The organism is Novosphingobium arvoryzae (assembly GCF_014652615.1).
Lineage (GTDB): Bacteria > Pseudomonadota > Alphaproteobacteria > Sphingomonadales > Sphingomonadaceae > Novosphingobium > Novosphingobium arvoryzae.
In genome coordinates this window covers 165788-275850 of sequence record NZ_BMZD01000004.1, presented here as the reverse complement: position 1 = coordinate 275850, position 110063 = coordinate 165788, and the positions used below count along the sequence as shown (strand labels likewise).

At 65.6% G+C, this 110063-nt stretch carries 124 protein-coding genes and 2 riboswitches (2 of these 126 running past the window's edge); of the genes, 44 read left to right on the top strand and 80 right to left on the bottom strand.

Annotated elements, in window-relative coordinates; all coding sequences use genetic code 11:
* Positions 1–94, top strand: the 3' portion of a protein-coding gene (locus IE113_RS10730; protein WP_189541260.1) for an entericidin A/B family lipoprotein. 38 nt of this gene lie to the left of the window's left edge; the window shows 94 of its 132 coding nt (coding positions 39–132); the start codon falls outside the window, past its left edge; it ends in the stop codon at positions 92–94.
* 103 nt (positions 95–197) lie between these two features.
* Positions 198–1388: an energy transducer TonB gene (locus IE113_RS10725; RefSeq protein ID WP_189541257.1), complete on the top strand. Its 1191-nt coding sequence runs from the start codon at positions 198–200 to the stop codon at positions 1386–1388.
* Between the two features lie 6 nt (positions 1389–1394).
* Here the strand turns inward: IE113_RS10725 and IE113_RS10720 are convergent, their stop codons facing one another.
* From IE113_RS10720 to IE113_RS10640, 17 genes are all read right to left on the bottom strand, one after another.
* Entirely contained in the window at positions 1395–1847 is a 453-nt protein-coding gene (locus tag IE113_RS10720) for an ABA4-like family protein (protein ID WP_189541255.1), read from the bottom strand.
* Between the two features lie 91 nt (positions 1848–1938).
* On the bottom strand, positions 1939–3495 hold the full coding sequence (gene gcvPB / locus IE113_RS10715) for an aminomethyl-transferring glycine dehydrogenase subunit GcvPB (RefSeq protein WP_189541253.1): 1557 nt from the start codon (positions 3493–3495) through the stop codon (positions 1939–1941).
* Entirely contained in the window at positions 3492–4850 is a 1359-nt protein-coding gene (gene gcvPA, locus IE113_RS10710) for an aminomethyl-transferring glycine dehydrogenase subunit GcvPA (RefSeq protein ID WP_189541251.1), read from the bottom strand. The genes gcvPB and gcvPA overlap by 4 nt, the downstream gene beginning before the upstream one ends.
* Positions 4851–4854: 4 nt before the next feature.
* Positions 4855–5226, bottom strand: a complete 372-nt coding sequence (gcvH, locus tag IE113_RS10705; protein WP_189541248.1) for a glycine cleavage system protein GcvH — start codon at positions 5224–5226, stop codon at positions 4855–4857.
* A gap of 11 nt (positions 5227–5237) precedes the next feature.
* Positions 5238–6392 carry a glycine cleavage system aminomethyltransferase GcvT gene (gcvT, locus tag IE113_RS10700; RefSeq protein WP_373297861.1) on the bottom strand — a complete coding sequence of 385 codons (1155 nt, stop codon included), beginning with the start codon at positions 6390–6392 and terminating at the stop codon, positions 5238–5240.
* A 33-nt stretch (positions 6393–6425) separates the two neighbouring features.
* Positions 6426–6532, bottom strand: a riboswitch (glycine riboswitch).
* Positions 6533–6652, bottom strand: a riboswitch (glycine riboswitch). It lies immediately after the preceding riboswitch.
* Positions 6653–6727: 75 nt separating this feature from the next.
* On the bottom strand, positions 6728–7405 hold the full coding sequence (locus IE113_RS10695; protein WP_189541246.1) for an NAD(P)H-binding protein: 678 nt from the start codon (positions 7403–7405) through the stop codon (positions 6728–6730).
* The gene (locus IE113_RS10690; RefSeq protein ID WP_189541244.1) at positions 7398–8558 is read right to left on the bottom strand and encodes a deoxyguanosinetriphosphate triphosphohydrolase; all 1161 of its coding nucleotides are present in this window, start codon (positions 8556–8558) and stop codon (positions 7398–7400) included. Before IE113_RS10690 ends, IE113_RS10695 begins: the two co-directional genes overlap by 8 nt.
* Positions 8559–8566: 8 nt before the next feature.
* A complete protein-coding gene (locus tag IE113_RS10685) occupies positions 8567–9262 on the bottom strand; it encodes an aspartate/glutamate racemase family protein (protein ID WP_189541242.1) in 696 nt (231 codons plus the stop codon).
* Between the two features lie 69 nt (positions 9263–9331).
* Positions 9332–10294, bottom strand: coding sequence for an alpha/beta fold hydrolase (locus IE113_RS10680; RefSeq protein WP_229822280.1), 963 nt, complete (start codon positions 10292–10294; stop codon positions 9332–9334).
* Positions 10291–11280, bottom strand: a complete 990-nt coding sequence (locus IE113_RS10675; RefSeq protein WP_189541237.1) for an SO2930 family diheme c-type cytochrome — start codon at positions 11278–11280, stop codon at positions 10291–10293. The genes IE113_RS10680 and IE113_RS10675 overlap by 4 nt, the downstream gene beginning before the upstream one ends.
* The gene (locus IE113_RS10670) at positions 11277–12485 is read right to left on the bottom strand and encodes a parallel beta-helix domain-containing protein (RefSeq protein WP_229822278.1); all 1209 of its coding nucleotides are present in this window, start codon (positions 12483–12485) and stop codon (positions 11277–11279) included. Before IE113_RS10670 ends, IE113_RS10675 begins: the two co-directional genes overlap by 4 nt.
* Before the next feature lie 66 nt (positions 12486–12551).
* Complete coding sequence (locus IE113_RS10665; RefSeq protein WP_189541235.1) at positions 12552–12866, bottom strand: hypothetical protein; 315 nt, start codon at positions 12864–12866, stop codon at positions 12552–12554.
* Positions 12866–14353: an NAD(P)(+) transhydrogenase (Re/Si-specific) subunit beta gene (locus IE113_RS10660; protein WP_189541233.1), complete on the bottom strand. Its 1488-nt coding sequence runs from the start codon at positions 14351–14353 to the stop codon at positions 12866–12868. Before IE113_RS10660 ends, IE113_RS10665 begins: the two co-directional genes overlap by 1 nt.
* The gene (locus IE113_RS10655) at positions 14353–14637 is read right to left on the bottom strand and encodes an NAD(P) transhydrogenase subunit alpha part 2 (RefSeq protein ID WP_189541231.1); all 285 of its coding nucleotides are present in this window, start codon (positions 14635–14637) and stop codon (positions 14353–14355) included. Before IE113_RS10655 ends, IE113_RS10660 begins: the two co-directional genes overlap by 1 nt.
* Complete coding sequence (locus IE113_RS10650) at positions 14638–15006, bottom strand: hypothetical protein (RefSeq protein ID WP_189541229.1); 369 nt, start codon at positions 15004–15006, stop codon at positions 14638–14640. It abuts the gene before it with no gap.
* Positions 15003–16118, bottom strand: a complete 1116-nt coding sequence (locus IE113_RS10645) for an NAD(P) transhydrogenase subunit alpha (protein WP_189541227.1) — start codon at positions 16116–16118, stop codon at positions 15003–15005. Before IE113_RS10645 ends, IE113_RS10650 begins: the two co-directional genes overlap by 4 nt.
* Before the next feature lie 20 nt (positions 16119–16138).
* Positions 16139–16261, bottom strand: coding sequence for an aa3-type cytochrome c oxidase subunit IV (locus tag IE113_RS10640; protein ID WP_189541225.1), 123 nt, complete (start codon positions 16259–16261; stop codon positions 16139–16141).
* A gap of 176 nt (positions 16262–16437) precedes the next feature.
* Here IE113_RS10640 and IE113_RS10635 point away from each other — a divergent pair, with 176 nt between their 5' ends.
* The 4 genes from IE113_RS10635 to IE113_RS10620 all read left to right on the top strand — a co-directional run bounded on the left by IE113_RS10635 (position 16438) and on the right by IE113_RS10620 (position 22868).
* A complete protein-coding gene (locus tag IE113_RS10635; protein WP_189541223.1) occupies positions 16438–17859 on the top strand; it encodes a sigma-54-dependent transcriptional regulator in 1422 nt (473 codons plus the stop codon).
* Between the two features lie 70 nt (positions 17860–17929).
* Positions 17930–20755, top strand: coding sequence for a DUF2339 domain-containing protein (locus IE113_RS10630; protein ID WP_189541221.1), 2826 nt, complete (start codon positions 17930–17932; stop codon positions 20753–20755).
* Entirely contained in the window at positions 20752–22092 is a 1341-nt protein-coding gene (locus IE113_RS10625; protein WP_189541219.1) for a DUF3999 family protein, read from the top strand. Before IE113_RS10630 ends, IE113_RS10625 begins: the two co-directional genes overlap by 4 nt.
* A complete protein-coding gene (locus tag IE113_RS10620; RefSeq protein WP_189541217.1) occupies positions 22089–22868 on the top strand; it encodes an SDR family oxidoreductase in 780 nt (259 codons plus the stop codon). Before IE113_RS10625 ends, IE113_RS10620 begins: the two co-directional genes overlap by 4 nt.
* On the opposite strand, the gene folP is transcribed toward IE113_RS10620, so the two are convergent.
* The 3 genes from folP to rnhB form a co-directional block, all read right to left on the bottom strand.
* Positions 22865–23968 carry a dihydropteroate synthase gene (folP, locus tag IE113_RS10615; protein ID WP_189541215.1) on the bottom strand — a complete coding sequence of 368 codons (1104 nt, stop codon included), beginning with the start codon at positions 23966–23968 and terminating at the stop codon, positions 22865–22867. The two genes, IE113_RS10620 and folP, sit on opposite strands and share 4 nt — an antisense overlap.
* Before the next feature lie 61 nt (positions 23969–24029).
* On the bottom strand, positions 24030–25163 hold the full coding sequence (locus tag IE113_RS10610) for a site-specific DNA-methyltransferase (protein ID WP_189541213.1): 1134 nt from the start codon (positions 25161–25163) through the stop codon (positions 24030–24032).
* Positions 25164–25536: 373 nt separating this feature from the next.
* Positions 25537–26172 carry a ribonuclease HII gene (gene rnhB / locus IE113_RS10605; RefSeq protein WP_189541210.1) on the bottom strand — a complete coding sequence of 212 codons (636 nt, stop codon included), beginning with the start codon at positions 26170–26172 and terminating at the stop codon, positions 25537–25539.
* Here rnhB and IE113_RS10600 point away from each other — a divergent pair.
* The 6 genes from IE113_RS10600 to IE113_RS10575 all read left to right on the top strand — a co-directional run bounded on the left by IE113_RS10600 (position 26171) and on the right by IE113_RS10575 (position 30858).
* A complete protein-coding gene (locus IE113_RS10600) occupies positions 26171–27328 on the top strand; it encodes a PQQ-dependent sugar dehydrogenase (RefSeq protein WP_189541208.1) in 1158 nt (385 codons plus the stop codon). The genes rnhB and IE113_RS10600 overlap by 2 nt on opposite strands.
* Positions 27329–27372: 44 nt before the next feature.
* A complete protein-coding gene (locus tag IE113_RS10595; RefSeq protein ID WP_189541206.1) occupies positions 27373–27888 on the top strand; it encodes a GNAT family N-acetyltransferase in 516 nt (171 codons plus the stop codon).
* 23 nt (positions 27889–27911) lie between these two features.
* Positions 27912–28454 carry a DUF1285 domain-containing protein gene (locus IE113_RS10590; RefSeq protein ID WP_189541204.1) on the top strand — a complete coding sequence of 181 codons (543 nt, stop codon included), beginning with the start codon at positions 27912–27914 and terminating at the stop codon, positions 28452–28454.
* Complete coding sequence (locus IE113_RS10585) at positions 28451–29038, top strand: CoA pyrophosphatase (RefSeq protein ID WP_189541202.1); 588 nt, start codon at positions 28451–28453, stop codon at positions 29036–29038. The genes IE113_RS10590 and IE113_RS10585 overlap by 4 nt, the downstream gene beginning before the upstream one ends.
* Entirely contained in the window at positions 29031–30191 is a 1161-nt protein-coding gene (locus IE113_RS10580; RefSeq protein WP_189541201.1) for a CCA tRNA nucleotidyltransferase, read from the top strand. Before IE113_RS10585 ends, IE113_RS10580 begins: the two co-directional genes overlap by 8 nt.
* 154 nt (positions 30192–30345) lie before the next feature.
* Entirely contained in the window at positions 30346–30858 is a 513-nt protein-coding gene (locus IE113_RS10575; protein ID WP_189541199.1) for a hypothetical protein, read from the top strand.
* Between the two features lie 3 nt (positions 30859–30861).
* Here IE113_RS10575 and parC read toward each other — a convergent pair whose 3' ends face one another.
* The 4 genes from parC to IE113_RS10555 are packed head-to-tail and all read right to left on the bottom strand — an operon-like array spanning position 30862 to position 35614.
* Positions 30862–33147: a DNA topoisomerase IV subunit A gene (gene parC, locus IE113_RS10570; RefSeq protein ID WP_189541197.1), complete on the bottom strand. Its 2286-nt coding sequence runs from the start codon at positions 33145–33147 to the stop codon at positions 30862–30864.
* Between the two features lie 42 nt (positions 33148–33189).
* Positions 33190–33519 carry a 2Fe-2S iron-sulfur cluster-binding protein gene (locus IE113_RS10565; protein ID WP_189541195.1) on the bottom strand — a complete coding sequence of 110 codons (330 nt, stop codon included), beginning with the start codon at positions 33517–33519 and terminating at the stop codon, positions 33190–33192.
* A 2-nt stretch (positions 33520–33521) separates the two neighbouring features.
* Positions 33522–34589: a cysteine desulfurase family protein gene (locus tag IE113_RS10560; RefSeq protein WP_189541193.1), complete on the bottom strand. Its 1068-nt coding sequence runs from the start codon at positions 34587–34589 to the stop codon at positions 33522–33524.
* Positions 34586–35614, bottom strand: a complete 1029-nt coding sequence (locus IE113_RS10555; protein WP_189541191.1) for a cysteine desulfurase family protein — start codon at positions 35612–35614, stop codon at positions 34586–34588. The genes IE113_RS10560 and IE113_RS10555 overlap by 4 nt, the downstream gene beginning before the upstream one ends.
* 133 nt (positions 35615–35747) lie before the next feature.
* On the opposite strand from IE113_RS10555, the gene IE113_RS10550 reads away from it, so the two are divergent.
* Positions 35748–36404: an alpha/beta hydrolase gene (locus IE113_RS10550; protein ID WP_189541189.1), complete on the top strand. Its 657-nt coding sequence runs from the start codon at positions 35748–35750 to the stop codon at positions 36402–36404.
* A 10-nt stretch (positions 36405–36414) separates the two neighbouring features.
* On the opposite strand, the gene IE113_RS10545 is transcribed toward IE113_RS10550, so the two are convergent.
* Together IE113_RS10545 and IE113_RS10540 are read right to left on the bottom strand one after the other, a co-directional pair.
* A complete protein-coding gene (locus IE113_RS10545; RefSeq protein WP_308430059.1) occupies positions 36415–36612 on the bottom strand; it encodes a hypothetical protein in 198 nt (65 codons plus the stop codon).
* The gene (locus tag IE113_RS10540; protein WP_229822276.1) at positions 36609–37223 is read right to left on the bottom strand and encodes a DUF937 domain-containing protein; all 615 of its coding nucleotides are present in this window, start codon (positions 37221–37223) and stop codon (positions 36609–36611) included. Before IE113_RS10540 ends, IE113_RS10545 begins: the two co-directional genes overlap by 4 nt.
* A gap of 150 nt (positions 37224–37373) precedes the next feature.
* Here IE113_RS10540 and IE113_RS10535 point away from each other — a divergent pair, with 150 nt between their 5' ends.
* Complete coding sequence (locus IE113_RS10535; protein WP_189541187.1) at positions 37374–39212, top strand: DUF885 domain-containing protein; 1839 nt, start codon at positions 37374–37376, stop codon at positions 39210–39212.
* A 67-nt stretch (positions 39213–39279) separates the two neighbouring features.
* Here the strand turns inward: IE113_RS10535 and IE113_RS10530 are convergent, their stop codons facing one another.
* A complete protein-coding gene (locus tag IE113_RS10530; protein WP_308430058.1) occupies positions 39280–39597 on the bottom strand; it encodes a hypothetical protein in 318 nt (105 codons plus the stop codon).
* 176 nt (positions 39598–39773) lie between these two features.
* Positions 39774–41381, bottom strand: coding sequence for a phosphoenolpyruvate carboxykinase (locus tag IE113_RS10525; RefSeq protein ID WP_189541184.1), 1608 nt, complete (start codon positions 41379–41381; stop codon positions 39774–39776).
* 232 nt (positions 41382–41613) lie between these two features.
* On the opposite strand from IE113_RS10525, the gene IE113_RS10520 reads away from it, so the two are divergent.
* The 8 genes from IE113_RS10520 (at position 41614) to IE113_RS10485 (ending at position 47434) form a co-directional block, all read left to right on the top strand.
* On the top strand, positions 41614–42381 hold the full coding sequence (locus IE113_RS10520; RefSeq protein WP_189541388.1) for a response regulator transcription factor: 768 nt from the start codon (positions 41614–41616) through the stop codon (positions 42379–42381).
* Positions 42374–43966 (top strand): sensor histidine kinase, encoded by a 1593-nt coding sequence (locus IE113_RS10515; protein ID WP_189541182.1) that lies wholly within the window; start codon positions 42374–42376, stop codon positions 43964–43966. The genes IE113_RS10520 and IE113_RS10515 overlap by 8 nt, the downstream gene beginning before the upstream one ends.
* Positions 43963–44388: an HPr kinase/phosphorylase gene (locus IE113_RS10510; protein WP_189541180.1), complete on the top strand. Its 426-nt coding sequence runs from the start codon at positions 43963–43965 to the stop codon at positions 44386–44388. Before IE113_RS10515 ends, IE113_RS10510 begins: the two co-directional genes overlap by 4 nt.
* 52 nt (positions 44389–44440) lie before the next feature.
* Positions 44441–45394, top strand: a complete 954-nt coding sequence (rapZ, locus tag IE113_RS10505) for an RNase adapter RapZ (protein WP_189541178.1) — start codon at positions 44441–44443, stop codon at positions 45392–45394.
* Between the two features lie 82 nt (positions 45395–45476).
* Positions 45477–45881 (top strand): PTS sugar transporter subunit IIA, encoded by a 405-nt coding sequence (locus IE113_RS10500; RefSeq protein WP_189541176.1) that lies wholly within the window; start codon positions 45477–45479, stop codon positions 45879–45881.
* Positions 45882–45905: 24 nt separating this feature from the next.
* On the top strand, positions 45906–46184 hold the full coding sequence (locus tag IE113_RS10495) for an HPr family phosphocarrier protein (protein WP_189541174.1): 279 nt from the start codon (positions 45906–45908) through the stop codon (positions 46182–46184).
* Positions 46185–46187: 3 nt separating this feature from the next.
* On the top strand, positions 46188–46994 hold the full coding sequence (locus tag IE113_RS10490; protein ID WP_189541172.1) for a TrmH family RNA methyltransferase: 807 nt from the start codon (positions 46188–46190) through the stop codon (positions 46992–46994).
* Between the two features lie 44 nt (positions 46995–47038).
* Complete coding sequence (locus IE113_RS10485) at positions 47039–47434, top strand: META domain-containing protein (protein ID WP_189541170.1); 396 nt, start codon at positions 47039–47041, stop codon at positions 47432–47434.
* A gap of 149 nt (positions 47435–47583) precedes the next feature.
* On the opposite strand, the gene IE113_RS10480 is transcribed toward IE113_RS10485, so the two are convergent.
* The 3 genes from IE113_RS10480 to recR all read right to left on the bottom strand — a co-directional run bounded on the left by IE113_RS10480 (position 47584) and on the right by recR (position 50303).
* Positions 47584–49011: a DNA recombination protein RmuC gene (locus IE113_RS10480; RefSeq protein WP_189541168.1), complete on the bottom strand. Its 1428-nt coding sequence runs from the start codon at positions 49009–49011 to the stop codon at positions 47584–47586.
* Positions 49012–49079: 68 nt separating this feature from the next.
* Positions 49080–49649: a peptide deformylase gene (gene def / locus IE113_RS10475; RefSeq protein WP_189541166.1), complete on the bottom strand. Its 570-nt coding sequence runs from the start codon at positions 49647–49649 to the stop codon at positions 49080–49082.
* Positions 49650–49706: 57 nt separating this feature from the next.
* The gene (gene recR, locus IE113_RS10470) at positions 49707–50303 is read right to left on the bottom strand and encodes a recombination mediator RecR (protein ID WP_189541164.1); all 597 of its coding nucleotides are present in this window, start codon (positions 50301–50303) and stop codon (positions 49707–49709) included.
* 55 nt (positions 50304–50358) lie between these two features.
* On the opposite strand from recR, the gene fmt reads away from it, so the two are divergent.
* The 3 genes from fmt to IE113_RS10455 are packed head-to-tail and all read left to right on the top strand — an operon-like array spanning position 50359 to position 53176.
* Positions 50359–51264, top strand: coding sequence for a methionyl-tRNA formyltransferase (fmt, locus tag IE113_RS10465; protein ID WP_189541386.1), 906 nt, complete (start codon positions 50359–50361; stop codon positions 51262–51264).
* Positions 51261–52007, top strand: a complete 747-nt coding sequence (truA, locus tag IE113_RS10460) for a tRNA pseudouridine(38-40) synthase TruA (protein WP_189541162.1) — start codon at positions 51261–51263, stop codon at positions 52005–52007. The genes fmt and truA overlap by 4 nt, the downstream gene beginning before the upstream one ends.
* 56 nt (positions 52008–52063) lie before the next feature.
* Positions 52064–53176, top strand: a complete 1113-nt coding sequence (locus tag IE113_RS10455; protein WP_189541160.1) for an alcohol dehydrogenase catalytic domain-containing protein — start codon at positions 52064–52066, stop codon at positions 53174–53176.
* Here the strand turns inward: IE113_RS10455 and IE113_RS10450 are convergent.
* Both IE113_RS10450 and cobS read right to left on the bottom strand, forming a co-directional pair.
* The gene (locus IE113_RS10450) at positions 53173–53673 is read right to left on the bottom strand and encodes a thioredoxin family protein (RefSeq protein WP_189541158.1); all 501 of its coding nucleotides are present in this window, start codon (positions 53671–53673) and stop codon (positions 53173–53175) included. The genes IE113_RS10455 and IE113_RS10450 overlap by 4 nt on opposite strands.
* Positions 53673–54665, bottom strand: a complete 993-nt coding sequence (gene cobS, locus IE113_RS10445; protein WP_189541156.1) for a cobaltochelatase subunit CobS — start codon at positions 54663–54665, stop codon at positions 53673–53675. Before cobS ends, IE113_RS10450 begins: the two co-directional genes overlap by 1 nt.
* A 95-nt stretch (positions 54666–54760) precedes the next feature.
* Here cobS and IE113_RS10440 point away from each other — a divergent pair, with 95 nt between their 5' ends.
* Complete coding sequence (locus IE113_RS10440) at positions 54761–55201, top strand: SRPBCC domain-containing protein (protein ID WP_189541154.1); 441 nt, start codon at positions 54761–54763, stop codon at positions 55199–55201.
* Between the two features lie 4 nt (positions 55202–55205).
* On the opposite strand, the gene IE113_RS10435 is transcribed toward IE113_RS10440, so the two are convergent.
* Complete coding sequence (locus IE113_RS10435) at positions 55206–55784, bottom strand: J domain-containing protein (RefSeq protein ID WP_189541153.1); 579 nt, start codon at positions 55782–55784, stop codon at positions 55206–55208.
* Between the two features lie 40 nt (positions 55785–55824).
* On the opposite strand from IE113_RS10435, the gene IE113_RS10430 reads away from it, so the two are divergent.
* The 5 genes from IE113_RS10430 to IE113_RS10410 are packed head-to-tail and all read left to right on the top strand — an operon-like array spanning position 55825 to position 60047.
* Positions 55825–56097, top strand: a complete 273-nt coding sequence (locus tag IE113_RS10430; protein WP_189541151.1) for a BolA family protein — start codon at positions 55825–55827, stop codon at positions 56095–56097.
* A gap of 2 nt (positions 56098–56099) precedes the next feature.
* Positions 56100–56981: a pirin family protein gene (locus IE113_RS10425; RefSeq protein WP_189541149.1), complete on the top strand. Its 882-nt coding sequence runs from the start codon at positions 56100–56102 to the stop codon at positions 56979–56981.
* Between the two features lie 42 nt (positions 56982–57023).
* The gene (locus tag IE113_RS10420) at positions 57024–57845 is read left to right on the top strand and encodes an SDR family NAD(P)-dependent oxidoreductase (protein WP_189541147.1); all 822 of its coding nucleotides are present in this window, start codon (positions 57024–57026) and stop codon (positions 57843–57845) included.
* Entirely contained in the window at positions 57842–58768 is a 927-nt protein-coding gene (locus IE113_RS10415) for an alpha/beta fold hydrolase (protein WP_189541145.1), read from the top strand. The genes IE113_RS10420 and IE113_RS10415 overlap by 4 nt, the downstream gene beginning before the upstream one ends.
* The gene (locus tag IE113_RS10410) at positions 58758–60047 is read left to right on the top strand and encodes a low temperature requirement protein A (protein ID WP_189541143.1); all 1290 of its coding nucleotides are present in this window, start codon (positions 58758–58760) and stop codon (positions 60045–60047) included. The genes IE113_RS10415 and IE113_RS10410 overlap by 11 nt, the downstream gene beginning before the upstream one ends.
* Positions 60048–60099: 52 nt before the next feature.
* Here IE113_RS10410 and IE113_RS10405 read toward each other — a convergent pair whose 3' ends face one another.
* Entirely contained in the window at positions 60100–61182 is a 1083-nt protein-coding gene (locus IE113_RS10405; RefSeq protein ID WP_189541140.1) for a DUF2332 domain-containing protein, read from the bottom strand.
* A 48-nt stretch (positions 61183–61230) separates the two neighbouring features.
* On the opposite strand from IE113_RS10405, the gene hisG reads away from it, so the two are divergent.
* From hisG to thiL, 4 genes are read left to right on the top strand one after another with little or no spacing between them, the layout of a single operon-like run.
* The gene (gene hisG, locus IE113_RS10400) at positions 61231–61875 is read left to right on the top strand and encodes an ATP phosphoribosyltransferase (protein ID WP_189541139.1); all 645 of its coding nucleotides are present in this window, start codon (positions 61231–61233) and stop codon (positions 61873–61875) included.
* Positions 61875–63167, top strand: a complete 1293-nt coding sequence (gene hisD, locus IE113_RS10395; RefSeq protein WP_189541137.1) for a histidinol dehydrogenase — start codon at positions 61875–61877, stop codon at positions 63165–63167. Before hisG ends, hisD begins: the two co-directional genes overlap by 1 nt.
* Positions 63164–63619 (top strand): transcription antitermination factor NusB, encoded by a 456-nt coding sequence (gene nusB, locus IE113_RS10390; RefSeq protein WP_189541134.1) that lies wholly within the window; start codon positions 63164–63166, stop codon positions 63617–63619. The genes hisD and nusB overlap by 4 nt, the downstream gene beginning before the upstream one ends.
* The gene (thiL, locus tag IE113_RS10385) at positions 63616–64485 is read left to right on the top strand and encodes a thiamine-phosphate kinase (protein ID WP_189541383.1); all 870 of its coding nucleotides are present in this window, start codon (positions 63616–63618) and stop codon (positions 64483–64485) included. Before nusB ends, thiL begins: the two co-directional genes overlap by 4 nt.
* Here the strand turns inward: thiL and IE113_RS10380 are convergent.
* Positions 64482–65450 (bottom strand): fatty acid desaturase, encoded by a 969-nt coding sequence (locus IE113_RS10380; protein WP_189541132.1) that lies wholly within the window; start codon positions 65448–65450, stop codon positions 64482–64484. The genes thiL and IE113_RS10380 overlap by 4 nt on opposite strands.
* On the bottom strand, positions 65447–65641 hold the full coding sequence (locus IE113_RS10375; RefSeq protein WP_189541130.1) for a hypothetical protein: 195 nt from the start codon (positions 65639–65641) through the stop codon (positions 65447–65449). The genes IE113_RS10380 and IE113_RS10375 overlap by 4 nt, the downstream gene beginning before the upstream one ends.
* Positions 65642–65857: 216 nt before the next feature.
* Between IE113_RS10375 and IE113_RS10370 the strand changes: the two genes are divergently transcribed.
* From IE113_RS10370 to IE113_RS10350, 5 genes are all read left to right on the top strand, one after another.
* Positions 65858–67975 carry a sodium-translocating pyrophosphatase gene (locus tag IE113_RS10370; protein WP_189541128.1) on the top strand — a complete coding sequence of 706 codons (2118 nt, stop codon included), beginning with the start codon at positions 65858–65860 and terminating at the stop codon, positions 67973–67975.
* Positions 67976–68138: 163 nt separating this feature from the next.
* Positions 68139–70232: an alpha/beta hydrolase family protein gene (locus IE113_RS10365; protein ID WP_189541126.1), complete on the top strand. Its 2094-nt coding sequence runs from the start codon at positions 68139–68141 to the stop codon at positions 70230–70232.
* An 87-nt stretch (positions 70233–70319) separates the two neighbouring features.
* Complete coding sequence (locus IE113_RS10360; protein ID WP_229822274.1) at positions 70320–71492, top strand: GNAT family N-acetyltransferase; 1173 nt, start codon at positions 70320–70322, stop codon at positions 71490–71492.
* Positions 71489–72328: a cupin domain-containing protein gene (locus IE113_RS10355; protein ID WP_189541124.1), complete on the top strand. Its 840-nt coding sequence runs from the start codon at positions 71489–71491 to the stop codon at positions 72326–72328. The genes IE113_RS10360 and IE113_RS10355 overlap by 4 nt, the downstream gene beginning before the upstream one ends.
* A 49-nt stretch (positions 72329–72377) precedes the next feature.
* On the top strand, positions 72378–73268 hold the full coding sequence (locus tag IE113_RS10350) for an acyl-CoA thioesterase (RefSeq protein WP_189541122.1): 891 nt from the start codon (positions 72378–72380) through the stop codon (positions 73266–73268).
* 6 nt (positions 73269–73274) lie between these two features.
* Here IE113_RS10350 and uvrC read toward each other — a convergent pair whose 3' ends face one another.
* On the bottom strand, positions 73275–75212 hold the full coding sequence (gene uvrC, locus IE113_RS10345) for an excinuclease ABC subunit UvrC (RefSeq protein WP_189541120.1): 1938 nt from the start codon (positions 75210–75212) through the stop codon (positions 73275–73277).
* 111 nt (positions 75213–75323) lie between these two features.
* Here uvrC and IE113_RS10340 point away from each other — a divergent pair, with 111 nt between their 5' ends.
* Positions 75324–76262, top strand: coding sequence for an alpha/beta hydrolase (locus IE113_RS10340; protein WP_189541118.1), 939 nt, complete (start codon positions 75324–75326; stop codon positions 76260–76262).
* Positions 76263–76322: 60 nt separating this feature from the next.
* On the opposite strand, the gene IE113_RS10335 is transcribed toward IE113_RS10340, so the two are convergent.
* The 37 genes from IE113_RS10335 to rpsL all read right to left on the bottom strand — a co-directional run bounded on the left by IE113_RS10335 (position 76323) and on the right by rpsL (position 102265).
* On the bottom strand, positions 76323–76844 hold the full coding sequence (locus tag IE113_RS10335) for a hypothetical protein (protein ID WP_189541115.1): 522 nt from the start codon (positions 76842–76844) through the stop codon (positions 76323–76325).
* Between the two features lie 120 nt (positions 76845–76964).
* Positions 76965–77549 carry a hypothetical protein gene (locus tag IE113_RS10330; protein ID WP_189541113.1) on the bottom strand — a complete coding sequence of 195 codons (585 nt, stop codon included), beginning with the start codon at positions 77547–77549 and terminating at the stop codon, positions 76965–76967.
* A gap of 128 nt (positions 77550–77677) precedes the next feature.
* Positions 77678–79873 carry a prolyl oligopeptidase family serine peptidase gene (locus tag IE113_RS10325; protein ID WP_189541111.1) on the bottom strand — a complete coding sequence of 732 codons (2196 nt, stop codon included), beginning with the start codon at positions 79871–79873 and terminating at the stop codon, positions 77678–77680.
* A 105-nt stretch (positions 79874–79978) separates the two neighbouring features.
* Positions 79979–80389: a 50S ribosomal protein L17 gene (rplQ, locus tag IE113_RS10320; protein ID WP_189541109.1), complete on the bottom strand. Its 411-nt coding sequence runs from the start codon at positions 80387–80389 to the stop codon at positions 79979–79981.
* A 116-nt stretch (positions 80390–80505) separates the two neighbouring features.
* A complete protein-coding gene (locus tag IE113_RS10315) occupies positions 80506–81564 on the bottom strand; it encodes a DNA-directed RNA polymerase subunit alpha (RefSeq protein ID WP_189541107.1) in 1059 nt (352 codons plus the stop codon).
* Positions 81565–81670: 106 nt separating this feature from the next.
* Entirely contained in the window at positions 81671–82060 is a 390-nt protein-coding gene (gene rpsK / locus IE113_RS10310; protein WP_088307824.1) for a 30S ribosomal protein S11, read from the bottom strand.
* Positions 82061–82118: 58 nt separating this feature from the next.
* Complete coding sequence (rpsM, locus tag IE113_RS10305) at positions 82119–82487, bottom strand: 30S ribosomal protein S13 (protein WP_088307822.1); 369 nt, start codon at positions 82485–82487, stop codon at positions 82119–82121.
* Between the two features lie 258 nt (positions 82488–82745).
* On the bottom strand, positions 82746–83294 hold the full coding sequence (locus tag IE113_RS10300) for an ATPase (protein ID WP_229822272.1): 549 nt from the start codon (positions 83292–83294) through the stop codon (positions 82746–82748).
* A 74-nt stretch (positions 83295–83368) separates the two neighbouring features.
* The gene (locus IE113_RS10295; protein WP_189541103.1) at positions 83369–84016 is read right to left on the bottom strand and encodes an adenylate kinase; all 648 of its coding nucleotides are present in this window, start codon (positions 84014–84016) and stop codon (positions 83369–83371) included.
* Positions 84017–84056: 40 nt separating this feature from the next.
* Entirely contained in the window at positions 84057–85424 is a 1368-nt protein-coding gene (secY, locus tag IE113_RS10290) for a preprotein translocase subunit SecY (RefSeq protein WP_189541100.1), read from the bottom strand.
* A gap of 192 nt (positions 85425–85616) precedes the next feature.
* Positions 85617–86093, bottom strand: a complete 477-nt coding sequence (gene rplO, locus IE113_RS10285) for a 50S ribosomal protein L15 (protein WP_189541098.1) — start codon at positions 86091–86093, stop codon at positions 85617–85619.
* A 91-nt stretch (positions 86094–86184) separates the two neighbouring features.
* On the bottom strand, positions 86185–87309 hold the full coding sequence (locus IE113_RS10280; RefSeq protein ID WP_189541096.1) for an acyltransferase family protein: 1125 nt from the start codon (positions 87307–87309) through the stop codon (positions 86185–86187).
* Entirely contained in the window at positions 87285–88415 is a 1131-nt protein-coding gene (locus tag IE113_RS10275; protein WP_189541094.1) for an acyltransferase family protein, read from the bottom strand. Before IE113_RS10275 ends, IE113_RS10280 begins: the two co-directional genes overlap by 25 nt.
* 96 nt (positions 88416–88511) lie before the next feature.
* The gene (rpmD, locus tag IE113_RS10270) at positions 88512–88688 is read right to left on the bottom strand and encodes a 50S ribosomal protein L30 (protein WP_189541092.1); all 177 of its coding nucleotides are present in this window, start codon (positions 88686–88688) and stop codon (positions 88512–88514) included.
* Positions 88689–88693: 5 nt separating this feature from the next.
* Positions 88694–89419, bottom strand: a complete 726-nt coding sequence (rpsE, locus tag IE113_RS10265; RefSeq protein WP_189541090.1) for a 30S ribosomal protein S5 — start codon at positions 89417–89419, stop codon at positions 88694–88696.
* Between the two features lie 2 nt (positions 89420–89421).
* Positions 89422–89772 (bottom strand): 50S ribosomal protein L18, encoded by a 351-nt coding sequence (rplR, locus tag IE113_RS10260; protein WP_189541088.1) that lies wholly within the window; start codon positions 89770–89772, stop codon positions 89422–89424.
* Entirely contained in the window at positions 89772–90305 is a 534-nt protein-coding gene (gene rplF, locus IE113_RS10255) for a 50S ribosomal protein L6 (protein ID WP_189541086.1), read from the bottom strand. The genes rplR and rplF overlap by 1 nt, the downstream gene beginning before the upstream one ends.
* On the bottom strand, positions 90305–90700 hold the full coding sequence (gene rpsH, locus IE113_RS10250) for a 30S ribosomal protein S8 (protein ID WP_189541083.1): 396 nt from the start codon (positions 90698–90700) through the stop codon (positions 90305–90307). Before rpsH ends, rplF begins: the two co-directional genes overlap by 1 nt.
* Positions 90701–90710: 10 nt before the next feature.
* Positions 90711–91016, bottom strand: a complete 306-nt coding sequence (gene rpsN / locus IE113_RS10245) for a 30S ribosomal protein S14 (RefSeq protein WP_189541081.1) — start codon at positions 91014–91016, stop codon at positions 90711–90713.
* A gap of 30 nt (positions 91017–91046) precedes the next feature.
* Positions 91047–91628, bottom strand: a complete 582-nt coding sequence (rplE, locus tag IE113_RS10240; protein ID WP_189541079.1) for a 50S ribosomal protein L5 — start codon at positions 91626–91628, stop codon at positions 91047–91049.
* Positions 91621–91941: a 50S ribosomal protein L24 gene (rplX, locus tag IE113_RS10235; protein WP_189541077.1), complete on the bottom strand. Its 321-nt coding sequence runs from the start codon at positions 91939–91941 to the stop codon at positions 91621–91623. The genes rplE and rplX overlap by 8 nt, the downstream gene beginning before the upstream one ends.
* Positions 91941–92309 (bottom strand): 50S ribosomal protein L14, encoded by a 369-nt coding sequence (gene rplN, locus IE113_RS10230; RefSeq protein WP_189541075.1) that lies wholly within the window; start codon positions 92307–92309, stop codon positions 91941–91943. Before rplN ends, rplX begins: the two co-directional genes overlap by 1 nt.
* Before the next feature lie 64 nt (positions 92310–92373).
* Positions 92374–92643 (bottom strand): 30S ribosomal protein S17, encoded by a 270-nt coding sequence (gene rpsQ / locus IE113_RS10225; protein WP_189541073.1) that lies wholly within the window; start codon positions 92641–92643, stop codon positions 92374–92376.
* 10 nt (positions 92644–92653) lie between these two features.
* A complete protein-coding gene (rpmC, locus tag IE113_RS10220) occupies positions 92654–92860 on the bottom strand; it encodes a 50S ribosomal protein L29 (protein WP_189541072.1) in 207 nt (68 codons plus the stop codon).
* Positions 92860–93294 (bottom strand): 50S ribosomal protein L16, encoded by a 435-nt coding sequence (gene rplP / locus IE113_RS10215; protein ID WP_189541070.1) that lies wholly within the window; start codon positions 93292–93294, stop codon positions 92860–92862. Before rplP ends, rpmC begins: the two co-directional genes overlap by 1 nt.
* Positions 93295–93315: 21 nt before the next feature.
* Entirely contained in the window at positions 93316–94011 is a 696-nt protein-coding gene (gene rpsC / locus IE113_RS10210) for a 30S ribosomal protein S3 (protein WP_189541068.1), read from the bottom strand.
* Positions 94012–94014: 3 nt separating this feature from the next.
* Complete coding sequence (rplV, locus tag IE113_RS10205; RefSeq protein ID WP_189541066.1) at positions 94015–94392, bottom strand: 50S ribosomal protein L22; 378 nt, start codon at positions 94390–94392, stop codon at positions 94015–94017.
* Entirely contained in the window at positions 94392–94670 is a 279-nt protein-coding gene (rpsS, locus tag IE113_RS10200) for a 30S ribosomal protein S19 (RefSeq protein WP_189541064.1), read from the bottom strand. The genes rplV and rpsS overlap by 1 nt, the downstream gene beginning before the upstream one ends.
* A 6-nt stretch (positions 94671–94676) precedes the next feature.
* The gene (gene rplB / locus IE113_RS10195) at positions 94677–95513 is read right to left on the bottom strand and encodes a 50S ribosomal protein L2 (RefSeq protein WP_189541062.1); all 837 of its coding nucleotides are present in this window, start codon (positions 95511–95513) and stop codon (positions 94677–94679) included.
* A 9-nt stretch (positions 95514–95522) separates the two neighbouring features.
* Positions 95523–95828 (bottom strand): 50S ribosomal protein L23, encoded by a 306-nt coding sequence (locus tag IE113_RS10190; RefSeq protein WP_189541060.1) that lies wholly within the window; start codon positions 95826–95828, stop codon positions 95523–95525.
* Entirely contained in the window at positions 95821–96447 is a 627-nt protein-coding gene (gene rplD, locus IE113_RS10185; RefSeq protein ID WP_189541058.1) for a 50S ribosomal protein L4, read from the bottom strand. Before rplD ends, IE113_RS10190 begins: the two co-directional genes overlap by 8 nt.
* A gap of 3 nt (positions 96448–96450) precedes the next feature.
* Positions 96451–97206: a 50S ribosomal protein L3 gene (rplC, locus tag IE113_RS10180; RefSeq protein ID WP_189541056.1), complete on the bottom strand. Its 756-nt coding sequence runs from the start codon at positions 97204–97206 to the stop codon at positions 96451–96453.
* A 266-nt stretch (positions 97207–97472) separates the two neighbouring features.
* Complete coding sequence (rpsJ, locus tag IE113_RS10175) at positions 97473–97784, bottom strand: 30S ribosomal protein S10 (RefSeq protein ID WP_189541054.1); 312 nt, start codon at positions 97782–97784, stop codon at positions 97473–97475.
* A 133-nt stretch (positions 97785–97917) separates the two neighbouring features.
* Positions 97918–99108 carry an elongation factor Tu gene (gene tuf, locus IE113_RS10170; protein ID WP_189541051.1) on the bottom strand — a complete coding sequence of 397 codons (1191 nt, stop codon included), beginning with the start codon at positions 99106–99108 and terminating at the stop codon, positions 97918–97920.
* A 90-nt stretch (positions 99109–99198) separates the two neighbouring features.
* A complete protein-coding gene (gene fusA, locus IE113_RS10165; protein WP_189541049.1) occupies positions 99199–101271 on the bottom strand; it encodes an elongation factor G in 2073 nt (690 codons plus the stop codon).
* 78 nt (positions 101272–101349) lie between these two features.
* Positions 101350–101820 carry a 30S ribosomal protein S7 gene (gene rpsG, locus IE113_RS10160; RefSeq protein ID WP_189541047.1) on the bottom strand — a complete coding sequence of 157 codons (471 nt, stop codon included), beginning with the start codon at positions 101818–101820 and terminating at the stop codon, positions 101350–101352.
* A gap of 73 nt (positions 101821–101893) precedes the next feature.
* Positions 101894–102265: a 30S ribosomal protein S12 gene (gene rpsL, locus IE113_RS10155; protein ID WP_008067262.1), complete on the bottom strand. Its 372-nt coding sequence runs from the start codon at positions 102263–102265 to the stop codon at positions 101894–101896.
* A gap of 498 nt (positions 102266–102763) precedes the next feature.
* On the opposite strand from rpsL, the gene IE113_RS10150 reads away from it, so the two are divergent.
* On the top strand, positions 102764–103510 hold the full coding sequence (locus tag IE113_RS10150) for a hypothetical protein (protein WP_189541045.1): 747 nt from the start codon (positions 102764–102766) through the stop codon (positions 103508–103510).
* On the opposite strand, the gene IE113_RS10145 is transcribed toward IE113_RS10150, so the two are convergent.
* A complete protein-coding gene (locus IE113_RS10145) occupies positions 103500–104135 on the bottom strand; it encodes a glutathione S-transferase family protein (RefSeq protein ID WP_189541043.1) in 636 nt (211 codons plus the stop codon). The two genes, IE113_RS10150 and IE113_RS10145, sit on opposite strands and share 11 nt — an antisense overlap.
* Before the next feature lie 192 nt (positions 104136–104327).
* Here IE113_RS10145 and IE113_RS10140 point away from each other — a divergent pair, with 192 nt between their 5' ends.
* Positions 104328–105002 (top strand): energy transducer TonB, encoded by a 675-nt coding sequence (locus IE113_RS10140; protein ID WP_189541041.1) that lies wholly within the window; start codon positions 104328–104330, stop codon positions 105000–105002.
* A gap of 36 nt (positions 105003–105038) precedes the next feature.
* On the opposite strand, the gene IE113_RS10135 is transcribed toward IE113_RS10140, so the two are convergent.
* From IE113_RS10135 to IE113_RS10125, 3 genes are all read right to left on the bottom strand, one after another.
* Positions 105039–105884, bottom strand: a complete 846-nt coding sequence (locus IE113_RS10135) for an alpha/beta fold hydrolase (protein WP_189541039.1) — start codon at positions 105882–105884, stop codon at positions 105039–105041.
* Between the two features lie 79 nt (positions 105885–105963).
* Positions 105964–106137 carry a rubredoxin gene (locus IE113_RS10130; protein WP_189541037.1) on the bottom strand — a complete coding sequence of 58 codons (174 nt, stop codon included), beginning with the start codon at positions 106135–106137 and terminating at the stop codon, positions 105964–105966.
* 19 nt (positions 106138–106156) lie between these two features.
* The gene (locus IE113_RS10125) at positions 106157–107428 is read right to left on the bottom strand and encodes a cytochrome P450 (protein WP_189541035.1); all 1272 of its coding nucleotides are present in this window, start codon (positions 107426–107428) and stop codon (positions 106157–106159) included.
* Between the two features lie 130 nt (positions 107429–107558).
* Here IE113_RS10125 and IE113_RS10120 point away from each other — a divergent pair, with 130 nt between their 5' ends.
* On the top strand, positions 107559–108197 hold the full coding sequence (locus IE113_RS10120; RefSeq protein WP_189541034.1) for a TetR/AcrR family transcriptional regulator: 639 nt from the start codon (positions 107559–107561) through the stop codon (positions 108195–108197).
* Here the strand turns inward: IE113_RS10120 and IE113_RS10115 are convergent.
* On the bottom strand, positions 108194–110063 hold the 3' portion of the coding sequence (locus IE113_RS10115) for a TonB-dependent receptor (RefSeq protein WP_189541032.1). Its footprint extends 233 nt past the window's final position; 1870 of the gene's 2103 nt are visible here — the last part of the coding sequence; its start codon lies off the right edge, out of view; it ends in the stop codon at positions 108194–108196. The two genes, IE113_RS10120 and IE113_RS10115, sit on opposite strands and share 4 nt — an antisense overlap.

Here is a 110063-nt window from a genome sequence, read left to right as displayed (position 1 = left end):
CGTGGTGCTGGGCACGGCCGGCTGCAACACCGTGAAGGGCCTGGGCCGCGACATCGAATCGGTAGGCGAAGCCGGCGACAAGGTCGTGCGCTGACGCACGGTTCAGCGGCGCTGGTTGCCCGTCGGTCGAATACGCGGTGCAATTGGCCTATCATGTTGTATCGCTTGGGCTTCCGACCCTGACGGGAGCCTGTTTGATGCGTGTTTTCCTGCTGTCCTGTACTGCCGCCCTCACCTTTGCGGCCCCCGCGCTGGCGCAGGACATCGTCGTGACCGGCAAGCCGCTGTCGCAGACGGAAGCGGAACTGGAAGCCTGCCTCAAGCGCCAGTGCCCGCCTGATCAGGACGTCGCGGCCACCCTGGCCCATGCCGAAAACCTGTTCGTCGCGGGCAAGTACAAGGACAGCCGCACCACCCTGAAGGCATCGCTCGGTCGCAATCGCCAGCACGGCAAGGCCTATCCGGTGCCGGTGTCTGACCTGCTGCGCGCCAACAGCCGGATTGCCGAGCACGTGGGCGAGGCGAAAGACTTCCAGCTGTCCGTGCTGGAAATGCGCGATACGCTGAAGAAGGGCGTCGGCGCCGATGATTTCCGCACACTGGTCGCCCAGATCGAAGTGGGCGACAGCCGCGCCAAGCTGGGCTTCGCCAAGGACGCCGAACGGATCTATGGCGAAGTTGAAAAGAAGGCGCTGAACCTGGGTCAGCACCGCGTCGCCAGCTTTGCCCGGCTGCGCAAGGCCCTGCTCACCCAGGTTGCCTACGATGCGGAACCGACCAACGCCTATTTGCGGGAAAAGCTGGGGCGCGAGCTGGGCCAGCTGATCGATCAGCCGCTGCCGGGCAGCGACGAGTTCGCTCTGGCCGCCGAAGTGCTGCGCGCCAAGGTTGACCGCAAGACGGGCGACATGGCCTCCACCGATGCGCTGATCAAGCGCTTCGCCCAGCGCGGCGGCGTGACCCGCCCGGTCTTGCTGTATGCCGAACCGCTGGAGCGCGCGCTGGGTGATCAGGACTTCCCCGAAACCATGAGCGGGCTCAACACGCTCAACCAGTTGACCGCGATCCAGAACCGCGGACAATGGGCCGACGTCGGCTTCTGGATCAGCGCGGACGGCAAGGTCAGCGACGTCGATGTGCTGCGCAAGTCGGGCGAGCAATCGTGGCTGAAGCCGGTGCTGAAGAACATCGCCAAGCGGATCTATGCTCCGCTCAAGCAGAATGGCGATACCGCACCGGGGTTCTACATGGTCGAGCGTTACACCCAGACCGCGCGCATCGCCGAGGACCAGACCGGCACCCGCCTCCGCCGCCGCGAGGCCACGCCCCGGATCGAGGTGATGGACCTGACGCCGGATAACTACGAAGCGCCCAAGCCCGAAGCCTGAGCGATCTCAGCCCCGCCCGGTCTGCCGCGCCGCCCGCTCACGCGCAATCAGCCAGCACAGCAGGCCGACCGGCCCGGCGATGAACGTCGCCAGCAGGAACGGCGCCTGCCAGACGCGGCTGAACTGCTTGGCATCGGCATCCCGGGCGATCCACAGGCCGGTGAACAGATCAAACGCCAGATAGTGCGTCCAGCCGATCACCACCCCGCCGTCGCTCATGAACAGGGCGCGCACGCCCTCGATCGAGGTCGCGCCCGGCGCACCAGCCCCCGGCACCGCTCCGGGATCGACCGCGCCAGACAGGAACAGCGCGAAGCAGACGGCATAGATCAGGCAAAGCAGCGCCACGCCCAGATAGAGGATCGCGCTGTGCGTCAGTGGCTTGCGCGGGAACAGGATCAGCAGCAACCAGCCCAGCAAGGCGAGGATATTGGTCAGGCTGAACAGAACGGGCCACATCGCTGAAACTCCCCCGAAAACGGATCAGGGCGACCCGGCCAAACCGGATCGCCCCGTCCTTGTTTACGCCCGCCGCGGCGGGGTCAAGTGCCTACCCCTGCCAGGTCAGCACCGGCTTGCGCGCGGCCAGCGTCTCATCCAGCCGGCGACGCGGGGCAAAGTGCGGCGCGCTTTTCAGCGTTTCGTCGCCGGCCTTGGCTCGCTCTGCCAGACTGCGCATCGACGCGATGAACCGGTCCAGTCCTGCCTTGCTCTCCGTCTCGGTCGGCTCGATCAACATCGCGCCGTGGACGACCAGCGGGAAATAGACCGTCATCGGGTGGAACCCTTCGTCGATCAGCCCCTTGGCCATGTCGAGCGTGGAGAACCCCTCGGCGAGGCCCGCATCGCTGAACAGCGCTTCGTGCATGCACGGCCCCGCCGCCCCGAACGGCGCGTCGAGCACATCGTCAAGGCTGCGCAGGACGTAGTTGGCGTTGAGCACCGCGTCCTCGGCCACTTGCCGCAGCCCGTCCGCGCCGTGGCTGAGGATATAGGTCAGCGCGCGGGTGAACATCCCCATCTGGCCGTGGAACGCCGCCATCCGGCCAAAACTGGTCGGCATTTCGGTCGCCGCGTCCTCTTCCTCGATCAGGCGCACGGTGCCATCGGCCATCCGCGCGGTCCACGGCAGCGGGCCGAACGGGGCCAGCGCCTCGGACAGCACGACCGGCCCGGACCCCGGACCGCCGCCACCATGCGGGGTGGAAAACGTCTTGTGCAGGTTGATATGCATCGCATCGATGCCAAGGTCACCCGGACGGACCTTGCCAACAATGGCGTTGAAATTCGCGCCGTCGCAATAGACATAACCGCCCGCGGCATGAACCGCGTCGGAAATCGCCTTCATGTCGCGCTCGAACAGCCCGCAGGTGTTGGGGTTGGTGATCATCACCCCGGCCACGTGCGGCCCCAGCTTCGCGGTCAGCGCGGCCAGATCGACACGGCCATCGGCCGTCGCGGGAATGCTCTCCACACTGAAGCCCGCGAAAGCGGCGGTCGCCGGGTTGGTGCCATGTGCGCTCTCCGGCACGAGGATGACCGTCCGGTCCTCGCCGCGCGCCTCGATCGCCGCCTTGATGCACAACAAGCCGCACAGCTCGCCATGCGCGCCGGCCTTGGGCGACATCGCCACGCCGTGCATGCCGGTCAACTCGATCAGCCACACCGCCAACTCGTTGATCGCGGCCAGCGCCCCCCGCACCGTCTGCTGCGGCTGGAGCGGGTGAACGTCCGCAAAGCCCGGCAGGCGGGCCAGCTTTTCGTTCAGGCGCGGGTTGTGCTTCATGGTGCACGATCCCAGCGGAAACGGCCCCAGATCGATCGCATAGTTCTGGCGCGACAGGCGGGTATAGTGCCGCACCGTTTCCGGTTCGGTCAGCCCCGGCAGCGCGGGCGCTTCGGCGCGCAGGAACCCAGCCAGCGTATCCAGCGGTTCCAGTTCCAGATCATCGATATCGACCCCTGTGGTCCCAGGTTCGCGCAACTCGAAAATCAGCGGTTCTTCCAGCATCAGCGCGCGGTCGCCGCTAACAGTGGGGCTTTCGAAGCCTTCGGGAGCGGCGACGCCCATCGCGGGGCGCCAGCCAGAGGGATTGGGCGCGTTCATGCCAGCACTCCTTCAAGCGCGGTGCCAAAGGCCTCGATATCCTCCGGCGAAGTCAGTTCGGTCGCGGTGACGAGCAAGCCGTTCGCCAGCGCGGTTTCCTGCGGATAGAGCCGCCCCAGCGAGACCCCGCCCAGCACGCGCCGGTCAGCCAGTTCGCGCACCACATCGCGCGCATCGCGCGGCAGGATCACGGTGAACTCGTTGAAGTATGCGCGATTCAGCACCGTCACGCCCGGCACAGCCGCCAGCCGCGCGGCCAGCTGCTGCGCGCGGGCGTGGTTGACGCGGGCCAGCTTGGCCAGCCCCGCCCCGCCCAGCAAGGTCATGTGAATGCTGAAAGCCAGCGCGCAAAGCCCTGCATTCGTGCAGATATTGCTCGTCGCCTTCTCGCGCCGGATATGCTGTTCGCGGGTCGAAAGCGTCAGCACGAAGCCGCGCTTGCCGGTGGCGTCAACCGTCTGACCGCACAAGCGGCCCGGCATCTGCCGGACATACTTTTCACGGCACCCGAACAGGCCAAGGTACGGCCCGCCGAATTGCAGGCCGACGCCCAGCGCCTGCCCTTCACCCACCACGATATCCGCGCCGAGCTTGCCCGGCGCTTCGATCAGGCCCAGCGCGACCGGCTCGGTCACCACCGCGATCACCAGCGCACCGTGCGCCTGTGCAGCGGCGGCGATCTTCGCCAGATCGGGGATGCGGCCCAGAATGTCGGGATACTGGACCACCACGCACGACGTCTCTGCGTCAATCGCGGCAATAACGGCGTCATCATCCGGCACGGCGTCCAGCACCGGAGCGCGGGTTTCCAGCACATCGCCGGTAAAGCGCGCCATGGTCGCGGCCGTGCTGACGTAGTGCGGGTGCAGCCCGCCTGAAAGCACCGCCCTCTTGCGCCGCGTGATCCGGGCCGCCATCGCAATGGCTTCCCAGCAGGCGGTCGAGCCATCGTACATCGAGGCATTGGCGACGTCCGTGCCCAGCAGCCGCGCAACCTGGGTCTGGAATTCGAACAGCACCTGCAACGTGCCCTGCGCGATTTCCGGCTGGTAGGGCGTATAGGCGGTCAGGAACTCGCCGCGCTGGATCAGGTGATCGACGCTGGCGGGCACGTGATGACGGTATGCCCCCGCCCCCAGGAAGAACGGCGCGGCACCGGCCGACAGGTTCTGGGCAGCCAATGCGGTCATGTGGCGTTCGACCGCCATCTCGCTGGCGTGGTGCGGCAGGCCCGGAACCGGTCCGGGCAGGCGCGCGGCGGCGGGCACATCCGCGAACAGATCGTCCACCGATGCCGCGCCGATCACGCCCAGCATCTCGGCCCGGTCGGCCGAGGTCAGGGGAAGATAGCGCATCGCCTTACAGCCCCGCGACGTAGGCGTTGTAAGCCGCCTGATCCATCATGCCGTCCAGTTCACCCGCATCGGCGAGCGTGACGCGGAACAGCCAGCCGCCGGTTTCGGGATCGGTGTTGACCAGTTCCGGCTCGTCACCCAGCGCCTCGTTGACGTCGGTGACAGTGCCGCTGACCGGCGCATACACGTCGCTGGCGGCCTTGACGCTGTCGACCACGCAGGGCGCATCGCCCCTCTTCAGCACCGCGCCCACTTCGGGCAGGTCGACATAAGTGATGTCACCCAGCTGGCCTTGGGCATAGTCGGTAATCCCGACGGTGCCAGTATCGCCGTCGACTTCGATCCATTCGTGGTCTTGCGTGAAATAGCGGGGCATCGGGAAACTCCTCAACGGTGATAGCGGTGGGGGACAAACGGCATCGGCACCACCACGGCGGGCAGGCGCTTGCCGCGCAGTTCGATTTCAAGCGCCGTGCCGGGGGCAGTGTGCGCGGCGGCGACATAGGCCATGGCGATGGGGTGGTTCAGCGTGGGCGAGAAACCACCTGAAGTCAGGACGCCAACCTTTTCATTTCCTGCAAAAACAGCTGCGCCTTCGCGCGCAGCCTGGCGACCTTCCAGGTTGAGGCCGACCCGTTTGCGCGGAGCGCCATTCGCCAACTCGGCGAGGATACGTTCGGCGCCGGGGAAGCCGCCTTCGGTACGGCGGCGCTTGTTGATGCCGAACGCCAGATCGGCCTCGACCGGGCTGGTTTCGGGCGAGAGGTCATGGCCATAGAGCGGCAGACCCGCTTCCAGCCGCAGCGAATCCCGCGCGCCGAGGCCGATGGGCTTCACTTCAGGCTGGGCGCAGAGCAGATCGGCGACTTCGGCGGCAGCTTCGGCCGGGATGGCGATTTCGAACCCGTCCTCGCCGGTGTAGCCGGAGCGGCTGATCCACGCATCGACCCCGGCCAGCTTGAACTGCCCGCCCTTCATGAACGTCAGCGCGGAAAGCGGGTTTTCGCCGCTGACCACCCGGTTCAGCGCCGCGAAGGCCTGCGGCCCTTGCAGGGCCAGCAGCGCGGAATCCTCCAGGTGGTTGATATTCACGGCATCGGGCAGCGCCTCGCGCAAGTGGCCGATATCGTCCCACTTCGTCGCGCCGTTGACGACAAGGTAGAACCCTTCGTTCCAGCGGGTGACCATCAGGTCGTCGAGAATCCCGCCCTGGTCATCCAGCAGCAACGAATAGCGCGGCGCATAGGGCTTGAGCGTGGACAGGTCGATCGGCAGCACGGCTTCGAGAGCGGCTTCGACGCCCTCTCCCGAAATATACAGTTGGCCCATGTGAGACACATCGAACAGCCCGGCGCTCTCGCGCGTCCAGGTGTGTTCGGCGATGATCCCCTCGTACTGGACCGGCATCCAGTAGCCCGCGAATTCGACCATCCGGCCGCCGCGCGCGCGGTGCCAGACGTCCAGCGGCAAGGTTCCGGTTTCGGGGGTTTCCGCCTCATCCGCACCGTCGTTTGCGCCATCAATTTCGTAAGTATCGCTCACTAATAAAATTCCCGTACAGTTGTGGCACCTTGCGGTGCCCCCTCTGTCACGGAAACCTGAGAGCTTTCCCGGATGGTAGTCCGGTTACCCCTTCGGCGGCCCTGCCGGTTGCGGCATGAGCACTTTCCAGAGCGTCGCTATCGACCCACGCGGTCCATTGGCCTGAGAGATTCCGGGGCGGTTGCTCCTTCGGCGTCCAGTGATTCTCCAATCCCCCTTGGGGAACTGCCGAATCGCAGGAACTCTCCCGCGCGATCAGCGACTGGGTGCTGCATGGCTTTGTGCATCTGCGAAGTCAACGGGGGGCGGGAATTCATCCCCGCCAGGCCTGCGATTCAATCCGCCTTGCGCGCCGCGCGCAGAATGCCATCGTGCTCGAACACGAACCGCCCCGCCGCTTTTTCGCGCGTCAGGCCAACAATCGCCCGCGCCATTGTTTCAGCCTTTACAGAGCGATACTTGCGATATTTGCCCTGCATCAGCAGGTCCAGCAGCGGGCTGAGGATCATGCCGATCCGCTCTGCCGGGCGGACCTCTACGCGCGGCCCGCGCAGCAGGCCGGGGCGCAGCACGTCCAGCCGGGGGATGCCCAGCTTGCCCAGTGCCTGTTCGGTTTCGCCCTTTACCCGCAGGTAAAAGTTCTTCGTCCCCGCATCCGCGCCAACCGAGGAGACGACGATCATCTGCCGGATTCCGGCCTCTTTCGCAGCTTTGCCGCAAGCCAGCACCAGATGCTGATCGACGCTGCGGAACACCGCCTCGTCCTTGCCGGCCGCTTTCCAGGTGGTGCCCAGCGCGCAGACCAGCACATCGGCATTGGCAGCGGCAATGGCATCGGCCCAGTTGGCGGGATCGGCCACCAGGACTTCCATGCGCGCGCCGGGCGGCAGCGGGATTTCGCGCCGCGCAATGGCGATCACGCGAATGTCGCTGCGCCCCACGGCCAGCCTGATCAGGCTGGACCCGATCAGGCCGGATGCTCCGACCAGCGCAATGCGGATGGGCTTAGACATTGCTCAGCCCCTCCGGCGTGCGGCCATAGATCCTGGCATAGGCGGAAATGGCGTAGCGGTCGGTCATCCCGGCGATGAAATCCGCGATATGGCGGCTGCGTGCTGGCTCTTCTGCCGGCATGCGCGCAACCCACCCCGACTCCATCAACGCGGGATCCTGCGCATAGGCGGCATAGAGCTCCGCCGTCACGGCCCGCGCCCGCTCCGCCGTCTGCAATTGCTGCGGGTGATGGTAAAGCCTGGCATACATGAACCGCTTGAGCGTGCGCTCCTGCTCCGCCAGCGCGGACGAGAACGCGGCGGTCGCCCGCCCTGCCCCGCGCACATCATCAACGGATGTCATGCCGGCCGCGCGCGCCGCAGTTTCCCCGATCACGTCGTTGACCATCCAGCCGATCTGGCTGCGGACCAGTTCACGCAGACGCCGGTCCTGCGGAGCACTGGGGAACTTGCGCTCGATCGCGCGCCACTGGTCGCCCACGAAATCCAGCGCCAGCAGCTCGTCGAGTTCAAGGAACCCCGCGCGCAGGCCATCGTCGATGTCGTGGTTGTCATAGGCAATGTCATCCGCCAGCGCAGCGACTTGCGCTTCGAGGCTGGACCACTGCGACAGGTCGAGCGGAAACGCCGCGTCCAGCTCCGCCAGCGCCCAGTTGACCATGCCCACCGGGCCGTTGTGCTTGGCCAGCCCTTCCAGCAGCTCCCAGGTCAGGTTCAGCCCTTCGTGCTCGCAATAAGGGCTTTCCAGCCGCATCAACGTGCGCAGCGACATGGCGTTGTGATCGAACCCGCCGAACTTCTGCAAGGCGGCGTCCAACGCATCCTCGCCCGCGTGGCCGAACGGGGGATGGCCGATGTCATGCGCCAGGCACAGCGCCTCGGTCAGGTCCTCGTCCAGTCCCAGCGCGCGGGCGATCACCCGGCCGATCTGCGCCACTTCGAGGCTGTGGGTCAGCCGGACGCGGTAATGATCGCCGTCGGGCGCGACGAACACCTGCGTCTTGTGGCGCAGGCGGCGGAACGCGATCGAATGGACGATCCGGTCACGGTCGCGCTGGTAATCGCTGCGCGGCCCGCGGGCGAGCGCGCCTTCCAGCGGAAATTCCCGCCCCCGGCTGCGCGCCGGATCGCTGGCATAAGGTGCGCGGGTCACGAGGCCGCTCAACCTTCGCCCATGATCCAGTCGACCGCCGCTTCGGCATGAATGCGGGTGCAGTCATAGACCGGCAGGACATTGGCATCGACATCGACCACCATTTCCAGCTCGGTGCAGCCCAGCACGACCGCTTCGGCCCCGTCCTGATCAAGGTTGGTGAGGATGGTCTTCAGTTCCCGCTCGGACTGACGGGTGGCCTTGCCCAGCAGCAGCTCGTCATAAATAATCCGGTCCAGCGTATCGACGAACTGCATTTCCGGCGGCAGCAGTTCGATGTCGCGGGCGATCAGTTTCTGCCGATAGAAGCTTTCGGTCATGACGTTGCGCGTGCCGATCAGCGCGGCTTTCTTCACCCCGTCTGCCGCCATGCGCGCGGCGACGCATTCCGCAATGTGGATGATCGGCACGCCAACGCGGGCAGCGACCTGATCATAGACCTTGTGCATCGAATTGGCGCCAATCAGCAACGCGGTTGCTCCGGCAGCTTCCAGTCGCTGCGCCGAGGCGGACAACACCTCTGCCGCATGGGCCCATTCATCGCTGCCCGACAAACGCGCCATGCCTTCGAAATCGAGGCTTTCGATCAGCATGGGTGCGCTGTGGCGCTGCCCGGCGCGGGCCTGGACCAGCTTGTTGATGTGCTCGTAATAGGTGCGGGTCGACAGCCAGGACATGCCGCCGATCAGGCCGATTTTGCGCAAGTTGGAATACTCCCCTGGGGACAGCCCCTGTTGCCCCGGCCTTAGAGAAGCTGCGCGCCCCCGTCCAGTTCAGCCGACCTTGCTGCCAATCCCTTGCGCCGCAAGAAAGGCCTGCAAATCCGCCGCACTGCGCGCCGCTGCTTCCTCGTGCGGCAAGTGGCCGATGCCGGGATAGGCCACCAGCTTGGCCCCCGGAATGGTCTGCGCGAACAGCTGGCCTGCCGCGAACGGGATCAGCGCGTCCTCCTCGCCCCAGATCACCAGTGTCGGCACATTCAGGCTGGCCAGTTGCTGCGTAGTATAGGGCACGCGCGGCGTGGCAAAGCGTTCCATCGTCGCCTGCCGGTTGCCGGGATAGCGGAGCAGTTCCCAGTACCGATCGATCATCGCTTCGGTCACGATGGCCTGGTTTGACACGCTCTGTCGCAAGCTGCGCTCCACCAGCGCGCGCGGGGTGACCTGCCCCATCACCCAGCTGATCCCCGGCATCCGGGCAAGCGTAAAACCGATGTTGCCCTTGGCCGCCTGCGTCACCGGCGCCCCCGCTGCGTCGACCAAGACCAGCGCGGACAAGCGCTCCGGATGCTTCAGCGCATAGGCCAGCGCGATCCCGCCTCCCATCGAATTGCCTGCCAGCGTGAACTGCTTCAGCCCCAACTTGTCCGCAACCTGCCCCAGCGTTTCGGCAAAGGCGGCGGGCGTGTAATCGCCGCGCGGATGCGGCCCGGTCAGGCCGTGGCCGAACTGGTCGTACCGGATCACGCGGTAACGCCCTTTCAGCGCCTGCACCCACGGTTCCCACGTGTGGAGATCGGCGTTGGAGCCATGCAGCAGCACGATCGCCGGCGCATCGCGCGGGCCTTCGTCGCGGATGTGGACGGCGCGGTCCCCCTCCACCAGCAGGAACTTCGATGGTGGCGCGCCATACTTCGCCGCCATTTCGCGGGGATCGGTGTCAGGCGTGCGGAACGTGTAAAGCGTGATCAACGCCGCTGCGAGCAACCAGCCAAACACCTTGAGCGCCGTCTTCACTGTTTCATTCCCCTGATCCATTCGGCCACTACGGCCAGCCCGTCCGGATCGACGCTGTCACGCCCCACTTCGGGCATGGACACCCCGCCTTCCAGACTGGCCATGCGGTGATAGAGGATCGACGCGTCCGGATCGCCCGGCGCGATATCAAACGCCAGCCCGCCCGACCCGCGCCCCGCCGCGACCGGGCGCTTGCCGATCCCCAGCGCCACCGGGTCGGCCTGTTCCCAGTCCAGGAACAGCCCGGAATTGGACGCCGCCCCGCGCGGGTTGTGGCAATGCGCACAGTTGGCATCCAGATAGCCACGCGCGGCATCGGCCACCGGCACTTTCGCGCGGTCCTCCCACAAGGGCACCCGGCGCGCCACTTGCGGCACGGCATCCAGCCGCCCGGACTTGTGAAACGCGGTCAGCCACGCGGCGGGCAGGTTGCGCGCCTTTGGTCCCAGCGGCGTCACCGCGCCGCCACTGGCGTGGCATTCCTTGCACTGGTTCTTGTTGGGAATGGCATAGCTGATCGGCTGGCCCGCCGGGGTCTTGGCCGGGAATCGCGCCCCCGCCAGCACGAGTTTTGCCTCGGTCTGCTCCGCATTCCACTGATAGGGCAGCGCCAGCCAGCCGTCTGCGCGGTGCAGCAGCACGCGAGTTTCGATCAGCCGCCCATCCAGCTTGAACGTCTTGATCAACGCGGAGCCGACCGGCAGGTCCAGTAGGCCATCACCCTGCGCGCGCGCCTGCTTCCCCGCTGGCACGAACACGAACCGCAGCTTTTCCGCCCCGTCCGACCACAGCGGGGTCTGGACACGATAAGGTGTCACCCCCGCCGCCGGAATCTGCCGCGCGCCGTCACGGAAAAAGCCGTATTCGCCCAGCGTTGCGGGGAATCCGGCCGCCGTGATCGCCCCCGCGTTGACCTGCACGCGCGCTTGCGGCGCGGCAGCCACCGCCGCTCCGGCCAGCAGCACAGCCGCCAGCAGCACTCTCACCGCGCGATCCGGGCCTCAAGCGCGGCAGGGGCACCGACCGGGCCGGGCATGACCAGCTCTGCCGGATCGGCGGGCGTGACCAGCGCCGGGTTGGCCTTGTCCATGCCCACGCCCTGTGCGGGCACGTTCAGCGTCAGCACCGGCCCGCGCGGGGCAAGCGCCAGCGCATCCTTGCCGCCCAGCCCGTCCCACAGCACTGCCGGCAAAGCGCCGCCGAACGCGGCCTTCAGCTGATCTCCGCCCGGCAGCGCCGGATCGGTCCCGCCGCCGGTGATCCGGTTTTGCCCGATAACCACGCGGCGCGGGAACGGGTTGTAGCGCTTGTCATCGAAGGCGTTGGGATAGGCGACGACCATGATCTGCCCGGTCGAATTGTCGACCAGCGTGTTGTCCTTCACCAGCACGGTATCGTTGGCCATGATCATCACGCCCGTGCCACGCGGCACCCCGGCAACGATATTGCCCTTGGGCGCGAAGTTGGGCGTGTCGTTGGCGATCACCAGGTTGTGTTCGATCACGGTCTCGCCCCCGTTCATCACGGGCAGGTTCGGCAAATCGAACACTAGGATGCCGCCGGTATTGCGGGTGACGAGGTTGCCCGTCACCAGCGCGCGCCGGCTGTTCTCGATCTCGATGCCCGCAACGTTGTATTCGGCCATGTTGTAGCGGACGGTGATGTCCTTGCTCTGCCCGACATAGATGCCCGCGTCGGACGCGCCGGTTACCTTGCAGCCATCGACCAGCACGCCGGTACTTTCGACCGGATAGATGCCATAGGCGCCATTGGTTTCGCGCGGGCCGCCGGTCCATTCCACGCGGATGCGGTAATAGACGATATTGTCCGCGCCCTTGGACTTGATCCCGTCGCCGCGGGTGTTCTCCACCGCGAAATCGCGCAGGGTGACGTTGTCGGACGTAACCAGCAGGCCCTCGCCCGCGCCCTTCTGCCCGGTGAAGTCCAGCACCGTCGATTCCATCCCCGCGCCGCGCACGGTCACGCCGTTGACGTCAAGCGACAGCCCGTCCGTCAACGTGAAGCGCCCCGCCCCCAGTTCGACGACGTCGCCCGGTTCGGCGAGGATCAGGGCCTCCTGCAAGCGCGCCTGCGCACCGTCCCCGGCGGCGACGGCCAGCGTTTTGGCATGGAGTGGAGCCGTCAGCGCAAGCGCGGAGACAGCGACGATCAGGTTTATCGGCATCCTCATGGGATGCGATGATGGACTTACAGCGGTGTAAGTCAATTCCCAGTTCTTCCCCCAAGGGGAGGAAGGCTAACGCTTTTCGCGTGCGAGACCGGTGGCGCAAAGCGCGGCGCTGCTGGCGGTCACTTCGATCGCCTCGGTATCGCCAACCCGGCGCACGGCGGCAACGTAGTCCATCAGCCCGCGCTTTTCGCCTTTCAGCTGCTTGAGCTTTTGCAGCTGGCCCAGCGTCAACCGGTCGGTCATCCGCTCTGCCATGCAGGCCGAATTGGCTTCCGACAGGCCGGCGTCCATCATCGCGCTCTTCACCTGGCCATAGGCCAACTTGGAGGGCGAACAGGCCGCCAGCGCACCAAGCGCCAGCACGATGGCAATTGTGCGCATCAGTGCGCCAGCCCCTTGTTGATATCCTCGACCATCTTCTTCGCGTCGGCCAGCAGCATCAGGGTCTGGTCCATGTAGAACACGTCGTTGTCGACGCCCGCATAGCCCACGCCGCCCATGCTGCGCTTGATGAAGAACACCTGCTTGGCCTTGTCGACGTCAAACACCGGCATCCCATAGATCGGGCTGGACTTGTCGGTCTTCGCCGCCGGATTGACCACGTCGTTGGCACCGATGATGAAGGCAACGTCGGCGGTGGCGAATTCGCTGTTGATGTCTTCCAGCTCGAACACTTCGTCATAGGGGACGTTGGCTTCGGCCAGCAGCACGTTCATGTGCCCCGGCATGCGGCCCGCGACGGGGTGGATCGCGTATTTCACTTCCACGCCCCTGGCCTTCAGCAGATCACCCATTTCGCGCAGCGCGTGCTGGGCTTGGCTAACGGCCATGCCATAGCCAGGAATGATGATGACCTTCTCGGCCTCGCCCAGCATATAGGCCGCGTCTTCGGCGCTGCCGCGCTTCCACGGGCGCTGTTCCTTCGCCGCGCCGCCGCCAGCTGCCGCTTCGGCCCCGAACCCGCCCGCGATAACCGACAGGAAGCCCCGGTTCATCGCCTTGCACATGATGTAGGACAGGATCGCCCCGGACGAGCCGACCAGCGCGCCGGTGATGATCATCGCCGTGTTCGACAGGGTGAAGCCCATCGCCGCGGCCGCCCAGCCGGAATAGCTGTTCAGCATCGACACCACGACCGGCATGTCCGCGCCGCCGATCGGGATGATCAGCAGGAACCCGATCAGGAACGACAGCACGGTGATCGTGGCGATCACCCACAAAGACTGGTCCTGCGTGAACCACGCGGTCAGGGCGATAATGCCCGCCAGCGTGCCCAGGTTGATGACATGGCGCGCGGGCAGCAGGATCGGCGCGCCGCTCATCTTGCCGGCCAGTTTCAGGAACGCGATGACCGAGCCAGAGAACGTGATCGCACCGATGGCGATGCCCAGCCCCAGCTCGACCCGGCTGACCGCATGGATTGCTCCGTCCGCACCCACAATGCCGAAGGCTTCGGGATTGAGATAGGCCGCCCAGCCCACCAGCACGGCGGCGAGGCCGACGAGGCTGTGAAACGCGGCGACGAGCTGCGGCATGTCGGTCATCGCGATACGCTTCGCGATCACCCAGCCAATCCCCCCGCCGATGGCGATTGCCGCGACGATTTCACCCATCGTCATGAAATCCGGGCCGACATAGCTGTTGAAGGCATCACCGGGGATCATCGGCACATGGGTGACCAGCGTAGTCACCATGGCGATGGTCATGCCGATCATGCCGTAGCGGTTGCCCGCGCGGCTGGTGCCGGGGCTGGACAGCCCGCGCAGCGCCAGAATGAACAGCACGCCCGAAATCAGGTAGGCCAGCATCGCCCATGCCGGCGTGCCGCCGTGTTCACCCGCAGCGGCGGAGAGAAGCGCGAGATCCATCACTTCTTCTCCTTCTTCTTGTACATCGCCAGCATCCGGGCCGTCACGGCAAAGCCGCCGAAGATGTTGACGCTAGCCAGCACCACCGCCAGCAGCCCCAGCCACTTCGACGAGGCACTACCCGCCGCCGCGCTAGCGATCAGCGCGCCGACGACGATCACCGAGGAAATCGCGTTGGTCACCGCCATCAGCGGCGTGTGGAGCGCCGGGGTGACCGACCAGACCACGTAATAGCCCACGAAACAGGCCATGACGAAGATCGACAGGATCGAGATGAAGTCCATTCAGCGCCGCTCCGCAGTCCAGGGGAGCACGAAGCTGCGCCCCTCTGCCCAGGTTTGTCCGACCATGCGCCCGTCAACCAGGCAAGCCGAAGTGTGATAAAGTCCCTGGCCATCGGTGGTCCGGAACGCGATGCAGGTTCGGCCCTGCGCCCGCCCGGCCTTGCCCGCCAGAATTTCGCTTTGATAGAAGCTGCCCGTGACGGTGCCGTCGTCGGCAATCGTCAGGTCCATCGGCTGGGTATAGGCCGCATCCGCCAGATCGACGCGCAGGTCGACCGTCCAGCCGCCGCTGATGGCGGCGAACTTTTGCGGGGCTGCCGCCACGGGCGCATCCGCCAGCAGCAACAGCGCGGTGGCCAGCAGGCTCAACCCAGCAGCCTTTCGTTCACGACCTTGCCGCCTTGCGTCAGGCGGATCGCGTTGCCGATTTCCTCGTCCAGCACGGGCCGCCCGGCTTCCTTGTCCCAGAACGCGGACAGGAAGTTGTACAGATTACGCGCGAACAGCGCCGAGGCATCGGCGGGGAGCTTTGCGGGCGTGTTGGCATAGCCGATGATCTTCACGCCGTGCTTGACCACCAGTTCATCCGCCTTGCTGCCTTCGACGTTGCCGCCCTGCGCCACGGCCAGGTCGAAGATCACGCTGCCGGGCTTCATCGATGCGATCTGCGCGTCGGTGATCAGCCGGGGAGCAGCGCGCCCCGGAATCAGTGCGGTTGTGATGACGATGTCCTGCTTGGCGATGTGGCTGCTGACCAGTTCAGCTTGCGCCTTCTGGTATTCTTCCGACATTTCCGTGGCATACCCGCCCGCGCCCTCACCCTCGATCCCGGCGACGGTTTCGACAAAGATGGGCTTGGCTCCCAGCGAAAGGATCTGCTCCTTGGTCGCGCTACGCACGTCGGTGGCGGAAACTTGCGCCCCCAGCCGCCGGGCGGTGGCGATGGCCTGGAGGCCGGCCACGCCGACGCCCATCACGAAACACTTGGCCGCGCTGATCGTGCCGGCGGCCGTCATCATCATCGGGAACGCGCGGCCATAGGCGTTCGCCGCTTCGATCACCGCCTTGTAACCGGCCAGGTTGGACTGGCTGGACAGGATATCCATGCTCTGCGCGCGGGTGATGCGCGGCATGAATTCCATTGCCAGCGCCTCCAGGCCGGCAGCGGCATAAGCATCGACGCGGGTGCGCTGGCCAAACGGATCCAGCCCCGCAACGATCCAGGCGCCGGGCTTGACCCCGCCCAGCAGCGCCGGATCGGGCCCCTGCACGCCCAGCACGATGTCCGCGCCGCTCGCTGCATCCGCGGTCACCTCGGCCCCGGCAGCGGCAAAGTCCGCGTCGGCAATCGACGCGGTTTCACCCGCCCCGGCTTCCACCGCGACTTCAGCCCCCAGGGCCTTGAATTTCTTCACAGTTTCGGGCGTCGCCGAAACGCGGGTTTCCCCGGCTGCGCGTTCCTTAAGGACCGCGATCCGCATGGCGGCGCCCCCCTGGCCCATCAGGCGATCAGGTAAACCACCAGAACGGTGACCAGCGCCGTCAGGATCGAGCCCCACTTCACCAGACCCAGAAAGCCGGTGTATGTCGATTCGTGCGCCTTCATGTCGTTACCGGAAGCCATCTTGTTCTTTCCCCATTGATTGCCGCTTGGGCGTTCTGCGCCCCGTCTATCGCCCGTTCCCGCGCGGCTCAAGGCACAATCCCGGTCATAATGCAGGAAATCGGCTGCCTTAATCCGGTCTTTACCCAATCGCGCTATTCCCGCCCCGCACACCAAGGGGGGCCGCGGACACGACAATGGCGGAATTCGAACAGCGCCTGCTGATGCTGATCGATGATGAACCGGCTCAGAGCCGGCTGATCACCGCGCTTGCCGCGCGTGAGGGCTGGCGCACGCTGGTCGTTCGCGATTCCGAAACCGCCATCGCCACGCTGGGCACCCGCCAGGGCATGCAGCTGGACGCGATCATCCTCGATCAGTGGGTTCCCGGCGATGACGCGTGCGAATTGATCGCCGAACTGAAAAGTCGCCGCCCGGCCCTGCCGATCCTGATGCTGACGACCAGCGCATCGCCGCTGCTGGCGGTCGAAGCGATGCGGGCAGGCGCCCGCGACTATCTAATCAAGCCGGTCGCACCGGACCGGCTGATGCAGGCCCTGCGCGCGGCCACCACGCGCGAAGCCCCGCGCGACGAATTGCAGCCGCTGACCGAAAAGATGCCCTCCGCGCCGGATTTCGACGCAATGATCGGCGCGGCCCCCACGTTCCGCACCGCGCTGGCGATTGCGGCCAAGGCCGCGCGCAGCCACGCGCCGGTCCTGATCGAGGGCGAGAGCGGCACCGGCAAGGAAATGCTGATCCGGGCGATGCAGGCTGCCAGCCCCCGCGCCAAGGCGCCGTTCCGGTTGTTCAACCTGGGCGGCATTCCCGGCAATTCGATCGAGAGCGCCCTGTTCGGGCATGAAAAGGGCGCGTTCCCCGGCGCGTTCGATCGCCATGTCGGCGCGCTGCAACACGCCGATGGCGGCACGCTCGCGCTGGACGAGATTGACCGCCTGCCGCTGAGCGTGCAGCACCGCTTGCTGGAAGCGATCCAGCGCGGCGACGTACGCCCGATCGGCGCGCGGCATTCGTTCCGGGTGGATGTGCGCCTGATCGTGGCCAGCAACATTCCGCTGAAGGACATGGCCGCGGACGGCGCGTTCCTGCCCGAATTGCTGGGGGCGATCAGCGGCACGGTGGTGCAACTGCCCCCCTTGCGCGAACGCGCGGGCGATATTCCCGCGCTGGCCCGCCATTTCCTGGCGCGGATCGGTGAACAACCGGGCCTGCGGGAACTGGGCATTACCGACGGCGCGCTTTCGCTGCTGGCCGCCTATGACTGGCCGGGCAATGTGCGTCAGTTGCAGGCCACCCTGTTTCGCGCCGCCGTATTCTGCGACGGCGATGCCCTGACGGCCGATGATTTCCCGCAGTTGTCCGACCTGATCGGCAACACCAGTTCTGCCAGCCATGCCCCGTTGCAGGAAGGGGTCGGGGTGATGCTCTACACCCCCGATGGCAACTTGCGCCCGCTGGAAGAGATCGAAGCCGACGTCATCCGACTGGCCATTGGCCACTATCGCGGCCGGATGACCGAAGTGGCGCGGCGACTGGGGATCGGCCGCTCCACACTTTACCGCAAACTCAATGAGTTGGGGATGGGTGACGCGGCCTAGAGCGCGCGCCCTTTCAATTCCCGCCACTTCTGCCAGATTGCCGTCCGGTTCAATCGTTTGAGGGGCGATGATGATCTGGTGGGCCACAATCGCCGGCGTGCTGCTGGGCTTCAGCCAGTTCGACTTCGGCGGCATCGTGACCGGCGGCTTGCTGGGTGCCGCGATGGGCGCCTGGCTCAAGCATGTCGTGCAGGAAGCCATCACCCGTGAGGTTGACCGGCGCATGGCCGGACTGGAGCTTTCCGCACGGGATCCGGAACGCGCCCCCACGGCTGCGCCTCTTGCCCCATCCTCTCAGCGTTCGGCATCACCGTGGACCCAGTCGGCAGCGCCGAAGGTAGCGGAAGCTGAGGCTACCGTGCCCCGGCGCAAGCCCGCCGAAACGCCTGCGGCACAAGTGATCGCTCCGTCCGCCCCCGCCCCATCCGCCGCCCCTACCCTCCCCGTCGGCGAGCTGTTCGCCAAGGCGCAGGGCTGGCTGCTGGGCGGCAACACCATCGTCCGGGTCGGGCTGGTGATCCTGTTCGTCGGGCTGACGTTCCTGGTCCGGCTGGTCGCGAACGCCGGACTGTTCCCGATCGAGGCGCGGCTGGCGACGGTCGGCGCGATTGGCGCGGGGCTGCTGGCGTTCGGCTTCCGCAAGCGGATCGAGAAGCCCGGTTTTGGCCTCTCGCTGCAAGGGGCGGGCGTGGCGGTGATGTACCTCACCGTGTTCGCCGCCGCCCGGCTCTATGAAGTCATGCCGCCACCCGCCGCGTTCGGCTTCATGATCGTGTTTGCGGCGCTGGGCTGCGCGCTGGCGATCCTGCAGAATTCGCAGGCGATGGCGCTGGCCGCATTTCTGGGCGGCTTTGCCGTGCCGGTGCTGCTGGGCGGGGAAAGCAAGACCCCGGTGCCACTGTTCACGTATATCACCGTGCTCAACCTCGCGATCCTGGTGATCGCGTGGAAGAAAAGCTGGCGTCCGCTCAACCTGCTGGGGTTCTTTGCCACGTTCTCGCTGGCAGGGCTGTGGGGGCTGAGCAGCTATGCCGATCAACACTATCTGACGTGCCAGCTGTTCCTGGCGCTGACCATCGCGGTCTACCTGGCGATGGCGCTGCTCTATGCTCACAATACCCCCGGCAAGCTGGGCAACGCGGCGGATTCGACGCTGCTGTTCGGCCCCGCGCTGGTCGGGTTCGGATTGCAGGTCGGCCTCGTCAGGAATTTCGAATATGGCAGCGCCTTTGCCGCGCTGGCGTTCGGCGCAGCCTATCTGGGGGTCACCGCGTTTGCCCTGCACAAGCGGCGGGACGAGATGCGGCTGCTCAGCGAATGCCTGCTGGCCATCGGCGTCGGGTTCGTGACGCTGGCGATCCCGCTGGCGCTGGACGCCAAGTGGACCTCTGCCGCGTGGGCGCTGGAAGGCGCCGGGGCGTTCTGGGTCGGCGCGCGGCAGGCCCGGTGGATGCCGCGACTGTTCGGGCTGGCCCTGCAAGGGGTGGCAGCGCTGATCGTGCTGACCACGCTCGACGCCAACGTCTCGGCCTGGCCATTTGGCCACAACGGCTTCGTCGGTCCGGCAATGGTGGCCGTGCCGTTACTGCTGACCGCATGGTGGCTGCGCCAGCCCCTGCCTCACTCCGGCTCGGCGCTCGCGCTGCGCTATGCCCGGGATGAGGCGCTCCTGGGCAAGCCGTGGTTCCTCGCCGGGTTCGGCTTTGCCGCGCTGGCGCTGGTGCGAGAAGTAACACGCAAGCTGCCTGCCGCGACCAGCGCAGATTACCCGGCATTCGTCTTTGCCCCGCATGAGCAACTGCTGCTGATCCTGCTGGCGCTGCTGGGCGCGATGGCGCTGGCTGACTGGTTCGCCCGGCGCAAGGACTGGGCCGTGGCCACCTGGCCCGCGCGGCTCAGCCTGCCGCTGCTGTGGGTGTGCTTTCTGGTGTCGGTCGGGCTGGGGCGGCACGTGCTCTATCTGCCCGATCTGGCAGGCTGGCTGCTGGCGCTGGGTATCCACGCGTGGCTGCTGAAGCGGCAGGACGCGGACACCGGGCACGGCATCACGAAGATCCGTTCCACCCTTCACGCGGGCGGCGTGTGGCTGCTGGCGGCCATGCTCGCGGAAAGCCTGCAACTGGGGATCGACCGCGCGCGGTTGTGGGATACATCTTGGGCGGGAGTGATCTTCCTCGTCAGCGTCACCGCCGCGCTGTTCGCACTGACCCGTTGGGCCGGGCGCGCCGCGCCGCTGGGGCAGGCGAACGGCTTGCACTGGCCGCTGCACCCCAACGCGGCTGCCTATTGGTGGAATGCGGCGGTGCCTTTGGCCGTGCTGGCACTGGCCGGGGCCGCCTTTGCCGCCGTGCTGGCCAAAGGGGTTACCGATCCGCTGCCCTACCTGCCGCTGCTCAACCCTGTCGACCTGTCGGTCGCGCTGGCACTCGCCGCGCTGGCACTGTGGCGGCGGATGGTCGCCAGCGCCGCACATCCGCCCGCCGGGGCAGAGCCGCTGCTGAGCGAAGTGCCGGTGATCATGACCGGGCTGATCGCGTTCGGCTGGATCAACGCCATCTGGCTGCGCAGTGCGCATCACTGGCTGGAAATCCCCTGGACAGGACCAGACCTTGCCGCCAACGGCACGGTGCAGACCGGCATCTCGATCCTGTGGACGCTGCTGGCGATGGCGCTGATGCTCTACGCCAAGCGCAGCGGCGCGCGGGTGCTGTGGCTGACCGGCGCGGCGCTACTCGCGGCGGTGGTGGCCAAGCTGTTGCTGCTGGATATGTCGAAGGTCGAAGGGCTGGCGCGGATTCTTTCGTTCATGGGGGTCGGCGGACTGATGCTGGCGATCGGCTATTTCGTTCCCCTGCCCCCGCGCCAGCGTGAGGACACGAAGGAGCACACCGCATGATCCGCCGCCTGAGCATCGCTCTGCTCGCCCTGACCGCCGCAGCGTGCGATGGCGCGGAGGCGCCCGACCCAACCCGGCCCGACCAGTTCGCGGCGCGGCTGGCGGTTGAACCGGCGGCCGGCGGAACCGTGCAGCGCGTGATCCTGCCGGAACAGGCCCTTGTCGTGATCCAGCGCGCAGACCTGGGGGACGTGCGGATCTATGACGGGCGCGGCAAGCCCCTGTCGCTCGCGCTGGGCGGCGGCGCGGATGAGGAGCGCCGGTCCGTAACCCTTGGCGCGATGACGCTGCGCGGCGCGGAAGCCAGCCTCACCGCCCCCGGCGCGGCGATCCGGATCGAGGACAACGGGACGGCGCGCGTCGTCACCATCGGCGGGGCGGCGCAGGCGGAAGATGCGCTCAGCGCCAGCCTGATCGACACGCGCGCGGTGAGCGATCCGGTGGTCGGCATCGCGCTTGACGTCACGCTGGATGATCGCCGCGCCACGACTGTCCGGCTCAGTTCCAGCGCGGACCTGAAAACATGGGAGCCGCTGGCCGAACGCGTGCTGTTCAGCCCCGCCCCCGGCGCACCCAGCCTGGGCGGCAGCGTGCTGGCCCTGCCCGGCGTCAGCCTGAAGGACCGGTATTTACGGGCCGATTGGGATGCGGAGAGCGGCGCAAGCCTGCGCGGGGTCACCGTGACCACCGCGCGCACCGCGCCCTTGCCGCGCGCGGTCGTCGCCAGCCACGGGTTGAAGCTGGCGGATGAGCATCACGCCCGCTTCGACGTGCCCTTCGCCGCGCCGCTGGCCGCGCTCCGGCTGGTGCAGACCGGGCCGGACGGCGTTCTGCCGGTGGAAGTTTACGCCCGCACCAACGCCGAACAACCCTGGACCATGCTCGCCGCCGCAACCCTGCGGCAGGACAGCGCGGGCACGGTGATCGACCTGATGCAAGGGCCGTGGCGCGAATACCAGATCGTCGCGGACCGGCGCAGCGCGGGCTTTTCCGCCGCGCCGAAAGTGGAGCTGCTGCTCGACCGGGTCGAGCTCGTCGCCGCGTTCAATGCCGCCCCGCCCTATACGCTGGCCGTCGGGGCCAAGGCCGCCGCGCCGCGCTATCTCGATATCGGGGAGCTAATCCCGGAAGCACTGCGCAAGGCTGGTCCGCTGCCCGTCGCGCGGGTCGATGTTTCGGGCCAAAAGCCCGCGCCGATTGCCGTCGCGCCAGAACCAGACAGCCCGTTTGACCTGCGCAAGCTGGCGCTGTGGGGCGTGCTGCTGTTGGGCACGGCGATCCTCGCCTTCGCCGCGATCCGGCTGGCACGCGGAAGCAAGGATACGGCCGGACAATGACCCGGCTGGCTGGCAAGACCTGCGTCGTCACCGGCGGCGCGCGCGGGATCGGCAAGGCGATTTGCGCGGCCTTTGCGGCAGAAGGAGGCGATGTGGTCCTGACCGATATCGACCGCGCGGGCGGAACAGCCACAGCGGCAGAAATCGGCTGCCGGTTCCTGCCGCTCGACGTCCGCAGCGAAGCGGACTGGACCGCGCTGGCCGCTGCCGTTCCGATCGCCGACGTCGTGGTCAACAATGCCGGGATCACCGGGTTCGAGGAATCGCCCGGCCCGCACGATCCCGAACACGCCAGTCTGGCGGATTGGCGCGCGGTCCATGCCACCAACCTTGACGGCACGTTCCTGGGCTGCCGCTTTGCCATCGGCGCGATGAAAGGCAGGCGCGCAGGCGCGATCATCAACATTTCGTCCCGCTCCGGGCTGGTCGGCATTCCCGGCGCGGCGGCCTATGCCAGTTCCAAGGCGGCGGTGCGCAATCACACCAAATCGGTCGCGCTCTATTGCGCACAGCAAGGCTGGCAGATCCGCTGCAATTCCATCCATCCCGCCGCGATCCTGACCGAGATGTGGGAGCCGATGCTGGGCGATGGGCCGGACCGGGCAGAGCGGATGGCGGCATTCGTCGCCGATACCCCGCTGAAACGCTTCGGCCTGCCGCAGGAAGTCGCCGCCATCGCGGTCATGCTCGCCTCGGACGAGGCGGGATACGTGACCGGGGCGGAGTTCAATATCGACGGCGGCCTGCTGGCCGGATCGGCCGCCTCGCCGGGCTAGAGCGGCGGCAACTGGCTGAAATCGGTCAGCGCCGCATCACGCAGGCCGCGCCACACGCGCAGGGCTTGCATGGTTTCCGGCACGTCATGCACGCGCAGCAATTGCACGCCCGCGTCCATGCCTTTCAGCGCCAGCGCCACGCTGCCCGCCACGCGCTGATGCGCCGGGGCCTCGTTCGAGAGCGCGCCGATCATCCGCTTGCGGCTGGCCCCCAGCAGCAGCGGCTGGCCCAGCGCGTGGAACAGCGGCAGCGCGTTCATCAGCGCCAGGTTGTCAGCCAGCGACTTGCCAAAGCCGATGCCGGGATCGAGCACGATCCGGTCCCGCGCTATACCCGCCGCCAGCGCGGCGTCGCGCCGCGCGGCCAGCCAGTCGAACACGTCCAGCACCACATCGGCGTAATCGCCCGATCCGTGCAGATCCTCGCCTTCGCCGGGCGCATGCATCAGCACCACTGGCGCGCCGCTGCGCGCGGCAAATTCCAGGCTGCGCGGATCGTGACGCAGCGCGGAAACGTCGTTGATGATATGCGCGCCCGCCGCCAGCGCGGCCTCCATCACACCGGGGCGGCGGGTGTCGACGCTGATCGCCGCGCCCATCGCCGCCAGTCGCTCGACCGCCGGGACCACCCGCTTCAGCTCATCGCCTTCCCACACCGCCGCCGCGCCAGGACGGGTGCTTTCGCCGCCAACATCAATCAGCGCCGCGCCCGCCTCCAGCATGGCCGAGGCATGGGCGTTGGCGACCGCCGGATCGTCCATGAACTGGCCGCCATCGGAAAAACTGTCCGGCGTGACGTTGAGGATGCCCATGACCTGCGGCTGGTCCAGCCGCACCGTGCGCGCACCGCATTGCAGCGGTGCGTGGGCGCGGCGCAAGTTGTCCCACTGTTCGCGCACCGCATCGGGCAAGTCCGCCAAAGCCGCTTCCAGTTCGCGCGCACCATAGCGTTCGCGCGAAACCACTTTGCCGCCCGCGCGCCCGATCAGGGCGAACCGGCTGGCATAGACCATTCCGCCCGCCAACCGCACCGCCGCGCCCTCCTCGCTTTGCGGGGATTCAGCCAGGGCGATGGGGCGGAGGTAATAGGAAATGGTCATGGTCTGCCCATACCGCAATTTCCGTCACGCCGAACCGGTTTCGGCATGACGCTGGACCGGATCAATCCTCGGTGGCGAGCAGGTAAAGCTGGCGCAGCGCGTCAACCGGCTTGAATTCGCCCTGATGCTCGATGTGCCAGAACGTCCAGCCATTGCACGAAGGCGCGCCTTGCAGCTTGGCGCCTAGCCCATGGATCGAGCCGGTTTCTGCCCCAGCCGCCAGCGAACCATCGGCCCGCACCGTCGCGCGCATCCGGCGCTTCTTGTCCATCAACACGGTGCCCGGCGCGATCATCCCGGTTTCCACCAGCGTGCCGAACGCCACCTTGGGCGCGGCCTTGGGGCTTTGCATCGTGGTGATCGCGGATTCGTCCAGCGGCAGGGCCAGCTCGATCCGTTCCAGCGCAGCTTCGCGATAGATGCTTTCCCGCTCACAACCGATCCATTCACGGCCCAGCCGCTTGGCCACCGCGCCGGTCGTGCCGGTGCCGAAGAACGGGTCCAGCACCACGTCGCCCTTGTTGGTGGTGGCCAGCATCACGCGGTACAGCAGCGCCTCGGGCTTTTGCGTCGGGTGGACCTTGTGGCCTTCCTTCTTCAGCCGCTCCTGCCCGCCGCAGATCGGCAGCACCCAGTCCGACCGCATCTGCAATTCATCGTTCAGCGTCTTCATCGCGCGGTAGTTGAAGGTGTATTTCGCCTTCTCGCCCATCGAGCACCAGATCAGTGTCTCGTGCGCGTTGGTAAAGCGGGTGCCCTTGAAGTTCGGCATCGGGTTGGCCTTGCGCCAGACGATGTCGTTGAGGATCCAGAACCCCATGTCCTGCAACATCGCGCCGAGGCGGAAGATGTTGTGATAGCTGCCGATCACCCACAGCGAACCATTGGGCTTCAGCACGCGCCGCGCCTCGGTCAGCCATTCGCGGCTGAACTTGTCATAGGCGGCAAAGCTGTCGAACTGGTCCCAGTGATCGGTCACCGCATCGACATGGCTGCCGTCCGGACGCGACAGATCACCGCCCAGTTGCAGGTTATAGGGCGGATCGGCAAAGATCATGTCGACGCAGGCGTCAGGCAGGCTGCGCATCGCCTCGATGCAGTCACCATCGAGGATCCGGCCCAGCGGCAGATCCGGGCGCGCAACTTCCTTTACGGCGCGCAGACGCGCCTTTTCACCAACCAGCAACTGACCCATAAAACCGTATCAAACCCCCATAAGTTATCCACAGGGTGAGTCATTTGGACTCTGACGTCAAGTCGCGACTCCGCAGGAATCCTGGGGATTCGTAGGATTGAGAGGGTGTGGAAAAGCGGAACAGAACGAGTCCCGCACAGGATATGGAGTCTTGCGCGGCCAGCGGGGGTCAACATCTAGGGGGTGTGGCGCGGCGGACTCAAAGTGAAAAAATCTGTCCTGCCGCCTACCGCACATGATGCAAGGAATCCCCTTCCTGCCCCCTTCCGTCATCCCGGACTTGATCCGGGATCCCGCTTTTGGAGCCGCAAGGGAAGGTAGCGGGAGCCCGGATCAAGTCCGGGGTGACGGTTTGGGAAAACCTCAGCGCTCCCTAAATCAACACCAGTTGCGCCACCGGGGCAAAGCTGTGGCGGTGGATCGGGGTTGGGCCATGATTCCGCAGCGCAGCTAGATGTTCGGCGGTGCCGTAACCCGCATTGCGGTCCCAGCCGTAGTGCGGCCAGACTTGCGCATGGGCGCGCATCACGCGGTCGCGGTGTTCCTTGGCGAGGATCGAGGCGGCCGAAATGCAGGGCTCCAGCGCGTCGCCGCCCACGATCGCCCGCGCCGCCCAGCGCCATTCCGGCACGCGGCCCGCCGGGGTCTTGTTGCCGTCGATCAGCACTTCGTCCGGCTCTGCCCCAAGCGCCTCTACCAGCGCGCCGACCGCGCGGGTCATCGCCAGCATGGTGGCGGCAAAGATGTTGATCCGGTCGATCTCGTCCGCCTCGACCACGCCCAGCGACCAGCCGCAGCTTTGCGCAATCAGCGGTTCCAGCATGGCGCGGCGCTTGGCGGAGAGCTTCTTGGAATCGTCCAACCCATCAGGCGCGGCCACACCCAGCACGCAGGCCGCCGCAACGACCGGCCCGGCCAGCGGGCCGCGCCCCGCTTCGTCGACGCCGATCACCAATCGGTCGGACGGGTGCTTGGCAAAGGGCACGGGAACACCGATGTAGCGCGACATGACCAGACAGCTCCTCACCGCTCTTTCGCCCCTCGCCCTGTTCATCGCAAGCTGCGGCCCCTCGGTCGCTGGGGATAGCCCGCCCGCTGCCCCTGCGGAAACGTCAGCCACGTTCACGATCAGCGAAGTGGCCCGGTTCAACGAACCTTGGGCGATGGCGTTCCTGCCCGGCGGCAAGGAAGCGCTGGTGACCGAAAAGTCCGGCCAGCTGAAGCTGTGGGACGGGGCGCAAGTGCTGAACGTCGCCGGGGCTCCGGCGGTGGCCTATGCCGGTCAGGGCGGCTTGGGCGATGTGATCCTTTCCCCCGATTTTGCCAAGTCCGGCTTGGTCTATCTCAGCTGGGCCGAAGCGGGCGAAGGCGACACGCGCGGCGCGGCCGTGGGCCGGGCCAAGCTGGTGCGCGGCGGTGCCCCCCGGCTGGAAGGGCTGGAAGTGATCTGGCGGCAGGCCCCCAAGGTGACGGGCCGCGGGCATTATTCGCACCGCCTGGCGTTCTCGCCCGATGGCAAGTACCTGTTCGTGGCATCGGGCGACCGGCAGAAGATGACGCCCGCGCAGGACATGGACACCAACCTCGGCAAAGTCCTGCGCCTGCTGCCCGATGGCAAGCCCGCCCCCGGCAATCCTTTCGCGGACAAGGGCGGCGTGAATGCCGAAATCTGGTCGCTCGGCCACCGCAACATTCTGGGTCTCGCGTTCGATACCAAGGGCCAGCTGTGGGACCTGGAACACGGCCCGGCTGGCGGGGACGAGCTCAACCTGGTGAAGCCCGCGCAGAATTATGGCTGGCCGCTGGTGTCCGACGGCGATCATTACGACGGCAAGGTCATCCCCCGCCCCGCAACCCGGCCCGACTTTGCGAAGGCCGCGCTCGGCTGGACCCCGGTGATCGCGCCGGGCAACATGATCTTCTACACCGGCAAGATGTTCCCCGAATGGCGCGGACAGGCGCTGATCGCGGGGCTGGCGAAGAACACCGGCGTCGTGCGCGTGGCCGTAGAGGGCGAATCCGCCCGCGAGGTTGCCCGCCATCCGATGGACAAGCGCATCCGCGAAATCGAGCAGGCCCCGGACGGCGCGATCTGGCTGCTGGAGGACGGCAAGGACGCGCGGATGCTGCGGCTTTCCAAGCCCCCAAAGGCAGGCGCGCGGTAAAATACATCGACATTGCGGCGCGGGCGTCCTATCCGCCCGCGCCGATGACTACGCCCGCCCTCATTCCGCTCGATCAGGTCGATCCGCAATGGATCGAAGACCTGCTGGACCGCGCGTTCGAACCGGGGCGGCAACAGCGAACCGCCTACAAGGTGCGCGAGGGGATGGACTGGCTGCCCACGCTGTCCTTCGCCGCGCTTGACGCCGATGAACACCTGGTTGGCACGATCCAGTGCTGGCCGGTCGCGCTCAATACCCCGGATGGCAAGGCGCATCCGATGATCATGGTCGGCCCGGTCGCCGTGCTGCCAGAGACGCAGGGCGCGGGCTATGGCAAGGCGCTGATGACCGCCAGCCTCGCCGCGCTCAGCCCCAACGCCCCGCTACCGCAAGTGATGATCGGCGATCCGGAATACTATGGCCGGTTCTGGGGCTTCACCAACGCCTATACCGGCGGATGGAAGCTGCCCGGCCCGTTTGAGCAGCGCCGCCTGCTGGTGCGGTGCGACAATCCCGCCGTCCTCCCCCATGACGGCATTCTGGGCCCTTGGCGCGGGTGAACTGATCTGGCATCGGCACTGCGATGCCTTACGTTCCGCCGCCCGACCTTGCCACGCTGTCCCTGCCGGAAATCGCCGCGCTGGTGGCCGCGCGCAAGCTGCCGCCGGTGGAGCAATGGCAACCGCAGGCCGTCAGCGACAGCCTGATGGTCATCAAGGCCGATGGGCGCTGGTTCCACGACGGCGGGGAAATCCGCCGCCCGGCGATGGTCCGCACCTTTGCCAGCCTGCTGTGGCGCGATCAGGCCGGGCAGCACTGGCTGGTCACCCCGTTCGAGAAACAGGCCATTGCGGTAGAGGACGCCGCGTTCATCGCCACCGATGTCAGCGAACAGGACGGCGCGCTGGCGTTCCGGCTCAATACCGATGAAATCGTGCTGGCCGGGCCGGACAATCCGCTGACCGCGCGCGGCGACGCGGAAACCCCCGCGCTCTATCTGCTGGTCCGCCACGGCGTGGAAGCGCGGATCAACCGCAGCACCTGGCTGCAACTGGTCGAACTGGCGGGCGACGACTTGTGCCTGACCAGCCAGGGCGCGCGGTTTTCGCTGGTGCCGTCGGCATGAGCCTGATTGCCCGGCTCGAACGGCTCCATGCCGAGGGCCACGCCCGTGCGCTGGATGTGCGCAGCGAGGTCAACCGCCCCGACCACGAATTGCGCCCCGCCGCCGTGCTCGCCGCGATTACCGAGCGGGATGACCGCCCCGGCTTCCTGCTGATCCACCGCCCCAGCAACATGCGCTCACACCCCGGCCAGGTCGCGTTCCCCGGCGGCAAGATCGACCCCGGCGAAACGCCCGTCGAGGCCGCCTTGCGCGAAGCCTATGAGGAACTGGGCATCCACGAGCGCGACGTGACCGTAATCGGCCCCAGCGACGTCTATCGCACCGGCAGTGGCTATGCGATCACGCCGGTCATCGCGGTGGTCCCGCCCGACATCAGGCTGAGCCCCAGCCCGACCGAAGTGGCGAAATGGTTCGAGGCGCCGGTCGACTTCGTGTTCGATCCCGCCAATCACACCCATCATTCAGCCTTCTGGCAAGGTGCGGAGCGGCGCTATATCGAGATCATGTGGCAGGAACACCGCATCTGGGGCGTCACCGCCGGGATCATCGCCAATTTGGCCCAAAGGATCGACTGGCATGGCTGAAGTGCTGAGCGCCGACTGGATGCAGCGCGAAGACCTCGCCGCGCTGATTGCCGCGCTGGGGGCGGGCAACGCGCGCTATGTTGGCGGGGCGGTGCGCGACACGCTGCTGGGCATCGCGGTCAAGGATATCGACATCGCCACGCCGCTGGTCCCCGCCGAAGTGATCGACCGGCTGAACGCCGCGCAAATCCGCAGCGTGCCGACCGGAATCGAGCACGGCACCGTCACCGCGATCCTGCCGGGCGGGCCGGTGGAAATCACCACGCTGCGGCATGACGTCTCCACCGACGGCCGCCGCGCCACCGTGGCCTTCGCGACGGAGTGGCAGGACGATGCCGCCCGCCGCGATTTCACGATCAACGCCCTCTATGCCGATCCGGCCAGCGGCGCAGTGTTTGACTGGTTCGGCGGGCTGGCCGACCTTTCCGCGCGCCGCCTGCGCTTCATCGGCGATGCCCGCCAGCGCATTCGCGAGGATCACTTGCGGATCTTGCGCTATTTCCGGTTTCAGGCGCGGTTCGGCAGCCAGCCCGCCGATACCGAAGCGGAAAGCGCCTGCACTGACCTTGCCGCCACGCTGAAGGGCTTGTCGCGTGAGCGGGTGGGGATGGAAATGCTCAACCTGCTGGGCCTGCCCGACCCCGCGCCGACCGTGCAGCGCATGGCAGAATTGGCGGTGCTGCCGGTGGTCCTGCCCGAAGCCGATCCCGCTGCGCTGGCCGCGCTGGTCGCGCAAGAAGCGCACCAAGGCATCGCCCCCGACGCGATCCGCCGCCTCGCCGCCCTGCTGCCTGCCGATCCGGCCCTGGCCGAAAAAGTCGCCAGCCGCTTCCGCCTGTCCGGCGCCCAGAAAAAACGCCTGACCCTCGCCGCCGGGCGTGGCGGTGCGGAACCGGACGCCCGCGCCCTCGCCTATCGCCTCGGCCGGGAAGGTGCGCTGGACCGCTTGCTCCTGACCGGAGCGGACACCGGGGCGCTCAACGGCTGGGACATCCCGACCTTCCCGCTAAAAGGCGGCGACATCGTCGCGCGCGGGGTTGGCGCAGGACCAGACGTCGCCCGCATTTTACGCACTGTGGAGACCCGCTGGGTAGAAGAAAGTTTCCCCGATGCCGCTCGTGTGGAGACAATTCTTTCCGAGCTGCTTACCTGAGGCGAAGGCGGCCCTTTGCGGCACAGCCTATCCGACCTGAGGCCCGGTCTACCGCCCTTTGCGTTGATCCTCCGCATCATCCACCGCAAGCAAATCCGTCCATACCACAACAACGGGAAGGACAGATTTGATGAAGTTCAGGAATGCAGTTGTCATGGGTGTCATGGCACTCGCCGGACTGTCGGTTTCCGCCCAGGCGCAGAGCATCGCCGCTGCCGGGGTGTCGGTAGGCGTCACCGTCTATGGTCCGCAAGGCAACGAAGTGGGCAAGGTCGAGCGGATCGATGGCGATATCGTCACCATCAACACCGGGAAAAACGCCGCTGCACTGAATGGCGCTTCGTTTGCCAAGGGGGCCAACGGCCCGGTGATCGGTTACACCAAGGCGCAACTGGATGAGGCCATCGAAGCCGCAAACCAGCAGGCAAAGGCCAAGCTGGATGCCGCATTGGTCGCCGGAAACGCGCTGCGCGGCGCGGACGGCGTTAGCGTCGGCACGATCAAGACCGTCAACGAGGATGGGACGATCGTGATCGACGGGTCATCTCAGACCTTTTCCCTGAACCGTGACCTGTTCAGCGCGGACGATCAGGGCCCGGTGCTTCGAATCACCAGCCAGCAACTGCAGGATGCGCTGGCGAAAACCGCCGCTGCTCCTGCCAGCTAACGATCAGAACTTGTTGTCGCGCGGGAAGCCGGTAGGCGGCATCCGCCCCGCCGCCCCGCGCGCAACTTTCCACATTACCACGTCCTTTTCGGTGCGGGTGCGGCCGGTTTCGCCGCCCATGGCCCAGCTGAGGCCATCTTCCAGCCGCAGCGTGATCGCGTCAGACAGGCCGCCGTCGCGGTAGCGTTGCAGGGTTACGCCCTGCCCCTTGGCCAGCACCGGCATTTCCGACAGCGCGAAGACCACCAGCTTGCGGTTGTCACCGACCACGGCGATGTGATCGTGCTCCGCCGGGACTTCGCGCACCACGGTCAGCCGGACGCCCGGCTTGGTCGTCATCACCCCCCGGCCCTTGCGGGTTTCGGCGAGCAATTCGTCCATTTCCGCCACGAACCCGCGTCCGATGTTACTGGCGAGCAGCAGCTGCCCCTTGGGCCTGTAGGGGATCAGAGCCACGATCTGCGCGCTGGCGTCGATGTCCAGCATCGTGCGGATTGGCTCGCCAAACCCGCGCGCGGAGGGCAGCTTGTCGGCCCCCAGCGTATAGAAGCGGCCATTGTCGCAGGCGATCAGCAGCTTGTCGGTGGTCTGGGCGTGAATGGTGAAGGCCGGGCCGTCGCCTTCCTTGAACTTGAATTCCTTGTCCAGCGGCTCATGCCCGCTGGCCCCGCGAATCCAGCCCTTGGCCGACAGGATCACCGTGACCGGCGCCTTCTCGATCATCGCGTCCATGCTGAATTCCACCGTCGGTGCGGCTTCGGCAATGGTGGTGCGGCGGCGGCCAAGCGCCGTGTCCTCGGCATAGTCCTTGCGCAGGGTCGCCAGATCGCGCTTCAGCCGGGTGCGCTGGCGGGCCGGACTGTCGAGCAGCTTTTGCAGTTCCTCCTGCTCGGCCACCAGTTCGTCGAACTCGCGGCGCAGTTCCATTTCCTCCAGCTTGCGCAAACTGCGCAGCCGCATGTTGAGGATCGCTTCGGCCTGCCGGTCGGTCAGCTGGAATTCGGCCATCATCACCGGCTTGGGCTCATCCTCGGTCCGGATGATCTCGATGATCCGGTCCAGGTTGAGGTAGGCGATGATATAGCCCTGGAGCAGTTCCAGCCGCGCGGCGATCTTGTCCAGCCGGTGCTGGCTGCGGCGCAGCAGGATGTCGATCTGGGCGATCACCCATTCCTGCAGCAACAGCTTCAGCCCCAGCACGCCGGGGGTACGGGTGGCATCCAGCACGTTCAGGTTGAGCGAAAACCGGCTTTCCAGATCGGTCAGCTTGTAGAGCGATTCCTTGAGCAGTTCCGGATCGATGTTGCGGCTTTTCGGCACGAACACCAGCCGGATCTGTTCATCGGATTCGTCGCGGATATCCTCAAGGATCGGCAGCTTCTTGTCCGCGATCAGCTGCGCGACCTGTTCGATCAGCTTACCCTTTTGCAGCATGTAGGGGATCTCGCTGATCACCAGCTGCCACTGCCCGCCGCCCAGCTTCTCGATGCCGGTCGGCTCCCAGCTGCCATCAGCTTCGCGGCCCGTCGAAAACCGCCCGCGCACGCGGATTGCGCCCTTGCCGGTTTCATAGGCGTGCGAAATCGCCGCCGGGCTATCCACCACCACGCCGCCGGTCGCGAAATCCGGGCCGTGGAACACTTCCATCAATTGCGCGTGCTCGACGTGCGGATTGTCGATCAGCAGCAGCGTCGCATCGATGATTTCGGCAACGTTGTGGCTGGGGATCGATGTTGCCATGCCCACCGCGATCCCGCTGGAGCCGTTGGCCAGCAGGTTGGGGAACAGACCCGGGAAAATCTCCGGCTCTTCCTCTTCGCCGTTGTAGGTCGGAATGAAGTTGACGGTGCCTTCGTCCAGCCCGGCCATCAGCTGGATCGCGGTCTTGGTCAGCCGCGCTTCGGTGTAGCGATAGGCGGCGGCATTATCGCCATCGATATTGCCGAAGTTCCCCTGCCCTTCGACGAGCGGATAGCGCAGGCTGAAATCCTGCGCGAGGCGGACCATCGCGTCATAGACCGAGGCATCGCCGTGCGGGTGATACTTGCCGATCACGTCCCCCACCACGCGGGCGGATTTCTTGAACGCCTGGCTGGGGTCCAGCTTCAGCTGCCGCATCGCCCAGAGCAGGCGGCGATGGACCGGCTTCAACCCGTCACGCAGATCGGGCAGCGAGCGCGCGGTAATGGTGGAGAGCGCATAGACCAGATACCGCTCGGACAGCGCCGCATCGAACGGCGCATCGACGATGGCGTCAAACGGATCGGGTTCGGTGGTGTCTATGGCCATATCGGGAACGCTCTAGCAGGCACGGAATCGGCGCGCCAAGGGTCAGCGGCGCTGCATATCCCGGCTTTCCCCCGGAATTCGCACTTCCAGCCCGTCCATGTCCTCGGTCAGCGTGATCTGGCACGACAGCCGGCTGGTGCGGGTCACCCCGGCAGCCAGATCGAGCATATCCTCCTCGTCCTCGCTGGCGCGGGGCAGTTTGCCGAACCAGTCTGGCGCGATGATGACGTGGCAGGTGGAGCAGGCCATCTGCCCCTCGCAGGTGCCTTCCAGCGGCATGTCGACGTTCTGCGCCACGTCGAGCAGGCAATCGCCCACGGCGGCGCTCGCCTCGACCTTGTCGCCCTGCGCCGTGATGAACGTGACTTTCACCCTTACACCCCTTGTGTGCGGGCTGCGGCATCCAGCGTGCGGCAAGCCTCGATAAGTTCATCCCTAGTCGTATAGCGCCCGAAACCCAAGCGGATCGAATTCTTCGCCTGCGCCGCGCTGAGGCCCAGTGCGGCCAGCACGTGGCTGGGGCGGCCAGAGCCGCTGGCGCAGGCCGATCCGGCGGAAAAGGCGATGGTGCGGCACTCGCTCATCAGCCGGCCCACATCCAGCCCATCGAGCCGCAGGTTGAGGTTGCCATGCCAGCGCTGCTCCGCGCTGCCGTTGAGCGTCCAGCGCGAGAGGACGTCGCGCGCGGCGGTCCACAGCGTTTCGACATGGGCGGCGTCCTGTTCCATGCGCTCCAGCGACAAGGCCGCCGCCGCCCCGAACCCGGCGCAGAGCGCAGGCGAAAGCGTGCCAGAGCGCAAGCCGCCCTCCTGTCCGCCGCCCAGAATGACCGGCGACAGGTGCACCCCATCCCGCACCCACAGCGCACCGATCCCCTTGGGCCCATAGAGCTTGTGCGCGGACACCGCGATCAGGTCTGCCCCGGCGGGCGGCGCGATCTTGCCCGCGCCCTGCACCGCATCGCACAGGAACAGCGCGCCTGCCGCCTTCGCCCGCTCGGCCAGTCGTGCAACTGGCTGGATCGTGCCGATTTCGTTGTTGACTTGCATCACGGCGATCAGCTTGGCCTCATCCGGGAACGGTACTTCCGGATCAATCACGCCGTCAGCGCCGACCGGCAGTTCAAAGTCCTCACCAAACCACCGCGCCGTATCGCGCACCGCCGCGTGCTCGATCGCGGAGACGGCGGCCGGACCATAGGGCCCGCCCCGGATCGCCAGATTGAGCGCCTCGGTCGCGCTGCCGGTGAACACCACTTTGCCGCCCGGCGGAAACAGCGCCGCGACCTGTTCGCGCGCCACTTCGACCGCCGCCGCCGCCGCGCGGCCGGGCCGGTGCGCACTGTGCGGGTTGGCAAAGCCGTCATCCGCCAGCCAGCGCAGCATCGCCGCGCGCGCTTCAGGGGCCAGCGGCGTGGTCGCCTGATAATCGAGGTAGGTCATCCGGCCACCTGCTGCCAGGCGGCGATAAACCGGTCGATATCCGCCTCCGTCGTCTCGCGCCCGATGCTGACGCGGATGACCTCGTTCGCACCCGCGATGCCCATGGCCTCCAGCACATGACTGGTGCGCAGCGAGCCAGACGAGCAGGCACTGCCCGCCGATACCGCGATGCCCATGCCGTCGAACCGGATCAGTTGCGCGTTGGCCGATTTGCCCGCCATCCGGTAGGCGGCGATGGACGGCACCCGCGCGGTTCCCTCGGCAATCGAGCTGCCGCCTGCCGCCGTGATCGCGCTGTCCAGCCGGTCCCGCAGTTCAACCGCGCGATCCAGCCAGTCCGCCCCGGCTTCCAGTGCGGCGACCATCGCCAGCACGCCGGGCAGGTTCTCCGTCCCGCCGCGATAGCCACGCTCCTGCCCGCCGGTGGGCCGCAGCAGCGCCCAGTCCCGCACCAGCAGCGCACCCACGCCAATCGGCCCGCCAAACTTGTGCGCCGACAGCGCGATCAGGTCGGCATCCGGCAGCGCCAGCTTGCCCGCCCCTTGCGCCGCGTCGGCGAGCAACAAGCCGCCCGCCCCGCGCACCGCAGCCGCAATCGCCTCCAGCGGCTGCATTACTCCGGTTTCGTTGTTGACCTGCTGGACCGCGACCAGCCCCGGCAGCGCGCAGGCGGCCGGATCGACCAGCCCCAGCCCATCGACCACGATCCGCGCCGCATCGCCCGCATGGCGCAGCACTGCCTCGTGTTCCACCACCGAAACGCCCGCCAGCGGCTGGACGCAGCGGCTGATCGCCAGCGCCAGTGCCTCGCTCGCCCCGCTGGTGAAAATCACTTCGCCGTCCCAGTGCAGCGCCGCCTTCAGCCGCGCGCGGGCATCCTCCAGCGCGGCGCGTGCGGCCCGGCCGGGCCCGTGCGGACTGGATGGATTGGCCCAGATCGCAAAGCCATGCAGCAGCGCATCGCGCGCCGCGGGCAGCAGCGGCGTGGTCGCGGCGTGGTCAAGATAAAGGGAATCGGCGCTCATGCTCGGAAAAGTTGCTTTTGACAGATGCGTTTCTATATAGCGCCTCTCTCCCGATCACAGCCCAAACCGGTCCGGCACGCCGCTTTATCGACGGACGCCGCGGCGGGGGCCCCACAAGAGCAGGTGCCAGTCTATGCCCTCAGTGATTTTCCCCGGTCCCGAAGGTCGCCTTGAAGGCCGGTTCCAGCCCGCTTCGCGTCCGCGCGCGCCCGTGGCGATGATCCTGCACCCGCACCCGCAGGCGGGCGGCACCATGAACGATCGCATCACCCAGGCGATGTACAAGACCTTTGTCGCGCGCGGGTTCGCGACGCTGCGTTTCAACTTTCGCGGCGTCGGCCGCAGCCAGGGCAGCTTTGACAACGGGATCGGCGAACTGTCCGATGCCGCCGCCGCGCTCGACTGGGTGCAGTCGATCCACCCCGAAGCCAGCACGACCTGGATCGCGGGCTATTCGTTCGGCGCGCTGATCGGCATGCAGTTGCTGATGCGCCGCCCGGAAATCCGCGGCTTCATCTCGGTCGCGCCGCCGGCCAACATGTATGACTTCAGCTTCCTCGCACCGTGCCCGTCCTCGGGCATCATCGTGCAGGGCGCGGGCGATACGGTGGTGACTCCCGGCGCCGTGCAAAAGCTGGTCGACAAGCTGCGCACGCAAAAGCACATCACCATCCATCACGAGGAAATTCCCCGTGCGAACCATTTCTTCGAAAATGAAATGGATGACCTGATGCGCTCGGTCGACAACTACCTCGACATGCGCCTCGCACCGGATTGCCCGATCAAGTAAGCCGCCCGGCTTATTGCGGAACCTGACCTGCCGGAGCGTTTCCGGCAGCGTCCGGCAATGTCCAGATCCCGACGTTGACCGCCGCCACCAGCGCGAGCACCACCATCAGCACGGCCTGCTGACGCGCGCCACGCCGCCACATCGTGAGCGCCAGCAACGGCAGGATGAGCACTGCCAGCACCAGCAACGAGAGCACCGCATTCATCATTCGACGTTCCTGCCCGTCAGGTTCAGGATGTCGTCCAGCGCGTTGCCATCGCCATCGATATCCAGCAGGCGCCCCAGGCCGCCCAGCACACCGCCGCCGTGATGGCCGAAATCGGCCGAAGGATCGGAAGTTGCGCCGAGGATCGAGCCGATGTCGCCCAGCCCGCCGCTCCCTTGCGCACCGCTTCCGCCTGCGCGCGCGGAAAAGTAACCCCCCACCAGCATCGTCAGCAGCGGCAGCATCTTTTTCAGAATTGCGGGATCGATGCCGGTGCGGCTGGCCGCATCGGCCGCAACCGACCGGCTGACCTCCTTCGAGCCGAAGATCTGGCCCAGCACCGCGTTGCCCCGATCCACTTCGGTTTCATCGGGACCCAGCACGTTCGCCGCCAGCGTGCCGCCGCCCAGCCCGCCCAGCATCGACACCATGGCGCCCAGGCCGATCTCACCGCCGCCTGCCGTCTCGCTCGATTTACGGAAACCGCCGATGATCGCGGGAATCAATGCCTCGGTTCCGGCCATGGCCGTGGCCGGCGGAATGCCAAGCTGATTGGCGACAGCATTGATGCCGCCGCTTCTTCGCAGCATATCCAGAACAACCATTTCCGCCATGTGCGGGGCTCTCCTCGGTGCGACCCGATATCAGACCCTCTGGGGTAAATGTTTACCTTACTTTTCCCATCGCGCGCCAGCCCCTTATTTGGTCGGTGTTAACCGTGTTCGAATTTGACACAGCCCCGCGACCGACGCAGTTTCCCCGCCATGACAAGCATTTCCCTGACGCGCCGCAAGGCGCTTTCGCTGATTGGAACGGGTTCGGCGGCGCTCGCACTGCATGGGTGCGCAGGCGCTCGGCTGGCCGCTGCCCCGCCTCCGGCCGATGCCGCCGCCCTGCTCGACACGCTCGCCTGGGATCTGCTGCGTCTCTCGCCGGAAGGGGCGACTTCATTGGGGATCGACACCGGTGCGCACGCAGATCTGCGCAGTCTGCTGGGAGACCGCTCACCCTCCGGGCAAAGCGCCATCGTCGCGCTGCTGCGCAAGGGGCTGGCGCAAGTGCAAGGCATCGATCCTTCCGCGCTGGATCACGCCACGCGCACCAGCCTGGCCGTGGTCAAGAGCGCATTCGGCGTGGCACTGGATGGCTTTGCCCTGCCCTATGGCGATGTCGCGGTCGGCGGCTGGCGCAACACGCCCTATGTCGTGATCCAGAATGTCGGCGCCTATCTCGATACGCCGCGTTTTCTCGACGGGGATCACCCGGTCCGCGATGCTGCCGATGCGGAAGCCTATCTGGCGCGTCTGGCCGCAATGCCCAGCCAACTGGATGGAGAGCTGGAACGGCTGGCCAGCGCCGGGCGGATCGGTGCGATCGCGCCGTCGTTCCTGCTCGACAAGGCGATCCGGCAGATGGAGCACACCCTGGCCGATGCCCGCGCCGGGGGTGACATCGTGCAATCGCTGGTGCGCCGTACCGCCACTATCCCCGGTGAGTGGGAGCGCCGCGCGAAATCCATCGCAACCGGCCCGGTCGCCGCCGCGCTGGAACGGCAGCTGGCCGAACTCAAGGCCCAGCGCGCCCGCGCCAGTGACGCCGCCGGTCTATGGGCGCGCCCGCGCGGGGACGAATGGTACGCCTGGGGTCTGCGCGCCAGCACCACGACCCGCCATACGCCCGATGAAGTGCACCGCATGGGGCTGGAGCAACTGGCCGAACTGCAAGGCCGGATGGATCCGATCCTGCGCGGCCTTGGCTATACCAGCGGCACCGTGGGCGAACGCATGACCGCACTGGGCAACGATCCGCGCTTTGCCTTCAGCAACGATGACAAGGGCCGCGCCGAAATCATTGCGCTGATGCAGGACAAGATCGCGGCCATGCGCACCAAGCTGCCGCAAGCGTTTCACACGCTGGTGAAGGGCAACCTCGAAATCCGCCGCCTGCCCCCGGCCGAAGAAGCGGGTGCGCCGGGTGCCTATGGCGGGGCGGGTTCGATCGACGGGACGATCCCCGGCAAGATCTGGCTGAACCTGGGCGACACTGGCCGCCACAGCCGTTTCAGCCTGCCGACGCTGGCGTTCCACGAGGGCATTCCCGGCCACGTCTGGCAGGGCGAATATGCCAACCGCCTGCCGCTGATCCGCACCCTGTTGGCATTCAATGCCTATTCCGAAGGGTGGGCGCTCTATTCCGAAACGCTGGGGGACGAACTGGGCATCTATGCCGACGATCCGGTCGGACAGCTGGGCTACCTGCAATCCATCGCCTTTCGCGCCTGCCGGATGGTGGTCGATACCGGCCTCCATGCCAAACGCTGGACCCGCGAACAGGCGGTGCAATGGTTCGCTACCACCAACGGCTCCAGCCTGGCCGATGTCGCACCGGAAGTGGACCGCTATTGCAGCTGGCCGGGTCAGGCCTGCGGCTACAAGATGGGCCACGGTGAAATCCTGGCCCAGCGCACCCGCGCGCAAAAGGCATTGGGCAGCGCCTATGACCTGCGCGATTTCAACGATGCGGTGATCACCGGCGGGAACGTTCCGCTGGATGTGCTGGCGATCAACGTGGACCGATACATCGCCGCCACGCCACGCGGCTGATCGCTGGAACGAAGGCGGGCGCGGCTTCCAGTCGGAGGCCGCGCCCGTCCGATTCTGGCAGAACCGGTTACTTCTTGCCGAACAGGCTGGAGGCCATGCCCATCACGTCGTTGATCGGATTGCCATCGCCATCGCGGTCCAGCATGCCGGCGATGCCCGCCAGTTGCGGATTGTCCTTGAGCAGGCCGCTGAGCTGGCCCAACCCGCCTTCGCCGCCCAGTTGCTGGGCGATCTGCCCCAGGACCCCGGCGTCCAGCCCGGTGCTGGCCGCAGCGGCCTCCACCGTGTCGCCCGGTTCGGCATGCGCCTTGCCCAGTGCAGCGACAGCCTTTTCCGCCAGTTCCGGCGCGATGCCGACTTGCCCGGCGATTGCTGCGATATCCACGTTTCCGGCCATCTGGCCCAGAATTCCATCAAGCAAACCCATGATTGCGACTCCATTTGCAAAGGAGCCGCAACAATGCCCGCAAAACCCTGAGGAGAAAACGGAAATTCCCGCGCCCGAAACGCAGACAGCCCCGCCGTTGGGCGGGGCTGTCGCTGTTCAACCGGTTGGCTGGATCAGGCTGCCTTGGGGGCCGCTTCCAGCACGCTGGCATCGACGTGATCGGCAAACTGGGCGAAGTTCTCGATGAACTTGTTCACCAAATCGCGCGCGGTCTTGTCGTATTCCGCCGGATCGGCCCAGGCACCGCGCGGATCGAGCAGCTTGCTGTCGACACCGTCCACCGCGACCGGAACTTCAAAGCCGAAGTTCGGATCCTTGGTGAACTGCGCATCGTTCAGGCTGCCGTCGAGCGCGGCGTTGAGCAGGGCACGGGTGGCCTTGATCGGCATGCGCTTGATGCCTTCCATCGTGGCCTTGCCGCCCGACCAGCCGGTATTGACCAGCCAGCACTTCACGCCGCCCTTGGCGATGCGTTCCTTCAGCAGGTTGCCATAGACCGACGGATGACGCGGCATGAACGGCGCGCCAAAGCAGGTCGAGAAGGTCGCTTCCGGTTCGGTCACGCCGATTTCGGTGCCCGCGACGCGCGCGGTGTAGCCCGACAGGAAGTGGTACATCGCCTGATCCGGCGTCAGCCGCGCGATCGGCGGCAGGACGCCATAGGCATCGGCCGTCAGGAAGATCAGGTTGGCCGGAACCGGGCCCAGGTTATCTTCCGACGCGTTCGGGATGAAGTCGATCGGATAGGAACCACGGCTGTTTTCGGCCAGGCTGTTGTCATCCAGGTCGATTTCGCGGGTTTCGGGATCGATCACCACGTTTTCCAGCACGGTGCCGAACCGCTTGGTCGTGGCGAAGATTTCCGGTTCGGCTTCGGCCGACAGGCGGATCATCTTGGCATAGCAGCCGCCTTCGAAGTTGAACACGGCGGTGTCCGACCAGCCATGTTCGTCATCGCCGATCAGCGTGCGGCTGGCATCGGCCGACAGCGTGGTCTTGCCAGTGCCCGACAGGCCGAAGAACACGGCCGTCTTGCCGTCCGCGCCGATATTGGCGGAGCAATGCATCGGCATCACGCCCTTGGCCGGCAGCAGGTAGTTCAGGATGCCGAACACCGACTTCTTCATTTCACCCGCATAGGCCGTGCCGCCGATCAGGATCAGCTTTTCGGTGAAGTTCACCGCGATCACGGTTTCGGTGCGGCAACCGTGACGCGCCGGGTCAGCCCGGAAGCTGGGCAGGTCGATGATGGTGTATTCCGGCACGAATTCGGCCAGATCAGCCGCTTCGGGGCGCACCAACAGCGTGCGGATGAACAGGTTGTGCCACGCAAATTCGTTGATGACGCGCACGTTCACGCGGTGATCGACCTGCGAACCGCCGAACAGATCGGCCACGTAGAGCGTCTGCTTTTCAGCCAGCGCTGCCATGAAATCGGCCTTGAGTGCGGCAAACTGTTCCGGAGTCATCGAAACATTGGTCTTGCCCCACCACACGGTGTTTTCGGTGACGCCATCACGAACGATGAACTTGTCCTTGGCGCTGCGCCCCGTGTGCTTGCCGGTTTCGACCACCAGCGGGCCATCCTTCGAGAGCACGCCCTCGCCGTTGCGAACCGCGTGTTCGACCAGCGGCGCGGTGCCCAGGTTGGCAAAGATCGTGGCGCTGGTGGTAATGCCCTGATTTTCAAGCGGGAAGGAAAGCGAACCGGACAAGGTCATCTCCGTAATCATGGGTCGGGCACACCCCGCGCGCGCCCGGTCCTGTGCATAGGTATGCAGAGGAGTCGTTGGGCGCATAGTCGGTTGCGGCGATTCCGTCAAATTGGCACGAGAAATGGCCAATTATCCGGCTAATCAATTGCTTAACGGAATGCCCCGTCGCGGCGATTGCCAGCACCGCGTCAAGCGGCTAACCCTTTGGCCCCGCTTCACATCCTGCCGAATGTTCGCAATGGTCGATGCCGCCGCCTCCCCTGCCCCGACCGATGCCGCCGCGCCCGCGCCCGACGCGCGTCAGACGATTGCGCTGGTCGACGACGATCGCAACATCCTGACCACGGTGTCGATCGGGCTCCAGGCCGAAGGGTTCGCCACGCGGGTCTATTCCGACGGGGCGACCGCGCTGAAGGCACTGCTGGAGAATCCGCCGGACCTCGCCGTCTGCGATATCAAGATGCCGCGCATGGACGGACTGGCACTGCTGCAGAAGCTGCGCGAGAAATCCGCGCTGCCGGTGATCTTCCTGACCAGCAAGGACGAAGAGCCGGACGAGGCGCTGGGCCTCGCGCTGGGTGCGGACGATTATATCACCAAGCCGTTCAGCCAGCGCCTGCTGATCGCCCGGATCCGCGCGATCCTTCGACGCAGCGAACTGGTCCGAAGCGAGGTGGAAGCCCCGCCGCATGACAGTCAGCCGGACGCGATCCGGCGTGGCCGCCTGCTGATGGACCCGGCGCGCCATGCGGTGACCTGGGATGGCAAGCCGGTGTCGCTGACCGTTACCGAATTCCTGATCCTTGAAACGCTGGCACTGCGGCCCGGCGTGATCAAGACTCGCAACCAGTTGATGGATGCGGCCTACAACGACGACGTCTTCGTGGACGACCGCACGATCGACAGCCACATCAAGCGCCTGCGCCGTAAGTTCCGCGCAGCCGATCCGGACTTCGGCGCGATCGAGACGCTTTACGGCGCGGGCTATTCCTTCGCCGATGGCTGAACGGACGTCGCCTGAACGGTTGCCGCGCGAGCCGGGACCAGTCCGGCTGTTCTGGACCCGGCGCACATCGCTGACCGCGCGCATCCTGGCGGTGAACGTGATCGCGCTCGGGCTGATGGCGGGCAGCCTGTTCTACCTCGACAGTTACCGCAAGCAGCTGCTGGCGGAGAGGTTCCAGCTCGCCCGGACCGAGGCGGAGATCACTGCCGATGGCCTGGCCGAAACGCCCATCGGCGGTCGCCGCGCCCTGATCGAGCGGGTCAGCACCGATCAGGCCCTCCGGCTGAGGCTCTACAATTCCAAGGGCAAGCTGCTGATCGACAGCTTCGAACTGGCCGGGCCGACTTTCACGTTCGTCGATCCCACGCAGGAAGATTGGTACCAGCATGCCGCGCGGATGATCGATGCGGGGATGAACTACCTGCTCGGCACGCCACCGCTCGAACCCTATCGCGACCCGCCGGCAGAGCGCGCCGACGCCTGGCCGGAAGTCCTGCAAGCAGTCGCAACCGGCCAGACCATCGTGGTCCAGCGCGCCGCGCCGGATGAAACCCCCGTGATCAATGCGGCCGCCACGGTCGGTGCGCGCGGCGAAGTGCTGCTGGCGACCCGCAACGCCACCGATATCACCCAGTCGGTCCGCGATGCCCGCCAGACGCTGGTCATCGTGCTGGCGGTGACACTGATCATCTCGATCCAGTTGTCGCTGTTCCTGGCGCGGACCATTGTCCAGCCGCTGCGCACGCTGGTCCGCGCAGCCGTACGCGTGCGATTGGGCCGCGAGCGCGAGGTTGTGGTGCCGCGCCTGCCCGAACGGCGCGACGAGATCGGCCTGCTCGCCCGCGCGATTTCCGACATGACCACCGCATTGCGCCGCCGGATCGACGGGGTGGAAGCCTTCGCCGCCGATGTTGCCCACGAGATCAAGAACCCGTTGGCCAGCCTGCGCAGCGCGCTGGAAACGCTGGAGAAGGTCGATGATGCGCAGCTGCGCCGCGAGCTGACCGCGATTGCCGCGCACGATGTGCGCCGGATCGACCGGCTGGTGACCGAGATTGCCGAAGCCAGCCGGATCGACGCGGAACTGAGCCGCACCCAGTTCGTGCCGGTGGATCTGCTGGCATTGGCCGAGGGACTGGTGCGGGCCCGGATGGAGCGCGGCGGTAACGGCACCTGCCGGGTCACGGTCACCCCGGTTGATACCGGCCCGTGGGACGTTCCGGGCGATCCCGCACGGCTGGTGCGGGTACTGGAAAACCTGCTCGACAATGCGGTGTCGTTTTCGCCACCGGGGGGACATGTCGATGTGACGGTGGAGCACCTGTACGACCGGGTCGAACTGGCCGTGTCCGATGAAGGCCCCGGCATTCCGCCCGACGCGCGCGAAAAGGTGTTCGAACGGTTTCACTCGCTGCGCCCGTCGGGCGAGGATTTCGGCAGTCATTCCGGCCTGGGCCTGGCAATTGCCCGGACGATTGCCGAAGCGCATGACGGCACGCTGATCGCCACTGACCGCACTGACGGGCTAGGCGGCGCCCGCCTCGCGCTAAACCTGCCCTCGCTGGACGAGGAGGACGAGGAATGAGCCAGCTGCACCAGGCCAACTGCATCGCCATTCAGGGCCGCGCCGTGCTGATCGAGGGGCCACCGGGCAGCGGCAAGTCCAGCCTGGCGCTGGCCCTGATCGATCGCGGCGCGCAGCTGGTGGGTGACGACGGCGTGACGCTGATCCACCGTGCCGGACAGCTGATCGCCAGCCCGCCCCCGCACACGGCCGGGCTGATCGAGGTGCGCAATGTGGGGCTGCTGCCGTTCCCGACGGTGCATGACAGGCCCGTGGCGCTGGTGCTGACGCTCGATCCCGATGCCCCGCGCTTTGTCGAGCAGGCCGAACAGGCCGAGCGCGCTGGTGTGGCACTGCCGCTCGTGCGGCTCTGGCCCGACAGCCCGGTGCTGGCCCTGCGGGCCGAACTGGCGCTGGACCGCCATGGACTGATCGCGGACTGAACCCGCGTTTCCCCTTCCCTTTCGCGCTGCACCTGCCCACATAAGCAGCGCGATGCCCGATTCCTCCCCAACCCTCACCCGCCAGCGTGTGCTGCTGGTCACCGGCCTGCTTGGCGCGGGCAAGACCACCGCCCTGAAAGTGCTGGAAGATCTCGGCTGGGAAACGATCGACAACTTTCCGATCCGCCTGCTTGACCGCCTGATCGACAGCCCCGATGCGCCCGCGCCGGACTTGCGGCCACCACTGGCGATCGGGTTTGATTCGCGCACGCGCGGGTTCGATCCCAACAAGGTGATTGAACGCGTGAAGAGACTGGTCGGGCGCGAAGACCTGGAACTGACCACCCTGTTTCTGGATTGCGCCGGGCAGGAACTGGAGCGCCGCTACAACGAAACCCGCCGCCGTCATCCGCTTGCGCAGGATCTTCCGGCCGCTTCCGGCATCGCGGCAGAGCGCGAGACGATGGAGCCGCTGCGGCGCTGGGCGGACATGGTGATTTCCACCACCGACTTTACCAGCAACGACCTGCAACAGGCCATCCGCGAACGGTTTGGCCGCGATGCGCCGATGGGGACGACGGTCAGCATCACCAGTTTCGGCTTTTCGCGCGGGATGCCGCCAGTCGCCGATCTGGTGTTCGACATGCGCTTCCTGCACAATCCGCATTGGGACCCGGAACTGCGACCCCAGACCGGACGGGACGCGCCGGTGGGCGATTTCATCCGCAAGGATCCCGCGTTCGATGAAGCCTTCGGCCGCATTCGCGATCTGATCCTGCAACTGCTGCCGCGCTACCAGGCGCAGGGCAAAGCTTACGTCAACATCGCCTTTGGCTGCACCGGGGGACGCCATCGCTCCGTCTTTACCGCCGAACAGATGGCCGCGGCCTTGCGCGATGCCGGGTATTCACCCAGCGTCCTGCATCGCAACCTGTCTGCCCGCGCGGCCGATCTGGTGGAGGATCCATCCGGAAATCTGCGGCAGGCAGAGGCACTAAAGCGTTGACCGGCGGCAGGTTCAGCGTCATTCGGGACGGCCAAATTCCGGGCCGAATCGGCGGGTTGCAACAGCGGAGCGTCAGTTCAGCATGATCGGCATGATCCTTGTCACGCACGGCCGTCTGGCCGATGAGTTCGTGCATGCCATGCAGCACGTCGTGGGCCGGCAAGATGCCGTGGCGACGATCTGCATCGGTCCCAATGACGACGTGGAAGTGCGCCGGCGCGACATCGCCGATGCGATCCAGGCGGTCGACAGCGGCCAGGGCGTGATCATCCTGACCGACCTGTTCGGCGGCACCCCGTCCAATCTGGCCATTTCGCTGATGCAGGCGGGCAAGGTGGAAGTGATCGCGGGGATCAACCTGCCGATGCTGATCCGCCTCGCCAAGGCACGCGGATGCATGGACATCAAGGCTGCTTCCGCCGCTGCGCGCGATGCAGGCCGCAACTACATTACGATCGCGTCGGAGTTCCTCGGACAGGACGCGTAAATACCGTTGGGGGGGTGAGGGGGAATGACAGAGGCACGCGAAAGCGTTGAGATCGTGAACAATCGCGGGCTCCACGCCCGCGCCAGTGCCAAGTTCGTCAATGCCGTGGCCAAGTTGCCCGACGGGCTGACCGTCCGGGTGGCCAAGGACGGCAATGACGCCGCGGGCGGCTCCATCCTGGGATTGATGATGCTTGGCGCGGCCAAGGGCGACACGATCGACATCATCGTGGCCGGCGACGGTGCCGACATGGCGCTGACCAAGCTGGTGGGGCTTGTCAAGGACGGCTTCGGCGAGGACTGAGGCTTGACCCGCCGCCGCACGATCACCGGCTTTTCCAACCCTGCGGTCAAGCACCTGCGGGGACTGCGCGAAAAGAAGCACCGCAAGGCCGCCGGACAGTTTCTGGCCGAAGGGCTGCGGCTGCTGGCCGATGCGCGCGAATGCGGCAAGCTGCCGGAAATCCTGGTCATGGCCACCGGCCGGGAAGCACATCCGCTGCTGACCGCGCTGGAGGCCGACGTCCTGGCGGCGGGCGGCGAAGTGCTGGAAATGGACGAGGATATCCTCGCCAAGGTCACGGGCAAGGATAACCCGCAGGCCGTGGCCGGGGTGTTTGCCGAATTCGACACGAACCTGACCGCACTGGACCGGTCCTCCGCGAAAATCTGGCTGGTGGCACAGGCGCTGCGCGATCCGGGCAACCTCGGCACGATGCTGCGCACGGGCGACGCTGTTGGTGCAGGCGGGCTGATCCTGATCGATGACTGCGCCGATCCCTTCTCGGTCGAGGCCGTGCGCGCCAGCATGGGGGCGATTTTTACCCAGCAACTCGCACAGTCCCGCTGGGACGAATTCCTGCCCTGGCTGCGCAGCGGCGCGGGCCAGCTCGTCGCTGCCAGCCTGCGCGATGCCCAGCCCTATCGCGGCGCGCCCTATGCCGCGCCGTGCTTCCTGATGGTCGGCAACGAATCGCGCGGCCTGCCCGAAGACTACGAAATGGCCTGCGACCTGCGGGTCACGATGCCGATGAAGGGCCGCGCCGACAGCCTGAATGCCGCGGTCGCCGGGGCCGTGCTGGCCTATGAAGCACTGGCGGCACTGGACGACTGATCCGTTCAGCCAGCGATCAGGCGGCGCGGAATAGACCCCGCACCATGATCCGCTCCCTCACCCTCGCCGCCGCCGCGCTGTCTCTTTCCGCCTGCGCCCACGCTTCGGTCCCGCGCCATGCCGCGCTGCATGACACCGAATGGAAGATCGTGCGGATCGACGGCAAGCCCCCCGCCAGCCCACGCGCCGCGATTCGCTTCATGCGCGACCGCCTGAGCGCGACCGTTGGCTGCAATGGCCAGGGCGGCACATGGGTGATCGAGCAGGGCAAGCTGGTCGGCGGCCCCTACATGTCGACGATGATGTATTGCGAAGGCCTGATGGATCAGGAACGCGCATTGGCCGACCTGCTGGGTGCCAAACCGACCGTCGATGTGACACGCGGAACCCTGACCCTGCGGTCAAAAACACACGTGATCGAGGCGCGGCGGGTCAAGTAAGCCGGAACCCAAGAGATACCCCCCGCCCGCCCGGCCTGAGCTTGTCGAAGGACTACCTTTTCTTGGCGCGGGAAAGAAGGACAGTCCTGCGACAAGCTCAGGACGAGCGGAATTGGTGGCATTGCGTGTAATCGGGCGAGCGGACTGGCTTACGCAGCTTCGCCATCAGTCGACGGCAATGCCGGCTGAACAGCTTCCGCGTGATCATTATACCGCGAGGTCGCCTCGACCAGCGGAATATCCTCGATCTCGCGCTTGCCGATCTCGATCCCCTTGTCGCGCAGACGGCGGCCAGAGGTCATGACGTTGCGTTCGAAGCTGCCGACGAAATCGTTGTACTTGCGCACTGCACGTTCGAGCGAGGGGCCGACCGCCTTGAGGTGATCCGCCGCGACCGCAATCCGGTCATAGAGTTCACCGCCCATGCGGCCGATTTCCACGGCCTCGCGCGCCAGCTGATCCTGCTTCCACACCAGCGCCACGGTGCGCGCGATTGCCACCAGATTGGTCGGCGTGGCCAGCAGCACCTTGTTGCGGAAAGCAAAGTCCCACAGTTCCGGATCGTGTTCGAGCGCGGCGGCAACGAAGTGTTCGCCGGGGACGAACATCACGACGTAATCGGGCGCTTCCTCGAACTGGCTTTGATAGCTTTTTGCGCCGAGCGTCTGGACATGGTTGCGCATTGAGCGCGCGTGCAGGTCGAGGTGGCGCTTGCGCTCGCCCTCGTCATCGGCCTCGAACGCGGCCTGATAGGCGTTGAGCGAGACCTTGGCGTCGATCACCAGCTTCTTCTGGCCAGGCACGTGCACGATGGCATCGGGGCGCAGTCGGCCATCCTCGGTATCCAGCGAATGCTCCAGCTCGAAGTCGGTGTGCTCGGACAGCCCACACTGCTCCAGCACGTTCTGGAGCGCGCGCTCTCCCCAACGGCCGCGCGCCTTGGGGGCATTGGTCAGCGAGTTGCCCAGCCGCTGCGCCTCGCGCCGGACCTGTTCCTGTCCCTCGCGCAGCGACTGGATCAGGCCCTGCAGGTTGCCGAATGCATCGACCCGTTCCTTTTCCAGCTTCTGGACCTGTTCCTCATAACTCCTGAGGCGATCCCCGACTGGCTGGAGCAGCGCCTTGATCTTTTCCGCGCTCTTTTCCTCGGACACCGCCAGGCGTTCCTTGGCCTGCGCCAGCAGAGCTTCCTGCGCGCGTTCAAGGACTTTGGCCCCGGCGTTCTCGAATTCCTTTTTCAGCCCCTCCTGCGCGGCCAGCAGCAGGCGCTTCTGCTCCTCGAAATGCGCCGCGTTGGCGCGCAGGGTTGCCAATTCGCCCGCCAGCGTATCCCGGTTCTGACGCACGGCGGCGAGTTCATCCTGCATGGCATCGACCCGCTCCGCCCGCTCGCTCGCGGCAGCCAGATCGCGGATCGCGGCCTTGAACTTGTCATCCAGTTCGCGGCCCGCACCTTCGGCCTGCGCGAGCCGCGCGCGCAGATCCTGAACCGGGCGACTGGCCAGCAGCCAGCCCAGCAAAGCGCCCAGTGCGAGCGCGAAAACAACGATTACGACAATGACAAACGGCGAATCCACATCGGCCCCTATCTGGAACGAAATGTGAACCTAGCGTCAGTTCCCCGCCAGCACAACACCCGTTACGGTCAGGCGACCTTGCGCAGCTTGTCCAGCTTCTTCAGCGCCATCTGCCGCTTCAGGCGCGACAGGTGATCGATGAACAGCACGCCTTCGAGGTGGTCCATCTCGTGCTGGAGACAGGTGGCCATCAGGCCGTCCATGTCCTCTTCGTGGGTATTCCCGTCAATGTCCTGCCAGCGGGCGCGGATGCGCGCGGGGCGTTCGACTTCGGCGTAAATTTCCGGGACCGACAGGCACCCTTCCTGATAGACCGAGTGTTCTTCCGAAGGATCCAGGATTTCCGGGTTGATGAACACGCGCGGTTCGCGCTTGGTCGGCTGGTGGGTGTGGTGGTGCCCGCCGTGCGCGGTGCACACTTCGGGTTCGGCATCCGGATCGTCCGGTTGCAGATCGATCACCAGCACGCGAAGCGGCACGCCAACCTGAATCGCGGCGAGGCCGATGCCGGGGGCATCGTACATCGTCTCGAACATGTCCTCGACCAGCGTTTTCAGCTCGTCGTCGAACGTGGTGACGGGTTCGGACACCACTTTCAGGCGCGGGTCGGGAACTTCGATGATTTCACGGATAGCCATAAGGGGCCAGATAGGGGCGTTACGCCCGAATCTCAAGCCGTCGACTTAGGCGCCCCCTCAGGCCACCGGCCGCCGCGCGCGCAGCGCCTGCGCCAGCGTGCCTTCATCGAGGTAATCGAGCTCTCCGCCCACCGGCAGGCCATGGGCCAGCTGGGTAATCCGCACCGGATAGCCTTCCAGCCGCTCGGCAATGTAGTGCGCGGTGGTCTGCCCCTCCAGCGTGGCATTCATCGCCAGCACCACTTCATCGATCCCGCCCTGCGAAACGCGCTGGATCAGCTGGCCGATGGTGAGATCTTCGGGCCGGACGCCTTCCAGCGCGGAAAGCCGCCCGCCCAGCACGTGATAGCGCCCGGTGAACAGCCGCGCCCGGTCCAGCGCCCAGAGGTCCGCGACATCCTCCACCACACAGAGCGAGCGCGCATCGCGGCGCGGATCGGCGCAGATCGCGCACGGGTTGGTGGTATCGACATTGCCGCAGGTGTCACATTCAACCAGCGTGCCGCGCACCGCGTCGAGCGCGTCGAGCAGTTGCACCAGCGAGGTTTCGCGCCGCTTGATCAGCCACAGCACAGCCCGCCGGGCCGAGCGCGGGCCGAGGCCGGGGAGCCGCGACAGGGCGGAGGTCAGCGTTTCGATCTCTTGCGATGCCATCGCCCGACAGATAGGGCACAGGCCGGAAAACGGAAAGCCACCAATGTCCTCGAAATTGCGCATCATCTTCATGGGAACCCCGGATTTCGCCGTCCCGGCGCTGGTCGCACTGGTCGAGGCGGGGCACGAGATCGCGTGCGTCTATTCCCAGCCGCCGCGCCCGGCGGGCCGGGGCAAGCAGTTGCAGCCCTCCCCCGTCCAGCGCGAGGCCGAGGCGCGGGGAATTGCTGTGCGTCATCCCGTGTCGCTGAAGGGCGCGGAGGAGCAGGCCGCGTTTGCCGCGCTCAACGCCGATGTGGCGATCGTTGCCGCCTATGGCCTGATCCTGCCGCGCGCGGTGCTGGATGCGCCGCGCCACGGCTGTATCAACATCCACGCCAGCCTGCTGCCGCGCTGGCGGGGTGCGGCGCCGATCCAGCGGGCGATCCTGGCTGGGGATACCGAAACCGGCGTGACGATCATGCAGATGGAAGCCGGTCTGGATACCGGGCCGATGCTGGCGGAAGTCCGCACGGCTGTGGACGGCAAGACGGCGGGCGAACTGACAGCGGAACTGGCGGAACTGGGCGGACGGCTGCTGCTGGACGTGCTGGCCGACCTGCCCGCACATCCGCCCCGGCTCCAGCCGGATGACGGCGTGACCTATGCCGCAAAGATCGACAAGGCCGAGAGCCGGCTGGACTTTACCCGCGCTGCTGCTGAAGTGGAGCGTCAGGTCCGCGCCTTTGCACCCGCGCCGGGGGCGTTTTTCGAGCTGGACGGCGAGCGGTATCGGGTGCTGGCGGCAGAAGTCGTGAACGGCTCTGGCAAACCCGGCGAAACGCTGGACGATCAACTGACCATCGCCTGCGCCGAGAGCGCGATCCGCCCCGTCCTGATCCAGCGCGCCGGCCGCCCGGTGATGGACCGCGCGGCGCTGCTGCGCGGACGGGCGATTCCCGCCGGGACGGCCCTCGCTTGACCCGCTTTGCGCTCACGCTGGAATTCGATGGCACGCCCTTCATGGGCCTGCAACGGCAAGCGCATGGCCCCTCCGTGCAGCAGGCGGTGGAGGATGCCGCCCATGCCGTGACCGGCGAAGACATCATCATGCACGCGGCCGGACGTACCGACGCGGGCGTCCACGCCCTCGCCATGCGCGCGCATATCGATGTGGCCAAGGACATTGCCCCGTTCCGGCTGATGGAGGCGCTGAACGCGCACTTGCGCCCCGCCCCGGTCGCCGTGCTGGCCTGCGCAGTCGTGGCGGATGACTGGCACGCACGGTTTTCCTGCACGGGCCGCGAATACCTCTATCGCATCGTCAACCGCCGCGCGCCGCTGACGCTGGAACGCCAGCGGGCCTGGCAGGTTTCGCAACCGCTGGACGCGGAAGCGATGCACCGCGCCGCACAGGCGCTGGTCGGGCGGCACGATTTCACTACGTTCCGCTCCGTTCATTGCCAGTCGGCCAGTCCGGTCAAGACACTGGACCGTCTGGCGGTCGAGCGCGTGGGCGATGAAGTGCGCATCCATGCCGCCGCGCGCAGTTTCCTGCACCACCAGGTTCGCTCGATGGTCGGCTGCCTGACGCTGGTCGGCATGGGTCGCTGGCGCGAGGAACAGGTTGGCGAAGCTCTCGCCGCGCGCAACCGGAAGGCGCTGGGCCTCAACGCGCCGAGCGATGGGCTTTACTTCACCAAGGCGCTTTACCCCGGCGAGTGACAGGTTAGGTTGCAATCTGAAACGCCGCACAACGCGGCAGGATTCGGGAGACAACCATGACTTTCACGGGCCAGCAGCTCACCACCCAGCTTGACGCCGATGGCACGCTGACCGTCCAGCTGAACGACCACAGTTGGGATGCGCCGACCGGCAGCCAGGTGCTGATCAAGGTGGAGGCGACCCCGATCAACCCGTCGGACCTGGGCCTGCTGTTCGCTTCCGCCGATACCGACAACGCGGTCTATACCCCCGGCAAGGTCGTGGCGAAGATGCCCGACGCCGCCACCCGCGCGTTCAAGGCACGCCACGGCATGGCGATGCCGGCGGGCAACGAGGCGGCGGGAATCGTCGTCGCGGCGGGTGACGCGCCGGCCGCGCAGGCGCTGATGGGCAAGCGCGTGGCCTGTGTGCCGGGCACCGCCTATGCGACCTATGCCACGTGCGATGCCAGCATGGCCTTTGCCGTGGATGACGGCGTCAGCGCCGAACAGGCCGCGTCCAGCTTCGTCAATCCGATGACCGCGCTGGGCTTTACCGAGACGATGAAGCTGGAAGGCTTCACCGGCCTGGTCCACGCCGCCGCCGCATCGAACCTGGGACAGATGCTGGTCAAGATCTGCCTTGAGGACAACATTCCGCTGGTCAACATCGTGCGCAGCGAAGCGCAGGTGAAGCTGCTGAAGGACCTGGGCGCAACCCACGTGCTCAACATGACCGATGCCGACTTCATGCCCAAGCTGATCGACGCGATTGCCGAAACGAAGGCGATGCTGGGCTTTGACCCCATCGGCGGCGGCACGCTGGCCGGGCAGATCCTGACCGCGATGGAGGCTGCCGCCAGCCGGGGCGCGGCGTTCAGCCGTTATGGCTCGTCCGAACCCAAGAAGGTCTACATCTATGGCGCGCTGGACATTGGCCCGACGATCCTGAACCGCGCTTTCGGGCTGACCTGGGATCTGGCGGGCTGGCTGCTGACCCCGTTCATGATGAAGGCTGGCCCGGAAGTGGTCGGCCGGATGCGCGCGCGGGTGATGAAGGACCTGACCACCACGTTCGCCAGCCACTACAAGGCGCATGTCTCGCTGGAGGAAATGCTGACCAAGGCCGCCGTCAGCGAATACAACGCCCGCCGCACGGGCGAGAAGTATCTGGTGACGCCGAACGGCTAATCCTGCTTGGCGGAGAGGCGGCGGAACCAGTCGAGGATCGCCGCCTCGCCCCGGCTATCGGCATTGCGCCAGCCTTGCGCGTCGCGGCGCGAATTGCGCGCAGCGCCATCCGGGCCAATCACGAACATCGCGGGCGTGCCGCGCATCCGCTTCACACCGTACCGGGCGATCAGGTCGAGGTTTCGGCCATTACCGGTCTGCGGCACGCCGACATCGATGAAGGTGACGCTGAACCGCGCGCCGAACTCATCGCGGAATGCCGGGCTGGTCAGCACTTTGGCAAGGCCCGTGCTGTCATGGCACCAGTCACCGCCGAACACGATCACGGCAGACCGGCCAGTGCGCGCCGCTTCCGCCAGCGCCGCGTCCAGATCGGCGCGGGCGTCGGCAGCGGCGGGATAATAGGCCGATTGTTCAGCCGGCGTCGAAGCGGCCCATGCGGATGCGCCGGGCACAACCAGCGCCAGCAGCAGCGCGGGCGCCAGTCGGCGGAGCATTAGCCCCGCCCGACCACGCTTTCCGGCAGGTCCTGCCCGAAGACGCGCTGATAGTATTCCGCCACCAGCATCCGTTCCGTCTCATCGCACTTGTTGAGGAACGAGAGGCGGAAGGCGAAGCCCGGATCCTTGAAGATCGCGGTGTTCTGCGCCCAGGTGATGACCGTGCGCGGGCTCATCACGGTGGAGATATCGCCGTTGATGAAGCCCTGGCGGGTCAGGTCAGCGACCTTGACCATGTTGCTGACGACGTTGTCGGACACGCCGTCAACCTTCTTCAGCACGATTTCGCTTTCGACCGCGGCCGGCAGATAGTTCAGCCCGACGACGATGTTCCAGCGGTCCATCTGGCCCTGGTTGATCGCCTGCGTCCCATGATAGAGCCCGCTGGTGTCACCCAGGCCAACCGTGTTGGCGGTGGCAAACAGGCGGAAATACTTGTCCGGGCGGATCACGCGGTTCTGGTCAAGCAGGGTCAGCTTGCCTTCGGTTTCCAGCACGCGCTGGATCACGAACATCACGTCCGGGCGGCCCGCGTCGTATTCGTCGAACACCAGCGCGACCGGATGCTGCAGCGCCCAGGGCAGCAGGCCTTCGCGGAATTCGGTGACTTGCAGGCCATCGCGCAGCACGATCGCATCGCGCCCGATCAGGTCGATACGGCTGATGTGCGCGTCAAGGTTGATGCGGATGCACGGCCAGTTCAGGCGCGCGGCGACCTGTTCGATATGGGTCGACTTGCCCGTGCCGTGATAGCCCTGCACCATCACGCGGCGATTGAAGGCAAAGCCCGCCAGGATTGCCAGCGTGGTGTCCGGATCGAACACATAGCTGTCATCGCGGTCAGGCACGCGTTCATCGGCAATCGAGAAGGCCGGAACCTTCATGTCGATATCGATCCCGAACGTCTCGCGCACATCGAGTTCGATGTCCGGCGCGGGCAGCACGGTCTTGTTGCGGGTGTCGAGCTGTTCGGTCGTGGTCTGTGTCATCGCACACAAGCGCCTATACGCGCGCGGGCAGTCCTGCAATACGGATTAGATTGCAAAACACGACTCAATGTCCTGCCGGGAGAGAGCACAAGCCCATGTACGAGTTGTCCGTCACCCGCCTGATCGCCGCCCCGCCCGCCAAAGTTTGGGATGTGCTGACGAACCGCATGGGCGAATGGTGGTGCCCCCGCCCCTGGCGCGCCGAAGTGGAGCGGATGGACCGGGCTGCCGGCGGGCAATCGCTGATCGTGATGCACGGCCCGGACGGCGAAGTGAACCGCCACCCCGGCTTCATCGCCGCTTGGGACGAAGGGCGCCGCTTTGCCATGACCGATGCCATCACGGGCGATCTGGAACCTGCCGGTCCCTTCATGCTGGGCATCTGGGAAGTCGAGGCCGAAGGCTCCGGCACCCGCTACACCGCCCGCGCCCGCCACTGGACGCCGGAAAGCATGGCCCATCACAAGGAAATGGGGTTCGCGGAAGGCTGGGGCATCTGCGCCGACCAGTTGCAGGCGCTGTGCGAAGGGGCCTGAAGCCTCAGGCGAACGCAGCCGCCTTGCGCAGCAACTGATAGGCTTCGACCACTTTCTGCAGCTGTTTTTCGAAACTGCGGTCGCCGCCGTTCCGATCCGGGTGATATTCGCGCACCAGCGCGGAATAGCGACTGCGCAGCATCGAGCGGTCCGAATCGAGCGGCAGCCCCAGCACGTCGAGCGCCTTGCGCTCATCCGGCGTTACCGCCCGGCCGTCCTTGCGCTGGGCCGGGCGGCGCGCGCGGGCGCGGGCGCTGATTGCTTCCAGCGGGTCGGCAAAGTCGGCCCAGCGCGGGGCCGAATCGATCCCCGCAGTCGGGCTGAACGCGCGGGTTTCCCGCTCCCACCCGTGGACCGGAGACTGCGCGCGCAGGATTTCCTCCTGCGTCATGCCCTCAAACCAGTCATACCCGGCGTTGAATTCACGCACGTGATCCAGGCAGAACCAGCGGTAATCGCCCGGCCCGTCAAAGCTGGAGCCGCGCGGACCGGGCGCGCGGAATTCCCCTGCCTCCTGGCAGCCCGGCCGGTCGCAGCCCCGGCCCGCGCCGCCAACGCGGCCATGAAAGCGGTCATGTCTCACAGCGCTTCCACATGGCGATTGTTCCGCTAGAAAGGAAGCCATGAAAGGCCCCCTTGCACTCGAAATGGAAACGCTGCTGACCGCCGCGTTTCAGCCCACGCACCTTGCCGTGATCAACGACAGCGCTACCCACCGCGGCCACACCGGCGATGACGGTTCGGGCGAATCGCACTTCACGGTGGAGATCGAAAGCGCCGCCTTTGCCGGGCAGTCACGCCTTGCCCGCCAGCGCATGGTCAACGCCGCGCTGGGCGACATTCCGGGACAGCGGGTCCACGCCCTCGCCATCAAGGCGCGCGCACCGGGAGAGTAGCGATGGCGATCCTGACCACGATCCAGCCGGTTTCGCACAACCTGGGCGCGTTCACCGTGCGCCGGGTGCTGCCATCGCCGGGACGGATCATGGTCGGGCCGTTCATTTTCGTCGACCAGTTCGGCCCGGCTGAACTGCCGCCCGGTCAGGGCATGGACGTGCGCCCGCATCCGCACATCGGCCTCGCCACCGTCACCTGGCTGTTTGAGGGCGCGATCAACCACCGCGACAGCCTGGGCACATTCGCCACGATCCGCCCCGGCCAGGTCAACCTGATGACGGCAGGCCGCGGGATCGTCCATTCAGAGCGCGGCCTGCCGGAAGAAGCGCATCGCCCCACCCGGCTCTACGGGATGCAGACGTGGCTGGCCCTGCCCGACGGGCAAGAGGAAATCGCCCCCGCGTTCGAAGCGCACCGCGACCTGCCGCTGGTGGAGGATGGCTGCGCCAGCGCGCGCGTCATCATGGGCACACTGTGGGGCAAGAGCGCCCCCACCACCCAGCATTCGCCTACGATCTATGCCGAAGTGCTGCTCGCCCCCGGCGGTGCGCTGCCCATCGAGGCCGAGGCAGAGGAACGCGCGGTCATGCTGGTGGGCGGCGAGGCCACGCTGGACGGCCAGCCCCTCATCCTGTTCACGCTGGCGGTGCTCGCCCCCGGCGCCGTCTTGCGCCTGACCTCCGAACGCGGCGCGCGGGTCATGCTGCTGGGCGGCGCGGCGCTGGGGAGCGAGCGGCACGTCTGGTGGAATTTCGTCTCCTCATCGCGCGACCGGATCAGGCAGGCGCGCGAGGACTGGACCGGCGGACGCTTTCCCAAAGTGCCAGGGGACGAGGACGAATTCATTCCCCTGCCGCAAGTGCCCTTGACCAACAGCGACTGATCGCTCCACCCTGCCGTTCAAACGGATAACAGGGAGATTGGAATGACCGAGGCAGCCAAGACCGCATGGATCACGGGTGCGTCCTCAGGGATCGGCGCGGCGCTGGCGCGGGCCTATGCGGCGCGCGGGTATCGGGTGATCCTGTCGGGCCGCAATCAGGCGGCGCTGGATGCGGTTGCCGCGCAGTGCCCCACCGAATCGCTGGTCCTGCCGTTCGAGGCGGCGGATTTTGATGCCGCCCGTGCTGCCGCCGATACTGCGTGGGACTGGTCGGGCGGGATCGACGTGCTGGTCAACAACGCCGGCATTTCACAGCGCTCGCTGGCGATCGACACCGACTTTGCGGTCTATCAGCGGATGATCGACGTCGATCTGCTCGGCCCGATTGCGCTGACGCAAGCGCTGCTGAAGCGGATGGCGGGGCGGGGGACCGGTCAGATCGTGATGATTTCCAGCCTCGCGGGCAAAGTCGGCTCGCCGCTGCGCTCGGCCTATTGCGCGGCCAAGCACGGGCTGATCGGCTATGCGGATTCGCTGCGGATCGAACTCAGCGCCCATGGCATCAGCGTCATTGGTGTAACCCCTGGCTCGATCCGCACCGATGTGTCGCGCAACGCCGTCACTGCCGACGGATCGCGGCGCGGGGAAAGCGATGAAGCCATCGACACCGGGATCGACCCGGACGATTTCGCCGCGCGAATGCTGGCCGCAATCGATGCGGGCGAACGCGAAGTGGCCATTGCCGAACACGGCATGGAACAGTGGATCGCGCAGGAACGCCGCACGCCAGAAGCGCTGTTCGACAAGATGATCGAATCCTTCAACGCCGGCTATGCCGCGAAAATGGGCGTGACCGCGCGATGACCGGGTATATCAGGCTGGAACAGCAGCGCGTCCGCCTCGCCAACGGGATCGAACTGGACGTCGTGGACACCGGCCCGCGCGATGGGCCGGTGCTGATCTTTCTCCACGGTTTTCCGGAAAGCCACCGCACCTGGCGCCACCAGATCGCGCACCTGTCAGGCCGGTATCGCTGCATCGCGCCGGACCAGCGCGGCTATCGCGGGACGTCCAAGCCTGAAGGCGTGGAAAACTATACCCCTGACAAGCTGATCGGCGACGTGTTCCTGCTGGCCGATGCGCTGGGCGTGCAGCATTTCACCATCCTGGGTCACGACTGGGGTGGCGCGATTGCCTGGGGCGTGGCGCTGACCGGGCAGGCCAATGGCCGCGTCACCCGCGCGGTGATCGCCAATGCGCCCCACCCCACGATCTTCCCGCGCTTGCTTTACACCAACCGCGTCCAGCGCGCCGCCAGCCAGTATTTCCGCGATTTCCGCGACACCGCGAACGATGAACTGGTGCGCCAGCACGGCCTTGGCGCGCTGTTGCTGAAAGCGTTTGGCGGGCGCGACGAATCCCCCGCGCTGGAACCGGAAGAGCGCGAGGCGCTGCTGGCCGACTGGGCCAATCCCGATGCCGCCATCGCCATGCTCAACTGGTATCGGGCCAGCCCGATGGAAGTGCTGGACATGGACGCGCCCTATGAACTGCCGGCCGGGTGGAAGCCCTACCCCATCCCGCAGCTGACGATCCCGACCATGGTGATCTGGGCGCTGGACGACCACGCCCTGCCGCCGGAAAACCTCGACGGGATGGACCAGATCATCGACGATCTGACCGTGGTGAAAGTACCCGATTGCGGCCACTTCGTGCCATGGGAAGCCCCCGCCGCGGTCAATGCCGCGCTGGACGGCTTCCTCGCCCGGACCGCCGATGTCGGCTGACACCGCCGCCACACCGACGCGCCCGTCGCTGCTGCGCAATCACGGCGGCGGGCATGCGCCGGTCAGCTATCTGGAACTGTTCTTCGATCTGGTGTTCGTGTTCGCGATCACCCAGCTGTCGCACACGCTGCACCATCACCTTGGCTGGCACGGCCTGCTGGAAGGCGTGGTGATGTTCCTGGCGGTGTGGTGGGGCTGGATCTACACCACCTGGGTTACCAACTGGGCCAATCCGAACCGGCTGCCCGTGCGGCTGATCCTGCTGGCGGTGATGCTGTGCAGCCTGCTGTTGGCCGTCGCCATTCCCGGCGCGTTCGGGGACAAGGGCCTGCTGTTCGCGGGCGGCTATGTCGCGCTGCAACTCGGGCGCTCCACCGCAATGGCCGTGCTGTTTCGCCGCGAAGGGTCGGCCCGGATGCGCAACATGGCGCGGATCGCGGCGTGGTTCGCGGCCTCTGCCCCGCTGTGGCTGGTGGGCGCGCTGGCCGATGATCCGAACCACCGGATCGCATGGTGGCTGGCCGCGCTGGCGATCGAATACGCCGGGCCAATGCTGATGTTCCCGGTGCCGGGGCTAGGCAAGTCAAAGGGCTCGGACTGGGACATTTCCGGCAGCCACATGGCCGAACGCTGCTCGCTGTTCATCATCATCGCACTGGGCGAAGGGATCGTCGTCACGGGGTCGAGCGTCGCCGGGGCCGAACTGGTGGACGGCGGCCTGCTCGGCGCGCTGGGGGTCGCCTTTGCCGGTTCAGCGCTGATGTGGTGGCTTTATTTCGATCTGGGGGCGGAGCGCGGCGCACAGCTGATTTCCGGCAATGCCGACGTCGGACGCCTCGCCCGCAACGCCTATACTTATCTGCACATGCCCATCGTGCTGGCGATCATCATCTGCGCGGTGGGCGATGCGCTGCTACTGGAACACTGGGACGAACCGGCGGGCCGCGATCTGGTGCTGGTCCAGACCGGCGGGCTGGTGCTGTTCATCGGCGGGCTGGCCGCGTTCAAGCGCTTTGCCAACACCATCCGCAACTTCCCGCTATCGCACGGCGTGGCCATGATCCTGTTCGCGCTGCTGGGCGCGGCGGCATGGTTCACCCCGATCCGCTCGGTCGAATTCGCCGGCTGGGGCGTGGCCATCCTGCTGCTGACGGCGGTGTGGGAATGGGTATCCTATCACGGCGGCTGGGCCGAACGGATGGAAGCCATCGGCATCCCCTACCCCAAACGCGCCTACGAGCGCTTCGAAGCGCGCCGGGCGAAGCGGGATGGGGATTAGGGTCGGTGTCGGCGACTGGTGATGTTTGCACGGTCGGTTTACAAACAACCCCCTAAACCCGCCAATCAATACTCGCCCCATGCGGATGGGCGCGGGCGAGCATCACCGGCTCGCCATCGTCCGGCCAGAGGCGCACGACCAACTCGTGCAAGTGAACCGTGCGATTGGCCTCCAGCGCAATCCACGCCAACGGGCGGTCCGGCGTGGCGCGCGCGCCGGCGGCTTCCATCGCGGCGGTGACGCGGGCCTGCTGGTCGGCGGGGACGTATTGCCAGACGATGGAATGCATCAGCACCCGCGTCGTGCCGGGGGCTTGCGGGCGGGCGAGTTGCGCCTCGACAAAATCGGCGGCGTTCATCCGCACCAGATCGGGCGGCGAACGGCCCGCCTCGGCAATCGCGGCGGCCATCCGTTCGAACCGGACGGTGTGTTCGGGCCAGATATAGGCCTTCAGCCGCAGCGCCTGCGCCGGGTCGGTCAGGTCCACCGGCGCAACGTCGCAGCCTTTGGTGGAGGCGATCTTGATGGCGCGGTCCGGCGGCGGATTGCCCTGCCAGTCAGGCCGGAACGCCATCGCCCCCGGCACCGGCCCCACCTGCACCCCGCCCAGATCATAGTGATAGCGGTCCAGCATCAGGTTAATCCCCGCGCTCGATCCGATTTCCAGACACTCGAAGCGCGGCGGCAGGCCCTGCTCCGCCAGCCACGGCATCGCGGCGATGAAATTGGCCGAGCGCCCCGCCTCGTTGGTCTGCGGCGGACCGTCCAGCCAGGGCAGCAGCGCGGCTTCGTGGTTGTGAATCGCCGCCGCGATGATGGCGACATCATCGGCGCCGGGCTGGTCGTCATAGATCGCCGCCAGTGCCGGTTCGGCGCCGCTCAGGTGCAGGGCATGCAGCCCGCCCGCCAGCCGCAGCGGCAGGGCATCGGCCAGCGGCGCGCCGGTCCAGCCGCGCACGGTGTCGAGCAGCTGCCCGCCCTCGCCCCGGTCCAGCAATTGCCCCACCGCCGCGCAGATCCGCGCGGTGATCGGCGCCCCGGCCTTGGCGCAGTATGCCACCTGATTCCCGAACGCGGTTCGGGCTGCTTCCGCGCCGGTCGCATTGATGTCGATAGGCTGGTATTTGTCCTGCATCCGCCACTCCTTGCCCTTTGCGCCCATGCCGCCTAAACGCCGCCCGTTATGACCTGTCCGCTCACTTTCGCCATCCCCAAAGGCCGCATTCTTGACGAGGCGCTGCCGCTGATGGCGCGTGCCGGTGTGGTGCCCGAACCGGGCTTCCACGACAAGTCCAACCGCGCCCTGTCTTTCGCCTGTGAAAACAGCGACATGCGCCTGATCCGCGTGCGCGCGTTCGACGTTGCCACGTTCGTCGCGCACGGCGCGGCGCAGTGCGGAATCGTGGGCTCTGACGTGGTGGAAGAATTCGCCTATCCGGACCTCTACGCCCCGGTCGATCTCGACATCGGCCACTGCCGCCTGTCGGTGGCGGAACCGGTCGGCCCCGGCGAAGACCCGGCGCGGGTCAGCCACCTGCGCGTGGCCAGCAAGTATCCCAACCTCACCCGCCGCCATTTTGAACGCATGGGCATTCAGGCCGAGGTGGTGAAACTGAACGGCGCAATGGAATTGGCCCCCGGTCTGGGCCTTGCCAGCCGGATTGTCGATCTGGTCTCCACGGGCCGCACGCTGAAGGACAACGGACTGGTCGAAACCAGCACGATCCTGCAAATTTCTGCCCGCCTGATCGTCAACCGCGCGGCGCTGAAAACGGATGAGCGCGTCGCCGCGCTGGTGGACCGCTTCCGCGCCCTGGTGGCAGCCTGATGTTGCGGCTGAAGACCAGTGAGGCCGGGTTCGAACAGGCGTTTCGGCGCCTGGTGCAAGACCGCCGCGAAAGCGACGAGAACGTCTCGCGCGACGTCTCGCTGATCCTTGCCGACGTGCGCCAGCGCGGCGATGCGGCGCTGGCTGAACTGACCGCGAAGTTCGACGGCCACACCCTCGCCTCCGACGACGACTGGCGCATCCCGCTCGACGCCTGCCGCGCCGCCTTCGACGAGTTGAAGCCAGACCTGCGCGCCGCGCTGGAACTCGCCGCCCAGCGCATCCGCGCCTATCACGAAGCGCAATTGCCGGCCGACCGCGATGAAACCGACGCCGCCGGGGTCCGCCTCGGCGCGCGCTGGCGGGCGGTCGATGCCGCTGGCCTCTACGTTCCGGGGGGCCGCGCGGCTTATCCCTCCTCGCTGCTGATGAACGCGATTCCGGCCAAGGTCGCCGGGGTGGAGCGTCTGGTCGTCGTCACCCCGACTCCCAAGGGCGTGGTCAATCCGCTGGTCCTCGCCGCCGCTTATCTTGCGGGCGTCGATGAAGTGTGGCGCATCGGCGGCGCACAGGCCGTTGGCGCGCTGGCCTATGGCACGCAGCGGATCAAGCCGGTCGACGTTATCACCGGCCCCGGCAACGCCTGGGTCGCCGAAGCCAAGCGCCAGCTTTACGGCGTGGTCGGCATCGACATGGTCGCCGGGCCCAGCGAAATCCTGGTGATTGCCGATGGCCAGAATGACCCGGACTGGACCGCCGCGGACCTGCTCAGCCAGGCCGAGCATGACCCGTCTGCCCAGTCGATCCTGATCACCGACGATCCGCTGTTCGCCGATACCGTGGCCGACCGCGTCGGCGTGGAACTGGCCATGCTGCCGACCGCGCGGGTCGCGACGGAAAGCTGGAACACCCACGGCGTCATCATCGAAGTCGCCAGTCTGGCCGAAGCGCCCGCGCTCGCCAACGCGCTGGCGGCGGAGCACGTCCAGCTGGCTGTGGCCGATCCGCAGCCGCTGATGGACGCGATCCGCCATGCCGGATCGGTGTTCCTGGGCCGCATGACCCCCGAAGCGGTCGGCGATTATGTCGCCGGCCCCAACCACGTTCTTCCCACGGGCCGCCGCGCGCGGTTCTCATCCGGCCTCTCGGTACTCGATTTCATGAAGCGGACCAGCTTCATCCAGCTGGACGAGGCCGCGCTGCGCGCGATCGGCCCCGCCGCGATCGAGTTGGCCGACGCCGAAGGCCTGCCCGCGCACGCCCGTTCGATCGAAGTGAGACTAGGCATATGAAACCCCACAACAGCGCCACCGCCAAGGCCCGCGCCGCATCGCGGCTGGCCGCCGTGCAGGCGCTTTACCAGCTGGATATGGAAGCGACCCCGCTGCCCAGCCTGCTCGACGAATTCCACCGCCACCGGTTGGGCGCGGAGATCGAGGGCGACCAGTATGCCGAAGCGGAAAGCGCGTTCTTCGACGATCTGGTCAAGGGCGCGGTCGCCCGCCGCGACGAGATCGACACGCTGCTTTCCAGCAAGCTGGCCGATGGCTGGAAGCTGGAGCGGCTCGACAAGACCATGCTCCAGATCCTGCGCGCGGGCGCTTACGAGTTGATGGCTCGCCCCGATGTGCCGACCGGGACCGCGATCAGCGAATATGTCGACGTCGCCCACGCCTTCTTCGAGGCGCGTGAGGCGAAGTTCGTGAACGGCCTGCTCGACGCTGTGGCAAAGGCCGTGCGCTGAGCGCCGAAAGCGCCTTCATCGCTGCCTTGCGGGCCATTGCCACGCACCCCGCCGCGCGCGGCCTGAACGACGATGCCGCCGTGCTGGATGTCGGCGGCGAAACGCTGGTGCTGACCCACGATACGATGGTCGAGGGCGTGCACTTCCTCCCGGAGCAAGACCCGGCGGACGTCGCGTGGAAGCTGGTCGCCACGAACATGTCGGATCTGGCCCCCAAGGGCGCGCAGCCACTGGCGGTGCTGCTCAGCTATCAGCTGGGCCGGGATGACGCGGCGTTTCTGGACGGACTTCAGGCCGCGCTCCGGCACTATGGCGATGCCGCCTTGCTGGGTGGTGATACAGTCCGCGCGCCGGGGCCGCAAAGCGTCGGCCTGACGGCGATTGGCCGTGCGACCCACCGCCCGGTGCCATCGCGCGGCGGCTCGGCAGCTGGCGATGCGCTCTGGATCACCGGCCCGGTCGGCGCGGCGATGCTGGGATTTGAGGCGCTTCAGGCCGGAACCGGCGATTCCAGCGCCTATCGCCGTCCCTCGGCCCTGCTGACCGAGGGACAGCTGCTCGCGCCGCTGGTGAGCGCAATCATGGACGTATCGGACGGTGTGCTGCTTGACGCCAGCCGCATGGCCGATGCCTCTGGCGTGACCATCGCGATCGACCGCATGGCCGTGCCGATTGCCACGCCCGAAGATCGCCGGGACGAGGCACTGCGCTGGGGCGATGACTATCAGCTGCTGTTCACCCTTCCCGCCGGAGTCTTGCCTCCCTGCCCCGCATTTCGCATCGGCACAGTGCTGCAACGACAAGGCGCGCCAATCCTGCTGGACGGCGCGCCTGTTTCGGGCCGGTTAGGCTATGAACACGGCTAATCCTTGAGCGCGCTGCAATCCACGCCGCGCGCTTCCAGCAGCGGCTTCATTTCGCGATAGGCGTAACGGGTCAGGTGGTTCGGCACTTCCGGATAGAGGTGGTGCACCACGTGATACTGCATCCCCATCGACAAGTAGTGGCCGATCCAGGTCTTGAACACGCGGGTGTTGTCATACCGCCCGGTGCCGGTGCGCGGATGGTGCGGCGCCCAGCTCAGCCAGAAGCGGATATAGGACAGGCCGATATGGCGCGGCAGCCACCACAGCAGCGCCACTTCCATCGCATAGCCAGACCAGGCCATCGCGAAGAAGAACGCCATCGAGCCAAGCTGAAGGATCATCGTGTCGCGCAGCGCCGCCTTGGCCGCAGGCGTGCCGATCCGTTCCAGGATGCGCTTGTAGTGGTGGATCGATCCGTCCACGCCCGGCTGACGGTTCAGCCAGGTCTTGTACCAAGCGGAATACTTGCCCGGCGCGGCATCCGTGTAATCCGGGTCTTTTTCCGGGTCGTTGGTGTAATAGTGGTGATGCAGGTGCATCATCCGGGCCATGCTGAACGGGAAGATCAGGATGATCGTCGCGACCTGTCCCACCGCCTCGTTCCAGAACCGCTCCTTGGTGCCGGGACGGCCGATGTTGGAATGCATCGCCTCATGGCTGGTGATATAGCCGCCGGCGGCAAACACGGTGCTGGCGATGAACCCGACCCACAGCGGCAGCACATCCATCATCCCCAGCGGCCAGAACGCCAGCCACAGGGCAAAGCAACCCAGCGTGATGACTGTATAAGGCCACATCTTCTTCGGATCGGAAGTATACTTGCGCGCGATCGCGCGTTCCTGCTGCAGCAGCGTGCGGCGGGTATGGGCATCCAGTTCGTTGCCTGCACCCAGTGGGATAGCCGGGGCATCACCCGCACCGGGAGCGAGGGCAACCGCAGGCTGGAGCGTCGTCATCTCGTTCATAACCAGCGCCCCCGCAGCGTTGCATAGAGTCCCCACGGCGCGCCGATCAGCAGCCCGAACATGACCGGGCTGAGCCCCCAGGGGGCGGAGACCTGCCAGTATTCAAGCATCTGCGCGATGAGCGGAGCAATGAAGCCGATTCCGAACAGGAACGGCATCCAGTAGAAGAGCTGTTTGATCGCCGTGGTCATAAAGGTTAACTTCTCATAAACCTTTGTGGCTGGCAAGAATCCTTGATTCAGAAGCCGTTCCGAAACGGAACGCAGCCGTCGAAACGCAGCATTACGCGGCGTCAGCGCGGTATTTTCTAAACCATTGCAAAGCCCGAAACCGGCCTTAAGCTTCCCCCTGACCACGCGCCCCTTCGGGGGCATCCTGTGGCCACAACTAATAAGGGGGAGCGTTGCGTGAATCTTGTCACGATCGCGATAGTCTTGGGACTATTGGCCGTGGTCTACGGCTTTGTAACCAGCCGACAGGTGCTAGGGGCACCGGCCGGCAATGAGAAGATGCAGGAAATTGCCGGAGCGATCCAGGAAGGCGCCCAAGCCTACCTGCGCCGCCAGTACACCACGATCGGCATCGTCGGCGTGGTCGTGGCGGTAATCATCGCGGCAACCCTGGGCACCATTTCGGCAGTCGGCTTCGTTATCGGGGCGGTCCTTTCGGGTGTGGCCGGGTTCATCGGCATGAACATTTCGGTCCGGTCCAACGTCCGCACCGCCGCCGCCGCGCAAAGCGGGCTGCAGGCGGGTCTGACGCTGGCGTTCCGCGCGGGCGCGATCACCGGCATGCTGGTGGCGGGTCTGGCGCTGCTGGCGATTGCGGTGTTCTACTGGTACCTCACCGGCCCGGCTGGCTTCGCGGTGGGCGGCGATGACCGCACGGTGGTGGACGGGCTGGTTGCCCTCGCCTTCGGTGCATCGCTGATCTCGATCTTCGCGCGTCTCGGCGGCGGGATCTTCACCAAGGCCGCCGACGTCGGCGCCGACCTGGTCGGCAAGGTCGAGGCAGGCATCCCTGAAGACGATCCACGCAACCCGGCCGTGATCGCGGACAACGTGGGCGACAACGTCGGTGACTGCGCCGGCATGGCCGCCGACCTGTTCGAGACCTATGTGGTCACCGTTGGTGCCACGATGGTGCTGACCGCGCTGCTGCTGAAGGGGATTGGTGACGCTCTGGCACCGATGATGGCCCTGCCGCTGCTGATCGGCGGCGTCTGCATCGTGACTTCGATCATCGGCACCTATTTCGTCAAGCTGGGTTCCAGCAACAACATCATGGGCGCGATGTACAAGGGCTTCCTGGTCACCGCCGTCCTTTCGGTCGGGGCGATCTGGTGGGCCATCGGCCATGCCCTTGGCGGCATGGAAACCGCGATGTCCTATACGGTGCTGGGCGATACTGTGACCTTCACCGGGCGCACGCTGTTCTACTGCTCGCTGCTGGGTCTGGTCATCACCGGCCTGATCATCTGGATCACCGAATACTACACTGGCACCAACTATCGTCCGGTCCGTTCGATCGCCAAGTCGTCGGAAACCGGGCACGGCACCAACGTCATCCAGGGCCTGGCCATCAGCCTGGAATCAACCGCACTGCCGACGCTGGTGATCTGCGCGGGCATCGTCATCGCCTATCAGCTCGCAGGCCTGATCGGGATTGCCTATGCGGCAACCGCGATGCTGGCGCTGGCCGGCATGGTCGTGGCGCTCGACGCATACGGTCCGGTAACCGACAATGCCGGCGGCATTGCCGAAATGGCCGGCCTCGACGATTCGGTCCGCGAAAAGACCGATGCGCTCGACGCCGTGGGCAACACCACCAAGGCCGTTACCAAGGGCTATGCGATCGGTTCGGCGGGCCTCGCCGCGCTGGTGCTGTTCGCAGCCTACACTACCGACCTTCGGGAATTCTTCCCGAATCTCGAGGTCAGCTTCAGCCTTGAGAATCCCTACGTGATCGTCGGCCTGCTGCTTGGCGCTCTGCTCCCGTACCTGTTCGGTGCGATGGGCATGACCGCCGTGGGGCGCGCCGCGGGTGACGTGGTGATCGACGTGCGCAACCAGTTCCGCGACAATCCGGGGATCATGGCCGGGACCAGCCGTCCCGACTATGCCCGCACCGTGGACCTGGTGACCAAGGCAGCGATCAAGGAAATGATCGTTCCCTCGCTGCTGCCGGTGCTGGCGCCGATCGTGGTCTACTTCGTGATCGCGGCGGTGGCCGGTGAAGCCAACGGCTTTGCCGCACTGGGCGCGCTGCTGCTGGGCGTTATCGTCGGTGGCCTGTTCGTCGCAATCTCGATGACCTCGGGTGGCGGCGCATGGGACAACGCGAAGAAGTACATCGAGGACGGCAATCACGGCGGCAAGGGCAGCGAAGCCCACAAGGCTGCAGTGACCGGTGACACGGTCGGCGATCCTTACAAGGATACCGCCGGTCCGGCCGTCAACCCGATGATCAAGATCACCAACATCGTCGCGCTGCTGCTGCTCGCGGCGCTGGCCGGGGCACACTGACCCAGCCTTCAACGTGGTGAATGCAGACCCCGTCCGGAGCAATCCGGGCGGGGTTTTGCTTTTGGGGGCAAGTGCTTGCGCCCCATTGCGCATGGCGCACCTTGCGGTAATCTCGGGTCATTGAACCGCCACGCCTGCCGTGGCCGACGGGAGGTTGTTTGCCGTGAATTTCAAGACATCGCTGCTTGCTGGAAGCCTGACCGCACTGGGACTGGCGCTGGCTGCACCCGCGCTGGCGCAGACCACGCCGGGAGAGCCGGTAACGACCAAAGTACCGCTCTCGACCCTCGCCGAACTGCCCGCCATGTCGACCTTGCGTCTGTCGCCTGATGGCACAAAGGCAGCCGTCACGCTGGGCGGCGGGAACGACTATGCCTATGCCATTCTCGACCTCGTCAACGGCGGCAAGCCCAAGGTGTTCGCAACGGCGGAAACCTACAAGGAGGCTGGCCAGCGTTCAGTCCAGTCGTATCGGTGGGCCACGGATCGGTACCTGTTGATCACGCTGGGTTCACGTGAAAACATTCAGGGTCAGCGCGTGGACCTGCGCCGGATCGCCGCCTACGATGTCGAAACCGGGGCGATCACGCCGATTGCCTGGCGCGATTCCACGGCCGACGCAGGGGCCATCCTCTTTATCGACAAGGACAAGGCCCGGATTCTGCTGGCCCGGCAAGTCGATACCGGCAACACGGAGCTGATGTTCCGCTACCGGGTGGAATGGGTCGATCTTGCGACTGGCAAGACGCTGGAGATTGTCCAGCAGCCCAACCCCGTGGTTGGCGGCTGGGCGGCTGATGGCAAGGGTGTGGTGCGCTGGGGCGGCGCTGCCGACCGGGATTCAGGAGAGCAGCGCTCGCTCTACCGGTCCAAGGCCGGCGACCCGATCACGACCGTGCAAAAGGTGGTCGACACCAACTTCACCGGATCCGGCATCGACCCGATCGTGTTCCTCGATCAGCCTGACATGGCCATCGTCTCGAGCAACCACGAAGGGTATACCGCGATCTACAAGGCGAACCTCAAGACGATGACCATCGTCGGCAAGGTGTTCTCGGCGCCGGATGGCTACGACGCCTCATCGGCAATTGCCAACAAACGGGAAAATGGCATCGTCGGTTTCACCTACGCCACCGACCGGCCGCGCCAGAAGTTCGTCGACGCCAAACTCAAGGCCGTGCATGGCTTTCTGGAGGAAAGCTTTGGTGCCGGCAATGCCACCATTGTCTCCACCAACGAAGACGACACCAAGCTGATCGTTGCGCTCGCCCGGCCCAACCAGTTGAACGCGTTCTACCTCTATGATGTCGCCTCGGGGCAGATGCAGCTGATCGGGTATGAGAACAACCAGATCAAGGACGGGCTCATGAACCCGGTCGAGGCGATCCGCTACAAGGCCAGCGACGGCCTGGAGATCGAAGCCGTCGTAACCCGCCCCCGCCTGCGCGCCGGACAAGCGAAGTTGCCGGTCGTCGTGCTTACCCACGGTGGACCTTACGGGGTGCGCGACTACGCAGAATACGATCAGTGGGCTCAGTCCATTGCGGAACAGGGCTATGTCGTGATCCAGCCCAACTATCGGGGATCAGGCGGCTACGGCACGGAGTTCGTCAAGAAGGGCCGTCAGGACGGATTCGGCACCCGGATGCAGGATGACCTGAACGATGTGATCGACCACCTGGCCGCGAAGGGAGAGATCGATCCCAACCGCGCCTGCATGATGGGCTGGTCCTATGGCGGCTATGCATCCGCCCGGGCTGCGCAGCGCGACCCCCAGCGATGGAAATGCACCATCGCGGGCGCGGGCGTGTATGATCTGCCGATGATGCGCGATTACGACAAGGCCTACCTTGGATCCTTCGGCGCGAACTATCTGGCCAAGGGGGCCAATTCGCTGGCTGACGTATCGCCTGCCCTGCAGACGAAGACCAAATGGTCGCCGATCCTAGTGGTTCACGGCGTGCGCGACCCGCGCGTTCCGATCGCCCAAGGGCGCACGCTGGTTTCCCGCCTGCGCAGTGCCGGCAAGCAGGAAGGCGTTGAATTCGCTTACATCGAGCAGCCCAAAAACGGCCACTATGGCATCTTCTTCACCAAGGAAGAGCGGATCGAGTGGCTTGGCGGGGCGGCAGCCTGGATGGACCGCTACAATCCGGCCTATATCCCCAGCGATGCGGACTACGCCAAGAAGCCCGCAGCTGATCCGGCGATAACCGGAATGGCCCAGCGCCTGTTTACGACGACTTCGGCCAAGTAGGCTGCCACGCGTTAGCCATTCCTTGGCATTTCAACGCTAAAGCCCCTTGCGGCGGCACTCGTTCCGCCGCTGCAAGGGGACTCCATCGTGGCCACTCAGGCCTTGCGCGCGCCGTCGGTCGATCCGCAGCCTCGTGCTGCGACCTCCGCCCTGCCCGCCACGACGATCCGAACCGCGATCTGGCCGGGCATGGAGGACACCGACGCCCGGGCCGCATGGGACGCGCTCAGCGAGCGCGCAATTGAACCAAATCCATTTTTTGAAAGCTGGTATCTGCTCCCGGCCTTGCGGGCGCTGAACCCCGACAATGTGTTCCTGCTCTGCGCAGAACAGGATGGTCAACTGATCGGCCTGCTCCCGCTTTGCAAGGACGCCCGCTACTATGGCCGGCCTATCCCGCATCTGGGCAGCTGGCTTCACCCGAATTGCTTCCTCGGCGCTCCCCTGGTCCTGGCCGGGCAGGAGCGGCCGTTCTGGCACGCCTTGCTGGATTGGGCGGACCGTCAGAGTGGAAGCAGTCTGTTTCTCCATCTCGCCCAGTTGCCGCTCGACAGCCCGCTCACCACCGCTCTTGGCGAGGTACTGGCCGAACAGGACCGCTTTGCCGCGCTCGTCCACCGCGAGGAGCGCGCGATGCTGGCGTCGGATCTCTCCCCGGAGGCTTATCTCGAAGCGGCCATGTCGGGGAAAAAGCGCAAGGAACTGCGCCGCCAGTTTACCCGCCTGTCCGAACTGGGCCAGGTCCGGTTCGAACGACGCACAGACGCCGACGGTCTTGAAAAGTGGATCGAGGATTTCCTGGCGCTGGAACATTCCGGCTGGAAAGGCAGCGCCGGATCGGCCCTCGCATCGCACCAGGCGACCACGCAGTTGTTTCGCGAAGCCCTGGCCGGAGCGACTGCGCATAACCGGCTGGAGCGGCTGACCCTGACCCTGGACGGAGATCCGCTTGCCATGCTGGTCAGCTTTCTCTCGCCGCCCGGTGCGTTCAGCTACAAGACCGCGTTTGACGAACGGTTTGCCCGCTTCTCTCCCGGCGTGCTGCTGCAGCGCGAGAACCTGGCGATGCTGGATCATACGGTCGTGCGCTGGACCGACAGCTGTGCCGCCGCCGATCATCCCATGATCGACCACATATGGCGCGAACGCCGCGCCATCGGTCGGATCTCGATCGCCATTGGCGGCCCAATCCGCCGCTTTGCCTTTCGCCTGATCGCCAAGGCCGAACTCGGCCGCAATCCCGCTGGACTGAAGCCATGACCGTATTCTCACCAACCGACAGGGCCGCCTTCGCTGCAAACTATCCGGAAGTGCCGCACAAGCTGGAGCATCGCCTTGGGCGTCATCCGTTGCTTGAGCTCGACGCACTGGCCAAGCTGGCGGAGGCGCTGCCGGAAAGCTCGATAGAATACAACAAGGCAGACCTTCCGCTCGGGATCGATGGCAAGCCCGACCCCACCGGCATTCCGATTGGCGAGACCATCCGCCGGATCGAGCAGACCGGCAGCTGGGCCGCACTCAAGAATATCGAGCAGGTGCCGGAATATGCCGCGTTGCTGGCTGATCTGCTGGCAGAGATCCAGCCGGAGATCGAGGCCAAGACCGGACGTATGCTCAAGACCCAGGCTTTTGTGTTCATCACCTCCCCGGGCGGTGTCACGCCCTATCACTTCGATCCGGAGCACAACATCCTGCTGCAGATCCGGGGAAGCAAGGTGATGACCCAGTTTCCGGCCGGTGATGCCATCTACGCCCCTGACGAAGTCCACGAAACCTATCACACCGGCGGAGGCCGGGAACTGGTCTGGCGCGATGAGTTACTTGCCGGCGGACGGGAATTCGCGCTGTCACCCGGAGACGCCCTGTTCGTGCCGGTGATGGCTCCGCACTTCGTCCGCAACGGGCCGGAGCCGTCCGTTTCGCTGTCCATCACCTGGCGGTCCGAATGGAGCTTTGCCGAAGCGGATGCACGGGCATTCAATGCAGTCCTGCGCCGGATCGGGCTGAAGCCGCAAAGCACCGGACGCTGGCCACACGGCAACCGCGCCAAGGCGCTGGGTTGGCGTGTGATACGCAAGCTGCGCGGGCAGGCCTGATTACCGCGGCAGTTGACGTCCTCGGCCAAGCACCGCAAGGGGTTTGTCCATGGAACAGGCAACTCCCACCCCCGAAGAACTCGTCCGCTGGCTGGTCAAGCTGCTGGATGTGAAGCCCGGCGAAGAAGGCCATTACGCAGGTCGCCGCAAGCGCGGCGGCGTTGGCCGCGTGTTTGGCGGACAGGTGATCGCCCAGGCCCTCGCTGCGGCAGAACGGACGGTTGCCGACGATCGCCCGGTGCATTCGCTCCACGCCTACTTCCTGCGCGGCGGCAGCGAGGATCACGAAATTGACTTCAAGGTCGAACGGGACCTCGATGGCGGAAGCTTCTCGAACCGCCGGGTCGTTGCCAGCCAGCAGGGCACGCCCATCCTGAACCTGGTCGCCTCGTTTCATCGGCGCGAACCGGGCGTGCACCATCAGGATGCGATGCCCGAAGTGCCTCGCCCCGAGGACTTGCCGAGCGAGGCCGAATTGCGGCGCGAGTTCCTGCACCTGGTGCCAGAAGACAAGCGAGCGCAGATGATCGCCCCTCGCCCGATCGAACTGCGCCCGGTCGAAAAGCGCCACTGGATGGGCGCGGAGCCCAGTGCGCCCCGCAGCCACACCTGGTTCCGGGCCTGTGCGGCGCTGCCGGACGATCCCAAGATTCATCGCGCCGTCCTGGCCTACGCCAGCGACATGTCGCTGCTCGGCACCTGCACCCTGCCCCATGGCCTGTCGTGGACCGTTGGCAACGTAATGGGCGTCAGCCTGGACCATGCCGTCTGGTTCCATGACGATTTCCGGGCGGACGAGTGGCTGCTCTATGCGACCGACAGCCCGTGGGCGGGCGGAGCGCGGGGCATGAACCGTGGGCGGATCTACGCCGCCGATGGTCGCCTGATCGCGGAAACCGCGCAGGAAGGTTTGATCCGCGAGATCAAGCCCAAGGCCTGATCCGCATCATCCCCCCGGATGATAGAAATCATAGACCGTCTGCGCCACTGCCGCGCTGACGCCGGGCGCGCGCTGGAGGTCTTCCAGTGCGGCGGCGCGCACTTTGCTGGCAGTGCCAAAATGCAGCAAAAGTGCGCGTTTGCGTGCCGGGCCGATGCCGGGAATCTCGTCCAGCGGACTGGCGGTAATCGCACGGCTTCGCTTGTCACGATGCGCGCCGATGACGAAGCGGTGCACTTCATCGCGCAGGCGCTGGAGGTGGAACAGCAGGGGTGAATTGACCGGTAGCATCTTTTCCCGGCCGTCGGGGAAGTGGAACACTTCGCGCCCCTCGCGCCCATGATTGGGGCCCTTGGCGATGGCGATGAGAGGCACATCCTCGATCCCGAGCTCCTCCAAGGTGTCCCTGACGGCACTCATCTGGCCCTTGCCGCCGTCAATCAGGACCAGATCGGGCCACAGCCCGCCGTCCCGGTCCGGATCCTCGTCCTGCGCCCGGGCAAACCTGCGCTCCATGACCTCGCGCATCATCGCAAAGTCATCGCCCGCCGCTTCGGGGCGCTTGATGTTCCACTTGCGGTATTGGCCCTTGATGAACCCTTCCGGACCGGCAACCACCATCGCCCCGACGGCGTTCGCGCCCTGGATATGGCTGTTGTCGTAAACCTCGATCCGCTGCGGCGGTTCGGCCAGTTCGAGAAATTCGGCCAATTCGCGGTTCAGCGTCGCCTTGCTGCCGCTCTCGGCCTGCCGCCGCTCCAGGGCTTCGACCGCATTGCGTTCGGCCTGCGCCATCAGACGGCGGCGGTCGCCGCGCTGCGGCACGGAAATCTCTACCCTGCCCCCGGCCGCACCGGCCAGCGCCTCGGCCAGCAGGTCCGCCTCCGGCAAGGCGCGGTCGACCAGGATCGTGCGTGGCGGGGGCACTTCCTCATAGAACTGGGCGAGGAAGCTGGTCAGCACCTCGGCCTCGTCCAGTCCATCGGTGTGGCTGGGGAAGAACGCCCGGTGACCCCAGTTCTGTCCGCCCCGGATGAAGAACGCCTGCACCCCAAACTGACCATTCACGCGGGCGATCGCAAAGACGTCGGCATTGCCCACACCCTCGGCATTGACCGCCTGGCTGCCCTGGATGAAGGTCGCCGCCCGCAGCCGGTCGCGCAGCATGGCCGCGCGTTCGAAGTCCAGCGCCTCGGCCGCCTCCTGCATCTGCGCCTCGATCTTCTTCTGCACGGCCGAACTCTTGCCGCCGAGGAAGTCCTTCGCCTCGCCCACCAGTTCGGCATAGGCCGCCGTGTCGATCCGCCCGACGCATGGGGCTGAACACCGCTTGATCTGGTACAGCAGGCACGGGCGATCGCGGCGGCTGAAAAAGCTGTCGGTGCAGCTGCGCAACAGGAACAGCTTTTGCAGCGCGTTGATCGTGGTGTTGACGCTGCCGGCGCTGGCAAACGGACCGTAATAGTTGCCCTTCGCCTTTCGCGCGCCGCGATGCTTGGTGATCCGCGGAAATTCATGATCGGCGCGCAACAGGATGAATGGAAAGCTTTTATCGTCGCGCAATAGCACATTGTAGGGCGGGCGGTAACGCTTGATCAGTTGCGCTTCGAGCAGCAGCGCCTCCGCCTCGGAATTGGTGGTGACAATCACCATCGAGCGGGTCTGGCTGACCATCCGCTTGATCCGCAGCGGCAGCCGCTCGACCTGGGTATAGTTCGTCACCCGGTTCTTCAGCGCCCGCGCCTTGCCGACGTAGAGCACGTCGCCGCGTGCATCGAGCATGCGGTACACGCCCGGACGGGGCTTCAACGTTGCCACCACTTCCCGGATCGCGGCCAGACCAGCCTCAAGGTCGGGCTGGCTGCCGGTCATGGTGTACGTCGCCCGGTCCTCGTTGAAGCGGTCGCTGTCTTGCCGGTCAGGAGGCGTGGGATTGCGGGGCATCACCGCCAGATAGGCGCTAGCCGCGCCGCGTTAAAGCAGGTTGTCGCCCGCTTTCCCCGATTGGATCGCAGCGGGCTTGTCCCTGCCCCCGCTTGTGTTAGCCATGATGCCATGACCACGCGCCATCTTGTTGACCCTTCGCTGCTGCCCCTGCTCGATCTGATGCCGTCGCGCGCTTTCACCACGGAAGCACTGCCGCAGATTCGCATCGAATCCGAAGCCCGTTTCGCCTTTCTGGGCGAACCGGCGCTGCGACCGGAGGTCAAGGTGATCGAGGGACCGGGCGGTCCGCTGGAGATCTACTGGTATGATCCATCGCCCGGCACGGCCAGCCGCCCGGCCCTGCTCCACGTTCACGGCGGCGGCATGATCATCGGATCGGCGCGGTCGATGCGGCATGGCCCGGCCGGGATGGCCGCGGCGCTGGGCATGCCAGTGGCATCGGTTGAATATCGGCTGGCGCCGGAGCATCCCTTCCCCGCCCCCCAGCAGGATTGCCTGGCCGCGCTGCACTGGCTGGCGGGGAATGCCAAGGCGCTGGGCGTCGATCCCGACCGGATCGGGATCACGGGTGAAAGCGCCGGGGGCGGTCTGGCTGCGGCCACTGCGCTGATCGCGCGTGACACCGCCGGGCCGAAGCTTGCCGGACAGTTCCTGACCTATCCGATGCTCGATCACCGCACCGGCGGCCCGGATTGCCCCTTTCGCAACCCCATGACCGGAGAATTCGTCTGGACGCGTCCGTCGAACGTGTTCGGCTGGGCGGCGCTGCGCGGCGATTACGAGGCCAGCGACGCGCGCAAGGGCTGGTTCTCCCCCGCGCTCGCCGATGACCTGCGCGGCCTGCCGCCCACCTGGATCGGCACCGGCAGCCTGGACCTGTTCCTGGACGAAAACCTGGAATATGCCCGCCGCCTGACCGCAGCCGGCGTGCCGGTCGAACTGCACAGCTATCCCGGCGCGGTCCACGCCTTCAACGCCGTGCCGGACAGTCACCTGGCGAAAAGCTATTCGCGCGACCTGCTCTCCGCGATCGCCCGCATGCTTTAGCAACAAGCCGGGCCGCACGCCTCGCAGCGCGCGGCCCGGCTGTTTTACGCCAGTACCCGGTCAGATGGCACGGCCACCGATGTTGACGTTGCGGATGCGGCCATCGCCGTCGACCGTGCAACTGAACGTATTGCCGCCGGTGGCCCGGCCTTCAACCCGCCAGCCATCGCCCTCGCGCGAGACACTCTCGACCGAGTCGATGCGCGTATCACCGCGCGACACTTCGTCGCGGCACCGGTTGACCGCACTGTCGATCCCGGTGCCTTCGCGCCATTCCGGTCGGTCGTCCGCACCGTAGTTCCCGCTGCCGCCCGGCCGGTAGCCATCGTCAGGATAGCGCGGCTCCGGCTCGACCGGGCGCTGTTCCTTCTTCGCCTTGCTCGCCGCGCTGGCAATCGCGGCGATGGCGCCAATGATCAGCACACCCGCGAAGATGTCACCCGCATCGACCCGGTCATGCCGGTAATGGCGACCCCAGTTCCCGCCGCCCCAGCGATCACGCGCCAGAGCAGGCGTGGCCGCGATTGAAAATGTCGCAACGGCCGCCAGCGTGGCAGCAATACGTGAAACCCTGCGTCCCATGTGCAAGACCCTCCGACGGTACCCCGGCCCATGCCAGGGACTCACGGCCGTCCGTATAAATACAGTGCAGCTAGGCGGTTCAGGCTTTCCACTGCCTGAACCGCCCTGCATGGCGATGGATTACAGCCCGCGAATGCCGCTGTAGTCGATATCGACCACCCGGCCCCGCTCGACCCGGCACTTGAACGAGCCGCTGTCATAGCCTCTCAGGCCGGCATTCCACCCGCGGTAGTCCCAGCCCCAGCCCCGGCCATAATTGCCGTCGCTCGCACGCCAGCCGCGGCCCATGCTGTTGACGGCAATCCGGCCCTTCACTTCATAGCCGAAGCGCGTTTCGCGAACCTGGCGAATGTCGGTCACGTCGGCCCGGCCATAGCTGTACCGGCTGGCATTGCGTTCGGTGGCATAGACGCACTGTTCGATCGCCCGGCGCGGGCTGCCGCCCCAGCCGTAATCGCGGTCATATCCGGCGCGGCCATAGCGATAGCCGCCGTGGCGATAATCGTCATAGCGATCACCCCGCCCGGTCGATGCGGCCACGGCGGCAATCCCGCCGATCACCAGGGCGCCGGCAATGATCTCGCCCGCGCTGACACCATCGCGATCACGATGGTCGCGGCTGTCGGCAAAGGCCGGAGCGGCCGAGGACACGGCCATCGCGCCCGCCGCGATGGTGCCGACAAGTGCTTTGGACATGGTCTTCATGGCATTCATCCTGCTTCAGGCCGGGCGGGATAGCCCGGCGTTGAGGATGTTCTACCGATTCGGCCGTGGCGTGAGCCTGAACTGGCCCGACAGCCAATGTTCAGGTTTCACGCCACTTTCATGAATGATTATTCGGGAACGGACAGGCCGCTCCACTGCGCCAGAAACGCCAGGATGTCGGCCCCTTCTTCCACCACCTTGTCCGTCGGCTTGCCCGAACCGTGGCCCGCGCGGGTTTCGATGCGGATCAGGTGCGGCTTCGTCCCCGCCTTGGCCGCCTGCAGCGCCGCAATGTACTTGAACGAATGCCCCGGCACCACGCGGTCGTCCGTATCTGCGGTGGTGACCAGCATGGCCGGGTAATTCACGCCCACCTTGATGTTGTGATACGGCGAATAGGCCCGCAGAACGCGGAAGTCGGCCTCCTTGCCGGGGTAGCCATAATCGTCGACCCAGTATCGGCCCGCGGTGAACCGGTCGAACCGCAGCATGTCCATCACGCCAACGGCGGCATTGCCCGCCGCGAACAGGTCGGGCCGCTGGTTGACCACTGCCCCCACCAGCAGCCCGCCATTGGAACCACCCTGCACGGTCAGCCCACCCTTGGGCGTGATCCCTTGCGCGATCAGGTATTCACCGGCGGCGATGAAATCGTCGAACACGTTCTGCTTGTTCGCCAGTCGCCCGGCGTCATGCCAGGCCTTGCCGTATTCGCCGCCACCGCGCAGGTTGGCCATGGCGAACACCCCGCCCGCTTCCAGCCAGGCCATCCGCACCGCCGAGAAGGACGGCGTCAGGGCAACATCGAACCCGCCATAGCCATAGAGCAGGGTCGGCGCGGGCTGATTGGCATCGACCAGCCCCTTCTTGCGCACGATGAACATCGGCACGCGCGTGCCATCCCTGGAGGTATAGAAGCGCTGCTCAACCGCGTAACTGTCCGGCGCGAAGGTCAGCTTCGGCAGAGCGAACGGCGTGCTCTCTCCGGTGTTGCTGTCGAACCGGTAGATCGCGCTGGGCTGGTTGAAGCTGGAGAAGGCGTAAAACGTTTCCGGATCGCCGGGACGACCGGTAAACCCGCTGGCCTTGCCAATGGCATTCAGCACGATTTGCCGCACCGGCTTGCCATCCAGAGAAACGACTTCCGCCGTCGAAGCCGCGTCGCGGAGATACGACAGGATCAACCGGTTGCCGACGATCTGCGCCCGGTCCAACGTCTCCGCCCGCTCAGGAATGACTTCCGAAAAGGTGAACCCGGCGCCATCGGACGCGGGGGCGGCCGAAAGGTCGACTTTCACCACCTTCAGCTTCGGCGCATCCTTGTTGGTTGCGAAATACAGCGTGTCGCCCAGCCCCTCGACCAGTCGCCACTCGTGGTTCAGGCCCGGGACCAGGGCATGCACCGCCCAGCTGCGCTTGCCACCTTTGGCAACAGCAGCCCGCGCGCCCAGCAGTTTCTGCCCGGCCAGCGGCACAACGTGCAGTTCATACTTCGCATCGGTCCCGCGCGAGGTGGAAATCACCACCCAGCGGTTGTCGGCCGTGACATCGGCAAAGTGGCCCAGTTCCGGTCGATCCGGCGTAGCGTAGACCAGCTCATCCGCTGACTGCGGCGTGCCGATCCGGTGGAAGTAGATCGCCTGATTCTTGTTCAGCGACTGGAATTCCTGCCCCGGCTGCGGAAAGCGGGAATAGAGGAACCCTTCGCTACCAACCCACGCGATCCCCGTGAACTTCGCCCACTTGATCTCATCGCTCAGCACCTTGCCGGTCTTGACGTCGATGACCTTGATCGTGCGCCAATCCGATCCGCCGTCCTGGATCGAATAGGCCAGCAACTTGCCGTCATGCGATGGCACCCAGGCGTCCAGCGCGGTCGCCCCGTCCTTGGCCCAGGTGTTCGGATCGATCAGCAGGCGCGCCGCGCCGTTCAGGCCCGTCCGGACGAACAGCTGAGACTGGTTCTGCAGCCCGCTGTTGCGGGTGTAGAAATAGGACTTCCCGGCTTTCTGCGGCAACCCGAACCGTTCGTAATCGGTCAGCGCCCTGATCCGCTGCGCGAACCAGCCCCGCTGCGGCAAGGTCTTGAGATAGGCCTGCGTCAGCGCGTTCTGACGCTCCACCCAATCGGCCACTTCCTTGTCGGTGCGAACATCGTTTTCCAGCCAGCGATAGGGATCGGCAATCGCCTCGCCAAACTGGGTTTCAACCAGATCCTGCTTGCGCGTGTCGGGATATTGCAGGGCTGGCACGGATTCAGCTGACACATGGGCGGCAGTGGACAACAGGGCGGCCCCGATCAGGGCGCTGGACACGCGGTGCATCAAGTAACTCTCCAAACGCAAAAAGCGGCCGCAGGGCTAAGGCCTGCGACCGCTTTTTCAATCCGTGGATCGACGAACACCACAGGGTGCCCGTCGGTTATCCGCTTATTCGTCGTCGGCGGTGAACACCGGACCCGAATCCTGGCCCTTGGCCGAGGTGTCGCGGTCAACCAGTTCGATCACGGCCATCGGCGCCGCGTCCGAAGCGCGGATGCCGGCCTTGATCACGCGGGTGTAACCACCGGCGCGGTCAGCGTAGCGCGCAGCCAGAACGTCGAACAGCTTCACCAGCTGGGCATCGTCCAACAGGCGGGTGTGGGCCAGACGGCGGTTCGACAGGCCACCATGCTTCGCCAGCGTGATCAGCTTTTCCACATAGGGACGCAGTTCACGGGCCTTGGGCAGGGTCGTGGTGATCTGCTCGTGCTTGATCAGCGCGGCCGCCATGTTGCGGAACATCGCCTTGCGGTGCGACGAGGTGCGGTTGAGCTTACGCCCACCAAGCTTATGACGCATAATTCATTCCTTCGTTCGTAGGGGGCCCGTGCGAGGTAGCCCGATCCTGGCAGCACTTGCGGTAGCTGCCGGTACCGTGATGCGACGAGGCACCCGCAGGTGCCCCGCCCAATCGCTTAGCCGAGCAGCTCTTGTTCGAGCTTCTTGGCCATTTCTTCGATGTTTTCCGGCGGCCAGCCAGGGATGTCCATGCCGAGGCGCAGACCCATCGAGCTCAGGACTTCCTTGATCTCGTTGAGCGACTTGCGGCCGAAGTTCGGCGTGCGGAGCATCTCGGCCTCGGTCTTCTGGACCAGGTCGCCGATGTAGATGATGTTGTCGTTCTTGAGGCAGTTGGCCGAACGGACCGACAGTTCCAGCTCGTCGACCTTCTTGAGCAGGTAACGGTTGAGCTGGTTGGTATCGCCTTCTTCGGCGGCCGGAACAGCAACGCCGATCATCGGCGAACCGCCCACCGGCAGGGCATCTTCGAAGTGGACGAACAGCGCCAGCTGGTCCTGCAGGATGCGCGCGGCATACGCCACGGCATCTTCCGGGGTCACCGTGCCGTCGGTTTCGACGGTCAGGCTCAGCTTGTCGTAGTCCAGTTCCTGGCCGATACGGGCGTTGTCGACCTTGTACGAAACCTGGCGCACCGGCGAATACAGCGAATCGACCGGGATCAGGCCGATCGGCGCATCGACCGGACGGTTCGACACGGCCGGGACATAGCCCTTGCCGGTGTCGGCGGTCAGTTCCATGTTCAGCGTCGCACCTTCGTCGAGGTGGCAGATCACGAGGTCCTTATTCATGACCTCGATGTCGCCGGTCACGGCGATGTCACCGGCGGTCACTTCGCCGGGGCCGGTCGCGGACAGCTGCAGACGCTTCGGGCCTTCGCCCTGCATGCGCAGAGCGATCTGCTTCACGTTCAGCACGATGTCGGTCACGTCTTCGCGCACACCGGCCAACGACGAAAATTCGTGCAGCACGTTCTCGATCTTGATCGACGTGATCGCGGCGCCCTGCAGCGACGAGAGCAGCACGCGACGAAGTGCGTTGCCAAGGGTCAGACCGAAACCGCGCTCGAGCGGTTCCGCAACGAACACGGCGCGCCGCTTGGGGTCGTGGCCCGGCTTCACCTCGAGGGCGTTGGGCTTCTTAAGTTCCTGCCAGTTCTTGATGTTGACAGTCATAGACTTCCCCTAGGGTATTGTTCTGGCGGGAAAGGCCGCTGCCCCTTGCGGGACCGCGGCCGTTCCGAAAGCGCGGCGGCGCATGGCACCGCCGCGTTGGACTCGATCAGACGCGGCGACGCTTCGACGGGCGCACGCCGTTGTGCGGGATCGGCGTCACGTCGCGGATCGACGTGATGGTGAAGCCCACAGCCTGCAGCGCACGAAGGGCGCTTTCACGGCCCGAACCGGGGCCCTTCACTTCGACTTCGAGAGTGCGCACGCCGTGCTCGGCGGCCTTCTTGCCGGCGTCGTCAGCAGCCACCTGGGCGGCGTACGGGGTCGACTTGCGGCTGCCCTTGAAGCCCATCATGCCGGCCGAGGACCAGCTGATGGCGTTGCCCTGGGCATCGGTGATGGTGATCATGGTATTGTTGAAGCTGGCATTCACGTGGGCGATGCCGCTCGTGATGTTCTTCCGCTCGCGGCGCTTAATGCGCTGGGGTTCGCGTGCCATATGGAATTCCTGTCAGGTATCGGGAGAAGGGAAAGCATTCAGTCAGACAGACTGAAACTTACTTCTTCTTGCCAGCGATGGGCTTGGCCTTGCCCTTGCGGGTACGGGCGTTCGTGTGAGTGCGCTGACCGCGGACCGGCAGGCCCTTGCGGTGACGCAGGCCGCGATAGCAGGCCAGGTCCATCAGGCGCTTGATGTTCATCGCGGTTTCACGACGCAGGTCACCCTCAACGGTGTGATCGGCATCGATCGTTTCGCGGATGTGCAGCACTTCCTGGTCCGACAGATCCTGCACCCGGCGGGTGTGATCGATACCCAGCTTGTCGGCGATCTGCTTCGCCTTGTGCGCGCCAATACCGTGAATATAGGTGAGCGCGATGATAACGCGCTTGTTGGTGGGGATGTTTACCCCGGCAATACGAGCCACTTAGTTCTCCATGCTCCACAGGGAACGACGGACGCCGCCCCTATCTCAACGCTTCACTGCGATTAAACGGCAAAAAGCCCGGTTGGCGCGCACGATTGCTGACGCTTGCCGGACTGACCCGCCTTTATCGAGTGAGAGGCGCGCTTAGGGCGATTCGCGACCAGTGTCAACGCCGACTACATGCAGCGCGGAGCAAGGGCCTGCCCCGCCCTTCTTGCCCGGACCGTCAACCACAGTTCGGCGCCGCGCGGTCAAGCGTCAGTTCACCGGCGCCGCGGCTTCCTTGCCGTCAGCGAACCGGGCGCCGAGGCGCTGCACCTGTTCGCCCAGAACGCGATCGACCACCGGTGCGATGTCGGCCATCTTCATGCGCATGTAACCACCGACGACGTAGTTCCAGACCACGGTCGTGCCACCATCCGATCCCGGCTTGAGCGTGATCGTCAAGGTTGCGTGAACGGCTTCACCCTGAAGCGGCCCCAGACCGCCGGTCATCCTCAGCACCCCGCGAACGGGATCCGCATAGACGATATGGGCATGCTCAATGCTGCCCATGCGCTGCCCGGATGGCGCACCTTCGGGCACCGGCAGCTTCTCGCAGAAACAGCCGGTCGCCTGGGGATCGAGGTAGAGATTGGCGGCATCGCCCGAATAGGTGTGATCGCCCGACCACCAGCGGTTCACTGCGACCAGTTCCTGCCAGACTTCACGCGGCGCAGCCGTAACCGAAACCTCGTTCCGGCTGACGAACCCGTTGTCCGACAGACCGCTCACTTCCGCCTGCGCGGGCACGGCGCCCAGCGCCAACGCCGCAAGAACAATCGAGAGTTTCCGCATTTGCCAGCCCCCAAGGTTGGAACCCTGCCGGAACCGGCAGGGAATTACCCGGCGATAACGCGTTCGATCGCAGCCGTCACGTGATCCATTTCGGCCATGCCGTTGACCCGGGTAACGATGCCGCGCGCATCGTAGATCGGCAGGATCGGCGCGGTCTTGGCCCGATACTCGGCCATGCGGGTGCGAACCGTTTCCTCGTTGTCGTCGGGACGGCGCTTGAATTCGGTGCTGCCGCACTTGTCGCAGACACCCAGTTGGCGAGGCTGTTCGAACTTGTCGTGATAGCCCTTGCCGCAGTTGGCGCAGGTGAAGCGGCCGGTGATGCGCTCAACCAGGGCGTCCTCGTTAACGTCCAGTTCGATCACATGGTCGAGCTTGCGCCCGCGCGAAGCCAGGATCGCATCCAGCGATTCAGCCTGGGCCGCCGTTCGCGGATACCCGTCGAAGATCGCGCCGACACCAGCGCCCATCGCATCGAGTTCGTCACCGATCAGCGCCGAGACGATCTCGTCCGAGACGAGCTCCCCGCGCTCCATCACCGCCTTGGCCTGAAGGCCGACCGGCGTGCCGGCCTTGACCGCCGCGCGCAGCATGTCACCGGTCGAAAGCTGGCGCATGCCGTGCGTTTCGACCAGTCGCTGGGCCTGGGTGCCCTTGCCGGCTCCCGGCGGTCCGAGCAGGATGATGTTCACTGTGACGGTCCCCTCTGTTTGCAGCGTCCAGCAGTGCGCCTCAGCGCATGCGGCCCTTCAGCTTCGCCTTCTTGATCAAATCGCCGTACTGGTGTGCCAGCAGGTGTGACTGGATCTGCGTGATCGTGTCGACCGTGACGTTCACCACGATCAGCAGGCTCGTCCCGCCCAGGAACATCATGTTGATGCCGGTCTGCGCAATCCAGTATTCCGGCACGACGCAGACGATCGTGAGATAGATCGCGCCAATCACCGTGATGCGGGTGAGCACATAGTCCAGATAGTTGGCCGTGTTCTTGCCGGGACGGATGCCCGGAATGAACCCGCCGTTGCGCTTCAGGTTCTCCGACGTTTCTTCCGGGTTGAAGACAACCGCGGTGTAGAAGAAGCAGAAGAAGATGATCCCGATGGCATAGAGCAGCATGTACAGCGGCTTGCCGTGCGCCAGGTACTGGTTGAGGTTGATGATGAACGACCCCATCGCCGTATCGGGCGAAACGGAATTCCCGGCAAACTGGCTGATGGTCAGCGGCAGCAGCAGCAGCGAGCTGGCGAAGATCGGGGGGATCACGCCCGACGTGTTGAGCTTCAGCGGCAGGTGACTGCGGTCCGCCTGCATCATGCCCTTCTGGCTGGCACGCTTGGGATACTGAATCAGCAGGCGGCGGGTCGCGCGCTCCATGAAGCAGATCATCAGCACCATGATCACCAGCATCAGGACCAGCGCCGCGATGGTGAAGCCGCCGATGGCGCCGGTGCGGCCGCCTTCGAACAGGTTGGCGATGAACGTCGGCATCTGCGCGACGATCCCGGCCATGATGATCAGCGACGTGCCGTTGCCAATGCCACGGCTGGTGATCTGTTCGCCCAGCCACAGCAGGAACATCGTGCCCCCGATCAGGCTGATGACCGCGCCGACCTTGAACATCAGGCCGGGGTTGACCACGGCCTGCAGCCCGCTCGACGCACCATAGGCTTCAAGGCCGGAAGCCACGAACCAGCCCTGCACAGCCGTCAGCAGCACCGCGCCATAGCGGGTGTACTGGTTCAGCTTCTTGCGGCCACTTTCGCCTTCTTTCTTCAGCGCGGCGAGCGCCGGGTGGAGTGCGGCGGCCAGCTGGACCACGATCGACGCGGTAATGTAGGGCATGACGCCCAGGGCGATCAGGCTCATACGTTCCAGGCTGCCGCCCGAGAACGTGTTGAACAGATCAAGGATCCCGCCACGGGTCTGATCGTACAGCGTCTCCAGAACCAGCGGGTTCACGCCGGGAAGCGGCACGAAGCTAAGGAAACGGAACACGATCAGGGCACCGATCGTGAACCAGATGCGGTTCTTCAGTTCGGTTGCCTTGGAGAAGTTGGCGAGACTCATGTTGCTCGCGATATTGTCGGCGCGTGATGCCATCGACCGTCTAAGCCTTGCTGGGGCGCGGGTGTGTTACCCTGCTAACCGCGTGTGTTATCGAGACGCCCATATAGTGCGCGCGCCGGGATGCAAGAACCCCCTTGTGCAAAAGAGTCCCCGCCGGGGCGGAGACTCTCTTTCACGCTTGCGCGAATTGATCGGAATCCCCCGTGTTGACGAGGGACATCCGGATTATTCTGCGGCGACCTTGGCAGCCGGCACTTCGACCGAACCGCCAGCCTTTTCCACGGCTTCCCGCGCGCCCTTCGACACGCCGGCCACCACGAAGCTGGCCTTGACCGAAAATTCGCCCTTGCCGAGCAGACGCACGCCGTCCTTGCCGCCGCGCGCCAGGCCAGCAGCCTTCAGCGCCGCGTGGTCGATCGGCGAACCGGCATCGAGCTTGCCCGCTTCGATCGCCTTCTGGATCAGGCCGAGGTTCACTTCGGCATAGTCCTTGGCGAAGATGTTGTTGAAGCCGCGCTTCGGAATGCGCATGTGCAGCGGCATCTGGCCGCCTTCGAAGCCATTCACGGAAACGCCCGAACGCGCCTTCGCACCCTTCTGGCCGCGGCCAGCGGTCTTGCCCTTGCCGGAGCCGATACCACGGCCCACGCGCATGCGGCCCTTGCGGGCACCGGCATTGTCACGGATGTCATTCAGTTTCATAAGTTGCACTCGCTTTCGCTTTTGTCGCGCTGATAGGAGCGGCGCCCTTAGGCGAAGGCCGCAAGGTTGTCACCCCTTTTTGCATTGCCGCTCAGCTCACCGCCCCGGCACGCGCCGCAATCCCGCGCCGCACGGCTTCGATCCGCACATCGACAAACCGCACCACGACCCACGCCAGAGCGCAGGTTACCAGCAATGTGGCCAGTGTCAGCAGATCGGCGTTGTCCTTGAACACCGGCAGAACGCCCAGCATCGCAAAGACGAGCAGATGACCAAGATAGACCGGGAACGACAGCTCTCCCACTGCCCGGTCGGTACTCGAGTGCTGGCTCCAGCCATGAATGGCCGGCAGCCCCACCGCAATCAGCGCAAGCAAGGCCAGGCGCGGCAAAGTGAAGAACGAATCTTCCGGCACACCCGCCGCCCACCTCGGCCACGTCAGGATCGCCAAGGGCACGGCGACCGCAAGCAGCCGCGCGGCCTTGCCCTGCCACAGCAACCGATCAGACGCCCACGCCTTGTAGGACAGCACCCCGGCAAGAAACAGCGCCAGCTCAAACGGAAAGAACCGATAGCTCCACGGATCCCCCGTCAGCCCACCCCAGGCCGCGAGTGCTCGCAACAGCAGCGACGCGGCCATGACCACGGCAATGACCCTCGCCGGTCGGCGCGCAATGAACGGAGCCAGGGCATAGAAGGTCAGCTCAAGGCTCAGCGACCAGGCCATCGGGATCATCATGTAGTTGATGACCTCTCCCGCCCCGCTGCCGAGAAACTGGTTCGTCCAGACCAGACCGCCATTCTCGATCCGCAACCACAACGGCAGCTCCTGCCCAACCGCGGTAACGTTCAGCAAGCCCAGCGCGATCCGCTCGCCCAACCCGATCCGGTCATCACCGTAGATGCCCAGCGGCGAATCGCCCCCTTGCCACTCCACCAGCGCGAAGACAGTCAGGTGCAACGCCAGGAACAGGTAATACATCGCGAAGATCCGAATGAGCCGATTGGCGTAAAACGCGCGGTTCAAGGCCAGCCGATCATAGCGCTCGTTGAGCACCAGCCCCATGTAGAAACCGGAGATGATAAAGAAACACTGCACGGCGATGGCCCCGCCGGTCATCGCATATCCGCCCAGTCCGCCGGTATGCTCGAACAGCACGATCGCGGCGAGCAGCAGGCGCAACCAGCCCATCAGCCGCGCCCCGGCTCTGCCCATGCGCGCAAACGCTCCCGCATGGGCCGCTCGAACCACACGAAACTGACCCGCGCAACGATCAGCACCGCCAAGAGCCAGACCGGAAGAAACCAGCCCTGCGCGGTAAACTCGGCCGGATGGCCATCGGGCAGGATCACCAGCATCAGCGCCAACTGCATCGGCACGTGCCACAGGTAGATGCCATAAGTGCAGTCCCCCAGCCATCCACTCGCGCGGCGAACGCCATGCGGAGCCCGACCCTCGAGCGCGGCCAGCACTAAAAGGGCTGCACTGGACAGGGCGGGAATCGCAACGATCTCCCGCGCCGCACCACTCCCCTGCTCCAGCGCGGCCCAGCCCAGAATGGCGAAAGCCAGCGCGGTAACTGACCGCCACGCCGGAGGCCGTGCATCCAGGCATGCGTGCAAGCGGAACAACGCGGTCCCGATGAAGAAATAGTACGCGCAATTGGGAATGCGCGAAATCTCCGACCACAGATTGCCCAACAGGCACAGCGCGATGACCGCCAGCAATCCTCCCGCCCCGAATGTCCGCAGCGCACCCCGCCCGGCCCAGAACAGCGCGTAGACCACGACTTCAACCGACACCGACCAGATCGGGCCATTGAACGATTGCCCGGAACCAACCAGCCAATCGGAAGCCAGGAACAACTGCAGGAAGAAGTGCCACCAATCGTAATTGTCGTACAACAGCGTGTGCCCGACGCGGCTCAAAGCGACAAACTGCAGCACAGCAACGACCAGCAAAGTCAGGAAATGTAGCGGATAGAGCCGGGCAAAGCGGTTCACCACGAATTCGCGCGTGGTCGCTTCTCTCCCGAAGTACACGGCGGCAAACACGAAGCCGGAAATCATCCAGAACAACTGGACGGCGTAAAACCCCCAATCATACAGGATCGCGAACGCAGCGCGGGCTGGCTGATAGTCGAGGTACTCGAAATAGCGTTCATGATCGGTGCCGATCATGGCGAAGTGCATGTAATGGTAAAACAGCACCGCCACGGCCGCGAAGCCGCGCAATCCGTCAATCAGCGTCAACCGGGGCGCCGCCGCTGGTTTCAAACGTTCTGACGTCAGCTCCACCCGGTCGGCCCCCAACAAACGCATTGCCTGTCTGCCTATGTCGGCATGGTTAACATTGGGCAAAGGAAAAGGGCTCCGGATCGCTCCGAAGCCCCTTCATTTTCAGCCGAGGCCGAAAGCTTAGTCGATCACGGCAACCATGTGCGGCAGCTTGGCAATCGCGCCGCGCACTTCGGCAGTGTCTTCCAACTCCACCACGCGGTTCATCTTGCCCAGGCCCAGGCCGATGAGGATCTTCTTCTGGCTTTCCGGCCGGCGGATCGGCGAACCGATCTGCTTGATCTTGATCTTCGCCATGAGACTTACTCCGTGATCGCGTCAGCGGCAGCTTCGGCTTCCGCTGCGGTGGCGCCGCCACGACCCAGAAGGTCAGCGACCTTCTTGCCACGGCGCTGGGCAACCGACTTCGGCGAAGTCTGGTCGGTCAGCGCGTCAAAGGTGGCGCGGATCATGTTGTAGGGGTTGCTGGTGCCGACCGACTTGGTCACCACGTCAGCGACGCCCAGACTTTCGAACACGGCGCGCATCGGACCACCGGCGATGATGCCGGTCCCGGCCGGAGCCGAACGGACGTTGACCTTACCGGCACCAAAGCGGCCCTTGCCGTCGTGATGCAGGGTCCGACCGTCCTTGAGCGGCACGCGAACCATCTTCTTCTTGGCAGAAGCGGTTGCCTTGGTGATGGCTTCCGGCACTTCGCGCGCCTTGCCATGACCGAAGCCAACGCGGCCCTTGCCGTCACCGACCACGACCAGAGCGGCGAACCCGAAGCGCTTACCGCCCTTCACGGTCTTGGAAACGCGGTTGATGTGCACGAGCTTTTCGATCAGCTCCTCGCCACCTTCCTCGTCACCGCCACGGCCACGACGGTCGTCACGGCGGCCACGGCCACCACGCTCACCGCCACGGTCATTGCCACCACGGCCGCGACCGCGACCACGGCCGCCTTCGCGTTCGCCACCCTCAGGGGCAGCGGCAGCCACATCGGCGACGACGCCTTCGGCTTCAATGTTGGTTTCGTCTGCCATCATCAGAACTCCAGCCCGCCTTCACGCGCAGCGTCAGCCAGCGCCTTAACGCGGCCATGGAACAGGAAGCCGCCGCGATCGAACACGACAGCGGTCACGCCCGCCTTCTTGGCGGCCTCGGCCAGGGCCGCGCCAACCTTGGCAGCGTCCTCGGTCGTGGCGCCGGGGCCCTTGCTGCCCTTGGTCAGGGTCGAAGCCGAAGCCAGCGTACGGCCAGCTGCGTCGTCGATGATCTGGGCATAGATGTGACGGCCCGAACGGTGCACCGAAAGCCGCGGACGGCCACCAGCGCGCGCCTTGAGCGCGGTGCGAACGCGCCGACGGCGGCGCTCGAAAAGAGACAGCTTGGCCATTACTTCTTCTTCCCTTCCTTGCGGAAGATGAACTCGCCGCGGTACTTGATGCCCTTGCCCTTGTAGGGCTCGGGCTTGCGCCACCGGCGGATCTCGGCCGCAACCTGGCCGACCTTCTGCTTGTCGATCCCGGAGATCTCGATCGTGGTGTTGTCCGGCGTCTTGATCTCGATGCCTTCCGGCACGACAAAATCGACGTCATGGCTGTAGCCGAGCAGCAGCTTCAGGTTCTTGCCCTGAGCGTTGGCACGGTAGCCGACACCGGTGATTTCCAGCACCTTGGTGTAGCCGGCGGTCACGCCGGTAACCAGGTTGTCAACCAGCGTACGCTGCATGCCCCAGAAGGCGCGAGCCTGCTTGGAGTCATTGGCCGGCTTCACCACGATGACATCGCCTTCGATGGTGTAGCTGATCTCGTCGCGCAGACCCAGCGTGAGGGTGCCCTTGGGACCCTTCACGGTCAGCACGCCGTCAGCGATCGCGGCGGTAACACCACCGGGGATCGCAACGGGCTTCTTACCGATGCGGCTCATCAGAACACCTCCGCCAGCACTTCGCCACCGACGTTGTGCGCGCGGGCTTCGGCATCCGAAAGCACGCCGCGCGGCGTCGAGACGATGGTGATGCCCAGGCCGTTGCGGACCACCGGGAGTTCCTTCGAACCCGAGTAGACGCGGCGACCAGGCTTGGAGACGCGGGCGACGTGCTTGATAGCCGGTTCGCCTTCGAAGTACTTCAGCTCGATGCGCAGCTGCGGATGGGCGCCGGTAGCGTCCTCCGAGAAACCGCGAATATAGCCTTCACGCTGCAACACTTCGAGCACGCTTGCGCGCAGCTTCGAGGCCGGCGACAGGACAGAGTCCTTCTTCGCACGCTGGCCGTTGCGGATACGGGTGAGCATATCACCCAGGGGATCGGTCAGTGCCATCGCTTGATCCTTACCAGCTCGACTTGGTGACGCCGGGGATCATGCCCTTGTTGGCAAGATCACGCAGCTCAACACGGCAAAGGCCGAACTTGCGATAGTAGCCGCGCGGGCGGCCGGTGGTGGCGCAGCGGTTGCGAACCCGGGTCGGGTTGCCGTTGCGCGGGACTTCCGCCAGCTTCAGGCGCGCGATCAGGCGTTCGGTATCGTCGAGCGACTTGTCGTCGGCGATCGCCTTCAGCTTCGCGTACTTGGCTGCGTACTTCTTGACGAGGGCCTTGCGGCGCTCGTTCTTGTTGATCGAACTCAGTTTCGCCATGGACTTAAGCTCTCTTCCTCAATCTCAGGCTCAGGCGGCCTGCGCTTCAGCGCTGGCATCCTGCGGGAACGGGAAACCGAACAGGCGCAGCAGTTCGCGCGCTTCGTCGTCGGTCTTCGCAGTGGTGGTGACGATGATGTCCATCCCGCGCACCTTCTCGATCTGGTCGTAGCTGATCTCCGGGAAGATGATCTGCTCCTTCAGACCCATCGCGTAGTTGCCGCGACCGTCAAACGACTTCGGGTTCAACCCACGGAAGTCGCGGATGCGGGGCATGGCAACGGTGATGAGGCGGTCGAGGAATTCGTACATGCGTTCACGGCGCAGGGTGACCTTGCAACCGATCGGCATGCCTTCACGCAGCTTGAACTGCGCGATCGACTTCTTCGCCTTGGTGATGACGGGCTTCTGGCCGGCAATCAGTTCCATCTCGGCGGCGGCGGTCTGGACCTTCTTCTTGTCCTGGCTGCCTTCGCCAACGCCCATGTTGATCGTGATCTTCTCGATCTTGGGCACTTCCATGTGGTTCTTGTAGCCGAACTTCTCGGTCATCGCCTTGGCGATCGAGTCGTCATACTTCTTGCGAAGCCGGGGCACGTACTTGTCAGCCATCGATCTTCTCCCCGGACTTCACGGCCACGCGGACCTTCTTGCCGTCCACGGTTTCAAACCGCACGCGGGTAGCCTTGCCGTCCTTGGGGTCGGCCAGGCTCACCTTCGAAATGTGCATCGGCGCCTCACGGCGATCGATGCCACCCTGCGGGTTCTGCTGGGTCGGCTTGCGATGACGGGCAGCGACGTTCACGCCCGAAACGACAACCTTTTCTTCCTGCGGCAGGACCTGCAGAACAGTGCCGGTGCGGCCCTTGTCCTTGCCCGAACGCACGACGACGTTGTCGCCCTTCTTGATCTTAGCGGCGGCCATTACAGCACCTCCGGAGCAAGGCTGATGATCTTCATGAAGCCCTTGCCGCGCAGTTCGCGGACCACAGGGCCGAAGATACGGGTGCCGATGGGCTCTTCGTTCTTGTTGATGAGCACGGCCGCATTGCTGTCAAAGCGAATGACGCTGCCGTCGGCACGACGGACGTCCTTGCGGGTACGCACGATCACCGCGCGGTGAACGTCGCCCTTCTTCACGCGGGTGCGCGGCTGGGCTTCCTTCACCGACACCACGATGATGTCGCCAACGCCGGCGGTGCGGCGCTTCGACCCGCCCAGTACCTTGATGCACTGGACGCGCTTGGCGCCGCTGTTGTCCGCGACGTCGAGCTGGGATTGCATCTGGATCATTGATCCGGTTCCTTCTCACTGGCTTGCCGGAACCAGTCCGGCAGTTCCAAATTGCTCGTCTGACTTAGACGTCGGCTTCAACGGCGGCAGTCTTGCCGGCGGTGACGCGCTCGATCACCTTCCAGGTCTTCAGCTTCGAGAGCGGGCGAGTTTCCTCGATCCGCACCGTTTCGCCAACCTTGAAGGCGTTGTCTTCGTCATGCGCGTGGTACTTCTTCGAGCGACGGATGATCTTCCCGTAAAGCGGGTGCTTCACCTTGCGCTCGACCTTGACCACGACGGTCTTGTCGGTCTTGTCGGAGACGACGGTCCCGATCAGGATACGCTTGGGCATCGTATTCTCCTTACGCCTTGGCCGACTGAGAACGCTCAGTCTGCAGCGTTTTGATGCGGGCGATGTCGCGGCGCACTTTCTTGATGCGCGCCGGGCGTTCCAGCTGGTTGGTCGCCGCCTGGAAGCGGAGGTTGAACGCCTCGCGCTTCAGTTCAGCGAGGTCCGCCGACAGCTGATCGTCGCTCTTGACGCGCAGGTCTTGAATCTTGCTGGCCATCATTCGGCTCCCAGGTGCGAGGTGTCGCCCAGACGGGCCACGACCTTGGTCTTGATCGGCAGCTTCATCGCTGCGCGGCTGAACGCTTCAGCGGCCAGCGGACCGGCGACGCCATCCAGTTCGAACAGGATGCGACCCGGCTTCACGCGGGCAGCCCAGTATTCGATCGAACCCTTGCCCTTACCCTGACGGACTTCGGCAGGCTTCTTCGAAACCGGCACGTCCGGGAAGACGCGGATCCAGAGACGACCCTGGCGCTTGATGTGACGGGTGATCGCGCGGCGAGCCGCTTCGATCTGACGGGCGGTGATCCGCTCCGGCTCCAGGGCCTTGAGGCCATAGGAACCGAAGTTCAGATCGGTGCCACCCTTGGCGTCGCCCTTGATCCGGCCCTTGAAGGCCTTGCGGAACTTGGTCTTTTTCGGTTGCAGCATGGTGCTTACTCTACCTTAAGCTCAGCGTGCCGGGCGGACGCCGGAGGTTTGAGCCTCCATCATCAGCCGGTCCTGCGCCATCGGATCGTGGCCAAGGATTTCACCCTTGAAGATCCAGCACTTGATGCCGATGATCCCATAGGCGGTCAGTGCTTCGGCTTCGGCGTAGTCGATGTTCGCGCGCAGAGTGTGCAGCGGCACACGGCCTTCGCGGTACCATTCGACGCGGGCGATTTCAGCACCACCCAGACGGCCACCGCACGTGATCTTGATGCCTTCGGCACCAAGGCGCAGGGCCGACTGCACGGCGCGCTTCATCGCCCGGCGGAACGCCACGCGGCGGATCAGCTGGTCGGCAATGCCCTGGGCAACGAGCTTGGCGTCGATTTCCGGCTTGCGGATTTCAACGATGTTCAGCTTGACGTCGCTGCTGGTCATCTTCGCGAGCTGCGAGCGCAGCTTTTCGATGTCCGCGCCCTTCTTGCCGATGATGACGCCCGGACGGGCGGCATAAATCGACACGCGGCAGAGCTTGGCCGGACGCTCGATCACCACCTTGGAAATTGCGGCCTGCGGCAGCGTTTCCATGATGAACTTGCGCATCTTGAGGTCTTCCTCAAGCATCGACGCATAGTTCTTGCCTTCGGCGTACCAGCGGCTGTCCCAGGTGCGGTTGATCTGGAGACGCAGACCGATCGGGTTGCTCTTGTGACCCATGGATCAGGCCTCCTCGACTTCGCGAACCACGATGCGCAGCCGGCTGAACGGCTTCAGGATGCGCGTGGACTTGCCACGGCCCCGCGTGTGGAAACGCTTCATGGTGATGGACTTGCCGACGCTGGCTTCAGCGACGACGAGGGCGTCAACATCCAGGTTGTGGTTGTTTTCCGCATTGGCGATCGCCGAAGCGAGCACCTTGCGGGCATCAACCGCCATCGCCTTCGTCGAGAAGGCGAGGATGTTCATGGCTTCTTCAGCCTTCTTGCCACGGATCAGAGCAGCAACCAGGTTGAGCTTCTGGGCCGAACCACGGATCGTGGTGCCGACCGACAGCGCTTCCTTGTCGCCCACGCGGCGGGGAGCTTTTGCCTTGCCCATTAGCGCTTACCCTTCTTGTCGGCAGCGTGGCCGGGGAACGTGCGCGTCGGCGCGAATTCACCAAGCTTGTGACCGACCATGTCTTCGTTGACCGAGACGGGGATGAACTTGTGGCCGTTGTAGACGTTGAACGTCAGACCGACGAACTGCGGCAGGATCGTCGAACGACGCGACCAGGTCTTCACCGGGCCAGCGCGGGTGCCAGCTTCCTGCGCGGCTTCCGCCTTCTTCAGCAGGTGCAGGTCGACGAAGGGGCCTTTCCAGACGGAACGTGCCATGGGGGCTTACCTCTTCTTCTTCGCGTGACGCGAACGGATAATCATCTTGTCCGTCTGCTTGTTATGACGGGTGCGGGCACCCTTGGTCGGCTTGCCCCACGGCGTAACCGGGTGACGGCCACCAGAGGTGCGGCCTTCACCACCACCGTGCGGGTGATCGACCGGGTTCTTCGCAACACCACGGGTCAGCGGGCGACGGCCCAGCCAGCGGTTGCGGCCAGCCTTTGCCAGGTTCTGGTTGGCGTTGTCGGGATTCGACACCGCACCAACCGTGCCCATGCAATCGCCGCGCAGGTAGCGCTGCTCGCCCGAGTTCAGGCGGGCAATGACCATGCCGCGGTCACGACCGACGACCTGGACATAGGTCCCGGCCGAACGAGCGATCTGACCGCCCTTGCCCGGCTTCATTTCCACGTTGTGGCAAATGGTGCCGACCGGCATCTGGCTGAGCAGCATCGCGTTGCCCGGCTTCACGTCGGTCTTTTCACCGGCAACGACCGTGTCACCGACCGCAAGACGCTGCGGCGCGATGATGTAGGCCTGTTCCCCATCGGTGTACTTGATCAGCGCGATGAACGCGGTGCGGTTGGGGTCATACTCCAGACGCTCCACGGTCGCGGGCATATCCCACTTGCGACGCTTGAAGTCGATGAAGCGATACTTCTGCTTGTGACCGCCAGCGATCCCGCGCGAAGTGACGTGGCCCTTGTTGTTGCGACCGCCGGTCTTGCGCTTGCCTTCGGCCAGCGCCTTGACGGGCTTGCCCTTCCACAGCGCCGAGCGGTCGACCAGGATCAGGCCACGACGGGCCGGGCTGGTCGGGTTATAGTTCTTGAGTGCCATGGTTCAGCCTCAGATCCCGCTGGTGACGTCGATCGACTGGCCTGCGGCCAGGGTCACGACAGCCTTCTTGACGTCCGAACGGCGATAGGGCTTGCCCTTCCACCGCTTGGTCTTGCCCTTCTGGGTCAGGGTGTTCACGGAGACCACCTTGACGTCGAACAGGGCTTCGACCGCAGCCTTGATCTGCGGCTTGGTGGCAGCTTCGGCCACCTTGAAGACCACGGCATTGTGCTCGCTGAGCAGCGTCGACTTTTCCGTGATGTGGGGAGCCACGATCACGTCATAGTGACGCGTGTCGATTGCGTCCTTAGCCATTGAAACGCGCCTCCAGCTTTTCGACCGCGGCGCGCGTCAGCACCAGCGTGTCATGCTTCAGGATGTCATAGACGTTGGCGCCGATGGCCGGCAGCACGTTCACGCCGACGATGTTCCGGGTGGCGCGGGCGAAGCCCTCGTTCACCTGCTCGCCGTCGATCACGAGCACCTTCTTGCCCCAGTTCGCCTTGGCGAGCTGACCGGCAACAGCCTTGGTCTTGGCATCGGCAACGTCGAGCGAGTCGACGACAACCAGACCACCCTTGGCCTTGGCCGAGAGCGCCATCTTCAGACCGAGTGCACGAACCTTCTTGTTCAGCGACACGTCGAATTCGCGACGGCGGGCACCATGCGCCTTACCACCACCGATGAACACCGGAGCGGCACGATCGCCGTGACGGGCCGTACCGCCACCCTTCTGGCGACCGAACTTCTTGCCGGTGCGGGCAACGTCCGAACGCTCACGGGTCGCACGGGCAATACCGCGGCGGTTTTCGAGCTGCCAGGTGACAACGCGGTGGAGGATGTCAGCGCGCGGTTCCAGACCGAACACGTCATCATTCAGTTCGACTTCGCCCTTGGCGGCCGAACCATCGAGGTTGAGGACCTTGACCTTCACGACTTAGCCCTCCTGGCCTTCGGTCGCTTCGACGGCCACCGCTTCGGCGGGGGTGTCGGCAGCAGCCGAATTGTTGCTGTTTGCAGCCTGCTTCAGGCCGGCGGGATAGGGCGCTTCGGCGTGGCGCGAGACCTTCACCGAGTCCTTGACGGTCAGCCAGCTGTTCTTCGAGCCGGGCACCGAGCCCTTCACGAAGATCAGGCCACGTTCGTCATCGACGCGCACGACTTCCAGGTTCTGCTGGGTGCGGTGACGGTCGCCCATGTGGCCAGCCATCTTCTTGTTCTTGAACACGCGACCCGGATCCTGGCGGTTACCGGTCGAACCGTGCGCACGGTGGGTGATGGACACGCCGTGGGTGGCGCGCATACCGCCGAAGCCCCAACGCTTCATCGCACCGGCAAAGCCCTTGCCCTGGGTGTGGCCGGAAATATCGACCAGCTGACCGGGGACAAAGTGCGACGCGGCGATCGTCGAACCGACTTCCAGCACCGCATCGTCGGCGACGCGGAATTCCACCACGCGAGCCTTGAGCGGAACTTCAGCCTTGGCAAAGTGTTCACGCTGCGGCTTCGCAACGTTCTTTTGCTTGGCCTGGCCTGCACCGAGCTGAAGCGCGACATAACCGTCGCGTTCTTCGGTGCGCACCGAAACCACCTGGCAATCTTCCAGCGCCAGAACGGTTACCGGCACGTGCCGACCGTCCTCCTGGAAAAGGCGGGTCATCCCCACCTTCTTGGCGATCACGCCAGTGCGCATGATCCATTCTCCTAAACAGAGGCCTGCCCGGGCCCATCCCGAACAGGCGTGTCCAACCCAATTTGTGATGCGAGCCCCGTCCGGGCTGGGTGCTCCCTGATCGATGCAAATGCATCCAACGGAAGCGAGACGGGGGACGCATTCCCGGCCATTTGGCCGGAGGTATCCCTATGTCCGGGCGGGTCTCCCCGCCGAGCCGGCCGAAGCCGGAAGGATTTTTGGGCCACCCCCTGGGGAGTGACCCGAAACTCGTAATCGAGAGCGGCTTAGGCCAGCTTGATCTCGACGTTCACGCCAGCAGCCAGGTCGAGCTTCATCAGCGCATCGACGGTGGTGGCGTTCGGCTGCACGATGTCGAGCAGACGCTTGTAGGTGCGAACTTCGAACTGCTCACGCGACTTCTTGTCGATGTGCGGGCCGCGGTTCACGGTGAACTTCTCGATCTTGGTCGGCAGCGGAATGGGCCCACGGATGAGCGCGCCAGTGCGGCGAGCGGTTTCCGCGATTTCGCCAGTTGCCTGATCCAGCACGCGATGATCGAATGCCTTGAGGCGAATGCGGATATTCTGAGCTTCCATGTCCAACTACCGATGAGAAAGAGCCAAAAACAAACCAGACCGACCCGCCCTCTCCCGCTTTCGTGAAAGAGCGAGGCAGCCTGCAAAACCGGACCGCAGAGGGAACGAATCCCCCTGCGGTGCGCGGCTTATATTACTTCGTGATCTTGCTGACAACCCCCGAACCGACGGTGCGGCCGCCTTCACGGATTGCGAAGCGCAGACCTTCGTCCATCGCGATCGGAGCGATCAGCTTGACCGACAGGGCAACGTTGTCGCCCGGCATCACCATTTCGGTGCCTTCCGGCAGAATGACTTCGCCGGTGACGTCGGTGGTGCGGAAGTAGAACTGCGGACGGTAGTTGGCGAAGAACGGCGTGTGACGGCCACCTTCGTCCTTCGACAGCACGTACACTTCGGCGGCGAATTCGGTGTGCGGGGTCACGGTGCCCGGCTTCGCCAGAACCTGACCACGCTCAACGTCGTCGCGCTTCAGACCACGAACCAGAGCGCCGATGTTGTCGCCGGCTTCACCCTGGTCGAGCAGCTTGCGGAACATTTCAACGCCGGTGACGGTGGTCTTCTGCGTGTCGCGCAGACCAACGACTTCGACTTCTTCACCGACCTTGATGATGCCGGTTTCGACGCGGCCGGTCACCACGGTACCGCGGCCCGAGATCGAGAACACGTCTTCGACGGGCATCAGGAACGGCTTGTCGGTCGGACGCGGGGGCTGCGGGATGTAGCTGTCAACGGCAGCCATCAGAGCCTTGATCGAGTCCTTGCCGATGTTGTCGTCGCGGCCTTCGAGAGCGGCCAGAGCCGAACCCTTGACGATCGGAATATCGTCACCCGGGAAGTCGTACGAGCTCAGCAGTTCGCGAACTTCCAGTTCGACCAGCTCAAGGATTTCCTCGTCGTCGACCTGGTCAACCTTGTTCATGTACACGACCAGAGCCGGCACGCCGACCTGACGGGCCAGCAGGATGTGTTCGCGGGTCTGCGGCATCGGGCCGTCAGCAGCGTTCACCACCAGGATCGCGCCGTCCATCTGCGCGGCACCGGTGATCATGTTTTTCACATAGTCAGCGTGGCCCGGGCAGTCGACGTGGGCGTAGTGGCGGTTTTCGGTTTCGTATTCGACGTGAGCGGTCGAAATGGTGATGCCGCGTTCGCGCTCTTCCGGAGCCTTGTCGATGTTGGCATAGTCCGTGAAGGTGGCGCCACCGGTTTCAGCGAGCACCTTGGTGATCGCGGCCGTCAGCGTGGTCTTGCCATGGTCAACGTGACCGATGGTGCCGATGTTGCAGTGCGGCTTAGTCCGCTCGAATTTTGCCTTCGCCATTGTCTCAAACCTTCTTTCGCTTGATATCGAATCTGCGGGTAAAGACGGCGCCCGCTGAATCAGGCGCCGCCCCTAGTATCATCTTGCCGCTTAGGCAAGCTTCTCCTTCACTTCGGCCGCGACGTTCGCCGGGACCTCGTCATAGTGGGAGAAAATCATCGAGTAGTTGGCCCGGCCCTGGGTGAACGAGCGCAGCTGGTTCACGTAGCCGAACATGTTGGCCAGCGGCACCATGGCCTCGACCACCTGCGCGTTGCCGCGGCTGTCGGTGCCCTGGATCTGGCCGCGACGGCTGTTCATGTCGCCGATGACATCACCCAGATATTCTTCCGGGGTGACGACTTCGACCTTCATGATCGGCTCGAGCAGCTTGATGCCAGCCTTCTGGGCAACTTCGCGCATCGCACCGCGACCGGCGATTTCGAACGCCAGGGCGGACGAGTCGACGTCGTGGTAAGCACCGTCGTACAGCAGCACTTCGAAGTCGATGATCGGGAAGCCGATGAGCGAGCCGGTTTCGGCCGTTTCACGGAAGCCCTTTTCAATGGCGGGGATGTATTCCTTCGGAATGTTGCCGCCCTTGATTTCGTCCTTGAAGACGAAGCCCGAACCGCGCTCACCCGGCGTGACCTTGACCTTCACGCGGCCGAACTGACCGGTACCACCTGACTGCTTCTTGTGGGTGTAGTCGATGTCCACCGGCTTCGCGAGGTATTCGCGATACGCCACCTGCGGCGCACCGACGTTCGCTTCGACCTTGAACTCGCGACGCATGCGGTCGACGATGATGTCGAGGTGCAGTTCGCCCATGCCCTTGATGATCGTCTGGCCCGATTCATGGTCGGTCGACACGCGGAACGAGGGATCCTCGGCCGACAGGCGATGCAGCGCGACGCCCATCTTTTCCTGGTCCGCCTTGGTCTTGGGTTCCACCGACAGTTCGATCACCGGCTCGGGGAATTCCATGCGTTCCAGCACGATCGGGAAACGCTCGGCGCACAGCGTGTCGCCGGTGGTGGTTTCCTTCATGCCGGCCAGAGCAACGATGTCGCCCGCGTAGGCTTCTTCGATGTCCTTGCGCTCGTTGGCGTGCATTTCGAGAATGCGGCCGACCTTTTCCTTCTTGCCCTTCACCGAGTTCAGGTAGCTGCCCTTCGACAGCGTGCCCGAATAGATGCGGCAGAAGGTGAGCGAGCCGACGAACGGGTCGTTCATGACCTTGAACGCCAGGGCGCTGAACGGAGCGTCATCCGACGGCGGACGGCTGTCCGGCTCGTCGCTGTCAACCTTGACGCCCTTGACGTCTTCGATGTCCAGCGGCGACGGCATGAAGTCGACCACGGCGTCGAGCAGGGTCTGCACGCCCTTGTTCTTGAACGAGGAGCCGCACAGCACCGGCACGAAGGCCTGTGCCAGCGTACCCTTGCGGATCAGGCGCTTCAGTTCGGCCGCGTCAGGAATGGTGCCTTCGAGATAGGCTTCCATCGCCTCGTCGTCCTGTTCGACGGCGAGTTCGACCAGCTTTTCGCGGTATTCGGCAGCCTTGTCGGCCAGGTCGGCCGGGATTTCGACGTATTCGAATTCCGCGCCGAGGCTTTCATCCTTCCAGATGATGCCGCGTTCGTTGATCAGGTCGACCAGGCCGACGAAGTCGCCTTCCGCGCCGATCGGCAGATAGAGCACGGCCGGGACGGCGCCGAGGCGATCGATGATCGTCTGGACGCAGTAGTAGAAGTTCGCGCCGGTGCGGTCGAGCTTGTTGATGTAGCACATCCGCGGCACGCCGTACTTGTCCGCCTGGCGCCAGACGGTTTCGGACTGGGGCTCAACCCCGGCCACGCCGTCGAAAGCGGCCACGGCACCGTCGAGCACGCGCAGCGAGCGTTCGACTTCGATGGTGAAGTCGACGTGGCCGGGGGTGTCGATGATGTTCAGGCGATGATCGTTCCAGAAGCAGGTCGTCGCGGCCGACGTGATCGTGATGCCGCGTTCCTGTTCCTGTTCCATCCAGTCCATGGTGGCGGCGCCTTCGTGGACTTCGCCGATCTTGTAGGACTTGCCGGTGTAATAAAGGATGCGCTCGGTCGTCGTGGTCTTGCCAGCGTCGATGTGCGCCATAATACCGAAATTCCGGTATTTATCAAGGGTATGGCCGCGTGCCATGATGTCTTCCTTAGGGAACTGGGTGGAGCCGCGCTGCGGCCCCTGCCCATTGGGTTAGGATTGTGACAGCCGCGTGACTTACCAGCGGTAGTGGCTGAACGCGCGGTTCGCGTCGGCCATGCGGTGGGTGTCTTCGCGCTTCTTGACCGCGTTGCCACGGTTGTTGGCGGCGTCCAGCAGCTCGGCCGAGAGGCGCGCGGCCATCGTGGTTTCGCTGCGGTTGCGCGCGGCGGTGATCAGCCAGCGGATGGCCAGCGCCTGGGCGCGTTCCGGACGGACTTCGACCGGCACCTGGTAGGTCGCACCACCGACGCGGCGGCTGCGGACTTCGATCTGCGGCTTCACGTTGGCAAGCGCATCGTGGAACAGCGCGATCGGATCCGACTTGGCGCGCGTTTCCATCGTTTCCAGCGCACCGTAAACGATCGATTCGGCAACCGACTTCTTACCATCGAGCATGAGGTTGTTCATGAACTTCGACAGGATCTGATCACCGAACTTGGGATCAGGCAGGATTTCCCGCTTCTCGGGACGACGACGACGTGACATCGTATGAATTCCTTATTTGCGCGGGCGGCGCATTGCTGCGCGGCCCCTTACACACCAGCGAGGGGTAGCCCGCTTACTTCGGACGCTTGGCGCCGTACTTCGAGCGGCTCTGCTTGCGGTCCTTGACGCCCTGGGTATCCAGCACGCCGCGCAGCACGTGATAGCGCACGCCGGGAAGGTCGCGCACGCGGCCGCCGCGGATCAGCACCACCGAGTGCTCCTGCAGGTTGTGGCCTTCACCCGGGATGTACGAAATGACTTCGCGCGAGTTGGTCAGGCGGATCTTGGCGACCTTGCGCAGTGCCGAGTTCGGCTTCTTCGGGGTCGTGGTGTAGACGCGGGTGCAAACGCCGCGCTTCTGCGGGTTCTGCTCCATCGCAGGGACCTTGGACTTGGTCTTCTGCGGCACGCGGCCCTTGCGGACCAGCTGGTTGATAGTGGGCATGAAGTACTCTTCACCTTGGTTTGTGGCCGAAGCGGCCAGGTGAAGGAATGCGGTTCCCGCGAAATGCGCGCATACGGCCGGATCATCCCCGCCGCCACACATCACACGAGCCGAAAACGCTCCACCCGGACAAATGGCCGGGTTACTTTGACGGCTTACCTGGCCAGACCAGACGCACCGCCAATGTTCAGCTCAACCAGACGCAAGGCCAAAGCCCGCCTCCGGAAGCGGCGGCCCTTAGGGTGAATCCAACGGCAGGTCAAGCGGCGAACGATACCGCTTCGCTGGTGCCGCCGGGGGATCGCAGGTCGGACCGGATCGCCTCATCAAGGGCAGGCGGACAAACTGCCCTGTCCCGACGGCCTGAACAGCCATAGCCGCATCGCCGCAAGATCAGGAGCGGAATTCGCGCCGCAGCCCAGACAAAACCATTTTCCTACACCCACCGGCCTGTGTCAGGGTCTGCCACCATCCAGCGGGGAAAAACCAACAGCCCTGATGGAGGTTGATCCCTTGAGCCATTCCGACAGCCTTGACGATCCCGGCGAACCGGGCGCGATGCTCTGTGCCTCGGCCCGCCCGTGGAAACGCACCAGCCGCACCGCTTTTGCCGACTTGCCGCCAGAGCCGGACGATCCGCTGCTCGGCTTTGCGCCCTATCTGCACAAGCAGCCGCGCCGCAATTCGATCACGCCCGACCGGCAGCGCGAATTCATCGCGGCGCTGGCGGCGACGGGGATCGTGACGCAGGCGGCGCGGCGGATCGGGGCTTCGCTGGAGGCGCTCTATCGCCTGCGCCACCAGCCGGGGGCGGAAGGCTTTGCCGCCGCATGGGAGCTGGCCATCGACCGGGGCATCGCCCGGCTGGAGGATTGCGCGCTGGAACGCGCGATCGCGGGCGAGGAGCGCCCCATCGTGCGCGGGGGCGAAGTGGTGGGCACCTGGCGGCGCTATGACACGGCGCTGCTGCTGTTCCTGCTGCGCCAGCGCCGGGGTCAGCGCTGGGCAGCGAATGGCACGCACTATGCCGCGCTGCGGCCCGGCCACCCCGTCTATGAACGGCTGCGCGGCGAATGGGAGGCGCAGGATGCCGCCGATGCGCAGGCCGTCTATGACAGCATCGACGCGATGATCGACCAGATGCGGCTGAACTCCATCGCCAACGCGGCCTTGCTGGCGGAGGATGCGCTGGAAGAGGAGGAGGACGACGAGGAGCTGGAGGGGAACGGGGGCCCTACAGGCTGAACGCGGGCCGCTGCGCCAGCCGGGCGCGCCAGGCGGCAATGTGGGGGCGGCCCTCCAGCGGGTCGATCCGCAGCACGCGGGCGAAATCGATCGCCACGGCGGCGGTGATGTCGGCCACGCTGAACCCGCTGGCGGCAACGTAGTCACGGGACGCCAGGTGGGCATCGAAGCGGTCCAGGAAATCCAGCAGCCGCGCCCGCCCGCGCTCGGCCAGTTCCGGGATCTGGGCATAGTTGACCGGGCCGGGCAGCGCGCGGTCCTTCATCGCGGGGGCCGTGTTGCGCATCGCCTCGGCAATGGCCATGAAGCATTCGGCTTCGATTCTGGCGTTCCAGCTGGCAATTTCCGCCTTGTCGAGCGGGGTCGTGCCCAGCAGCGGCGGCTGGGGCTTCACCGCTTCGGCCCAGGCCAGGATCGCGGCGTTGTCGGTCAGCGCGGGCACGCCCTCCTCCACCACCAGCGCCGGCACCGTGCAGGCCGGATTGATCGCGCGAAAGCCCTCGCCCAGCTGCTCGCCCGCGGCCAGATCGACGATCACGGTGTCATGGGCGATGCCCTTTTCCGCCAGCACGATCCGGGCGCGGCGCGGGCTGGGGGCGCGAAGGTAGTCAAACAGAATCGGCATCGGCTTCTCCCTTTGCGTCGCAGACTAGCAGTATTGCCGCGCGATACGAGCGCGGCGCGGTTGCCGCTACGGCACGCACGCCTTGTTCATTGACGGTTATGTTATGTTGTAACATAACTATGACGTCGCCCCGGTGCGACTCGACAAGCAATGGCCCGCCGGGGCGCCGTTACCAGAACGGAGGGTGCCACCATGGCTTATGTCGATACCCACACTTCCAACCACCGCGTTGCCACACTGACCACGGTCGCGCTGATCCACGTCGCGGCGGGGTTTGCGCTGGTCAATGGCCTCGCCGCGACCTTCATCCCGCAGGCGCGCGAGATCTTGCGCACCTTCGATATCGATCCGCCCAAGCCCAAGCCGGTACCAACCCCGACCGAGCCACCCGCCGCGCAGGCCCCCCGCCCCGCGCCCAACCGGCCTGCGCCGACCCCGGCCGATCCCTTTGCCTTCAAACCCACCGGCCCCGCGCCAACTTTCCCGACCGGCCCGGTGGGCGACGCGGGCGGCGGCGGTGTGGGCGAGGCGCTGTTCCCGACGCCTGCGCCCACCCCTGCCCCCGGCGTGGCCCCGCGCGCCGCGCGGCCCAAGGGCAATCCGGGGCTGTGGGTATCGACCAGCGACTACCCCAGCGCCGGGATACGGGGCGAACTGGAAGGGCTGGTCAAGGTGCGTCTGACCATCACCGCGGACGGCAAGCCCAGCGACTGCACGATCACGGCCTCCAGCGGGCATGACGTGCTGGACGGGGCAACCTGCGCCAAGCTGCTGCGCCGCGCGCGGTTCGAACCGGCCAGCGACCACACCGGCGCGAAAGTGGCCGGAACGTGGAACACGGCGGTGCGCTGGGACATCCCGGACTGAGCCTGAACTGCGGGATAGGCGCGGGCGCGCCTGCGTCTATCCCAGCGGCATCACGCGGGTCAGGAATTCGATCACTGCGCTGTTGAATTCGTCGTTCTTGTCGCCCGCGACCATGTGGCCCGCGCCGCTGATGTCGGCGATTTCCAGCGCCGGGATGCGGCGCTTCAGGTCTTCCACGCCGTCATCGGTGACGATGTCGGACTTCATGCCGCGCACCAGCAGGGTCGGCACGCGGTCGGTCCAGTCGGCGGCGTCCATCAGGTTGAGCAAGTAGTGCGGATCGCGCCGGAAATCCTCCATCATGCGCGGGTCCCAGTGCCAGTGCAGGCGGCCATCGGCGCCTTCACGCAGGTTCTTCCTCAGGCCCGACACGTCCTTGGGCCGGGGCCGTTCGGGGTAGTAGGCGGCGACGGCATCGGCGGCTTCGTTGAGGTCCGCAAAGCCTTGCGGATTGGCCGACATGAACGCCTTGATCCGGCCTACGCCCTCCTGGCTCATCTTGGGCACGATATCGACCAGCACGATTGCCGCCGGTTCCAGCCCGTGCGAGGCCGCAACCAGCGAGGTCACGCCGCCCAGCGAGGCCCCCACCAGCGCGACCGGGCGCGAGCCCACGGCGGCGACCTGTTCAAGATCCTTCGCGCGCAGATCGATGCTGTAATCGCCGTCGGGCGACCAGTCGCTTTCGCCATGTCCGCGCAGGTCATAGTTGATCGCGAAATAGCCCGCCTGCGCCAGTTGCAACTCGGCCTTGTCCCAACTGTGGCGGGTCTGCCCGCCGCCGTGGCCCAGGATCACCGTGGGTGCGCCGCGCGGACCGGCGATGTCGGCGGCAATGGTCAGGCCATCCCCCACCGGGATGCGGATCGTTTCTGGTTTCATGTTGCAACCGGAAATGCCCCCACCGCGCGGCCCGGTCAATCACCGATTTAGCCGCGCGGTTAAATTGGGCCGATGCGGTTCACTCGACCAGTTCGAAGTCCTGCTTTTCCGTGCCGCAATCGGGGCAGTACCAGTCGTCGTCGATATCCTCGAACCGCGTGCCGGGGGCAATGCCTTCGTCCGGCCAGCCCGCCGCCTCGTCATAAATGAAACCGCAGTTGCGGCAGCGCCATTGGCGAAAGCCCTCGGCCATGACGTCCCTCCCCCTAGGCTCAGTTCGCGGTGAAGCGGATCGGCACGTGCTTGGGCCCGCACACGAAGTTGGAAATCGTGCGCTCGCCCTTGCCGGCCAGTTCGACCGATTCCAGCCGCTTGAACAGTTCCTCCCACAGGATGCGCATTTCCATCCGCGCGAGGTGCTGGCCCAGGCACACGTGGACGCCATAGCCGAACGCGATCTGCGGGTTGCTCTCGCGATCGATGCGGAATTCGAACGGGTCGGCCCAGACGCTCTCGTCGCGGTTGGCGGATTGATAGGACAACATCAGCCAGTCGCCCGCCTTGATCTGCTGCCCGCCGATTTCGCAGTCCGCCACGGCGCTGCGCATGAAGTGCTTCACCGGCACTTCCCAGCGGATCGATTCCTCGACGAAGGCGTTGATCAGCGACGGGTCGGCCTTCATCCGCGCCAGCATTTCCGGCTTTTCCGCCAGCGCCCACATCGCCCCCGCCGTGGTGTTCGACGTGGTGTCATGGCCTGCCGTGGCGGCGATGATGTAATAGCCCATCATCTGCCGGTGATTGAGATACTCGCCATCGATCTTCGCGTTGGCGATCAGGCTGTTGATGTGGCTGGTCGGGTTCTCGCGGAACTTCTTCGTCACGGCGGCGAAGTAGTTTTCCAGTTCCATGGTGGTTTCCCACAGGGACTTGAGCATATCCTCCGGCGAGAGTTCCGCGCGCGCGCGGTTCAGTTCCGGGTCGGCGTTGTTGAACAGTTCCTGCGTCAGCTTCAGCATGAACGGCTCATCCTCCTGCGGCACGCCAAGCACCGTCATGATGACCCGCAGCGGATAGAGGAAGGCGACGTCGGCGGCAAAATCGCACTGCCCGTCGAAGCTGAGCATATGGTCCACGAATTCTCGGGCGATGGCGCGGATCTGTTCCTCCAGCGGCTTGATCGCACGCGGGGTGATGTGCGGGAATACGATCCCGCGCAGGTCCTTGTGCTCCTTGCCGTCGACCGACACCAGGCTGCGGATCAGGTTCGGCTCCCCCCCGGTCAGCATCTGCACCCGCGCGTTGCCTTCGATGTTGGTCAGGAACGTGGACTTGTCGCCGTTGTGGAAGATGTCGGGCTGACGCTCGATATCCTTGATGTCGGCATGGCGGGTGACGACCCAGAACGGCTCGAACCCGTCCAGCTCCGCCTTGTCGAGCGGCGCGGTGGCGCGGATCTGGCGGAAGGCCTCATCCACCAGCTCGCGCTGCGAATAGGCCTTGGGATCGATGATCGTCTGCGCAAGTTCGACGGGCAATGCCATGGGGGAAGCGTCCTCTGCTGAATCGGTGGCTCATGCACCGGTTATGGCGTGAGGGTATTTTACAGTTGGTATACGGTCAACAACTAAGTTAGAGTTGCAAAGCAGCCCTGCTTGGGGATTAACGACGACGATGGACATGCCCGTGCGCGATACCCTGCCCCCCCAGCGCCGCTCACAGGCGGAGCGGCGCGCGCAGTCCGAGCAGCGCCTGCTGGACGCGGCGGCACAAATCATCGCGACCGAGGGCTATCTGGCCGCCACGCTGGAGCGGGTGGGCGAGCGCGCGGGCTTCAGCCGAGGGCTGGCGAGCCGCAAGTACGGGTCCAAGGACGGGCTGATCGAGGCGGTGATCTGGCGCGTCTCCGCCCATGTCCACGAACAGGCGGACGCCGCGATTGTGGGCATTGCCTGCCCGCTGGAACAAGTGCTGGCGCTAGCCGACCGGTTCGTCGAACTGGTCCAACGCGACATTTCCGTCCGCGCCTATTTCGTGCTGTTCAGCGCGATGATCGCCAACCGGCTGGAAACGCGCCCCGTGTTCGAAGAAGTGCAGATCCGCTTTGGCGAGCGGCTGGAAGCGCTGATCGTGGCGGCCCAAGCTGCGGGCAAGGTATCCCCCACCCTGCCCGCGCAGCACGCCGCGTTTATGCTGGGGTGCCTGCTGGCCGGGGTGGCGATCGAAACCACGATGGGCTTCGACCGCCTTGCCGACCCTACCGCCGTCCGGACGGACCTAACGGCAATGCTGCGACGGGCGTTAGGAGGTTAACCCTCGAACGCCACCCGCAGCCGCAGATAGGCGGAGCGCCCCGCCCCCGGCAGCCGCGCGCCCACGGCGACATCGCCGAAGCCGTTGCGGTTATAGCCGGACAGATGCTCGACATAGTGCCGGTCGAATAGGTTCTCGACCCCCGCATCGATCCGCACGCCGTCCCTCAGCACGACATGGCCGTGGAGCGCGGCAGTGACATAGCCGGTGGAGCGCTGCTCGCTGTTGGTCACTGACACCCGGTTCTGCGCGGCCACGCCTTCGCCTTCCAGCGACAGCCCCCAGTTCGGCCCATCCCAGCCCAGCGCCAGCCGCAGCGAGGCAGGCGCGATGCGATAGAGCGGATCGGCAATGTCCACCCGCCGGCCGCGCACCCAGCTGGCGACGCCGTCCAGCCGCAGCGGTCCGGCCAGCTTTGTGCCGAACGCCACGTCCGCGCCCCACAGCTGCGCCTCGACATTGGCGAAGCGCAGCGGGGTGGCATCGCCGCTGGCCGCCGCGACCATTTCGACCGGCGTGTCGAGCACCCCCGGCGTCGCGTCATAGGCGACGCCCTGGATGTAATCGTGCACCCGCCGCCAGAACACTGCCGGGCGGGCATAGGCGCTGCCATTCGACCAGTCGAACCCGGCCTCGGCCAGCCATGCGCGTTCGGCCTTCAACTGGACATTGCCGACATAGATGTTGCCATCGGCCAGCCCGCCGCTCGCCTCGGTCGGCAGCCAGCTGAACCGTTCGACCAGGCTGGGCACGCGGGTCTTGTGCGCCAGCGTCAGGCGCGGGGTGAACGCGCCGAGATCGGACCACAAGCGCAGCGCACCATCGACCGTGGTGCCGGTCCATTGCCGGTCCGCCCCGGCAAATGCGCGGGCAAGGTTGGCCGGGCCCATCGGCACGCCGGGGCCAAAGCGCGGGGCATCGGTCGCGGCCCTGTGCGCATCGACGCGCCCGCCCGCTTCCACTTCCACAGCGCCCAACGCGCCGCGCCACTCGGCATAGCCGCCGACCCGGCTGGAACGCGCCTTGTCGAGCGGGAAGATCGAGAACGCCGGGCTATTGGGGTTATAGAGCTGGTACTGCTTGTCGACATGCTCGAAATCCGCGCCCAGCCGGATGTGGCGGGCCTCGGTCCCGATCTCCAGCGCAAGGCCGGTGCCGAGCGTGCGCGCGGTGGTGTCGGACTGGCGCGTTGCGCTCGGCGCGGGCGCGGGGCGCAGGCTGTAGTTGTTCATCCGGTGCGCCACCCCGGCATAGTGCGCGTGGACGTCCAGCCTCACGCCGTCCGCCAGATCGCCCTTGAAGCCCGCGCGCAGGAAATCGGTGTGGAAATAGACAATGTCCATCGCGAACGGCGGATTGCCCGCGCGCCCGGTTTCCTGCCGCCGGTATTCCACGCTCAACTCGCCCGGCCCGGCCCGCAGGCCCGCCTGCACGCCATAGACCGCGCGGTTGTAGGACGTGCCGCCGATCCGCCCGCCCGGAAAGCGGGTGTCGTCGCCCTCCTCGCGGCTGGCGAACACGCCGAGGCGCACGCGATCATTGGCAAGGCCTGCCAGCCCGCCAATGGCAAAGCTGTCATCGGCGGAGCGGTATTGCGCGGTGGCATCGAGTTGCGGGGAAAGGCTGCCCGACTGGCCGAACCGCACTTCCTTCAGCGTAACGTTGACGCCGCCGCCCAGCCCCGGCCCGTCGCGCACCGGGGAAATCCCGCGCGCCAGTTCGATCCGGTCAACCAGCACCATCGGCGCATAGTGCATCGCCGGGTCCATCGCGTTCGGCCCGCCGCTGGCGAAGTGCTGGCCGTTGATCCGCAGCAGGATGCGCTCACCAAACATCCCGCGCAGCTGGACCTGGCCGGAAAGCACC

Excerpts from the sequence above, each read along its gene's own strand:
- IE113_RS10635 (WP_189541223.1), top strand. The coding sequence starts at position 16,438 with ATGGCGGAATTCGAACAGCGCCTGCTGATGCTGATCGATGATGAACCG.
- IE113_RS10560 (WP_189541193.1), bottom strand. The coding sequence starts at position 34,589 with ATGACCTACCTCGATTATCAGGCGACCACGCCGCTGGCCCCTGAAGCG.
- IE113_RS10275 (WP_189541094.1), bottom strand. The coding sequence starts at position 88,415 with ATGCGTTTGTTGGGGGCCGACCGGGTGGAGCTGACGTCAGAACGTTTG.
- rapZ (WP_189541178.1), top strand. The coding sequence starts at position 44,441 with ATGCCCGATTCCTCCCCAACCCTCACCCGCCAGCGTGTGCTGCTGGTC.
- IE113_RS10725 (WP_189541257.1), top strand. The coding sequence starts at position 198 with ATGCGTGTTTTCCTGCTGTCCTGTACTGCCGCCCTCACCTTTGCGGCC.
- IE113_RS10350 (WP_189541122.1), top strand. The coding sequence starts at position 72,378 with ATGGAACAGGCAACTCCCACCCCCGAAGAACTCGTCCGCTGGCTGGTC.
- IE113_RS10340 (WP_189541118.1), top strand. The coding sequence starts at position 75,324 with ATGACCACGCGCCATCTTGTTGACCCTTCGCTGCTGCCCCTGCTCGAT.
- IE113_RS10330 (WP_189541113.1), bottom strand. The coding sequence starts at position 77,549 with ATGAAGACCATGTCCAAAGCACTTGTCGGCACCATCGCGGCGGGCGCG.
- IE113_RS10670 (WP_229822278.1), bottom strand. The coding sequence starts at position 12,485 with ATGAGGATGCCGATAAACCTGATCGTCGCTGTCTCCGCGCTTGCGCTG.
- IE113_RS10625 (WP_189541219.1), top strand. The coding sequence starts at position 20,752 with ATGATCCGCCGCCTGAGCATCGCTCTGCTCGCCCTGACCGCCGCAGCG.
- rpsQ (WP_189541073.1), bottom strand. The coding sequence starts at position 92,643 with ATGCCCAAGCGTATCCTGATCGGGACCGTCGTCTCCGACAAGACCGAC.
- rpsJ (WP_189541054.1), bottom strand. The coding sequence starts at position 97,784 with ATGGAAGCTCAGAATATCCGCATTCGCCTCAAGGCATTCGATCATCGC.
- IE113_RS10355 (WP_189541124.1), top strand. The coding sequence starts at position 71,489 with ATGACCGTATTCTCACCAACCGACAGGGCCGCCTTCGCTGCAAACTAT.
- rplR (WP_189541088.1), bottom strand. The coding sequence starts at position 89,772 with ATGGCCAAGCTGTCTCTTTTCGAGCGCCGCCGTCGGCGCGTTCGCACC.
- IE113_RS10550 (WP_189541189.1), top strand. The coding sequence starts at position 35,748 with ATGCCCTCAGTGATTTTCCCCGGTCCCGAAGGTCGCCTTGAAGGCCGG.
- tuf (WP_189541051.1), bottom strand. The coding sequence starts at position 99,108 with ATGGCGAAGGCAAAATTCGAGCGGACTAAGCCGCACTGCAACATCGGC.
- IE113_RS10655 (WP_189541231.1), bottom strand. The coding sequence starts at position 14,637 with ATGGACTTCATCTCGATCCTGTCGATCTTCGTCATGGCCTGTTTCGTG.
- IE113_RS10150 (WP_189541045.1), top strand. The coding sequence starts at position 102,764 with ATGGAGGTTGATCCCTTGAGCCATTCCGACAGCCTTGACGATCCCGGC.
- IE113_RS10590 (WP_189541204.1), top strand. The coding sequence starts at position 27,912 with ATGCCTTACGTTCCGCCGCCCGACCTTGCCACGCTGTCCCTGCCGGAA.
- rplB (WP_189541062.1), bottom strand. The coding sequence starts at position 95,513 with ATGGCACTCAAGAACTATAACCCGACCAGCCCGGCCCGTCGTGGCCTG.
- rnhB (WP_189541210.1), bottom strand. The coding sequence starts at position 26,172 with ATGTCGCGCTACATCGGTGTTCCCGTGCCCTTTGCCAAGCACCCGTCC.
- nusB (WP_189541134.1), top strand. The coding sequence starts at position 63,164 with ATGAAACCCCACAACAGCGCCACCGCCAAGGCCCGCGCCGCATCGCGG.
- secY (WP_189541100.1), bottom strand. The coding sequence starts at position 85,424 with ATGGCATCACGCGCCGACAATATCGCGAGCAACATGAGTCTCGCCAAC.
- IE113_RS10535 (WP_189541187.1), top strand. The coding sequence starts at position 37,374 with ATGACAAGCATTTCCCTGACGCGCCGCAAGGCGCTTTCGCTGATTGGA.
- IE113_RS10440 (WP_189541154.1), top strand. The coding sequence starts at position 54,761 with ATGTACGAGTTGTCCGTCACCCGCCTGATCGCCGCCCCGCCCGCCAAA.
- parC (WP_189541197.1), bottom strand. The coding sequence starts at position 33,147 with ATGGCCATAGACACCACCGAACCCGATCCGTTTGACGCCATCGTCGAT.
- IE113_RS10120 (WP_189541034.1), top strand. The coding sequence starts at position 107,559 with ATGGACATGCCCGTGCGCGATACCCTGCCCCCCCAGCGCCGCTCACAG.
- IE113_RS10640 (WP_189541225.1), bottom strand. The coding sequence starts at position 16,261 with ATGGCTTCCGGTAACGACATGAAGGCGCACGAATCGACATACACCGGC.
- IE113_RS10130 (WP_189541037.1), bottom strand. The coding sequence starts at position 106,137 with ATGGCCGAGGGCTTTCGCCAATGGCGCTGCCGCAACTGCGGTTTCATT.
- rpmC (WP_189541072.1), bottom strand. The coding sequence starts at position 92,860 with ATGGCCAGCAAGATTCAAGACCTGCGCGTCAAGAGCGACGATCAGCTG.
- rpsS (WP_189541064.1), bottom strand. The coding sequence starts at position 94,670 with ATGGCACGTTCCGTCTGGAAAGGCCCCTTCGTCGACCTGCACCTGCTG.
- IE113_RS10325 (WP_189541111.1), bottom strand. The coding sequence starts at position 79,873 with ATGCACCGCGTGTCCAGCGCCCTGATCGGGGCCGCCCTGTTGTCCACT.
- IE113_RS10145 (WP_189541043.1), bottom strand. The coding sequence starts at position 104,135 with ATGCCGATTCTGTTTGACTACCTTCGCGCCCCCAGCCCGCGCCGCGCC.
- rpsK (WP_088307824.1), bottom strand. The coding sequence starts at position 82,060 with ATGGCACGCGAACCCCAGCGCATTAAGCGCCGCGAGCGGAAGAACATC.
- rplP (WP_189541070.1), bottom strand. The coding sequence starts at position 93,294 with ATGCTGCAACCGAAAAAGACCAAGTTCCGCAAGGCCTTCAAGGGCCGG.
- rpsH (WP_189541083.1), bottom strand. The coding sequence starts at position 90,700 with ATGGCACTGACCGATCCCCTGGGTGATATGCTCACCCGTATCCGCAAC.
- gcvPA (WP_189541251.1), bottom strand. The coding sequence starts at position 4,850 with ATGCGCTATCTTCCCCTGACCTCGGCCGACCGGGCCGAGATGCTGGGC.
- IE113_RS10510 (WP_189541180.1), top strand. The coding sequence starts at position 43,963 with ATGAGCCAGCTGCACCAGGCCAACTGCATCGCCATTCAGGGCCGCGCC.
- rplQ (WP_189541109.1), bottom strand. The coding sequence starts at position 80,389 with ATGCGTCATAAGCTTGGTGGGCGTAAGCTCAACCGCACCTCGTCGCAC.
- IE113_RS10540 (WP_229822276.1), bottom strand. The coding sequence starts at position 37,223 with ATGGCGGAAATGGTTGTTCTGGATATGCTGCGAAGAAGCGGCGGCATC.
- IE113_RS10135 (WP_189541039.1), bottom strand. The coding sequence starts at position 105,884 with ATGAAACCAGAAACGATCCGCATCCCGGTGGGGGATGGCCTGACCATT.
- rplX (WP_189541077.1), bottom strand. The coding sequence starts at position 91,941 with ATGGCCGCCGCTAAGATCAAGAAGGGCGACAACGTCGTCGTGCGTTCG.
- IE113_RS10520 (WP_189541388.1), top strand. The coding sequence starts at position 41,614 with ATGGTCGATGCCGCCGCCTCCCCTGCCCCGACCGATGCCGCCGCGCCC.
- IE113_RS10555 (WP_189541191.1), bottom strand. The coding sequence starts at position 35,614 with ATGAGCGCCGATTCCCTTTATCTTGACCACGCCGCGACCACGCCGCTG.
- hisD (WP_189541137.1), top strand. The coding sequence starts at position 61,875 with ATGTTGCGGCTGAAGACCAGTGAGGCCGGGTTCGAACAGGCGTTTCGG.
- IE113_RS10495 (WP_189541174.1), top strand. The coding sequence starts at position 45,906 with ATGACAGAGGCACGCGAAAGCGTTGAGATCGTGAACAATCGCGGGCTC.
- rpsG (WP_189541047.1), bottom strand. The coding sequence starts at position 101,820 with ATGTCACGTCGTCGTCGTCCCGAGAAGCGGGAAATCCTGCCTGATCCC.
- def (WP_189541166.1), bottom strand. The coding sequence starts at position 49,649 with ATGGCTATCCGTGAAATCATCGAAGTTCCCGACCCGCGCCTGAAAGTG.
- rplN (WP_189541075.1), bottom strand. The coding sequence starts at position 92,309 with ATGATCCAGATGCAATCCCAGCTCGACGTCGCGGACAACAGCGGCGCC.
- gcvPB (WP_189541253.1), bottom strand. The coding sequence starts at position 3,495 with ATGAACGCGCCCAATCCCTCTGGCTGGCGCCCCGCGATGGGCGTCGCC.
- IE113_RS10630 (WP_189541221.1), top strand. The coding sequence starts at position 17,930 with ATGATCTGGTGGGCCACAATCGCCGGCGTGCTGCTGGGCTTCAGCCAG.
- IE113_RS10315 (WP_189541107.1), bottom strand. The coding sequence starts at position 81,564 with ATGACTGTCAACATCAAGAACTGGCAGGAACTTAAGAAGCCCAACGCC.
- IE113_RS10620 (WP_189541217.1), top strand. The coding sequence starts at position 22,089 with ATGACCCGGCTGGCTGGCAAGACCTGCGTCGTCACCGGCGGCGCGCGC.
- IE113_RS10500 (WP_189541176.1), top strand. The coding sequence starts at position 45,477 with ATGATCGGCATGATCCTTGTCACGCACGGCCGTCTGGCCGATGAGTTC.
- rpsC (WP_189541068.1), bottom strand. The coding sequence starts at position 94,011 with ATGGGTCACAAGAGCAACCCGATCGGTCTGCGTCTCCAGATCAACCGC.
- IE113_RS10375 (WP_189541130.1), bottom strand. The coding sequence starts at position 65,641 with ATGACCACGGCGATCAAACAGCTCTTCTACTGGATGCCGTTCCTGTTC.
- rplF (WP_189541086.1), bottom strand. The coding sequence starts at position 90,305 with ATGAGCCGCATCGGTAAGAAGCCCGTTGCGATCCCCGGTGGTGTTACC.
- IE113_RS10125 (WP_189541035.1), bottom strand. The coding sequence starts at position 107,428 with ATGGCATTGCCCGTCGAACTTGCGCAGACGATCATCGATCCCAAGGCC.
- IE113_RS10515 (WP_189541182.1), top strand. The coding sequence starts at position 42,374 with ATGGCTGAACGGACGTCGCCTGAACGGTTGCCGCGCGAGCCGGGACCA.
- fusA (WP_189541049.1), bottom strand. The coding sequence starts at position 101,271 with ATGGCACGCGGCCATACCCTTGATAAATACCGGAATTTCGGTATTATG.
- IE113_RS10665 (WP_189541235.1), bottom strand. The coding sequence starts at position 12,866 with ATGCGCACAATTGCCATCGTGCTGGCGCTTGGTGCGCTGGCGGCCTGT.
- IE113_RS10645 (WP_189541227.1), bottom strand. The coding sequence starts at position 16,118 with ATGCGGATCGCGGTCCTTAAGGAACGCGCAGCCGGGGAAACCCGCGTT.
- IE113_RS10695 (WP_189541246.1), bottom strand. The coding sequence starts at position 7,405 with ATGTCTAAGCCCATCCGCATTGCGCTGGTCGGAGCATCCGGCCTGATC.
- rplE (WP_189541079.1), bottom strand. The coding sequence starts at position 91,628 with ATGGCTGACAAGTACGTGCCCCGGCTTCGCAAGAAGTATGACGACTCG.
- IE113_RS10190 (WP_189541060.1), bottom strand. The coding sequence starts at position 95,828 with ATGGCTAAGGACGCAATCGACACGCGTCACTATGACGTGATCGTGGCT.
- recR (WP_189541164.1), bottom strand. The coding sequence starts at position 50,303 with ATGGCATCGCAAGAGATCGAAACGCTGACCTCCGCCCTGTCGCGGCTC.
- IE113_RS10580 (WP_189541201.1), top strand. The coding sequence starts at position 29,031 with ATGGCTGAAGTGCTGAGCGCCGACTGGATGCAGCGCGAAGACCTCGCC.
- hisG (WP_189541139.1), top strand. The coding sequence starts at position 61,231 with ATGACCTGTCCGCTCACTTTCGCCATCCCCAAAGGCCGCATTCTTGAC.
- IE113_RS10485 (WP_189541170.1), top strand. The coding sequence starts at position 47,039 with ATGATCCGCTCCCTCACCCTCGCCGCCGCCGCGCTGTCTCTTTCCGCC.
- IE113_RS10455 (WP_189541160.1), top strand. The coding sequence starts at position 52,064 with ATGACTTTCACGGGCCAGCAGCTCACCACCCAGCTTGACGCCGATGGC.
- IE113_RS10600 (WP_189541208.1), top strand. The coding sequence starts at position 26,171 with ATGACCAGACAGCTCCTCACCGCTCTTTCGCCCCTCGCCCTGTTCATC.
- IE113_RS10660 (WP_189541233.1), bottom strand. The coding sequence starts at position 14,353 with ATGGATCTCGCGCTTCTCTCCGCCGCTGCGGGTGAACACGGCGGCACG.
- IE113_RS10430 (WP_189541151.1), top strand. The coding sequence starts at position 55,825 with ATGAAAGGCCCCCTTGCACTCGAAATGGAAACGCTGCTGACCGCCGCG.
- IE113_RS10140 (WP_189541041.1), top strand. The coding sequence starts at position 104,328 with ATGGCTTATGTCGATACCCACACTTCCAACCACCGCGTTGCCACACTG.
- rpmD (WP_189541092.1), bottom strand. The coding sequence starts at position 88,688 with ATGGCGAAGATCAAGATCAAGCAGATCGGTTCGCCGATCCGCCGGCCG.
- IE113_RS10335 (WP_189541115.1), bottom strand. The coding sequence starts at position 76,844 with ATGGGACGCAGGGTTTCACGTATTGCTGCCACGCTGGCGGCCGTTGCG.
- uvrC (WP_189541120.1), bottom strand. The coding sequence starts at position 75,212 with ATGCCCCGCAATCCCACGCCTCCTGACCGGCAAGACAGCGACCGCTTC.
- cobS (WP_189541156.1), bottom strand. The coding sequence starts at position 54,665 with ATGACACAGACCACGACCGAACAGCTCGACACCCGCAACAAGACCGTG.
- IE113_RS10415 (WP_189541145.1), top strand. The coding sequence starts at position 57,842 with ATGACCGGGTATATCAGGCTGGAACAGCAGCGCGTCCGCCTCGCCAAC.
- IE113_RS10405 (WP_189541140.1), bottom strand. The coding sequence starts at position 61,182 with ATGCAGGACAAATACCAGCCTATCGACATCAATGCGACCGGCGCGGAA.
- rpsL (WP_008067262.1), bottom strand. The coding sequence starts at position 102,265 with ATGCCCACTATCAACCAGCTGGTCCGCAAGGGCCGCGTGCCGCAGAAG.
- IE113_RS10720 (WP_189541255.1), bottom strand. The coding sequence starts at position 1,847 with ATGTGGCCCGTTCTGTTCAGCCTGACCAATATCCTCGCCTTGCTGGGC.
- rpsN (WP_189541081.1), bottom strand. The coding sequence starts at position 91,016 with ATGGCGAAACTGAGTTCGATCAACAAGAACGAGCGCCGCAAGGCCCTC.
- rplV (WP_189541066.1), bottom strand. The coding sequence starts at position 94,392 with ATGGGCAAGGCAAAAGCTCCCCGCCGCGTGGGCGACAAGGAAGCGCTG.
- IE113_RS10585 (WP_189541202.1), top strand. The coding sequence starts at position 28,451 with ATGAGCCTGATTGCCCGGCTCGAACGGCTCCATGCCGAGGGCCACGCC.
- IE113_RS10425 (WP_189541149.1), top strand. The coding sequence starts at position 56,100 with ATGGCGATCCTGACCACGATCCAGCCGGTTTCGCACAACCTGGGCGCG.
- IE113_RS10380 (WP_189541132.1), bottom strand. The coding sequence starts at position 65,450 with ATGAACGAGATGACGACGCTCCAGCCTGCGGTTGCCCTCGCTCCCGGT.
- gcvH (WP_189541248.1), bottom strand. The coding sequence starts at position 5,226 with ATGCCCCGCTATTTCACGCAAGACCACGAATGGATCGAAGTCGACGGC.
- rpsE (WP_189541090.1), bottom strand. The coding sequence starts at position 89,419 with ATGGCAGACGAAACCAACATTGAAGCCGAAGGCGTCGTCGCCGATGTG.
- IE113_RS10450 (WP_189541158.1), bottom strand. The coding sequence starts at position 53,673 with ATGCTCCGCCGACTGGCGCCCGCGCTGCTGCTGGCGCTGGTTGTGCCC.
- rplC (WP_189541056.1), bottom strand. The coding sequence starts at position 97,206 with ATGCGCACTGGCGTGATCGCCAAGAAGGTGGGGATGACCCGCCTTTTC.
- IE113_RS10410 (WP_189541143.1), top strand. The coding sequence starts at position 58,758 with ATGTCGGCTGACACCGCCGCCACACCGACGCGCCCGTCGCTGCTGCGC.
- folP (WP_189541215.1), bottom strand. The coding sequence starts at position 23,968 with ATGACCATTTCCTATTACCTCCGCCCCATCGCCCTGGCTGAATCCCCG.
- IE113_RS10545 (WP_308430059.1), bottom strand. The coding sequence starts at position 36,612 with ATGATGAATGCGGTGCTCTCGTTGCTGGTGCTGGCAGTGCTCATCCTG.
- IE113_RS10280 (WP_189541096.1), bottom strand. The coding sequence starts at position 87,309 with ATGGGCAGAGCCGGGGCGCGGCTGATGGGCTGGTTGCGCCTGCTGCTC.
- IE113_RS10575 (WP_189541199.1), top strand. The coding sequence starts at position 30,346 with ATGGGTGTCATGGCACTCGCCGGACTGTCGGTTTCCGCCCAGGCGCAG.
- rplO (WP_189541098.1), bottom strand. The coding sequence starts at position 86,093 with ATGAAACTGAATGACATCCGTGACAATGCCGGTGCCCGCAAGGGCCGC.
- IE113_RS10610 (WP_189541213.1), bottom strand. The coding sequence starts at position 25,163 with ATGGGTCAGTTGCTGGTTGGTGAAAAGGCGCGTCTGCGCGCCGTAAAG.
- IE113_RS10595 (WP_189541206.1), top strand. The coding sequence starts at position 27,373 with ATGACTACGCCCGCCCTCATTCCGCTCGATCAGGTCGATCCGCAATGG.
- IE113_RS10420 (WP_189541147.1), top strand. The coding sequence starts at position 57,024 with ATGACCGAGGCAGCCAAGACCGCATGGATCACGGGTGCGTCCTCAGGG.
- IE113_RS10525 (WP_189541184.1), bottom strand. The coding sequence starts at position 41,381 with ATGACCTTGTCCGGTTCGCTTTCCTTCCCGCTTGAAAATCAGGGCATT.